Origin of the sequence: Pseudomonas sp. IT-P12 (assembly GCF_949767465.1) — a bacterium.
Classification (GTDB): domain Bacteria; phylum Pseudomonadota; class Gammaproteobacteria; order Pseudomonadales; family Pseudomonadaceae; genus Aquipseudomonas.
This window is the reverse complement of sequence record NZ_CATKPY010000024.1, coordinates 450,960-539,970: the sequence shown is the minus strand read 5'-3', so window position 1 is coordinate 539,970 and position 89,011 is coordinate 450,960. Positions and strand designations below refer to the sequence as shown.

Here is an 89,011-nt window from a genome sequence, read left to right as displayed (position 1 = left end):
GGCCACCGCTATCGCGCGCTGGCTCGCTCCCACCCGGGCAATGTGCAGCCCTGTGGGAGCGAGCCTGCTCGCGATGACGGCAGCCCTGACAACACAGCGTGTGGATCAGTCTTCCAGCAGCTCTTCAGCCTGGCCCAGGATGTTTTCCAGGGTGAAGCCGAACTCTTCGAACAGCGCCGGTGCAGGCGCCGACTCACCGTAGGTGGTCATGCCGATGACGCGGCCTTCCAGGCCCACGTACTTGTACCAGTAGTCCGCATGGGCGGCTTCGATGGCGATTCGGGCGCCCACTTGCAACGGCAGGACCGATTGCTTGTAGTCGGCGTCCTGGGCATCGAACACACTGGTGCAGGGCATGGAGACCACACGGACCTTGCGGCCCTGCTCGGTCAGCTTGTCGAAAGCCTGAACGGCCAGGCCGACTTCGGAACCGGTGGAGATCAGGATCAGCTCCGGCTCGCCGCTGCAGTCCTTGAGTACATAACCGCCACGGGCGATGTCGGCGATCTGCAGTGCGCTGCGCGCCTGATGCTGCAGGTTCTGGCGCGAGAAGATCAGCGCCGAAGGGCCGTCCTTGCGCTCGAGCGCGTGTTTCCAGCTCACCGCCGACTCAACGGCGTCGGCTGGGCGCCAGGTGTCGAGGTTCGGCGTGCAGCGCAGGCTGGCCAGTTGCTCGATAGGCTGGTGCGTCGGACCGTCTTCGCCCAGGCCGATGGAGTCGTGGGTGTAGACGTGGATCACGCGCTGCTTCATCAGCGCCGACATGCGCACGGCATTGCGTGCGTATTCCATGAACATCAGGAAGGTCGCGCCGTAAGGCACCAGACCGCCGTGCAGGGCCACGCCGTTCATGATCGCGGTCATGCCGAATTCGCGCACGCCGTAGTACATGTAGTTGCCGCTGGCGTCTTCAGCGCTGACACCTTTGCAACCTTTCCACAGGGTCAGGTTGGAACCGGCCAGGTCGGCCGAGCCGCCGAGGAACTCGGGCAGCAGCGGGCCGAAGGCGTTCAGGGTGTTCTGGCTGGCCTTGCGGCTGGCGATGGTTTCGCCCTTGGCGGCCACTTCGGCGATGTAGGCGTCGGCCTTTTCGCTGAAGTCAGCCGGCAGTTCACCGCTCAGGCGACGAATCAGCTCATTGGCTTCGGTCGGGAACGCGGCGGAGTAGGCAGCGAAACGCTGATCCCACTCGGCTTCGGCGGCGCGGCCGGCTTCCTTGGCGTCCCACTCGGCATAAATGTCGGCCGGGATTTCGAATGGACCGTGGTTCCACTTCAGCGCCTCGCGGGTCAAGGCGATTTCCGCGTCGCCCAGCGGGGCGCCGTGGCAATCTTCCTTGCCTTGCTTGTTCGGCGAACCGAAACCGATGGTGGTCTTGCAGCAGATCAGGGTTGGCTGCGCGCTTTTGCGAGCCGTCTCGATGGCGGTCTTGATCTCTTCAGGATCGTGACCGTCGACATTGCGGATCACCTGCCAGTTGTAGGCTTCGAAACGCTTAGGCGTGTCGTCGGTGAACCAGCCTTCGACTTCGCCGTCGATGGAAATGCCGTTGTCATCGTAGAAGGCAATCAGCTTACCCAGGCCCAGGGTGCCGGCCAGGGAGCCAACTTCGTGGGAAACGCCTTCCATCATGCAGCCATCACCCAGGAACACGTAGGTGTGGTGATCGACGATGTTATGACCGGGACGGTTGAACTGAGCCGCCAGGACTTTTTCCGCCAGGGCAAAGCCCACGGCGTTGGCCAACCCCTGACCCAGTGGGCCGGTGGTGGTTTCAACACCCGGGGTGTAGCCGAATTCCGGGTGACCCGGGGTGCGGCTGTGCAGTTGGCGGAAGTTTTTCAGGTCATCGATCGACAGGTCGTAGCCAGTCAGGTGCAGCAGCGAGTAGATCAGCATCGAGCCATGGCCGTTGGACAGCACGAAGCGGTCACGGTCGGCGAACGATGGATTGCTCGGGTTGTGCTTCAGGTAGTCACGCCACAGTACTTCGGCGATATCCGCCATACCCATCGGGGCACCGGGATGGCCGCTGTTGGCTTTTTGCACGGCATCCATGCTGAGGGCACGAATGGCGTTGGCACGCTCACGACGGCTGGGCATCGCTGATCTCCTAGGGTTTGAATAAAACGAAACGGAAAAAAGGCGAGCATTTTCCCTCACCGACCCGCCTCGGGGCAATGACAGATAGTCATCTGGACGTGTTTTTCCGGTGGATAAATTCTCATTCGCCTGGTGAAACCTTTCCGCTGACGATTTGTAGAGTGACCCGCGGCCCGAGAAGTGCCATCTATCGTGCAATATCAAAACTTTTTGATATTGCCCTTGCGGTGTTTTCCGGCCGTCACTAGACTGCTGCCCCTATGAACTTGCGCGTGCCTTCCATTCAACATGACGATTGCGACGAACTGGCGGCCCTGTGCAAGGCCGGCGGCGATCCACTGCGTTTGAATGTCTTGCGCGCACTGGCCAACGATTCGTTTGGTGTGCTGGAGCTGGCGCAGATCTTCGGCATCGGCCAGTCGGGCATGAGCCATCACCTCAAGGTCCTGGCACAGGCCGGCCTGGTGGCGACGCGCCGTGAAGGCAACGCGATCTTCTATCGCCGAGCCCTGCCCCATACCGAACAGTTGGGCGGCAAGCTGCATGCCGCGCTGCTCGAAGAAGTGGATAACCTGACCCTGCCTGCCGATGTGCAGTCGCGGATCGGTCAGGTCCATGGCCAGCGAGCGGCGGCCAGCCAGGACTTTTTTTCACGGGTCGCGGAAAAGTTTCGTGCCCAGCAGGACTTGATTGCCGGCCTGCCGCAGTACCGCGAAAGCGTGGTGGCCCTGCTCGACAAGTTGAGTTTCAACGAAGGCGCCAGCGCCATCGAAGTCGGCCCCGGCGACGGCGCATTCCTGCCGGAACTGGCGCGACGCTTCGGTCACGTCACGGCACTGGACAACAGCCCGGCCATGCTTGAACTGGCACGCCAGGTCTGTGAGCGCGAAAAGCTGGCTAACGTCAGCCTGCAACTGGCCGATGCACTGACGGGTGTCAGCCTGCAGGCCGATTGCGTGGTACTGAACATGGTGTTGCACCACTTTGCTGCGCCGGCCGATGCCCTCAAGCACATGGCCGGCCTGCTGCAACCGGGCGGTAGCCTGCTCGTGACAGAGTTATGCAGCCACAACCAGAGTTGGGCCAGGGAGGCCTGCGGTGATCTGTGGTTGGGGTTTGAACAGGACGACTTGGCCCGTTGGGCCACCGCTGCGGGACTCGTTCCCGGGGAAAGCCTCTATGTAGGCTTACGTAATGGTTTCCAGATCCAGGTCCGCCACTTTCAGCGGCCGGCTGGCGACACTCACCATCGGTAAATTCAGGAAAAAATCGAGATGAGCGAATACTCCCTCTTCACCTCCGAGTCCGTGTCCGAAGGGCATCCGGACAAAATCGCCGACCAGATTTCCGATGCGGTGCTGGACGCCATCATTGCCGAAGACAAGTTCGCCCGCGTGGCGTGCGAAACTCTGGTGAAAACCGGCGTGGCAATCATTGCAGGTGAAGTCACCACGTCGGCCTGGGTCGACCTGGAAGAGATCGTGCGTAACGTGATTCTCGACATCGGCTACAACAGCTCCGACGTCGGCTTCGACGGCGCGACCTGCGGTGTGATGAACATCATTGGCAAGCAGTCCCCTGACATCAACCAGGGTGTCGACCGCGCCAAGCCGGAAGATCAGGGTGCCGGCGACCAGGGCCTGATGTTCGGCTACGCCAGCAACGAAACCGACGTGCTGATGCCAGCGCCGATCACCTTCTCGCACCAGCTTGTGCAAAGGCAAGCCGAAGCCCGCAAATCCGGCCTGCTGCCGTGGCTGCGCCCGGACGCCAAGTCGCAAGTGACCTGCCGTTACGAAGGCGGCAAGGTGGTGGGTATCGACGCCGTTGTATTGTCGACCCAGCACAACCCGGACGTGTCGTACAACGACCTGCGCGAAGGCGTGATGGAGCTGATCGTCAAGCACGTACTGCCTGCCGAGCTGCTGACCAAGGACACCCAGTTCCACATTAACCCGACTGGCCAGTTCATCATCGGTGGCCCGGTGGGCGACTGTGGCCTGACCGGCCGCAAGATCATCGTCGACAGCTACGGCGGCATGGCCCGTCACGGTGGCGGCGCATTCTCCGGTAAAGATCCATCCAAGGTTGACCGTTCGGCCGCCTACGCCGGTCGGTATGTCGCCAAGAACATTGTGGCGGCCGGCCTGGCCGAGCGTTGCGAGATTCAGGTTTCCTACGCGATCGGTGTTGCGCAGCCGACTTCGATCTCGCTGAACACCTTCGGCACCGGCAAAATCAGCGATGACAAAATCATCAAGCTGGTTCGCGAAGTGTTCGACCTGCGTCCCTACGCAATCACCACCATGCTCGACCTGCTGCACCCGATGTACCAGGACACCGCGGCATACGGCCACTTCGGCCGCACCCCGGCGACCAAGACGGTGGGCGAAGACACCTTCACCACCTTCACCTGGGAAAAAACCGACCGCGCCGAACAGCTGCGCTCGGCTGCCGGCCTCTAAGGCCGCCCTGGCGGTGCCCAAAGCCCCGCACGGTTCGCCGTGCGGGGCTTTTTGTTGGCGTTGACCTTGCACTGGGCAGCGGCTTTCGCGAGCAGGCTCGCTCCCACGGGCTCTGTGTCGGGCCCGGAAAACATCGCGCGAACGAACCGGGTCGCGAAGACACCCAACGGAAACACCGGGTAAAACACCCTTTCGTCCTGGCAGAAAAACACCGGCTAGCCTTCAGGCATTCCATTGAGCAAGGACGCTCACGATGCTTGTGCGACTGTTTTTCGGTTTTTTCCTGGCCCTGTCCTGCACCGCCTCAACCGCTGCCGACTGCCCCGACTGGCCACCCGCCCGGGCGCTGAATGAAATCGCCGCCCTGCAGAAACACATCGATCACTGGGACGAAAGCTACCATCGCGACGGGCGCTCGCTGGTCGCCGACGAACTCTACGATCAGTCACGCTTGCGACTGGGCGAATGGCGCACGTGCTTCAACGCCGGTCAGGCACCCACTCCCTTGCGGACCGCTGGCGGAACCGTCGCTCACCCGATCGTCCACACCGGCCTGGAGAAACTGCACGATCAACACGCGGTCGAGCAGTGGCTGCGCCACCGCAAGGACATCTGGATACAGCCCAAGGTAGACGGCGTGGCCGTCACCTTGGTTTATCACGGCGGGACGCTGCACCAGGCCATCAGTCGCGGCGATGGCCTGACTGGCCAGGACTGGACCGCCACGGCGCGGCTGATCCCGGCCATCCCCCACACCCTGACCCGGCCCGTGGACCTGCGAGTGCAAGGCGAACTTTATTGGCGTCTGGACGATCATGTACAAGCCCGGGCCGGCAGCCTCAATGCACGCAGCAGGGTGGCTGGCCTGATGGCCCGCAAGACGCTCACCCCTGGGCAAACCGCCGGCATCGGACTGTTTGTCTGGGACTGGCCAGAAGGCCCCGCCGACCTGCCCTCGCGCACCGACGCGCTGGATGAACTGGGGTTCCCCGGCACAACGCCGTACAGCCAGCCGATCCGGTCACTGGCCGACGCCGAACAGTGGCGCGACCGCTGGCATCGCTCGCCCCTGCCCTTCGCCAGCGACGGTGTGGTCTTGCGCCAGAGCCAGCGTCCACCGGCCGAACGCTGGCAGACAAAACCGCCCTTTTGGGCCGTTGCCTGGAAATATCCTTTTGCCCAGGCGCTGGCCGAAGTGAGAAAGGTCGAGTTCAAGGTCGGTCGCACCGGACGGATCACCCCCATGCTGGAGTTGAAACCGGTGCGGCTCGACGACCGGCAGATCAGGCACGTGAGCCTCGGCTCCCTGCGTCGCTGGGAGACGCTGGACATCCGCCCCGGCGACCAGGTCGCCATCAGCCTCGCCGGGCTGACAATCCCGAGGCTGGACGGGGTGGTTCTGCGCGCCACCGAGCGCACCGACCTGGAGGTGCCATTGGCCGCCGACTTCCATCCGTTGAGCTGCTGGCAGCCGACGCCTGGGTGCAAAAGCCAGTTTCTCGCACGCCTGGCCTGGCTCAGCGGAAAACAGGGCCTGGCCCTGCCCCACGTCGGTCCAGGCACCTGGGAGAAACTTCTCGAAACGGGTCACCTCGGCAGTCTGCTGGATTGGTTGACCCTCGACGCCCAAGAGCTTGCTAACATTGACGGCTTCGGCGAACGCCAGGCGACTCGCCTCTTGAACAGTTTCAACAGTGCCCGCCAACGTCCGTTTTATCGCTGGCTCAAAGCTCTGGGTTTACCGCCAACCGGCCAGGCACGACTTGCTGACTCATGGCAGGTGCTGGCTCAACGAAACATCGCACAATGGCAGGCCGAGTCCGGTATCGGACCGGGACGGGCAGCGCAACTGAGCGCGTTTTTCCGCGACCCGCAGGTACTGGCCTTGAGCGAAACATTGCGTGCAGCAGGGATCGACGGTTTCCAGTGACCGCGATAGCTCGCCTGCCCGGGAACCCAAAGTGACCGGAGGGCTCAAACGCCCAGCGCCGCATCGACCCGATTGCAATTGCACATGGAGCTTTTATGAAATGTCTTTCACCGCTCGCCTTGCTGACCCTATGCGGCGTGATGGCCGCTCCGCTGATGGCGGCCGAGCAGGCGCCGGAGCTGACCGGTTGCGCCGCCAAGAAGCAGAGCATCATCAGCCAGATCGAACTGGCCAGATCCCAGGGCAACACCGATCAGCAGGCAGGCCTTGAAAAGGCCCTGGGCGAAGTCACCGACCATTGCACCGATGCCTCGCTGAAGAAGGAACGGGAAAACAAGGTCCTCGACGCCCGGCACGAAGTCAGCAAACGCCAGGCCGATCTCGAAAAAGCCATGAAAAAAGGCGACCCCGAGAAGATCAACAAGCGCAAGGACAAACTGGCCGAGTCCCGCAAGGAACTGCAGGACGCCCTGGATGAGCTGGATAAATGAAGACAGCGGGTCGATCGCTCCCACGCCCGGCGTGGGAAGGACCGCCCCCATCAATGATCCCTGAATTCCTTATGGCACGCACTGCAGGCATCTTCGACTTTCTGTACCGCCGGCCCAAGGTTGCTCGCCTTGTAAGGCTGGACCTTGCTGGCAACCACCAATTCACCGGTGGCGGCCTCGAGGGTGCGAGCCAGCTCCTGAAAACGTGCCTGCTTCTGCCAGACATCGTCCTTGGCGCTGCTGTGATCTTCTTCGCGCACCTGCGGGAAATGTTTCCACGGCTCGTGGGACAGCGCATCGAGCTTCACGGCGCCCTCGGCAAATCGGGGCCCGTCGAACGGGATGCGACCACGCAACATGCCACCCAGGTCTTCGCCGGTCTTGAGCATTTGCTTGAAGATCGCCTTGCGCTGACCCAGTGGCGAATTCGGGTCGACGCCACCGCACGCGGACAACGTCAGGCAGGCCAGCAATACAACGGTCATTTTTTTCAAAGTCATGGTGGCTTCAGGTCGCGGAAATCGGCGGCCAGTATCCTCGCGTCACCGGCAAACACCAATAGCCCTATTAACAATAAGGGTTGTTCGGGCGCAGCAAACGCCCGGGCAACCGACACAGGAATGATTTCATGAACAGCCGTTTCAAGGCATGGCGGGCCCACCTCGCGTGGACACTGCCGATGGTCGCCGTGCTCGCAGGCTGCACCGGCGGTGACAGTGGTCAACCGAAAACCCACGCCCTGGCGACCTATTCCAGCGCCTCCTGGGAAGCGTTGCCCGCCGTCACCGACAGCGACCTGGTGGCCGGCTTTGGCTCATGGCGCAGCGCCTGTGCCCGACTCAAGGCCGACGCGGTCTGGGGCTCGACCTGCGCCGCTGCCGCCAATGTGCCGCAGACCGCCAGCGAAATCCGCGCCTTTCTCAAACAACACCTCGATGTCTATGGTCTGCGGGCCGCCAACGACAACCCCAACGGCCTGATCACCGGCTACTACGAGCCGGTCTACCCCGGCAGCCTGACCCAGACCACCGTGGCGAACATCCCGGTGTACGGCGTGCCCGAGGACATGATCATCGTCGCCCTCGACAGCCTCTACCCGGAACTCAAGGGCAAACGCCTGCGTGGAAGGCTCGAAGGCCGCGTGCTCAAGCCATACGACGATGCGGCCACGATTGAAAGCAAGGGGGTCAAGGCGCCCGTGGTGGCGTGGCTGACCGACCCGATGAACCTGCAATTCCTCCAGATACAGGGCTCCGGCCGTATTCAGCTCGACGATGGCCGCCAGTTGCGCATCGCCTATGCCGACCAGAATGGCCATCCGTATCGCCCGATAGGTCGCTGGCTGGTGGAACAAGGTGAACTGAAGAAAGAAGAGGTGACCATGGGCGCCATCAGCGACTGGGCCAAGGCTCATCCCGAGCGTATCCCGCAGTTGCTCGGCAGCAACCCCAGTTATGTGTTCTTCACCCGCAACCCGGACAGCAACGAAGGCCCTCGTGGCTCGCTGAACGTGCCTCTGACCGCCGGTTACAGCGCGGCAGTGGACCGCAAGGTGATCCCGCTGGGCAGCCTCATGTGGTTATCGACCACCCGACCGGATGGCACGCCACTGGTTCGCCCGGTGGCCGCCCAGGACACGGGAGGCGCGATTACCGGCGAAGTCCGTGCGGACCTGTTCTGGGGCACAGGCGAAGCGGCCGGGCAACTGGCAGGCGACATGAAACAACAGGGTCAGATCTGGATGCTGTGGCCGAAAGGCGCGGCTTTGCCGCAAGTGCCACAGGTGGCTGATCAGTAAATCCGCGAGGCAGATAGATCGCTTCGTCGGAACGCCGCCCGGAGCGGGCTCGCTGCCACAGAAGCATGCGCTTCAATCGTGGGAGCGAGCCTGCTCCGGGCGGCGTTCCGACGATGAGCTCCGCAAAATCGACAGGTGCCGCCTTTCAGGCCGAAACCCAGAACAACCCCACAATCAGCCCCGCTCCCACGAACCACACCAGCGAGCGCAGAATCGCCCAGTCCGCCAGGTAGCAAATGATGTACAGCAGGCGGCTGGTGATGAACAGGACCGACAGCACATTGATCGTCACCAGTTCGGCGTTGCCCGCCAGGTGCGCGACGATCACGGCGGCGGCAAAGGCCGGGGTGATTTCAAAACTGTTCAATTGCGCCGCGTGCGCGCGCCGGCCGAACCCTTCCAGCGAGTCGAGAAAATCCCGGGGATCATGGTTGTCCTGCAGCCGGTAGCCGCCACTGATCTTCGCCACGAGCGTGCACAGGTAAGGCAGGACAATCGCGATCAAAATGCACCACAAAGCCACCGTCATAAAAGTTGTCCCTTTTTGGTTTTCAGGTATGGAGGCTGTTATCGATCCGTCAGAACTTCATCACCAGTATGCCGATCAACACCAGTCCACAGGCTAAGAGCCGTGGCCTGCCGAAAGGTTCTTTCAAGTAGCGCATGCCGAACAGCACCACCAGAATCACACTGATCTCGCGCAACGCCGCCGCTTCGGCAATCGACCCCAGCTGCATCGCCCACAGCACCAGAGCGTAGCTGAACAACACGCAGAAACCGACCGCCAGGCCCAGTCGCCACTGCTCACGCCAGAACGACCTGAAGGCCGGGCGCTTGCGTACCAGCGCCAGCAATGGAAACGGCCAGGCGCTGAGCAGCGTGACCCAGACCAGGTAATCCAGCGGATGTGACCAGCGCCGCAGCGCCTGGCCGTCGATGAAGGTGTAGCAACCGATGCACAGGCCGATCAGCACCACCACCGGCAGCATCGACCATGGCAGGCGCGCGCCGCCACCGCCCTGCCACAACAGGCAGAGCATGCCGAAGGGGATGAGCAGGATGCCGAAGATCTGCTGATGGGTCAGCTCCTCCCCGGCAAAGATCAGCGTCAACGCCAGGACCACCAACGGCGACAGGCCGCGCATCAATGGATAGACCAACCCCAGGTCACCGACGCGATAAGCCTGGATCAGCAAATAGCGATAGAGCAATTCGAACGCCGCCGAGGCCAGGATCCATGGCCAGATGTCCATCGGCGGCAACGCCACGAACGGCAGCATCAGCGCGACGAACAACAGTGCGACGCTGTCCATGCACGCCACCACCAGCAGCCGTTCGGCGCTGAACTTGATCAGGGTATTCCACGCCGCATGCAACAGCGCCGCCACCAACACCAACGCCGTCGCAAGCACGGCACACTCCTTTCATGACACCCCCTCCAACAGGGTTCGGGGGAAGAATTGATTCGCCATATTTCAGCAGCTGTTTATACTGCAAGCGACCACGCCGCACTCAGTTGCGCACAGACTAATTCCAATAATTTCTGCTTCGGGCCGCTTTCAAGACGACGGCTCCTGGCATGCGTATGCCTGATCGCCGCGCCAAAACGATAGAAAAGAGACCTTGCGCATGCCCCTCGCCTTGCTTGCCCTCGCTGTTGCCGCGTTCGGCATCGGCACCACGGAATTCGTCATCATGGGCCTGCTGCCCGATGTCGCCCGAGACCTCTCGGTCAGCATTCCCCACGCCGGTCTGCTGATCACCGGCTATGCCCTGGGCGTCGTGTTCGGCGCCCCGATCCTTGCGGTCGGCACTGCCAACATGCCGCGCAAGGCCACCCTGCTGGGCATGACGCTGATGTTCATCCTGGGCAACATGCTCTGCGCGCTGGCACCGAACTATGCCACGCTGATGGCCGCCCGGGTGGTGACCGCGCTGTGCCATGGTGCGTTTTTCGGCATCGGCTCGGTGGTGGCCGCCGGGTTGGTAGCCCCGAACAAACGGGCCCAGGCCATTGCCATGATGTTCACCGGCCTGACCCTGGCCAATGTGCTCGGCGTGCCGCTGGGCACTGCACTGGGCCAATACGCCGGCTGGCGCTCGACGTTCTGGGCGGTGTCGGTGATCGGCGTGATCGCCGCCATTGCCCAATGGGTCTGGCTTCCGAAAGAGATCAGCATGGACAAAGCCAACCTGGCCAGCGAGTTCAAGGTGCTGGGTAAAGCCAGTGTGTTGCTTGCCCTGGGGATGAGCGTGCTGGCCTCGACCAGCCTGTTCAGCGTGTTCACCTACATCGCGCCGATCCTGCAGGACATCACCGGCGTCAGTCCCCATGGCGTGACGATCATGCTGCTGTTGTTCGGCGTGGGCTTGACTGCCGGCAGCATGCTCGGTGGCCGCCTGGCCGACAGCCGCCTGCTGCCCTCGCTGGTGGGCATGGCCCTGGCCGTGGTGCTGGTGCTGGCCGCGTTCAGCCAGACCAGCCGCTCGGTCATCCCGGCGGCGGTGACCCTGGTGCTGTGGGGGATTTTCGCCTTTGCCCTGTGCCCGATCCTGCAACTGCTGATCATCGACCAGGCCCACGAAGCCCCCAACCTCGGTTCAACCCTGAACCAGAGCGCCTTCAACCTCGGCAACGCCGCCGGCGCCTGGATCGGCGGGTTGGTGGTCGCCAGCGGCGCGGACCTGGCGGACCTGCCCTGGACCGGCGCCCTGGTGAGTGGCTTGACGGTATTGGCCGCGCTCTACTTCATCTACCGGCAGCGGCGTGACATTGCGGTGATCGCTGCAAAAGGTTAGCCGCCGGATCAAACCAGACCTTTGATGGGAAACACCCTGCCGACACACCCGGCAATCTGGACGCAGGTTGTACGAAACATCTACAGCCCCCCTCCAACCTCCCCAGCGATTGATTTGAAAGGCTCTATTCAGGGCCTTTCAACGCAGACCCCAGGACGTCCCGAACCGCCGCCGGGTATGTGTGCCAAGCCATTTCCTCATGCTCCGCTGCTGACTCGTCTCGCCTAAAGTGCCGTTTTGCACTCCCAAGGACGAGACGCCCCATGATCAGCCCCACCCTTTCCTCATCGCCCGTTTCAAGCCCGTCATCGCCGCCTGACAGACCTGCGTCCCACGCCGTCACTGGCGGTGACGTCGACTGGGGTGACTTCGCCAAGGGATCTGCCCACGTCGGCCAAGGTCGAGCACAAACGCTCGTGCACGCACTGACCGAGCGGAAACTGTCGATTCGCCAATTCGCCAATGGCGTCATCGAAGTGGAGCTCAAGCGCCCCGCCATCGAACGACTGGTGCTCAGTGGTGGGGGCGCCAAGGGCGTTGCGTTCTCCGGGATGGTCAAGGCATTGGCAGACCATCAGGCACTGGAGCCGATACGCACCCTCTCGGGTTCATCGGCGGGCGCCATTTCCGCCGCACTCCTGGCCAGCGGCATGGGGCCAGCGGACTTCGACAGGCTGTCGGATGAAACCAACCTCGTCTCGCTGCTCGACAGCCAGAGCAAAGTGCTGGGACCGATACAGCAGGTCAGTTCCACCCTGGGACGCGGTATTGCCAAACTACCCGGCAAGGCTGGCAGCATCGGCCAATTGCTGTTCGACCTTATGCCGCGCTTGCAATCCAAGGCCACGCCGCTGGAAACCCTGATCCGCGAAAAAATGATCGAGTCGATTCAGGCCTGCGTTGCCCGGGCGGCGGGGGACAATCGCGCACTTTCGCCGGCGGGCGAAATCCGACTGGCGCAAATAAGAAGCCAGGGGTTCGTCACATTTGCCGACCTGGCGACCCTGAGCAATGACCTGCCTGAAATCAAGCAACTGAACGTCACCGGCACGGCCATGTTCGATGGACGTCCGCAAATGGTGGTGTTCAATGCCAGTTTGACTCCGGACATGGACGTCGCCCGCGCGGCCCATATTTCCGGCTCGCTGCCGGTGGTCTTCGCCCAACCCTCGGAACAGCACCTGCCATTCCAGGCGGGCCCGCAGCGCACCTTCTTTCAAGATGGAGGGATCATGCTCAACACGCCGGTTCTGGACCTGTATGAACCGCAATTTTCGGCGAGCGTCATGCCCGACAGCGAACAGCTGGTGCTCAAGTTCGAGAGCGCGCAGAGCAAGAAGAAAAATGATCGCGGCACCCTGTTCTCGACCCTGGCCGACCGGTTTATCGGTGCGCCCTACTCAGCCCGACACGCCCAGCAAAACGCCGGCCTCGCGGCGCTTGCCAACCAGATCGTCACCGTGCGCCTGAAGGTCGACAAAGGCGATTTCACCGGTACGCTGCAGGGCACCGTCAACTTCAACATGGCCAGCGAACACAAGAACCATCTGCAGCAAACGCTGGAATTCGACGTGCAGCAGTACCTGGCGCGTCATCAGCAGTGTCAGACGTACACCTTCGCATCGATGGGGGGAGCCCTGCTGGCATTGAACGAGTCGATGTTCGAAGCAGCGGCGCTTGAGTTGCATGATCACCCCGACGCGGCTGCCGTCATCGAGTTCCGGCATCACGCGCAACAGGCGCTGGCCGATCTCAAGCGCACTCTGGTCGCTGTCGTTGCCAGCCAGGAAGGACCATTGACCCTGACCGCGCCCCTTCGCGTCGCCGTGGACGCCCTGGATCAGTTGGGTGATGCGCCCGGCAAACGGGAGTGGCTGGCGAAACAGCTCAACCAGGGCAGCGACCCGGTGTTCATGTCGTTACTGCAAGCAGTAAAACGCCTGGACGCTGGCTCGACGGGGGAAAAATCCCCGGTCCTGAGCGAGGCGATCCAGGAGATGGACCGGCGCGATATCGTCACCAAAAGCGAGAACTTCATCCGCGAAGTGATCTACCCCTCGCTGTTTCGCCTGGGCCAGCCTGACTCGAACGTCACATTGCTGAGAGAGGCCATTGAGGACTTGCGCAATGTCCTCACGCGCGAAGGTTTCAATGAGGTATTGAATCGGATCGCCGATCATTACGTCCCGCGCACGTGGCCGTCCTCCAAGCGAGCGTTCAGCTCCACGACGGTTGATCAGGCCCGCGCCTGGCTGATCCGCGGCGGATGATCGAAAAACCCGCGCTGGCGCTGCGCATCATTGCCGGTCGTCCTTGTCGACCGGCGTCCCGGTCTCTGTCCCCTTGTCGCTGGGTGCGCCGGACTCACTGCGAATCTGCGCGTGGCTGATCAGCGCGAAAATGAAACTGCCGCCGATGATGTTCCCCGCCAGCGTGGGCCCGGCGAACACCAGCCAGAAATCCCTCCACGGCAGCTCCCCGGCAAACACCAGGTACGACACCTCCAGCGAACCGACCACGATGTGGGTGAAATCACCCAGCGCCATGAAGTAGGTGATGAGGACGATGATCCACACCTTCGCGCTTTCCATGGACGGAATCATCCACACCATGGTGGCGATCATCCAGCCGGAAATGATGCCTTTGGAGAACATCTGGCTGGGATCGCTCTCCATGACTTTGCGACCGATGTCGAGGAAGGCGATGTCCGTCTTGCTGTCGAAAATCGGCAGTTCCAGCATCACGTAGGCCACCAGCAAGGTGCCGCAGAGGTTGCCCACCAGCACCACCGACCACAACCGCAGCAATCGACCGAAGTTGCCCAGTGTGGGCTTGCTCATGATCGGCAGCACCGCCGTCAGGGTGTTTTCGGTGAACAGTTGCTGGCGGGCGAGGATCACCGCGAGAAACCCGGCGCAGTAACCGAAACTGGCGATCACCTTGAAACCCTCGCCCTCGGGCAGTCGCGAGTTCAGCAACCCCATGGCCATCAGCGACAGCCCCATGGTCAGGCCTGCGGCAAGCGCTGACCACCAGAGCGCGGCGATGCTGCGCTCCAGTTCCAGGTCGCCCTGGGTGCGGATGATCTCGTGCAGCACCGCCGCGCGCGGTGGCTGGTTCTTTTCGACCTCGTGCCGCTCTTTCGCCGAGAGGTCCGGAGTCTTGCCGTCTTTGCGGGTATTCATAGCGTTCCTGAACCGGTGGCGTGCAATGTAACTACGACACGCAGGGTTCGGCGCTGTTCAGTGCCCGCCCGCTAAATCATCGATGGGCTGACGCCTGGAATGACAGTGGGGGCGAGCCTGCTCGCGATGATGGCCGTGCAGACACCTCGATGATGACTGTCAGGCCGCTATCGCGGGCAGGCTCGCTCCCCACATCGGCTTCAGGGTCTACCCACTCCCTGTGGGAGCGGGCATGCCCGCGAAGGGCGCACCCACCCCTCAATCGTGGATCTGGTCATCCTTGAACTGGTCCTTGACGTACCTGATCTCGGTCCGGCCGTGGGGCGCGGGCAGGCCGTCCTCACCGAGGTTGACGAAGACCATCTTCTCCACCGTCAGGATGCTTTTGCGGGTGATCTTGTTGCGCACTTCACACGTCAGGGTGATCGAGGTGCGGCCGAATTCGGTGGCCGTGATGCCCAGCTCGATGATGTCGCCCTGGCGCGAGGCGCTGACGAAATTGATTTCGGAAATGTATTTGGTGACCACGCGCTGGTTGCCCAGCTGGACGATGGCGTAGATCGCCGCTTCTTCGTCGATCCAGCGCAACAGGCTGCCGCCGAACAGCGTGCCGTTGGGGTTCAGGTCTTCCGGTTTTACCCATTTGCGGGTGTGAAAATTCATACACTCTCCTGACCGTCTTGCCGATTGATGCCACGCATCATGGCAGAGCGCGGGCTAGAGCTCTATCAGGCATCGACTATGGTCTCGATTACCGTTCGGGCATTGACTTGCAGAAAGGCTTTGGAAGATCAGCATAGCCCGCTATAATCGCCCCCGTTTCAAAACGGTAACTTCCGATTGCTACCGTTTTCCCGCCACCTGTCCGAGGGGCGCTGCAGCAGGTTCGACCTGTCAGGCTCGGATGGGGCGTTGTCAGGCCAATGCCCGACACTAAACGCACAACGGCGCCCATTCGCATACATTACGAATGGAGGCTCTCATGAGCGCTGTAATCACGCCTGCAGGTTTTACCGACTATAAAGTCGCCGACATGTCCCTCGCCGCCTGGGGCCGTCGCGAAACCATCATCGCCGAATCGGAAATGCCTGCCCTGATGGGTCTGCGCCGCAAGTACTCCGAAGAGCAACCGCTCAAGGGCGCGAAGATCCTCGGCTGCATCCACATGACCATTCAGACTGCCGTGCTGATCGAAACCCTGGTTGCCCTGGGTGCCGAAGTACGCTGGTCGTCCTGCAACATTTTCTCGACTCAGGACCAGGCTGCCGCCTCCATCGCCGCGGCCGGCATTCCGGTCTTCGCCTGGAAAGGCGAGACTGAAGAAGAGTACGAGTGGTGCCTGGAGCAGACCATCCTCAAGGATGGCGCGCCTTGGGACGCCAACATGATCCTCGACGACGGCGGCGACCTGACCGAGCTGCTGCACAAGAAGTACCCGCAAGTACTGGATCGCGTCCACGGCGTGACCGAAGAAACCACCACGGGCGTTCACCGCCTGCTGGACATGCTGGCCAAGGGCGAACTGAAGATCCCGGCCATCAACGTCAACGACTCGGTGACCAAGAGCAAGAACGACAACAAGTACGGCTGCCGTCACAGCCTGAACGATGCGATCAAGCGCGGCACCGACCACCTGCTGTCCGGCAAGCAAGCGCTGGTCATCGGTTACGGTGACGTGGGCAAGGGCTCGGCGCAGTCCCTGCGTCAGGAAGGCATGATCGTCAAGGTCTCCGAAGTCGACCCGATCTGCGCCATGCAAGCCTGCATGGACGGTTTCGAACTGGTATCGCCGTTCATCGACGGTATCAACGACGGCACCGAAGCCAGCATCGACAAGGCCCTGCTGGGCAAGATCGACCTGATCGTGACCACCACCGGTAACGTCAATGTTTGCGATGCAAACATGCTCAAGGCCCTGAAGAAGCGCGCTGTCGTCTGCAACATCGGTCACTTCGACAACGAAATCGACACCGCTTTCATGCGCAAGAACTGGGCATGGGAAGAAGTGAAGCCACAGGTGCACAAGATCCACCGCACCGGTGCCGGCAGCTTCGATGCCCAGAACGACGACTACCTGATCCTGCTGGCCGAAGGCCGTCTGGTGAACCTGGGTAACGCCACCGGTCACCCAAGCCGCATCATGGACGGTTCGTTCGCCAACCAGGTACTGGCGCAGATCTTCCTGTTCGGCCAGAAGTACGCCGACCTGTCGCCAGCCCAGAAAGCCGAGCGCCTGACCGTTGAAGTACTGCCGAAGAAACTCGACGAAGAAGTGGCCCTGGAAATGGTCCGCGGTTTCGGCGGCGTCGTGACTCAACTGACCAAGACCCAGGCCGACTACATCGGTGTGGCCGTCGAAGGTCCGTTCAAGCCGCACGCTTACCGCTACTAACAGGCGCTGATTTTCGCCTTCCCTGTGGGAGCGAGCCTACTCGCGATGATGGCCGTACAAACATCTCGACGATGACTGTCAGACCGCTATCGCGAGCAGGCTCGCTCCCACATTGGACTGTGTTGTCTCGCAAACTCCTGTGTATCCAAGGATATGACCATGTCCCAAGATCGTCGCTACAGTTTCGAGTTCTTCCCGACGAAGACCGATGCTGGGCATGAAAAGCTGCTCGCCACTGCTCGTCAGCTGGCTACCTACAACCCCGATTTCTTCTCCTGCACCTATGGCGCCGGCGGTTCGACCCGTGATCGAACCCTCAACACCGTGTTGCAACTCGAAAGCGAAGTCAAAGTCCCGGCCGCACCGCACCTGTCATGCGTGGGCGACAGCAAGGACGACCTGCGCAGCCTGCTGGCGCAATACAAGTCTGCCGGCATCAAGCGCATCGTTGCCCTGCGCGGCGACCTGCCTTCGGGCATGGGCATGGCCAGCGGCGAGCTGCGCCACGCCAATGACCTGGTTGAATTCATTCGTGAAGAAACCGCCGATCACTTTCACATCGAAGTCGCCGCCTACCCGGAAATGCATCCGCAGGCGCGCAATTTCGAAGACGATCTCCTCAACTTCGTACGCAAGGCCAACGCCGGCGCCGACAGTGCGATCACCCAGTACTTCTTCAACGCCGACAGCTATTTCTACTTCGTCGAGCGTGTGCGGGCGATGGGCGTGAACATCCCGATCGTGCCGGGGATCATGCCGATCACCAACTACAGCAAGCTGGCGCGTTTCTCCGATGCCTGCGGGGCGGAAATCCCGCGCTGGATCCGCAAGCAACTGGAAGCCTACGGCGACGACACCCGCAGCATTCAGGGCTTTGGCGAGCAGGTCATCACCGAGATGTGCGAACGCCTGCTGCAAGGTGGCGCGCCGGGGCTGCACTTCTATACCCTGAACCAGGCCGAAGCGAGCCTGGCGGTGTGGAACAACCTGAAGCTGCCACGTTAAGCGAGCCGCCAGGCAAGCTCGAAAAATCGCCGTTTCCGGCAGTGCCCGCAGGCGTTCACGCGCAGTAGCAGACACGGCCAGGGACGGCGATTTTTTTGCGTTTTTCGCCTGTTTTTTGTGCAGCAATGCACGGAGCCAGAGCTTCGGAAGCGGGTTTCTGGCGGTTTACGCTTTCTCGTCGTAATCTCAAGCCATGCCTCTGATCACCCAGCTACTCACCGTACTGCTTTTCACTTGCCTGAGCTTCGCCGCCCGGGGCGAGAAATTGCGCATTGTCACGGAGCCCTGGGCGCCTTACGTCTACGAAGAAAACGGCAAGGCGCTGGGCCTGGACTATGAAACCACGGCCATTGTTTTCAAACGCCTGGGGATCGAAGTCGAGTGGCAGTTCCTGCCCTGGAAACGCTGCCTGTCGATGCTCGAAACCGGCCAGGCGGATGGCGCGCTGGACATTTTTCACAGCGACGAGCGTGATGCCACCCTGCTCTACCCCAGCGAACCCCTTTCGGAAGTCGAGTTCGTGATGTTCTACGCCAACGAGCGTCCTCATCCGTTTCGCACCCTCGAAGACCTCAAGGGCCTGACCATCGGCACCTCGCCGGGCTATCTTTACAGCCCCGACTTCAGGGAGTCGCCCCTGTTCATCCGCGAGCCTGCGCCCACCCATGAGGCCAACTTCGGCAAGCTGGTGCGCGGACGGATCGACCTGCTGATCACCGACCGTCGCGTGGGCCAGCATTTGCTCGACGAATTGAATATTCGCGACAAGATCAGCGAAAATCCGACGGTCATCAGCCAGCAGAGCCAGTTTCTGGCAGTGCGCCGCAATGCCGGCATGGACCTGCTGGTTCAACGCTTCGGTGCCGAACTCAAGCGTTTCAAGCGCGAGCCCGCCTACGCCGAGCTGAGCGCCCGCTACGGTGCCGCGCCGAAAACCGGCACGACTGCCGTCGCCCGGGAAAAAACCGTTGAGCAGCAGGAAAGCGGCGCGCAGTGATTGCTCTGTTATACTCCGGCGTTCCCGCCAGGCTCACGCCCGGACGCTCGGACTTTTTCAAGGCATCTCGAACCGCTACTGCGCAGCTTTATAGCCCGCGCGAGCGCACCCGACGTGCTTCCAAGGCCCAGCAGGACCGGACGGGATTGCGTTTCTCTTGAACGTCATTCGCGCCAGGCAAGACTCCCATTGGGCCAAGCCCTAACTAAAACAGGATTACTCATGTCCTTTGCTTCCCTCGGTCTCTCCGAGGCTTTGGTCCGCGCTATCGAAGACGCGGGCTATACCGAGCCTACTCCGGTGCAACAGCGGGCCATCCCCGCCGTGTTGCAAGGTCGCGACCTGATGGTTGCGGCACAGACAGGTACTGGTAAAACCGGCGGCTTCGCCCTTCCGATTCTGGAGCGGTTGTTCCCCAACGGTCACCCGGACAAATCCCAGCGTCACGGCCCGCGCCAACCGCGCGTGCTGGTCCTGACCCCGACCCGCGAACTCGCGGCCCAGGTTCACGAGAGCTTCAAGGTCTACGCCCGTGACCTGAAATTCGTCAGTGCCTGCATCTTCGGCGGCGTCGGCATGAACCCGCAGGTTCAGGCCATGGCCCGCGGTGTCGACGTGTTGGTCGCCTGCCCCGGTCGCCTGCTCGACCTCGCCGGCCAGGGCAGCGTCGACTTGTCCCACGTGGAAATTCTCGTGCTGGACGAAGCCGACCGCATGCTCGACATGGGCTTTGTCCATGACGTGAAGAAGGTCCTGGCCCGCCTGCCGGCCAAACGGCAGAACCTGCTGTTCTCGGCGACCTTCTCCAAGGACATCACCGACCTCGCCGGCAAGCTGCTGCACAACCCCGAGCGCATCGAGGTCACGCCGCCGAACACCACGGTCGAACGTATCGAGCAGCGGGTGTTCCGCCTGCCGGCGAACCACAAGCGTTCGCTGCTGGCGCACCTGATCACCGCCGGCGCCTGGGAACAGGTGCTGGTGTTCACGCGCACCAAGCACGGCGCCAACCGCCTGGCCGAGTACCTGGACAAGCATGGCCTGAGCGCCGTCGCGATCCACGGCAACAAGAGCCAGAACGCGCGCACCAAGGCCCTGGCTGACTTCAAGGCCGGTTCCGTGCGTATTCTGGTCGCCACCGACATCGCCGCGCGCGGCCTGGACATCGACCAGTTGCCCCACGTGGTCAACTTCGAATTGCCGAACGTCGACGAAGATTACGTACACCGTATCGGCCGTACCGGCCGTGCCGGTCGTTCGGGCGAGGCGATCTCGCTGGTGGCCCCGGACGAAGAGAAGCTGCTGAAAAGCATCGAGCGCATGACCAAGCAGAAAATCGCCGACGGCGACCTGATGGGCTTCGACTCCAGTGCCGTGGAAGCCGAGAAACCTGAAGTGCGCGAGCGTCCGGATGTGCGTAACCCGCGCAACCCACGTGGCCCGCGCGGCGACGGCCCGAACGGCAGCGGCGGTGGCGGCGGTCGTAAAGACAAGGGCAAGGACAAGGGCAAGGAAAAATCGGCCGCCAGCGGTCGTGGCGAGCGCCCGGCACGCGAACAGAAGCCACGCGAAGGCACACCGGCTCGCGAGCAACAGCGCGCGGCAGCCCCACGCCCGGCACCTGATCGTGCCCCGGACGAGTTCCTGGACGACGATGTCGACAACTTCGGTAACCGAGTCGACTACGTGCCTCAGAGCAAACCGGCCCCGGGCCGAGGCCGCCGTCCGGGTGCTCCGGCACAGGGCACGGCTCCAGGTGCCGCAGGTGCTCCACGCAACGGCGGCAAGCCACAGGGCCGTCAAGGCGGTCCACGCGGCGACGGCGCCAACGGCTCCTCGTCCGGCAAGCGCAATGGCCCGCGCAATGGCGCGCCCCGTGACGGCCAGGCCCGCCGTGAAGAAGGTCGCAACCGCCGTCCGGCCCGTGACGATCAGCCGCGCTCGGAACCGGCCGTGCAGAACACCCGCAGCCCGGCGCCGAAGATCATTCACAAGGAGTCGAAATCCGATCGTTTCCCGACACCTGAACAGCTTGATCAATTGCCCGTGCGCCCTCGCGGTGAAAAACCGGCGTTGCTGACCCGCAACCGCTGAGTTTTCACGGCGACAAAAAATGCCCCGGTTCGCAAGAGCCGGGGCATTTTTCATGCCTCACGAAAACCCCATGTAGGCGCGAGCCCTGATACCTGGCCAAAAAAAACGCCCGCCCTCGTGAGAGGGCGGGCGTCTGTGTGTGGCGGGCGAAAATTACTTCGCTTTCACACCTTCAAACGATACGTACAGCTCGACCGCATCGGACTTCGGCCCCAGGTCTTTCTGCTTGCCGAAATCGGAACGCTTGATGGTGGTGGTGCCTTCGAAGCCGGCACGGTAGCCGCCCCATGGATCCTTGCCTTCACCCAGGAAGGTCGCCTTGACCACCACCGGCTTGGTCACGCCCAGGATGGTCAGGTCGCCGGTCACGTCAGCGGTGTTGGCACCGGTGGACTTGACGCTGGTGGAGACAAACGTTGCCTTGGCGAATTTGCTCGCGTTCAGGAAGTCAGCGCTGGCGATGTGCTTGTCACGCTCGGCGTGGTTGGTGAACACACTGGCGGTGTTGACGTTGAACTCGATCTTGCTGTCTTCAGGCTTGGCAGCGTCGAAGCTGAACTTGCCGTCGATGTCCTTGAAGGTACCGGTGATGAAGCTGTAGCCCAGGTGGCTGATCTTGAAGTCGACGAAGGCGTGCTGGCCTTCCTTGTCGACGACGTAGTCAGCGGCCATTACGTTGGCGGACAGTACGGCAGAACCGATTGCCAGAGCGGCCAGAGTCTTTTTCAACATGCTTTCTTTTCCTTTGAGTCGAGGTTGAATTTCAGGCTTTGCGACCGAGCATTCGCGTCAGGGTCGCATCACGATCGATAAAGTGGTGCTTCAATGCTGCCAACGCATGGAGACCGGAGAAAATTACCAGCGCCCACGCCAGGTACAGGTGAATCACCCCAGCGGTATCTGCCTGATCCGGTAGTCCGGAGATCAATGCAGGCACTTCAAACAGGCCAAACACCGGGATACCGACACCGTCTGCGGTGGAAATCAGGTAACCGGCAATCATCACAGCGAACAGAACGAAGTAGAGAAACCCATGGCCGAATTTGGCGCCAATGCGGGTCATCCGGCTGTAGCTTTGCAGCGTCGGTGGCGGTGGGCTGACAAAGCGCCACAGCACCCGCAGCAGCATCACACCCAACAGCACCAGTCCGATGCTCTTGTGCAGGTCCGGCGCGTCTTTGCGCCAGGTGCTGTAGTAGTCCAGCCCCACCATCCACAGGCCGAGTGCGAACAGCCCGAAGACCGCCAGCGCCACGCCCCAATGCATGAAGATGCTGATCCAACCATAGCGTGAAGAAGAGTTACGTAGCTGCATTGCCCAAATCCTGTGAGAACTGCGAACCAAGACTATCGAGTTATCTATCGAATTAAAGCGGAAAATTTTGCTTTGAAATATCGAGAAATACGATCAAGAGTCTGAAATAGACGCGTTAAGGAAAGATTAAAGGCGAATTTGTGGCTGGATGTTAGTGGCAGGCTGGGAATTTGTGCCGTCTCCATCGCCGGTAAGCCAGTCGCGCGCCCACCGGGAATACTGTGGGGCGCGAACCTGCTCGCGAATCGGTCTGACGGGCAATAAAAAAGCGCGGCATCAGAGCCGCGCTTTTCGTTCATCGCAAGGCCTTACTGCGCCTTGGTCTCAGTGGCCACTGGCTTCTTGACCGGCTCGGCCTTTTTTGCCGGCGCCTTGGCCGGGGCCTTTTTCGCCTCGGTCTTGGCCGCCGGTTTTTTCACCGGGGCCTTGGCCGGGGCTTTCTTCGCCGGCTCGGCTTTCACCGGTGCGGCAGGTTTCGCCGCTTCCACCGGTGCAGGGGCCGGTGTTGGCGCAGGCGCAGGCGCCGGGACGGGAGCTGGCGCCGGGGCAGGCTCTGGCGCCTTCACCGGTTCCGGTTTCTTGTCGTCATCGGAGCCGCCAAACAGGTTGCTGAAGAAGTTGCCCTTCTTCGCCGCCACTGCGCCAGCCGCTGCAGCGGTCGCTGCCGGGACCACTTTCGCCGGTTCGAACGACTTGCCGGCAGCCAGGTCTTCCACCTGACTGGCCGCCCGCTGACCAGTGCGCAGCGCACCTTCCAGGGTGCCCGGGTACAGGGTGTCGGTGTGTTCGCCCGCAAAGGCTACGCGCTGAACCGGACGCTCCCACAGGCGCCAGAACTTGCTGATCTGGCCCGGACCGAAGGCCAGGTAGGCGCCCCCCATCGACGGGTCGGTGCTGTAGCGACGGATTTCATAACCGGTGAACGAACCCCGCGCCTGTGGATAAAACGCGTGCAGACGGATCAGCACCTGATCGGCCATCTGCTTGTCGCCGAACGCCTGCATGACGCGTGCGTTGTCGCCGGACAGGTTGATCACCACATTGGCGCCGCCCTTGAGTGCCGGCTCGACCCACAACATGCCGAGCCCGGTGTTGCTGTAGATTTCGCCGGACATGCGCGCCTTGCTTTCCCACACCGGCGTCTTGAACTTGAGCATGATCTGGTCGCGCCAGCCGTAGTTGGTGCCCTTGATCGCCGCCAGGTGCTGGGCATCCAGCGCCGGTGTCATCTGGATCTTGTTCAGTGCGCGCAATGGCACGGCCAGGACCACGTAGTCAGCCTGATAACCGACGCTGCCGACCTTGACCGTCACACCGTCCTTGTCCTGGCTGATCGCCGATACCGGCGAGCTGGTCTTGATGACTTTCAGCTGTTTGACGAAAGCCTGGGCCAGCACCGGGCTGCCACCGACCAGGCGCGAAGCGCGCAGGTCACGGTCGGAGACGCCACGGTAGACGCGGTTCTGCTGCGCGAAATACAGCAGCGACAGGCGCGAAGGTTCGTCATAACGGGAGCGAATCTGCTGGTTCACCAACTGACGGGCCGTGGCCGGCAGGTTCAGGCGATCGAGCCAGTTGGACACGTTGATCTGGTCCAGGGCATGCAGGGTGTTGTTGGCGGCCGGGTTCAGCGGGTCTTCGATGGAGCGCGCCAGGTCATCCAGGGTCTTTTCGTAGCGTTTCAACGCCTCGGCGGTCGCCGGCTCCTTGGTGGTGAGGTCGGCGGCGGTGTAATACACGCCGTCGATCAGGTAGCCGGGCGTGCGCACGAACTCGGGAGCCGGCGTGGTGCTGAGCTTGAAGGTGGACACGTATTTGTTCAGCACCGGCTGGGTCTTGTCGTTGCCGATCCATTCGCTGGTGGCCATGCCGGAACGACCGCCCAGGCTCGGCTTGGCTTCCAGCAGGGTGACCTGCCAGCCCTTGTTCTGCAGTTCATACGCCGCCGTCAGGCCGGAAAGCCCGCCGCCGATCACGATTGCGGTTTTATCCTTGGCCAGCGCTGACACGCTGAACAGCCCCAACATCACCAGCGCACAGGCGCGCAGCCAACCAGCAGACATTCAGCGAACTCCGGAAATACACGTAGGAAAAGGCAGCTTCACGAGCCAGACGACTCAAAGAGTCGCGAAGAATACGTCAGCCATCATTGGGCCGCCAGCGACGTCTATCGCCCCATACAAAGTAGCTCAATCGACACAATGGGTTGTTCCTGTGCGACGCATTGCATAGGCTTGCGCGATTGTATGTCCGCGCATGTCGCGGATTGCCTCGAGGAGACCGAACATGGGCCTGAACAATCAGTGGATGCAACGCGATCTCGCGGTGCTGTGGCATCCCTGCACCCAGATGAAAGACCACGAACAGCTGCCGCTGATCCCGATCAAGCGCGGCGAAGGCGTGTGGCTCGAGGATTTCGAAGGCAAGCGCTACCTCGATGCCGTCAGCTCCTGGTGGGTCAACGTGTTTGGCCACGCCAACCCGCGCATCAACCAGCGGATCAAGGATCAGGTCGATCAGCTGGAACACGTGATCCTTGCCGGTTTCAGCCATCAACCGGTGATCGAGCTGTCCGAGCGCCTGGTGAACATGACCCCGCAAGGCCTGAACCGGGTGTTCTACGCCGATAACGGTTCGTCCTGCATCGAAGTTGCGCTGAAAATGAGCTTTCACTACTGGCTCAACCGTGGCCAGCCGGACAAGAAGCGCTTCGTCACCCTGACCAACAGCTACCACGGCGAGACCATGGCGGCGATGGCGGTGGGCGATGTGCCGCTGTTCACCGAAACCTACAAAGCCCTGCTGATGGACACGATCAAGGTGCCGAGCCCGGACTGCTACCTGCGTCCGGAGGGCATGGGCTGGGAAGAACATTCGCGCAACCTGTTCGCCGCCATGGAACAGACCCTCGCCGAGCACCATGCCAGCGTCGCGGCGGTGATCGTCGAACCCTTGATCCAGGGCGCCGGTGGCATGCGCATGTATCACCCGGTGTACCTCAAATTGCTGCGTGAAGCCTGCGACCGTTACGGGGTGCACCTGATCCATGACGAAATCGCCGTCGGCTTCGGCCGCACCGGCACGATGTTCGCCTGCGAACAGGCCGGCATCCGCCCGGACTTCCTGTGCCTGTCCAAGGCCCTGACCGGGGGTTACCTGCCGCTGGCGGCATGCCTGACCACCGATGAGGTCTACAGCGCGTTCTACGATGATTACCCGACCCTGCGCGCCTTCCTGCACTCCCACAGCTACACCGGCAATCCGCTGGCCTGTGCGGCGGCGCTGGCGACGCTGGATATCTTCGAAGAAGACAACGTCATCGAAAACAACAAGGCGCTGGCCCGGCGCATGGCCTCGTCCACCGCGCACCTGGCCGACCATGCGAACGTCTCGGAGATTCGCCAGACCGGCATGGTCCTGGCGATCGAGATGGTCAAGGACAAGGCGACCCGGGAAGCTTATCCCTGGCAGGAGCGCCGTGGCATGAAGGTGTTCCAGCACGCGCTGGAGCGCGGAGCCCTGCTCAGGCCGTTGGGCAGCGTGGTGTATTTCCTGCCGCCGTACGTGATCACCCCGGAGCAGATCGATTTCCTGGCCGAAGTGGCCAGCGAAGGGATCGACATCGCCACCCGCGACAGTGTCAGCGTGGCGGTGCCGAAGGACTTTCATCCGGGTTTCCGTGACCCGGGCTGATGGTCCGGTGTTCGGGCCTGCCCCATCGCGAGCAGGCTCGCGCCCACAGGGTTCAGGTCTGCCACGGCCCCCGCTCGCGATTGCAGTCAACGCCGATTCAAATGATTCACACCTTTGCAGAGACCCGAAATGAGACTGTCCCGCTTCTTTATCGACGCCCCCCTGAGCACCGGCGAGCACGAGCTGCCCGAGGCCCAGGCGCATTACATCAGCCGCGTTCTGCGCATGGCCGAGGGCGATGCGTTGCAGTTGTTCGACGGTTCGGGTGACGAATTCCGGGCCACGCTGGTGGACGTCGGCAAGAAGCGCGTCGTGGTGCAGATCGATGAACGCTTCGCCGGCCAGGTCGAGTCGCCGTTGCAGATCCATCTCGGCCAGGGCCTGTCCCGTGGCGAGCGTATGGACTGGGCCATTCAGAAAGCCACCGAACTGGGCGCGAGTGAGATCACCCCGATTTTCAGCGAGCGTTGTGAAGTTCGCCTCAAGGATGAACGCGCCGACAAGCGCCTGCTGCACTGGCGCCAGGTGGCGATCAGCGCCTGTGAACAGTGTGGCCGCTCAAGGGTGCCGGTGATTCATCCGCCGGTGCTGCTGGCCGATTGGCTGAAGCAGACCGAAGCGGACCTCAAGCTGGTGCTGCACCCGGTGGCCGAGCCGCTGGTGAGTCACGCCAAACCGGCGACGCTGGCATTCCTGATCGGGCCGGAGGGCGGGTTGTCGGATGCGGAAGTGGCACAGGCCAATGCCAGTGGTTTCCATGCCGCCCGCCTCGGTCCGCGGGTCTTGCGGACCGAGACAGCGCCGGTGGTGGCGCTGTCGGTCGCCCAGCAGCTTTGGGGCGATTTCTAGGCCGCCCTCGCTGGCGGTCCCGGAAGGTATTTACTGCACCGGATCACTCACCGGCCGGGCAATGATCGCCTTGAGCTCGCTGGTCATCGGGAACTCGAGGTTCAGGCCCTTCGGCGGAATCGGCTGTTCGAACCAGCGCTGATAGATGCCGTTGATTTCACCTGAGCTGTACAGCTCGCCAAGCACCCCGTTGACCAGCGCCAGGAACTGCGGATCGTCCTTGCGCACCATGCAGCTGTAGATCTCCCGCGACTGTTCCTTGCCGACCACCACCCACTTGTGCGGATCGTGGGCCTTGGCGCGCTCGCCGTAGAGCAGCGCGTCATCCATGTAGAACGCCGCGGCACGGCCCGACTGCAGCATCTGGAAGGCTTCGCCGTGGTCCTTGGCGCTGATCACGAACATGTCGGCCTTGTTGTCGACGTTGTAGCTTTTCAGGAAGCGTTCGTTGGTGGTGCCGGCGGTGGTCACCACGTTTTTGCCACGCAGGTCGTCGAAGCCCTGGATGCCGCTGTCCCTGGCGGTCAGCAACTGGCCTTTGACGTAAATGAAACCGTAGGAAAATGCCACCTGCTTCTGGCGCTCGGCGGTCACCCCGGTAGAGCCGCATTCCAGGTCCACGGTGCCGTTCTGCACCAGCGGAATACGGGTTTGCGAGGTCACCAGGTTGTATTTGACCTTGAGGTCCGGCAGCGCCAGCTGCTGCTGGATGCGCTCGACAACCTTGCTCGCCAGGTCCACCGAATACCCCATGGGCTTGCCTGTGTGATCACCCACGTAGGAGAACGGCACCGACGCATCGCGATAGCCCAGGGTGATGCTGCGGGCACTGGCGATCTTGCCCAATGTACCGGTCAGCGGCGCTTCGTTGGCCTGGACCTGGCTGCCGAGCAACAGTCCGAGGGTGCAGCCGAGCAACGTGATTTTTTGCATTGTTATTCTCCGTTGTGGGTGAGGGTGTTTCACAAGCGAGCGGCGATGACGGTGATTTCCACGAGCACCTGCGGTCGGGCCAGTTGCGCCTGCACCGTGGTCCGGCTGGGCGCGTGCCCCGGCGACAGCCAGGCCGACCACACTTCGTTCATCGCGGCAAAATCCTCGGTGATGTTTTTCAGGTAAATGGTGGCGCTGAGCAAATGATCCTTGTCGCTGCCGGCTTCAGCCAGCAGTGCGTCGATCCTGGCCAGTACTTCACGGGTCTGGCCGCTGGCATCCGTGGCCTCGCCCGGCACCTGGCCGGACAGAAACACCAGGTCGCCGAAGGTCACGGCAGCGGACAGGCGCGGGTTTGTGTGCAGGCGTTGAATCGTCATGACGCAGACTCCTTGTTGGACAGGCATTCAGGCGGCACGGTGGTTGAAACCGTGCAAGTCGATGGAAGGTTGACGCTGGCCGATCAGCTCGCTGAGCAATCGCCCGCTTCCGCACGCGAGCGTGAAACCCAACGCACCGTGGCCAAGGTTGAGCCACAGGTTGCGATACGCCGTTGGCCCCAGCAACGGTACGCCGCTGGGCGTCGCCGGACGCATGCCGGCCCACTCCACGGCGTTGTCGTAGTCACCGGCCTGGGGAAAGGTGTCGCGGGCCTGGCGCTTGATCAGGGCCAGGCGCCTGGGGTCTACGGACGGGTCGAAGCCGACGATGTCGACCATCGCCGCCACTCGCAATTGTTCGCCGATCCGGGCGTAGACGATCTTGCGGTCATAGTCGGTGATGCTCACGTCCGGCGCCCGGTGGCCGGCGTCAATCGGTACGGTGAGGCTGTAGCCCTTGAGCGGGTAAAGCGGCAATTGCAGGCCGGGAAGATGCAGCAGCGGACTGCGGTGGCCTGCGGCAATCACCAGTTGATCGACGGCCAGCACCTGCTCCCCCAGCTCGATGGCATGGACGCTGCCATTGGCATGGCGAATCCCGGTCACCGCCTGCCCCAGTCGCCACTCGCAACGCCCGGAGGCGTTCAGCCTTGCGGCCAGCGACTGGCAGAAGGCGTGGCAGTCCCCCACCTCTTCGTCCGGGGTGTAAATCGCCCCCACGAACGGTCCGTCGGCCAGCGCCGGTTCCAGCGCCGCACACTCGCTCGCCGACAGCACCTGCTGCTGTTGCGGATCGGCCAGGCCGTGGCGCGCGTGCTCGAAGCTGCCCGCGTTGCGGAACGTCACCAATTTGCCGTTGCGCCGCCAATGAAAGCCGACCAGCCCGTCATCCTCGCGCCAGCGCTTGAGTGTGCCCTGGCTGAACAGCGCCAGGCGCAACAGGTGCGCGGCGTTTTCCCGGTTGACCGAACGGCGGCACGCGGCGAGGAACGACACCATCCAGCGCCATTGGGCCGGGTCGAAGCGCGGGCGCAGCTTCAACGGCGAGTCGCCGCGCAGCATCCAGCCGATCGCCTGCAACGGCACGCCGGCGTCGGCCAGCGGTGCGACGTAGCGATAGGAAAGCTGGCCGCCGTTGGCGAAACTGGTCTGGCTGCCCAGTGAGTCCCGCGCCTCGACCACCGTCACGTCAAAGCCATCGCGCACCAGCGCATAAGCCGTTGCCAGGCCAATCACGCCACCGCCGATGATGCATACACGCTGAGCCATGCCTGTCCTTGAAACCGTTATGAAGACCCGGACGAGGTTAGAGCCGAGTGACAGGCGGCGAACAATGAATAAAGATACCCATCCCATAAACAAAGGTTATGGACTGCCATGCGCCTTCGTCACATCGAGATTTTCCAGGCCATCCGCCAGACCGGCTCGATCAGCGCCGCCGCGCAGTTGCTGCACGTCTCGCAACCGGCGGTGACCAAAGTGCTGCAGCATGCCGAGCAGCAACTGGGTTTCCCACTGTTCCTGCGGGTGCGCGGCAAGTTGCAGGTCACGCCCGAGGCCCTGGAACTGGAGCGTGAAGTCGACAAGGTCAGCGAAAGCCTGCAAGGCGTGCGACGCCTGGCCCAGAGCCTGCGCCGCCACCCCGGCCACAGTCTGAGGATCGGCGCCACCCCGGCCCTGGCCCTGTCATTGCTGCCCCCGGCCATTCACGAGTGGACCGGGCGTTACCCGGATATCGCCTGCGAACTGTCCAGTGCCCACAGCCGCGAACTGGTGCAGAACCTGCTGATGCGCGAAGTGGATGTCGCCCTGACCTTGCAGCCTCCGGATCACCCTGGACTGAAGTCGCAAGCCCTGGCGAGCGGGGTGCTGGTGGCGTTGGCGCCGAAGGGTTTCTGGCCAGAGGAAGACGTCGGCCAGGCGTTGCCGTTGATGGCGTTGGCGGGCGCGCCGTTGATTGGCTTGTCCAGCGCCGATCCACTGGCCGCCCGACTGGACAGCTACCTGGAGGCGGTCGAGCCGCCACCCCGGGTGCGCATTGCCGTGCAGACCTATTCGCTGGCCCGGGCGATGGTGGAATCCGGGGCCGGACTGGCGGTGATCGACCCGTTCACTGCCCTGGGCGCCGCGTGTGCCACGACGGCCATCCGCCCGCTGGCACCGCCGCTGCCGATCACCCTGTACGCTGTGACACGCGCGACAGAGCCGTTGCCGCATACATTGAATGACCTGTTGCAGATCTTCGGGCGGCGAGCGCAGGAGCAACTGGATCGGTTGGTTCCTGCCTCACTTCCCTGAGCAACCGCCCCCCCTGTGGGAGCGGGCTTGCTCGCGATGGCGTTATTTCAGTCGATATCGTTTGTGATTGAAATACAGCAATCGCGAGCAAGCCCGCTCCCACAGTTTTTGTTCATAGTACGTAGACCAGAATCGCCACGAAGTGCAGCAAACTCCCGGCAATCACGAACAGATGCCAGATTCCGTGGGCATGCCGCAGGCGATGATCCAGGGCAAAGAAGATAATCCCCACGGTGTACAGGATCCCGCCCGACGCCAGCCAGGCAAACCCGGTCGTGCCCAACGCCGAGAGCAACGGATTGACCGCTATCAGCACGATCCAGCCCATCACCGCGTAGATCACGATCGACAGGATTCGCGCGTCCGAACGCGGCTTGATTTCCTGCAGGATGCCAATCAGCGCCAGGCCCCAGACAATGCCGAACAACGTCCAGCCCCACGGCCCCCGCAGGGTGACCAGGCAAAACGGCGTGTAGCTGCCGGCAATCAACAGATAGATCGAAAAGTGATCGACCTTCTGCATGATCGCTTTCTTGCGCCCGCGCACGCTGTGATACACCGTCGACGCACTGTAGAGCGCCATCAAGGTGAAACCGTAGATCGCCACGCTGACAATCTTCCACGGGCTGCCGTCCATGGCCGCGATCACCAGCATCCACACCATCCCGACCGTCGCCGCCACTGCCCCGACCAGATGCGTCCAGGCGTTCAGTTTTTCCCCGTGATACATGCGTCGCTCACCTCCAAAACCAATACAGCATTGCGCAAGGCTCAGGCTTCGAGCGTAAAAGCGCAATGTTTCCAAACGACATCGACAACAATAATTGGGCACAATCAGCTCATTCCAATAAGAGTCCGGCCCATGCTGATCGACGAAGAGTTGACCCTGAAAAAACTCGAGGTGTTCCTGGCCTTCATGCGTACCGGCAACCTGGCTCGGGCCGCCGCCGAGTTGCAGACCAGCAACGTCAGCGTGCACCGCGCCATCCACTCCCTGGAAAGCGCCTTGCGCTGTCCGCTGTTCAAGCACGAAGGCCGCAACCTGACGCCGCTGGAAAGCGCCTATGTGCTGGAAGAACGGGCGCAGAAGCTGATCCAGGACGTGGTCGAAAGCGTGCGCCTGACCCGCGAAGCCGCCGGTTTCTCCGCCGAGCGCTTCAAGCTGGGGTCGCTGTACTCACTGACGGTGAAGACGGTGCCGCAGCTGATCATGGGCCTGAAAATCCGCCGCAGCGAACTCAACATCGACCTGATCCTGGGCTCGAATTTCGACCTGCTGTACAAGCTCAAGAACATGGAAGTCGATGCGATCCTGGTGTCGCTGGACGACAGCGTGAATGACCCGGATTGCGAACATATCCCGCTGTTTTCCGATGACATTTTCCTGGCGACCCCGGCAGATTCGCGGTTCGCCCAGCGCACCGAGGTCGACCTGGCCGAAGTGCGCGACGAAACCTTCATCACCCTGACCCAGGGCTTCGCCACGCACCAGGACGGGAACCGCGTGTTCAGCCAGGCCGGGTTCGAGCCGAAGGTGGCGATGCAGGTCAACGACATCTTCACCTTGCTCAGCATGGTCAGTTCGGGGGTGGGTTATGCGCTGCTGCCGGGGCGGATTGCGGCGGTGTACGAGAACCGGGTGAAGCTGATCCCGTTGCAGGAAAAGTATCGGCTGCAGCAGCACATCGGTGTGGTGTTTCTCAAGGCCAAGGAGCGCGATCCGAACCTGCTGGCATTGTTGGCGGAGTGCCGGATGTACGCCAATCGGCAGGCTTGAGAGCGAGTCGTCCCTGTCGCGAGCAGGCTCGCTCCCACAAGGAAATCCAGGGTGGGAGCGAGACCGGCTTGCCGGCGATGGCGCCGGCCCTGTCAATGACGGTGCAAGGGGTTATCCCACAATCCCGCGAACAATGAAGTACAACACCGAAGGCCCCATCAGGCAGCCCAGCCCGGTATGGAACGTCGCCGTCAGCGCGCCATAAGGCACCAATCGCCGGTCCGTCGCCGCCAGCCCTGCCGTGACACCGCTGACCGTTCCGGCGAGCCCACCGAACACCATGGCCGAGCGCGGGTTGTCCAGGCCCATCCAGCGCGCCGCCACCGGCGTGCCGACCATCACCAGAATCGCCTTGATCAAGCCGGTGGCAATCGACAACGCCATCACATCCGAACTCGCACCGATCGCGGCGCCCGTCACCGGCCCGACGATGTACGTCACCGCGCCCGCGCCGATGGTGGTCATGCTCACCGCGTCGCGGTAGCCGAACGCCCAGGCCATGCAGGCCCCGACAATGAACGGCAACACCGTTCCCAGCAGCAGCGCGATCACCCCGATCAGACCGGCCTTTTTCGCCTCGGTCGCCTGCACCTCGAACGCGGTGGCGACGATGGCGAAATCGCGCAGCATCGCACCGCCCATCAACCCGATGCCGGAAAACAGCGTCAGGTCCGCCAGGCCCTTTTGCCCGCCGGTCATGGTGCCGCCGACCCAGGCCAGGACCAGCCCGATGACAATGGCAATCGCCGAGCCATGGATACGCCCGAACGTCAGGCGTTTCGACAGAATCACCGATACCCACATGATCACGCCCACAAAGGCGAACGCCGTGATCAGACCGTTATGCTCCAGACCTTTCTCGATGAGATCCCACATATCAGCGACCTCCTACCGGCGTGCCAGCGGGAGACAGATCTTGCGGCTCATCGGGCAAGGGATCGCCCTTGTGGGTCCGGCTGATCAAGGCAATGGTGCAACCGCAGAGCACCACCGAGCCGATCGCCGCCAGCACCGCCACCGGACCGCCATGCAGGGCCGTCACGACATTTTGTTGCGCCGCCATCGCCACCACGACCGGAATGTACATCGCGCCCCAGAAGCCGACGCCCATGTCGCATTCCTTGGTCATGCCGCCGCGCCTGTGCATCCACAACCGCGCGCAGATCAGCAGGATCATCGCGATCCCGACCCCGCCCACGTTGGATTTCACACCCAGCAACACGCCCAGCATGTCGCCCATGATCACCCCTGCCAGCGTACAGATCGCCAACAGCGCCACACCGTAAATAATCATTGTTGTTGTCCTCAAAGTGCATCGTCGAATGTTGTTTTTGTTGTTCGAAGGCCTGAGTCGGTGATTTAAAGTTGGTGGCTTCCCTCCTCTCGCAACAGCGCCTGCAAGGTATCCAGCCGCGCACCGTCGAAAGCCATCACGGTGCCCTGCTCGAACACCCGGCGCGCCAGCCCGGTCAACACCGCACCGGGCGGCAGTTCGATCTGTAGACGTACGCCCCGCTCGTAGGCGCTTTGCACCGTGCCGCGCCAATCCACCACGCGGCACATGTTGAACGCGAGGTCGTCGCGCAAGGCGTCGGGCTTGACCACGGGCCGTGCACGGCTGCCGCTCAGGTAACCCAAAACCGGGGTGTTCAGTGTCACCCTGGCGAACGCTTGCGCCAGGGCTTTCGCCGGTGCCTCCAGCAGCGGGCAGTGGGAGGGCACGCTGACCGCGAGACGCTTGATCACACAGGTGCACGCCCCGCGACGCGCCTTCGCCAGCCCGGCCACGGCGTTCATCGCCTCATCGCTCCCGGCGATCACCACCTGGTTATCGGCGTTGATGTTGGCCAGGTAAACCGGTGAATCGGTGCTGTGCACCTGCGCCAGCAACGCTTCCACCGTCGCCAGGTCCAGGCCGATGATTGCCGTCATGCCATAGCCCTGCGGATAGGCCTGTTGCATCAGCTCACCGCGCAGGCTGACCAGCTGCAATGCATCGCTAAAACTCAATGCGCCCGCCACCACCGCCGCCGGGTAGGCGCCGATGGACAGGCCCGCAACGTAGTCCGGCGCCATCGCCAGCTGACGTGCGGCGGCCACCCCCGCGATCAGCAGGCACAGCTGAACGGCCCGTGTCGACTTCAACGCGTCGGCCGCATCCAGCCGCAGGACGTCCTCGCCCAAGACGTCACTGGCCTCGATCAACGTTGGCGCCGGCAAGCGATGAAGCATGCCCGGCTGCTGCGCGCCCTGGCCGGGAAACACCAGCAGGCTGCTCATGCCACCTGCTCCTGCGGCTGCCACGGATCCGCGACCAGACAGGCTGCGCTGGCATTTTTCAGTAACACCCGGTGTGCCGCACCGGCCCACTCACGCAGGGCAACCGCGCCAAACGGCGTTTGCAATTGCATGTCGACCGGGCATACCGCCGAGTCCAGAATCTTCACCCAGGCCTGGGCCCGGGAGCGCTCCATCGGTTGTGGCGTGCGCAGGATCAGGTCGAGATCGCTGCCCTCGTGCAAGGCCCGAATACCGCTGGCCAACTCGAAGCCGGCGCTGCCGCTGACACCCCAGGTCCAACCGCACTCATCCAATACCGGACGCAACTGATCGAGCGCACGCAGGGCCGGCAAGTCGCGGTCCGTCGAGACATGACACAGGGCTTCCGGGCTCACGCAACGCTGGACCGACTCGACCGCCATCAGTGTCGCGTAACGCTGTTCGCGCAGGCGCCCACGCACGCCGACCGCGACCTGGCCCGGCGCACTCAGTGCACGCCGGACCACCACCGGCTGACCGGCGCGCAGCGACTCGACCGCCCAGCCCGGCGCGTCCGACGGCAACTGCCCGGGGGACATGCCCCAGAGCAGGTCGTGGGCCAGAAAAGTGCTCACCACTGCGCTCTCAGCAGTTGGCGAACCTGGCTCGACGCCGCGCGATTGCCGGCACCCAGGCGGCTGCTCAAATCGCGGCCGTTGGCGGCCACATCGCCGATGGCCTGGCTCAGGCACTCAGTGACCCGCGTCAGGTCGGCTGCGGTCGGTTGTTCGATCCGCTCCACCGACAGGGTTTCCCACAGCAAACCCAGGCCGGCATAGCTGTCGATGTCATAGGCCATCGGCGGCACGCTGGCGGCCAGCGCCTCGAGTTCTTCGACGCTGCGCAGGGTCACCCGCGCCGCCGAAGCCTTGCCCATTGCATGCACCATCACCCCCGGATCGCGCAACGCGATCAAGCGGTTGGCCTGATAACCGTGGGCCAGAAACGCTCCCGACATCGCCTTGCCCACCAGCAGCGCAATGACCGCGTGGCCGGCCAGCCGGGCGCGGGCGTAGCTGTCCGCCGCGCCGGCCAGGGCCTGGTGAATGCCGAGCGCTTCTTCGCGTCGGCCATAGGCCTGGCTCGGTACGTCGACGATGGCGATCAAGGGGCGCTTTTGCGCTTTCTGCGCATCGGCGACGATGACGTCATCCACCGCCTTGGCCAGTCCCCAGCCTTCGAGCAAGCCGACTTCGCCGTTGCGTGCCCGGACAAAACGGTTGTCGGGATCGGCCACCACCGCAATGAAGCGCACCGCCTGCCCGCCCAATACGCCATCGGCGACTTTCAACGACGCTGGCAAGCCTTCAACGGTGTTCGCCCCTGCACTCAGGGCGTTAAACCAGTGCAAACCCCTCAGGGAATACGAACTCATGGGCGCTCTCCTTGGTACAGGTGGCGAACCGTTGCCGGCTCGATTTGCGGCTCGGCGTCCAGGCGGGCCAGCCGTTGCAGAAACAGATCGGCCTGACGGCTGCGGGGCTGTTCCGGCAGGCCCTGGTGCAGCAACTCGCTGACTTGCTGCTGAATCTGCGCCACGTCGTCGGCGACATACCGATCTACCAGGCCACTGGCGAACCGCTGTTCGCCACCGGTCAGGCTCCAGATGAACGGCCGGTCGCGGGAGTCGTACTCCGCCAGCCCGGCTTCCTGTTCGATCACTTGCGGACCGTTCAAGCCCAGCCGGGCCTCCTGGGTCACCAGCAGGTAGCTGCACAACCCGGCGGCAATCGACATCCCGCCAAAGCAGCCCACACTGCCCGCCACCACCCCGACCACCGGTTGGTACTGGCGCAGGTCGACAATCGCCGCATGGATGTCGGCAATCGCCGCCAGCCCGAGGTTGGCTTCCTGCAGGCGCACGCCGCCGGTTTCCAGCAGCAACACGGCGCGCGTGGGAATGCCATTGCGGTTGTCTTCGGCCGCCAGCTCCAGGGCGCCGGCAATCTTCGCCCCGCCGACTTCTCCGAGGCTGCCGCCCTGGAACGCGCCTTCGATGGCCGCCAGCACCACTGGCAGACCACCAATGCTGCCCTTGGCGATCACCACGCCGTCATCCGCTTGCGGCACCACGCCCTGGCGCGCCAGCCATGGCGACATGATGCGTTGAAACGGGTCGAGCAATTCACGGAAGGTGCCGGCATCGAGCAAGGCTTTCGCCCGCTGCCGCGCACCCAGTTCGATAAAACTGCGCTTGTGCAGGAGTGCGGCGTTATCAGTCATGGCCAATCTCCTCGAAGCCTTGTTCCAGGCGTAAGCGAACCACCCCCGGCGTCGCGCCGAAGTCGTGGATGTCGATGGTCATGGCCGGTGGTGTCTGGCCGTCGAACATCCGCGCAAACAGATGCTGCCAGCGTTGTTCGCTGCCGTTGACCGACGTCTGTACGGTGATGCTCAGCGTGCCGGGTTGCCCCGGTTCGATCAGCACTTCCAGATCGCCGGAGCCGACACAGCCGACCAGGGTCCGTCCGCGCGGCGGCTGCCCGGCGGGAAATGCAAAAGTCAAGGTTTCCATCAAAACGCTCCCTGGTGGATGCCGTCAGCCGAGCCGATACGGTCGATGAACAGGCAGGCAGCGAGCAAGTCCGCTGCACCGCCGGGCGAGGCATTCAAGGCGATTAATTGTTCGTCCAGTTCATGCAGGCGCCGGCGACCGACGAGGCTGGCGCTGCCGCCCGCGTCGAGCACGGCCTGGGCGCCCTGTTGCATGGTGTGCAGGCCGGTTTCACCGGCGCGATAAAGCACGCAGGTGTCGGCCAGGCGCGTCATGATCGCCAGCAACGCATCGAGTCGGGCGTTCTGTTCGCCATGACCGGCGGCGCGGCTGCGCTGAAGTTGCGGCAACGCCCGTTGCATCACGGCGGGGAAGCCGAGCTGGGCTTCTTCACGGGCACCGTGCGCGCCGTAGCGCTGGGCCACCTGCGCGCCATGGCTCAAGGGGCGTGGCGCGTAGCGATCGTCGAGCAATGCCAGGCGCGCAGCGCGCAAGGTGATCGAGCTGGCCATGCAGGATTGCGGCGCCAGGGCGGCGGCGCTGACCAACAGCCCCAAGGCCCAGATGCCCCCGCGGTGGGTGTTCACCCCGCCGGTCGTGGCGAGCATGGCGTGCTCCCCTTCCCGGCCGATCCGCCCGATGGCTTCGCGCAGCGGCAAGGCGATTTCACCCAGCTCGATGGCGGCCTCGGCCATTTCCTTGAACGCCGGCCACAACGACAACGCCGAAGCGTGCATCAAGCCCAGGTGCAAATCGGTGTGTGCGCCATTGCCGCGACGGTCCACCAGCGCCGGTTTCGGCGACAGGTCGGCTTCGTCGATCAACGCGTCCACCGCCAGGTCCGCCAGCCGTTCAGCCAGGGTGAGAGGTTTGGGTTGCAGATTGAAGGCGTGCATTACCAGCTCCTGAACTTGGCGGGCGGGTTGTAGAGACCACCGGACCACTCGACCAGATCGGCCACACTCTTCGCCGCCAGCAGTTCGCGGGTGGCGTCGGTGCGGCGGATGCCGAGGTCTTCGGGCAAGGCGATCAACCCTTCGCGGCGCAGGCGCGCGGTGTCTTTCGGGTTGTGCCGCAGGCCGATGGCCGTCACGCCGGCAACAGCGGCGATCATGGCCTGACGCTCTTGCAGCGAGCGCGCCTTGTACAGGTAGGCGATGCCTTCTTCGGTCAGCAGGTGAGTGACGTCGTCGCCGTAGATCATGATCGGTGCCAGGGGCATCCCGCTTTTCCTGGCCACTTCCACGGCGTCGAGGGTTTCGACGAAGGTCGGTTTGCCGCCCTCCTGGAACGTCTCGACCATCTGCACCACGAGTTTCTTGCCGCGTTCGAGCATCGGCTCGGCCGCATCGCCGTGGCGCATGTCGAGCCACGCCGGCGTGCCGTGACGCCGCCCGCGTGGGTCGTGCCCCATGTTCGGCGCACCGCCGAAACCGGCGAGGCGGCCACGGGTCACAGTGGAGGAATGGCCATCGCCATCGACCTGCAGGGTGGCGCCGATGAACAGGTCCACCGCGTACTGCCCGGCCAGCTGGCTGAACATCCGGTTGGAACGCAAGGACCCATCGCGCCCGGTGAAGAACACGTCCGGCCGTGCGGCAATGTACTGCTCCATGCCCAGCTCGGTGCCGAAGCAATGCACGCTTTCCACCCAGCCGCTTTCGATGGCCGGGATCAGGGTCGGGTGCGGGTTGAGCGTCCAGTTGCGGCAGATCTTGCCCTTGAGGCCGAGGGATTCGCCGTAGGTCGGCAGGATCAGCTCGATGGCGGCGGTGTTGAAACCGATGCCGTGGTTCAGGGACTGGACGTTGTGTTTTTCGTAGATGCCACGGATCGCCATCATCGCCATCAACACGTGCACAGGCTTGATGTGCCGGGGGTCGCGGGTGAACAGCGGCTCGATGTAGAACGGCTTGTCGGCCACCACCACGAAATCGACCCAGGAGGCGGGAATGTCGACCCGAGGCAGGTCGCTGACGTCGTCCACCAACTGGTTGACCTGGACGATGACGATGCCGTCGCTGAACGCGGCCGGTTCGATCAGCGCCGGGGTGTCTTCGGTGCTGGGCCCGGTGTAGATGTTGCCGGCGCGGTCGGCCATGAAACCGGCCGAGAGCACGACGTTGGGAATCAGGTCCACCACCAGTCGCGCATAGAGCTCGATGTAAGTGTGGATGGCCCCGACTTCCAGCAGGCCGTCCTCCAGCAGCTGGCTGATGCGCAGGCTCTGGGTGCCGGCGAAGGAGAAGTCGAGCTTGCGGGCAATGCCGCGCTCGAACAGGTCCAGGTGCTCGGCGCGACCGACGCTGGGCATGATCATGTGCAGGTCGTGAAGCTTGCCCGGATCGGCCTTGGCTAGGGAGCGCGAAAGGAAATCCGCCTGCTTCTGGTTGTTGCCCTCCAGCACCACACGGTCGCCCGGCAGGATCAACGCCTCCAGTGCCGCCACAATGTTCTCGGTGGGCAGGACCACACCGTCAGCCAGGCCCTTGACCAGCTCCAGACGTCGCTGCTTCTCGCTGCGCCGCCGCGTCCATCGTGAGTCGGGGTTTAGTGTTGTTGTCATGACCACTCCACGGATTTGCTGTCGTGGGGGTCACCTTAGGAGGGTTGAACAGGGGCATCAATCAAGCACAGCGGCGGATCGTTACGCTCAGGTTAAGAGTCATATTTGGCGGGAATGTAATCTATCAACACGTAATAGGCGGATATTGTACTTATTGCCTATGACCCAAAAGACGATTCATGTCATTCCGATATTTCAAGTCGATGGCAATAAGCCCTCGTCGAACATCTGTCTGCGCCAAGCGTAACTGAAGCTCGAGATGCACAGCGCGCAGTAAATTTTTACTACGCTCCAAATCGCCCCAGTACGGGATTCTGGAAACCTCCGGAGGCGGAAATTTACCCGTAGCCGCTTGGTTTGCTCTCATCAGATCATTTCGATAGTAACTTCGATCAACTTTGGCTCCCAAATGGTTATCTCCCTTACGCAATCCAATGAGCGCATTCCCACCCATAGAGTCGGCGGCATTTTCGAGCAATGAGCCTCCGTTAGGCCGTCCGCCCCGAGGAGATGGATATTCGGAAGGCTGAATATGCGCGGCAGAATAACGTTTCGTTGCTGTATTGGGTTGAAATACACGAGTTGCCTGGTAATCAGAAACAGTAAAAGGACTGGAACTGCGCGTGACATGCTTGACCACGTCAATATCATTGGTACCCCATGAATACCATGGAACGCCTTTGAGTGAATTGGCCCGTGACTTTATGAAGCTGGATGTCGCGTGAGCAATCCACGGTGCAGAGAACCTTCCTGATTGATCCCCCCTGTTGACCGGGTCACCTGAGCAATAAGCATAAACATTCAACCCGCCCTTCCCGAACGGGCTCAGCCCGTCCGGGCTATTGAAGCGCTCAAGTACCGGACTGTATGCCCTGTGTCCGTTTCCCAATAAATAACACCTGGAAATTTCGTCCAATCGTTCGCCGTTGAAACCCAATAAAGTCGCTGAGCAGGTTTCAGAAAAACGATGGCCATAGGGTGAATAGCACATCGCTGACCGCGCCGTGTGGCTAACGGCGTACATCACTGTTCGCTGAAGATCGGTGGCTAACAAGTCAGTTGCACGGGTATCGGCAGCCCGTCGCTGCTGTGCCAACACCTGATCGCCGTGCTGCATGATAGTCGTTTGCAGGGAGCCCTCGATCTCCGTGGCCAGGCGGTCTATGCAGTAAAAACGTTGAAGCGTGGCAGACTGCTGCGTAGCGGTGCCAATCAGCCGGTCGAGCGGATCATATTGATAACGGCAGAGAACGCCGGCCTGAAGAGTGGACATGTCCGAACCCCTTGAGCGCCTTGATACATGCCGTCCAAACTTAACTGGCGCGAGCGGCGTGTCAACTATCAGAACTGCTAGGGCTTTAATCGTTGTGCTGCTCTGCTCAGGAAGGTCCACATGAAGGTGGAGGAGCATTGCGTTGCAGGTCTGACGCCATCGCGAGCAGGCTCGCTTCCACAGAAAGCCTGGAACGGCTTAGTGCACGAGCAGCCCTGTCAGCCCAAACCCGCCGCCACCAGCATCTCCTCCAGCGCCAGCAAGTCCGGGACCCTCGCCACCTGGTCGGCCACCTGCACCGCGGCTTTTTCCAGCGGGCACAACGGCACATCCACATAGCTCAACTGACTGTCGAGCTTGTAGGAGCGCGGGATGCCCTGGACCAGCATCGCGATGAATTTCAGTTCAGGCCGCCCGCCCAGGGCATTGAGGATGACGATGCGGGCGCGCTCACCAATGACGATTTTTTGGCCGCAGGCGGATTCGAAATTGATCAGGGGAATCTGCCGATTACGCCACACGACCCGGCCGAGGTACCACGGCGGGGTGTCGAGGTCGAAGGCGGCGGGCTGGTAGTCGATCAACTCGGCAACCGCCACGTTGGGCAGGATCAGATGGCGGTCGGCCATCGGCAACAGCAGGCCCGTGAGTTGACTGGTGCGGTGCTCAAGCATGGGTTTTGCTCCACAGCGCGATGCTGTCGAGCAGCACCGATTCCTGATAGGGCTTGCCGAGGTAGTCGTTGACGCCGATGGCCATGGCGCGATCGCGGTGTTTCTGGCCGGTGCGCGAGGTGATCATGATGATCGGCAGATGCTTCAGGCGCTCGTCGGCGCGCACCTGGGTGGCGACTTCGAAACCGTCCATGCGCGGCATTTCAATGTCCAGCAGCATCAGGTCGGGCATGTGCTCCTCGAGCAGGAGCATGGCGTCGACCCCATCCTTGGCGGTCAGCACGCTCATGCCGTGGCGTTCGAGCAAGCGGCTGGTGACCTTGCGCACGGTGACCGAGTCGTCGACCACCAGCACCAGCAAAGGCTTGTGCGGTTCGGGCTCGCTGGCCGGTGCCTGCGCGCGTTGCGCGAGCTGTGCCTGCATGGCGCGCAGCGGCGCCAGCAGATCGAGAATCAGCACCACCCGGCCGTCCCCGAGGATCGTCGCCCCGGACAGGCCCTGCACCGTGGCAAATTGTGGGCCGAGGCTTTTCACCACGATTTCCCGGCTGCCGGCCATGGCATCGACCTGCACCGCGATGTGCCGCTCGTTGCACTGCACCAGCAACAACGGCAACGGCTGGCTCTGGCCCAGCAGCTTCGGACGGGGGCCGGTCTTGAGCAGTTCGCCCAGGTAGCACAGTTCGTAGCGTTGCCCGGCATACCGGTAGGTCGGTGGATCGAGCCGGTAATGCTCCTCGAGTTCGTTGGGCAGCACGCGCACGATGCCGTCGATGGTGTTCAGCGGTATCGCGTATTGATCGTCGGCACAATGCACCATCAGCGCCCGGTTGACCGAGACGGTGAACGGCAGGCGAATACGGAAATGCACGCCCTGCCCCGGCACGGAGTCGATGCTCATGTTGCCGCCCAACTGCCGGACCTCTTCATGGACCACGTCCATGCCCACGCCACGCCCGGAGATCTGGGTGATCTTCTCGGCCGTGGAGAACCCTGGTTGCAGGATGAACTGCAGCACGTCGCGATCGCTGATGTCGCTGTCCGGGGCCAGCAAGCCACGCTTGATCGCCTTGCGCCGGACCGCCTCCAGCGGCACGCCGGCGCCGTCGTCGCGAATATCGAAAATCATGTCGCCGCCTTCGCGGGACAGGTCGAGGGTGATCCGCCCCTGCGCCGGCTTGCCCGCCGCGAGGCGCACGTCGGCGGGCTCCAGGCCATGGTCGACGGCGTTGCGCAGCATGTGCTCCAGTGGCGCCGCCATGCGCTCCAGCACGTTGCGATCCATCTCGCCTTCGGCGTTGCCGACCACGAAGGCCACGTCCTTGCCCAACTCCCCGGCGACCTGGCGGACGATGCGTTTCAGACGCGGCAGCATGCGCTCGAAAGGCACCATGCGCGTACGCATCAGGCCTTCCTGCAGTTCGCTGTTGATGCGGCCCTGTTGTTGCAGCAGGTTCTCCGCGTCCTGATTGCGCCGGTCGAGGGTTTCCTTGAGGTCCAGCAAGTCCGAGGCGGACTCGAACAGCGCCCGCGACAGTTGCTGCAACTGCGAGTGGCGGTCCATTTCCAGCGGATCGAATTCTTCGTAGCCGGAACGCTCGGCATCGACCTGCTGGCGACTGAGAATCCGCCCCTGGGTTTCGGTATCGAGCCGGCGCAGTTGGTCGCGCATGCGCTCGATGGTGGTTTCCATCTCGCTCAACGTCACCTGCGCATCGCTGACCTGCTGCTCGATGCGGCCATGGAAGATCGACGTTTCACCGGCCAGGTTGACCAGGTCGTCGAGCAGTTCCGCCGACACTTTGACCTGGTCGGCACCGGCATCGGCTGGTGGGGTCGGCGCTTCGATCTTGGGCGCAACCGGCACCGGCACCGCCGCATCCTGCGCCTGATGACTGAAGTTGCGGATCGCTTCGATCAGTCGGTCCGCCGACGGCAAGGCCAGCCCGGCGCGGGTGGCATCGAGCATGTGCGCCAGCCGGTCATGGCTGCTCTGCAACAGTTCGAAAAGGGCCTCGGTGGGTTTCAGAACCCCGGCAGACAAGCCTTCGTAGAGGAATTCCAGCTCATGGGCGAGGTCGCCGATCGGCGTGATTTCCACCATTCGCGCACCGCCCTTGAGCGTGTGCAGATCGCGCAGCAGGGTTTCCGCCTCCTGGCGATTGGAGGGGTCGGCCTGCCATCGCAGCAACGCCGCGCCGGAGTTCTCGATGATGTCGAAGCCTTCCTCGAGGAAGATGTCCAGCAGCTCCGGATCATGCCCCGCCGACTCCTGCGCCCGTGACGACTCGGCGATTTCAGGCGCGCCGGCCTTGCCCTGGCGGAACTCACGGATGGCCTCGATCAGTTCCGCCGGGTCACTCAAGGGTTTGCCGGTCTGCAGTTGTTCAAGCAGTTGAGCCAGCCGGTCATGGCTTTTTTGCAGCAACTGCGCCAACGCCTCGGCGTGGTTGTAGCGCCGATCCACCAGCCCTTCATAGAGGCTTTCCAACTCATGGGCGAGGTCGCCGACCGGTTCGACTTCAGCCATCCGCGCACCGCCCTTGAGGGTGTGCAGATCGCGCTGCAGCGAGAGCAGCGGCGCGGCGTTTTCCGGGTCGTCCAGCCAGCGCTGCAGGGCCTGGCCAGCGCTTTCGAGGATGTCCACCGCCTCCTCGAGAAAGATCGAGACGATCTCGTCGTCAAGGTCCGCGGTGGGAGCGACGGTGCGCGTGCGCTCGAGATCTGCGGTGGCATCGCTCAGGTCACGGATGCTCAGGGGACGACTGCCGTCGCTGCGGATCAGGCCCAGGGCCGACGGGTCGAGGCCTTCATCGAGCAGGTCGCGCAGGGCACGGACACGCGCCGGTTGCGGGCTGACTTCCTGGCCGGCGGCCAGTTCGTCGAGCATGTTGATCAGCGCCTCGTGGGCCCCTTGGGCTTCGTGGAAAAACCGCTGGTCAACCGCCAGGCTGCTTTCTTCCACCGCGCCATACAGGTCAAGCAACGCTTCGCAGAGTTCGTCCACCGGGTGCAGGTCGGCCAGGTGCGCGCTCTCGCCCAGGGTGGTCAATTCATCCAGTAGCGCACTGAGTTCCTGGCGTTCGCCGGGATGCTCCTGCCAGCGCTGCAACAGGCTCTCGGCGTCCAGCAGGATGTCCATGCCCTGGGCCAGGAAATTGTTGATCAACTGCGGATCGCGCTTGGTTCGCAGCGTCGCGCTCGGCGCCGCCATCAATTTCTCCAGACGCTCGGCCAGAACGGCCTGGGTCCGCTGGATCAGCGACGCGGCGCCGGGGATCGGCGCCAGCGGATCGACCTTGAGCTGACGCAGCCCCAGGCGGAAAACGCCTTCGGCTTCCAGCAGCAGCTCGACTTCGTCCAGGTCCAGAGCGATCAGGTGTGCCTTGTATTCGCGGGCGAGTTGATCCAGGGGCGCCGCCAGTTCGGCGATCGGCAACACGCCTGCCATCGAGGCGCTGCCCTTGAGCGTGTGCAAGGCCCGTTGCAATTCGTCGCTGGCGGGCAACGGCACATGCTCGGCCGCCTGATCGAGGAACCGGTTGAGGCTTGCCAGGTGGGTCTCGGCCTCCTTGCGGAAGATATCCAGCAACAAGGGGTCCAGGGCCGCGACGTCCTGCACGTCTTCATCGGCCAGCGGCTCAGCGCCTTTGGCGAGGGCATGGGCACGGGCGGCCAACTGGTCGACGTCGTGACGCTGGCGCTGGGCATGATCGGCGTACTCGTCGATCAACTCCGGCAGCAGGCCCAGCACATCGTCCAACAGTCTGTGCACCGCAGGAGCAGGTTGGACACTGTGTTCCAGCACACGGTTGAGCAGGTTTTCCACGGCCCAGGCCAGTTCGCCCAGCACCAGTGCACGCACCATGCGCCCACTGCCTTTGAGCGTATGGAAGGCCCGACGCAATTCCCCCAGGCTCGACTCATCGGCGGGATCGGCCAGCCAGCGGGGCAGGTACTCGCGCAGGATGTCCAGGACTTCCTCGGTCTCCTCGAGGAACACCTCGCGCAGTTCCTCGTCCACCGGTGCTTCGCCTGCCGGCGGCGGTAACAGGCTGCCCGGCGTGCTCAGTGCTGGCGGATTGACCACCGATAGCGGATTGGCGAGGACATCGGCCAGGGTCTGGACGACATCGGGATCGTCCAGTTCCTGCAAGTCCTGCATGACCTGCGCCTCACTCGGGCTGAGCACATCGTCGAGCACCGGCACATCATGTTCGCTGGGGAAAAACCCGAGCGAGGCGAGGCTGGTCTCTGCGACGTCGAGCAACTGTTCGCTGGTGGTCTCCGGGTCGTCGCTCAAGCGCTCCAGGTAATACTCGATGCTGGTGATCACGTCGGCCAGGCTGTCCAGTTCTTCCCAGTCAGGCTGCCCCGGCTCCACCAGCAAATGGTCGCGGATGAAATGGTTGCAGGTGTCGATCAGGCTCGCCGCCCGGCTCAGCGGGATCATCGCCAGTGCGCCGCGCACCTGGGTCAGCAGGGCCGGCAGCGGTTGCAGCGTCTGGCGGTCCCAGTCAGCGTCGATGTAGTCGACGATCATGTCCTTGGCCTGCTGCAGGCAGATGCGGGCTTCCTTGATCACGATCTGGTGGATCTGCGTCAGGTCGGTGGTCGGCAGCCCGCTGTCTTCCGGATTCTCCGGCTCGACGGTGCCCACCATGCCGGCCAGCGTCGCCTCGACGTAGAGCAAGGCACCGGCGACGTCCATGAGCACCGCGTCGTCGGGTGCGCGCTGGCCCTGAACCAGGCTCAGCACCACCGCCAGTTGATCGATGATGACCTTGCGCGGCTGGCCGAAGCCCAGCACCGCCAGGGTGTCGGCGATCTGCCGCAACGGCGCGAGCAGGCTGTCGAGGTCCGAAGTGTGTTGGCGGTCGCTGCGCACGAACAGGTCGAGGCGCTCTTTCACGCGCACCAGTTCCTCGCACAGCGCGGCCAGCACCGAGCGCATGGCATCGCGGTCGGGGCCGGCCAGCCGTGCGTGCTCTTCATCGACCATCGCGCTGTCAGGCAGCGCATCGTCCAGTGCGTAGCGGTCTTTCATGGTCAGCATCTGTCCGGTGGGGTGTTCGGCCTTGGCGATGTAGAACAGCAAACTCTTGAGCAGCTCCGGCGGCGCCGGCTGGTTGATCGCGGTCATGCCCTGTTCGAGCACGCGCTTGAGTTCCTTGTCGGCGTCCTTGAACAGGCTGCGCAGGGCCGGGCTGTTGGCAATCGCGCCGCCGCGCATGCCTTCGACCAGCGCCGAGGCCACCTGCCACAACGGACTCAGGGGCGCGTTGCCGCACAACCCTTCCAGGCGGGAAAACACCTTGGCCAGGTAACCGAGGTGTGTTTCGTCGTCCTGTTCTCGCAGCAACCCGACCAGGGCCATCTGCAACATCTGGCGCAGTTTGCGCAGCACATTCGGCAGGTCCGCCGGTTCCAGCAACGCCAGCGCCTCGTCGTCAAGCGGCGGCAGCTCCGGCCATTGCGGGGCGAACAGGCTGGTTTCCGACAGCAGGCTTTCGCCCCGGGCGCTGCGCAGATCGTTGATCAGCGGCAGCACCACCAGCGGCAGATCGCGACGCGCAGCCTGGACACGGTCCAGATAGACCGGCAATTGCCCCAGGGCTTGCAGCAACAGGTGAGTCGCCTCGTCGCGATGGCTGATCCGGTTCTGTTGCAGGGCGCTGGCCAGGTGCTCCATTTCTTCGGCGAGCAGGGCCGCGCCGTAGAACTCGACCATCTGCAAACTGCCGTGAACCTGATGGATGCACGCCAGGCACTCGTCCAGGGCGTGCGTCGCCTGTGGGTCATCCAGCAGCGTTTCTATCGCCTGATGCGCCACTTTCAACGTTTCGGCAATCTCGCCCTTGACCCACTCGAGGGCTACATAGTCGTGCCGATCACCCATAACGACTCCCGTGCGCGTCACACTTTATCCACAGTCTGCGCCTTGGCGGCCGGCAAGGTGAAACCGGATACCGAGCGGCGCAACTGGCTGGCCATTTTCGCCAGGTTGCCAATGCTCTCGGCCGTGGCGGAGGAGCCGGACGAGGTTTGCGTGGTGATCTGCTGGATCACGTTCATGGTCAGGGAAATCTGGCCGGCCGACGACGTCTGCTGCTGGGCGGCATTGGAGATGCTCTGGATCAGCGCGGCCAGGGTCTTGGAGACCCCTTCGATTTCTTCCAGGGCCACTCCGGCATCCTGCGCCAGACGCGCGCCGCGCACCACTTCGGTGGTGGTCTGCTCCATGGAAATGACCGCTTCGTTGGTGTCGGCCTGGATCGCCCGCACCAGTGTCTCGATCTGCCGCGTCGCGGCGGACGAACGCTCGGCCAGGCGCTGGACTTCGTCGGCCACCACGGCAAAACCGCGTCCGGCATCACCGGCCATGGAGGCCTGGATCGCCGCATTCAACGCGAGGATGTTGGTTTGATCGGCAATGTCATCGATCAGGCTGACAATGTCGCCGATTTCCTGGGAGGACTCGCCCAGGCGCTTGATGCGCTTGGCGGTGTCCTGGATCTGCTCGCGAATATTGTCCATGCCATGGATGGTGTTGTGCACCACCTCGTTGCCTTTGTTGGCGATTTCCACCGAGCGCTCGGCGACCGCCGAGGATTCGGCGGCGTTGGCCGACACCTGGTCGATGGATTGCGCCATGTCGTTGATCGCCGTGGACGCTTCGCTGATCTGCTGGGCCTGATGCTCCGAGGCTTGCGCCAGGTGTATGGCGGTCGCCTGGGTTTCCTGCACAGCGGCCGCCACCTGGCCGGCGGTGAGGTTGATCGTGGCCACCAGGTCGCGCAGTTGGTCGACGGAGTAATTGATCGAGTCGGCGATGGTGCCGGTGAAATCCTCGGTCACCGAGGCCGTCACGGTCAGGTCGCCGTCGGCCAGGTCTTCGATCTCGTCGAGCAAGCGCATGATCGCGTTCTGGTTGCGCTCGTTCTTTTCGGCGGTCTCGCGCAACTGGCGGTTGGTTTCGCGAACCATCACCAGGCCAATGAGGATGATCGACATCAAGGCCAGCAGCCCCAGCACATAGCCGCCAATGGTGTCGGTATCGCGTCCGCCGGCCAGGTTCTCCAGCCCGATGGCCAGCTGCGAGGCTTCGTCAAGCAGGGTTTGCGACAGGCTGAAAATATTGGTTGCCGACTCGCGGACCTTGAACAGCTCCGGCGAGGTTTCGAGGATTTCGTCCACCGACCCCGAGACGAATTCGAACAGCTCGGAAATCTCGATCAGCCGGGCACGGGCATCGCGATCCTCGACCTGGCTGACTTTCAACGCCGGGTTGCCCTGCAGCATGCCCGTGAGCACCTGGCCGAAACGTGTGGCGTCGCGCCCGAACGCATCGGCCGCCTGCTGTGAGTTTTCGTCGCCGGACAGCACCGTGTTCACCGCGCCGAGAATGCGCTCCGCCAGCAGCGACTGGCGCTGGGCCATGGCCACCTGGGTCGCCGGCGCGCCACGCTGCAGCAGGATCTCGACGACCTTCTCGTACTCGACCTGCAACTGCGGCACGGTTTCGGCCAGGGTGGCGGCCACCTGATGCAGGGACAGCACGGTCTGCTCGCTGGACAGGATCGCGTCGGTATTTTTCAGCAGGCGCTCCCAGTCCATTTGCACCGCGCGCATTTCCGGGCGCACGGTGGACGGCGCAGGCGGCAGGCCGGTGGCCGGGTCACCTTTTTTCAGGTAGCCCCAACGCTGGGCGAAGTCGTTGCGCGCATCGCTCAGCAACTTGAACGCTGCCGCCTTGCCGGCAGCCGCTTCAGTGGCGTTCTTGGCGATGCGCTGGGACAGCACGCGCAGCTCGCCGGCGTGACCGATGTACTGTTTGTCGTACGTGGCTTGCGTGTTGAGGTAAGCGAAGTTGGCGAACAGCAGCATGATGAAGACAATCAGCGCGATGAACAGCACGATGATCTGCGATCGGCTGCGCGACCCTTCCGGCTTGCCTGTTTTTGCTTTTGTCATCGGTCCTCGCCCAACTTCAGAGCTTACCCACATCCCTGTGGGAGCGGGCTTGCTCGCGAAAGCGGTGATACATTCACCATTGATATTGACTGAATGACCGCTTTCGCGAGCAAGCCCGCTCCCACAGTGGTCGGTGTTTACAACGCTACGTTCATGAAACTCACAGACCGCGCCAGCGCAAACAGACTGAACACCCGCCAGTCCCGCTCGCGACGAAAATGCCCGCGAACGAACTCGGCCTTGGCACCCTGTCGTTCACCCACCGGCAGCGGCTCGAAACTGTCCTGTTCGAAGTGTTGCAGACCGCAGACTTCATCGACCAGCAACCCGGCAAACACCTCTTGATGCTCTACCACCAGCACCCGTCGCTGCTTGCGCACGGTCGACAGTTCATGACCGAAGAAGCCGCACAGATCCATCATCGGCAACAAGCGCCCGCGCAGGTTGGCCACGCCCTTTACCCAGGGTTTGACGCCGGGCATAGGGGTGAGCCGCGGCTCGTGCAGGACTTCGCTGACTTCGCCCATGGGCGCGACGTACCAGTGCTCGCCGAGGCGAAAACCGATGCCGCTCCAGCTGTCCTGTCGGGCAGGCTGCGACGGCAGGTCCGCCGCCAGCAGGCGACAGCGCTGGTCGATCTGCAACAGCAGTTCGAAAGCGGTCAGCGACTCGGTCATGGTTGGGGTATCAGCCGGCCAGCACGTTGTTCAGGGTCTTGATCAGGGTGTCTTCATCGACCGGCTTGGTCAGGTAATCCCTGGCGCCCTGGCGCGTGCCCCAGACCTTGTCGGTTTCCTGGTCCTTGGTGGTGATGATGATCACCGGGATATGCCCCGTTTCCGGATCCTTGGTCAACTGGCGAGTCGCCTGGAAACCGTTGAGGCCGGGCATGACGATGTCCATCAGCACAGCGTCGGGTTTCTCCTGGCGGGCGAGCGCCACGCCATCGGCGCCATTCTCGGCTTTCAAGACTTCATGACCGTGCTTCTCCAGCATGCCGGTCAGTTTGTACATTTCGGTCGGCGAATCGTCGACGATCAGAATACGTGCCATGGTTTTCCCCATTCTTCTTGTCGACGCCGGGCCCGATGGCCGGGCGTCACTGCGTGTCCTGTTGCGGCAAAACGGCGGCGAAGCCCGGTACATGGGCCTGGATCGCATTCAACAGTTCTTCCTTGCTGAAAGGCTTGGTCAAAAACTGGTCGGAGCCGACGATGCGCCCCTTGGCCTTGTCGAACAGCCCGTCCTTGGACGACAGCATGATCACCGGCGTGGACTTGAACGCACTGTTGTTCTTGATCAGGGCGCAGGTCTGATAACCATCCAGGCGCGGCATCATGATGTCGACAAAGATAATGCCCGGATGATTGTCGGCGATCTTGGCCAGGGCATCGAACCCGTCGACGGCCGTGATGACCTCACATCCCACGTTCTTCAGCAGCGTTTCGGCGGTGCGGCGAATCGTCTTCGAATCGTCGATCACCATGACCTTCAAGGCGCTGGAATGCTGATCCATAAGTGCTCTACCGTCGCCTTTGCGAATCATTTTGTCCGTTTTCGGACCTTCGGTGGCTCGAAACCCTTGATACGCAAGGGTCCGTACGACATGGCAGCCTTTTTAGCACAGTCTCCAAACGCAATCTATCGGCCAGCCTGCTCGATGGTTTTTCCTTGACCGGGGACACACTCGGCGCCACTCTGACGCCACTTTTTACGGTCTTTTGCAGGCGCGGGCCCGCTCGCTCCCGCAGATCGACATACCCCCCATTTCGAGGAAAAACCCATGAGCGTTCGCGTCGGGATTGTCATGGACCCTATTGCCAGCATCTCCTATAAAAAGGACAGCTCGCTGGCCATGTTGCTGGCCGCGCAGAAACGCGGCTGGGAACTGTTCTATATGGAGCAGCCGGACCTGTACCAGGCCGAAGGCCAGGCACGGGCGCGGATGCGTCCCCTGAAAGTGTTCGCCAACCCGGAAAAATGGTTCGAACTGGACGCCGAGCAGGACTCGCTGCTCAGCGACCTGGACGTGATCCTGATGCGCAAGGATCCGCCGTTCGACATGGAGTTCGTGTACTCCACCTATCTGTTGGAACAGGCCGAGCGCGCGGGCGTGCTGGTGGTGAACAAGCCGCAGAGCCTGCGCGACTGCAACGAAAAACTGTTTGCCACGCTGTTCCCGCACTGCACGCCACCCACCGTGGTCAGCCGCCGTGCCGACGTGCTGCGCGAATTCGCGGCGAAACATGGCGATGTGATCCTCAAGCCGCTGGATGGCATGGGCGGTACCTCGATTTTCCGCCACCGCGCAGGCGATCCGAACCTGTCGGTGATTCTCGAGACCCTGACGGCGCTGGGCACCCAGCAGATCATGGGGCAGGCCTACCTGCCGGCGATCAAGGACGGCGACAAACGCATCCTGATGATCGACGGCGAGCCTGTGGATTACTGCCTGGCGCGGATTCCGGCCGTCGGCGAAACCCGTGGCAACCTTGCCGCCGGCGGCCGTGGCGAGGCCCGTCCGCTGACCGACAAGGATCGCTGGATCGCCGCGCAAGTCGGCCCGACCCTGCGTGAAAAGGGCCTGCTGTTCGTGGGCCTGGACGTGATTGGCGAGCATCTGACGGAGATCAACGTCACCAGCCCGACCTGCATTCGCGAGATCGATAATGCGTTCGGTACCGACATCGGCGGCCTGCTGATGGATGCCATCGATCAGAAGCTCAAAGCTCGTTGATGTAGAACACCCAAGTTGGAACCAACATTGCGTTATCATCCGCGACCTGTAAAAAACGCGATGTTGGTTCTCTTGTCATGACACTGCCGTCCGACCTGCCCGCCGAACTCGCCCACCGTGGCGTGCGCCCGGCCGATCGCCTCGGATTTACCCTGTTTCTCGCGGCGCTGATTCACCTGGCCCTGCTGCTGGGTGTCGGGTTCACCATGGTCGAACCCCAGCAAATCAGCAAAACCCTGGAAATCACCCTCGCCACCTTCAAAAGCGAAAAGAAGCCGCAAAAGGCTGATTTTCTGGCGCAGGAGAACCAGGAAGGCAGCGGCACGCTGGATAAAAAGGCGATTCCCAAGACCACCGAGGTCGCGCCGTTCCAGGACAACAAGGTGCAGAAAGTCACGCCACCACCGGCCGCCAAGCCGCAAGTCCAGGAAACGGCTCCCAAGGCTGCGGTGACCACCGTCGCGCCCAAGCCGAAAAAAGCGGCGCCCAAGACCGAAGAACCCAAGCCCGTCACCAAACCCGCCGTGGCCGCCCCGACGTTTGATGCCGAGCAGTTGTCCAGCGACATCGCCAGCCTGGAAGCCGAGCTGGCCAACGAACAACAGCTGTATGCCAAGCGCCCGCGCATCCACCGCCTCAGCGCGGCCTCGACCATGCGCGACAAAGGGGCCTGGTACAAGGACGAATGGCGCAAGAAGGTCGAGCGCATCGGTAACCTCAATTACCCCGAGGAAGCGCGGCGCAAGCAGATCTACGGCAATTTGCGGCTGATGGTCTCGATCAACCGCGACGGCTCGCTGTATGAAGTGCTGGTGCTGGAATCCTCCGGCCAACCGCTGCTCGACCAGGCGGCCCAGCGCATCGTCAGGCTGGCGGCGCCGTTCGCCCCGTTTACCGGCGACCTGTCGGACATCGACCGCCTGGAAATCATCCGCACCTGGAAATTTGCGCGCGGGGATCGGTTGTCCAGTAACTGATCTCACAAATCCCCTGTGGGAGCGGGCTTGCTCGCGAAAGCAGTGTGTCAGTCAGCAATGATGTTGACTGATACACTGCTTTCGCGAGCAAGCCCGCTCCCACATTCGATCGGTGACTTCGGCCAAATTGCGACATCCCCAGCTTGTCAGTTCGCCCCTCCAACGCCACACTAGCGCTCATGAAAAATGTCAGCCCCAGCTACCTCAAGCATCACTTCCTGATCGCCATGCCTCACATGGCCGACCCGAACTTTGCGCACACCTTGACCTACATCGTCGAGCACACAGCCAATGGAGCCATGGGGCTGGTGGTCAACCGCCCGCAGGACCTGAACCTGGCCGATATCCTCGAGCAATTGCGCCCGGATATCGAACCGCCGCTGCTCTGCCAGCACGTGCCGATCTTCATCGGCGGACCGGTGCAGACCGATCGCGGTTTTGTCCTGCACCCCTCCGGACAGAAATATCAGGCGACCGTTGATCTGGAAGGTGAGCTCTCGCTGTCCACCTCCCAGGACGTGCTGTTCGCCATCGCCGATGGCGTCGGCCCGGCCAAGAGCCTGATCACCCTGGGTTACGCCGGCTGGGAAGCCGGGCAACTGGAGTCCGAGCTGGCGCAGAATGCCTGGCTGACTTGCCCGTTCGACGCCGACATCCTGTTCAACACCAGCAGCGAACTGCGCCTCGAAGCAGCGGCCCGGCACCTGGGCGTCAACCTCAGCCTGCTCACCAGCCAGGCGGGGCACGCCTGATGGCCCTGCGCCTGATCCTGGGTTTTGACTACGGCACCAAACAGATCGGCGTAGCGGTCGGCCAGGTCGTGACCGGCCAGGCCCGCGAGCTGTGCACGCTGAAGGCTCAGAACGGCATCCCCGACTGGAACCAGGTCGAAGCCCTGATCAAGGAGTGGAAACCCGACGCCGTGGTCGTCGGCCTGCCGCTGAACATGGATGGCACGCCCAGCGACATGTGTGCCCGCGCGGAAAAATTCGCCCGCCGCCTCAACGGCCGTTTCAACCTGCCCTTCTATACCCACGATGAGCGCCTGACCACCTTCGAAGCCAAGGGCGAGCGCCTGGCCCGCGGCGGGCAGAAAGGCAGTTACCGCGACAACCCGGTCGACGCCATCGCCGCCGCCCTGCTGCTGCAAGGCTGGCTCGATGAAAACGGCGAGCTGTTCGAAACCTGATGCATTCAACCCGAAAGAGCCGCCTAGCGGCTCTTTTAGTGATACCCCGGGCCATCTCAAGCCGTAGCGGCCCCGGGCCCAAAAAGGAGCAACCATGAGCTTGCCAAATCCCGCCGAACTGATCAGCCAGATGGCGATCCGTCTTGACACCTACCTGGCCAAACGCGGCATCAGCGAGCCGCGCTACATCGGCATCCGGACCGGCGGCGTCTGGGTTGCCCAGGCCCTGCTCAAGGAGCTGGGCAGCGCTGCGCCGCTCGGCACGCTCGATGTTTCCTTTTACCGCGACGACTTCAGCCAGAACGGCCTGCACCCGCAAGTGCGCCCTTCGGCGTTGCCATTCGAGATCGAAGGCCAGGACCTGGTGCTGATCGACGACGTGCTGATGAGCGGCCGGACCATCCGCGCGGCCATGAACGAACTGTTCGACTACGGCCGTCCGGCCAGCGTAACGCTGGTGTGCCTGCTCGACCTCGACGCCGGCGAACTGCCGATCCGACCGAATGTCGTCGGTGCGACCCTGGCGCTGGCCGCCCATGAGCGGGTGAAACTGTCCGGCCCGGAACTCAAGCTCGAACTGCAAGACCTCTCCCTTTAATCCGCCCTATTGAGAGTCCCCTTCGCGATGACGCCTCTAGAAACCAAGCGCCCGCTGCAGCTCAATGATCAGGGCCAGCTGCGCCACTTCCTCTCGCTCGACGGCTTGCGCCGCGAGCTGCTGACGGAAATCCTCGACACCGCCGACTCCTTCCTCGAAGTCGGCGCCCGGGCCGTGAAGAAAGTCCCGTTGCTGCGCGGCAAGACCGTGTGCAACGTGTTCTTCGAGAACTCCACGCGCACCCGCACCACCTTCGAGCTGGCAGCCCAGCGCCTGTCAGCCGACGTGATCACCCTGAACGTGTCCACCTCGTCGGCGAGCAAGGGCGAAACCCTGCTCGACACGCTGCGCAACCTCGAAGCCATGGCCGCCGACATGTTCGTCGTGCGCCACGGTGATTCCGGCGCCGCGCACTTCATCGCCGAACACGTGTGCCCGCAGGTGGCGATCATCAACGGCGGCGACGGCCGTCACGCGCACCCGACCCAGGGCATGCTCGACATGCTGACGATCCGCCGGCACAAGGGCGGTTTCGAAAACCTGTCCGTGGCCATCGTCGGCGACATCCTGCACTCGCGGGTGGCGCGCTCTAACATGCTGGCCCTGAAAACCCTCGGCTGCCCGGACATTCGGGTGATCGCGCCGAAAACCCTGCTGCCGATCGGCATCGAGCAATACGGCGTGAAGGTCTACACCGACATGGCCGAAGGCCTGAAAGATGTCGATGTGGTGATCATGCTGCGCCTGCAGCGCGAACGCATGGCCGGCGGCCTGCTGCCGAGCGAAGGCGAGTTCTACCGCCTGTTCGGCCTGACCACTGCGCGCCTGGCCGGCGCCAAGCCGGACTGCATCGTGATGCATCCGGGACCGATCAACCGCGGTGTGGAAATCGAGTCGGCGGTGGCCGACGGCCCGCACTCGGTGATTCTCAACCAGGTGACCTACGGCATCGCCATTCGCATGGCAGTGTTGTCCATGGCCATGAGCGGGCAGACGGCGCAGCGCCAATTAGATCAAGGCCAATTCGAGCAGGAGAACGCCCAGTGAAGCTCAGCATTCTCGGCGCCCGTGTCATCGATCCAGCCAGCGGCCTGGATCAAGTAACCGATATCCACATCGAAGCCTGCAAGATCGTCGCCCTTGGCGCCGCGCCGGCCGGTTTCGTCGCCGTCGACTCGATCGACGCCAAGGGCCTGGTGGCCGCACCGGGGCTGGTCGACCTCAACGTCGCCCTGCGCGAACCCGGTTACAGCCGTAAAGGTTCGACTGTCAGCGAAACCCGTGCCGCTGCGGCCGGTGGCGTGACCAGCCTGTGCTGCCCACCGAAGACCAAACCGGTGCTGGACACCTCGGCGGTGGCCGAGTTGATCCTCGACCGCGCCCGCGAGGCCGGCAACACCAAAGTCTTCCCGATTGGCGCCTTGAGCAAGGGCCTGGACGGAGAACAACTGGCCGAGCTCGTGGCATTGCGCGATGCCGGCTGCGTGGCGTTCGGCAACGGCCTGGAAAGCTTCCGCAACACCCGCACCCTGTGCCGGGCGCTGGAGTACGCCGCGACCTTCGACCTGACCGTCATTTTCAACTCCCAGGACCATGACCTGGCCGAAGGCGGTCTGGCCCACGAAGGCCCGACCGCCAGCTTCCTCGGTTTGCCGGGCATCCCGGAAACCGCCGAGACCGTCGCCCTGGCCCGGGACCTGCTGCTGGTCGAGCAAAGCGGCGTACGCGCGCACTTCAGTCAATTGACCAGCGCTCGCGGCGTGGCCCAGATTGCCCAGGCCCAGGCCCGCGGTTTGCCGGTGACCGCCGATGTCGCCCTGTATCAGCTGATCCTGACCGACGAAGCCCTGATCGACTTCAGCAGCCTGTATCACGTCCAGCCGCCGCTGCGCACCCGCGCCGACCGCGATGGCCTGCGTGAGGCGGTGAAGTCGGGCGTGGTTTCGGCCATCTCCAGCCATCACCAACCCCACGAGCGCGATGCCAAGCTCGCGCCGTTCGGTGCGACCGAGCCGGGCATCAGCAGCGTTGAACTCCTGCTACCGCTGGCGATGACGCTGGTGGAGGATGGTTTGCTGGACCTGCCGACCCTGCTGGCGCGCCTGAGCGCCGGACCTGCCGAGGCGTTGCGCCTGCCAGCCGGGCAATTGGCGGTGGGGAGAGCGGCGGACATCGTGCTGTTCGACCCGACAGCGTCGACCGTGGCCGGTGAAACCTGGCTGTCCAAGGGCGAGAACTGCCCGTTCATCGGGCACAGCTTGCCGGGCGTGGTGCGTTACACGCTGGTGGATGGGCGGATCAGTCACCAGGCGTAAGATCGCGCAGCGCCCCATCGCGAGCAGGCTCGCTCCCACACTGGCCCGGTGAATGCAGGTCCATTGTGGGAGCTAGCTTGCTCCGGGCGGCGTTCCGACGATGACTTACCCGAACGTGCCGCGGTTCTGCGCGTTGCGAACCGACACCTGGTCATTCAGGGTCCAGAAGTCATACAGGACCCCCAGGAAGAACAACCCGCCTGTCACCAGGTACAGCAACCCGCTGATCCATTTCCCCTGGTACATCCGGTGTACGCCGAACACCCCGAGAAATGTCAGCAGAATCCACGCAACGTTGTATTCGATCGGCCCGGCGGTGAAACGCAGGTCGGCCTCGCGGTCCATGGCCGGGATCAGGAACAGGTCGATCAGCCAGCCGATGCCCAACAGTCCAAAGGTGAAAAACCAGATCGTCCCGGTCACCGGCTTGCCGTAATAAAAGCGGTGGGCACCGGTAAATCCGAAAATCCACAACAGGTAGCCAATCACCTTGCTGTGGGTGTCGTGATGTGAAACGGGGTGTTGATAGGTGTTCATGGATGACCTCAATACACACGATAGATAAATTTTCTTTAAATCTTTGTGACTTTTTTACGAGTGGCCGACGGATGGCAGGTGGTACCTTGTATGCCGTCAAACCCTTGTAGCAGCTGACTTCTGTCCGACAATTGCGTGCATTTGCCGCGTATTTGGTTCCATTGGCCGCCGATGGAATCGACCAACGGCCTCGGGAAGCCAAAAAAAGCTGTTATAAAGTTGCGCGCTAACCCATATGAGCCTTGCCTAATGCGTCCATTTTTCAAGACATGGCTAACCATTTGCCTATTGCTGCCACTGGCCGCCCACGCCACCAATCGTGAGCAACGTCTTCCGAACGTCAATGGTTACACGCCCAAATCCCATGCTTCTGCTCCTTCGAGCAAAAGCAAGAAGTCGATCAAGAACGCTCCACAACTGAGCTCCAGCAAAAGCGGCCTGGTCCCGCCGATGGGGAGCAAGGAAAGCAGCAACGTACTGAGCCGTGCCGTCAACGTCCTCGGTACACCCTACCGTTGGGGCGGCAGCAGCCCAAGTAAAGGCTTCGACTGCAGCGGCCTGGTGAAATACGCGTTCAACGACGCCACCTTCGACCTGCCCCGCACCTCGAACGCCATGGCCAGCGGTCATGGCGAGAAAGTCGATCGCAACGACCTGAAGCCGGGCGACCTGATTTTCTTCAACATCAAGAGCCGTCGGGTCAATCACGTGGCCATCTACCTGGGCAACGATCGCTTCATCCACGCACCACGCCGTGGCAAGTCGGTGACCATCGACACCCTGAAGAAACCGTACTGGGAAAAGCACTACGTCGTTGCCAAGCGGGTTCTGCCGAAAGAGAAGAACAGCTTGCAGGTTGTTCAGCGCTAACCTCTGCAACGCCATCGCGATTCGACCTGATCGCGATGGCGCCTTTTGAAATGGCTGCAAATCCCCCTCAGAAATTATCCGGCGAGCGTGCCTTCTCCCGCGCGTGATCGCGGGTGATCAAGCCTTTGGTCACCAACTCCTTCAAGCACATGTCCAGCGTCTGCATCCCCAGGCTCCCGCCGGTCTGGATCGACGAATACATCTGCGCGACCTTGTCTTCGCGGATCAGGTTACGGATCGCCGACGTGCCCAACATGATTTCGTGTGCCGCGATCCGCCCGCCACCGACCTTCTTCACCAGTGTCTGCGAGACCACCGCCAGCAGCGACTCGGACAACATCGAACGCACCATGGACTTCTCGTCCCCCGGAAACACGTCCACCACCCGGTCGATGGTTTTCGCCGCCGACGTCGTGTGCAGCGTACCAAACACCAGGTGCCCGGTTTCGGCCGCCGTCAGCGCCAGGCGAATGGTTTCCAGGTCGCGCATCTCCCCGACCAGGATCACATCGGGGTCTTCGCGCAGCGCCGAACGCAGGGCAGTGGCGAAGCTACGGGTATCTCGGTGAACTTCGCGCTGATTGATCAGGCATTTTCGCGATTCGTGAACGAATTCGATCGGGTCCTCGATGGTCAGGATGTGTTGATGACGATGGTTGTTGAGGTAATCGATCATCGCCGCCAGGGTGGTGGACTTGCCCGAGCCGGTCGGCCCGGTCACCAGCACCAGGCCACGGGGTGAATCGGTGATCCTGCGAAACACCTCGCCCATGCCCAGGTCGTCCATGCTCAGGACCTTGGAGGGAATGGTCCGGAACACCGCGCCAGCCCCCCGGTTCTGGTTGAAGGCATTGACCCGAAACCGCGCGACACCAGGCACGTCGAAGGAAAAATCGGTTTCCAGGTGCTTTTCGAACTCCATCCGCTGGGTGTCGTTCATGATGTCGTAGACCAGCGCCTGGACTTCCTTGTGATCCAGCGCGGGCAGGTTGATGCGCCGCACATCGCCGTCAACGCGAATCATCGGCGGCAGCCCGGCAGACAGGTGCAAGTCGGACGCCCCTTGTTTGGCGCTGAAAGCCAGCAGCTCAGTGATATCCATAGCACTCCTCAATTCCAGTAGAATGCCGCCAACCTCAGACCGCTGGCGCCTCTTGAATGTCCACGATAGCAGACAACATTGCACAGGTTGGTTCACGCATCCGGGCTGCCGCCCTTGCCGCTCACCGCGACGAGCACAGCGTGCAGTTACTGGCGGTCAGCAAGACCAAGCCCGCCGCCGCCTTGCGCGAAGCCCATGCCGCCGGCTTGCGCGACTTTGGCGAGAATTACCTGCAGGAAGCCCTGGGCAAACAGCTCGAATTGGCCGACCTGCCCTTGATCTGGCACTTCATCGGCCCCATTCAGTCGAACAAGACTCGCGCTATTGCCGAACACTTCGCCTGGGTGCACTCCGTGGATCGTCTGAAAATCGCACAACGCCTGTCCGAACAACGCCCCGCCGATCTACCGCCCCTGAACATCTGCATTCAGGTCAATGTCAGCGGCGAGGCCAGCAAGTCCGGCTGCACCCCCGCCGACCTGCCAGCCCTGGCCAAAGCCATCAGCGAACTGCCGCGCCTGCAGCTGCGCGGGTTGATGGCCATCCCCGAGCCGACGGAAGATCGCGCCGCCCAGGACGCTGCATTTGCTGCCGTGCAAAGCCTGCAAGCCAGCCTCGACCTGCCACTCGACACACTTTCCATGGGCATGAGCCACGACCTCGAGTCGGCCATCGCTCAGGGCGCCACCTGGGTTCGTATCGGTACGGCCCTGTTTGGCGCCCGCGACTATTCCCAGCCGTGAACATGGCTGACTCTCTTCTTTATAAGGACCTCACATGAGCAAGACTCGCATTGCCTTCATCGGTGCAGGCAACATGGCCGCCAGCCTGATCGGTGGCCTGCGCGCCAAGGGCCTGGACGCTGCGCAGATCCGCGCCAGCGATCCGGGTGCCGAGACCCGCGCCAAAGTGAACGCCGAGCACGGCATCGCAACCTTTGCCGATAACGCCGAGGCTATCCAGGGCGCCGACGTGGTGGTACTGGCGGTCAAGCCCCAGGCAATGAAAGCCGTGTGCGAAGCGCTGCGCTCCAGCCTCCAGCCCAATCAACTGGTGGTATCGATCGCCGCCGGCATCACCTGCGCCAGCATGAACAACTGGCTGGGCGCACAACCGATCGTGCGCTGCATGCCCAACACCCCGGCGCTGCTGCGTCAGGGCGTGAGCGGCTTGTTCGCCACCGCCGAGGTCAGCGCCGAACAACGCCAGCAGGCACAGGAACTGCTGTCCGCCGTGGGCATCGCCCTGTGGTTGAACGAAGAACGGCAACTGGACGCGGTCACCGCCGTTTCAGGCTCCGGCCCTGCCTACTTCTTCCTGCTGATCGAAGCCATGACCGCTGCCGGCGTGAAGCTTGGCCTGCCCGCCGACATCGCCGCCCAACTGACCCTGCAAACGGCCCTGGGCGCCGCGCACATGGCGGTTTCCAGCGATGTCGATGCCGCCGAACTGCGTCGCCGCGTGACCTCTCCGGCCGGCACCACAGAAGCTGCAATCAAATCCTTCCAGGCTGGAGGCTTCGAAGCCCTGGTCGAAAAAGCACTCGGCGCCGCCGCGCACCGCTCGGCCGAGATGGCCGAACAACTGGGTCAATAAGGAGCCTTACATGATTGGATTGAACACCGCAGCGGTTTACGTGCTGCAAACCCTCGGCAGCCTGTACCTGCTGATCGTGCTGCTGCGCTTCGTGCTGCAACTGGTGCGGGCGAACTTCTACAACCCGCTGTGCCAGTTCGTGGTCAAGGCCACCCAGCCTTTGCTCAAGCCCCTGCGCCGGATCATCCCGAGCCTGTTCGGCCTGGACATGTCCTCGCTGGTGCTGGCGATCCTGGTGCAAATGGCGCTGATGGCCCTGACCCTGCTGCTGACCTACGGCACCACCGGCAATCCGCTGCAACTGGTGATCTGGTCGCTGATTGGCGTGACCGCGCTGTTCCTGAAGATTTTCTTCTTCGCGCTGATCATCAGCGTGATCCTCTCGTGGGTCGCCCCGGGCAGCCATAACCCGGGCGCCGAACTGGTGAACCAGATCTGCGAGCCGGCCCTGGCGCCGTTCCGCCGGATCCTGCCGAGCATGGGCGGCCTGGATATTTCGCCGATCCTCGCGTTCATGGTGCTCAAGCTGATCGACATGCTGGTGATCAACAACCTCGCCGCCATGACCATGATGCCGGAAATCCTGCGTCTGCTGATCTGATCCACCGCCAGCAGGCTCGCTCGAACACAGGAGTGCATGCCCCTCCTGTGGGAGCGAGCCCGTTGCGATGGATCCACCCCCGATCCAGCTGGACACAAACAACCCCGCCCTTCGCTTGCCGCTGACCCCACCGGTCTTTAGACTTACGCCTCATTTCAACGAGAGCAGGGTCGATGCCAGCTGCCTTCCCCCCCGATTCTGTTGGTCTGGTGACGCCGCAAGTGGCGCACTTCAGCGAGCCCCTGGCCCTGGCCTGCGGCCGCTCGCTCCCGGCGTACGACCTGATCTACGAGACCTACGGCACGCTGAACGCCACGGCGAGCAACGCCGTGCTGATCTGCCACGCCCTGTCCGGCCACCATCACGCTGCCGGCTTCCACAGCCCCGACGAGCGCAAGCCCGGTTGGTGGGACAGCTGCATCGGCCCCGGCAAACCGGTCGACACCAACAAGTTCTTCGTGGTCAGCCTGAACAACCTCGGCGGTTGCAACGGCTCCACCGGCCCCAGCAGCCTCAACCCGGAAACCGGCAAGCCGTTCGGCGCCGACTTCCCGGTGTTGACCGTGGAAGACTGGGTCCACAGCCAGGCACGCCTGGCCGACAGGCTCGGCATCGGCCAATGGGCGGCGGTGATTGGTGGCAGCCTCGGCGGCATGCAGGCCCTGCAGTGGACCATCACTTACCCCGACCGCGTGCGGCACTGCCTGGCCATCGCCTCGGCACCCAAGCTGTCGGCGCAGAACATCGCGTTCAACGAAGTGGCGCGCCAGGCGATCCTCACGGACCCCGAGTTCCACGGCGGTTCGTTCCAGGAACAGGGCGTGATCCCCAAGCGCGGCCTGATGCTGGCGCGAATGGTCGGGCACATCACGTACCTGTCCGACGACTCCATGGGCGAGAAATTCGGCCGCGGCCTGAAGAGCGAAAAGCTCAATTACGACTTCCACAGCGTCGAGTTCCAGGTCGAGAGCTACCTGCGTTACCAGGGCGAAGAGTTTTCCGGGCGTTTCGACGCCAACACTTACCTGCTGATGACCAAGGCGCTGGACTACTTCGACCCGGCGGCGAACTTCGACGATGACCTGGCGAAAACCTTCGCCAACGCCACCGCGAAGTTCTGCGTGATGTCCTTCACCACCGACTGGCGCTTCTCCCCTGCCCGCTCGCGGGAACTGGTGGACGCCCTGATGGCGGCCAGGAAAGACGTCTGCTACCTCGAGATCGATGCTCCGCAAGGCCATGACGCCTTCCTGATTCCGATCCCGCGCTACCTGCAGGCGTTCGGCAATTACATGAACCGTATTGCGTTGTGAGAAAGCCATGAGAGCTGATCTGGAAATCATCCAGGAATGGATCCCCGCCGGCAGCCGCGTGCTCGACCTGGGCTGCGGCGACGGCGAACTGCTGACGTGGTTGCGCGACAACAAGCATGTCACCGGCTACGGCCTGGAAAACGACCCGGACAACATCGCCGAGTGCGTGGCCAAGGGCATCAACGTCATCGAACAGGACCTGGACAAGGGCCTGGGCAACTTCGCCAGCAACAGCTTCGACATCGTGGTCATGACCCAGGCGCTGCAAGCGGTGCACTACCCGGACAGGATCCTCGACGAAATGCTGCGTGTCGGTCGTCAGTGCATCATCACCTTCCCCAACTTCGGTCACTGGCGCTGCCGCTGGTACCTGGCGAGCAAGGGCCGGATGCCGGTGTCGGAATTCCTGCCCTATACCTGGTACAACACGCCGAACATCCACTTCTGCACCTTCGAAGACTTTGAAGCACTTTGCAGCGAACGTGAAGCCAAGGTCATTGATCGGCTTGCCGTGGATCAACAGCACCGCCACGGGTGGGCCAGTAAGCTATGGCCTAATCTATTAGGTGAGATCGGTATCTACCGTGTCAGCAGCCCCGGGCTGCAGGACCACAAGATCGCGGTCTGAACCGCGCCATTGCAAGGAGAACGGTCATGGGTCGTCTAGCGCTGCTTTTACTCACTGCCTGCCTGAGCGTCACGGCCATGGCCGCTGATGCCATCAAAAGTGATCGCCAGGAGAAATTCGGCGACACCACGGTGCATTACAACACCTTCAATTCCACGTACCTGACGCCGGAAGTCGCCAAGGCCGCGGAACTCACCCGCAGCAAGAACCAGGGTGTGATCAATATTTCGGTGCTCAAGGACGGCAAGCCGCAAATGGCCCAGGTCAGCGGCACGGTCAAGGACCTGACCAGCCAGAGTGTGACCCTGAACTTCAAGCAGGTGACCGAGCAGGGCGCGATCTACTACATCGCCCAGTACCCGGTACCACAGCAGGAAACCCGCACCTTCCAGATCAAGGTGCAGACCGGTGACAACATCAACACCATCAATTTCAACCAAGAGCTCTTCCCCGGCGAATGATCAACTTCACGCAACTCGTGCTGGCCAGCCACAACGCCGGCAAACTCAAGGAACTCCAGGCCATGCTCGGCCAGTCCGTGCAACTGCGCTCGATTGGCGAGTTCAGCAGCGTCGAGCCTGACGAGACCGGCCTGTCGTTCGTCGAAAACGCCATCCTCAAGGCCCGCAATGCCGCACGCATTTCCGGTTTGCCGGCACTGGCCGACGACTCGGGCCTGGCGGTGGATTTCCTTGGCGGTGCGCCGGGGATCTACTCGGCACGGTATGCCGATGGCAAGGGCGATGCGGCGAACAACGCCAAGCTGCTCGACGCGATGAAGGACGTGCCTGAAGCCGAGCGCGGCGCACAGTTCGTCTGCGTGCTGGCCCTGGTTCGGCACGCCGACGACCCGCTGCCGATCCTCTGCGAAGGGTTGTGGCACGGCCGCATCCTGACCCAGGCCAGCGGCGAACATGGCTTTGGCTACGATCCGCTGTTCTGGGTGCCTGAGCGCGACTGCTCCAGCGCCGAGCTCACGCCCGGCGACAAGAACCAGATCAGTCACCGCGCCCGCGCAATGGATCTGCTGCGCCAGCGTCTGGGCTTGAAATGACCCCCGGAACATCCGCGTCGTCGCTGATCTACGGCGGCGACGCCGCATCGCCCCGCTCGGCCCTGCCGGTGCTGCCGCCCCTGGCGCTGTACATCCACATTCCGTGGTGCGTGCGCAAATGCCCTTATTGCGACTTCAACTCCCACACCGCCAGCCCGGTGCTGCCGGAAGAGGAATACGTGGACGCGTTGCTGGCCGATCTCGACCAGGACCTGCACGCCGTCCACGGTCGCGAGCTCAGTTCGATTTTCTTCGGGGGCGGCACGCCCAGCCTGTTCAGCGCCCAGGCCCTGGGTCGGCTGCTCCAAGGGGTCGAACAGCGCATCCCGTTTGCCCACGACATCGAAATCACCCTTGAAGCCAACCCTGGCACGTTCGAGCAGGACAAGTTCGTCGCGTACCGCAAGCTGGGGATCAATCGCCTGTCGATCGGCATCCAGAGCTTCCAGCAGGAAAAGCTCAAGGCGCTGGGGCGCATCCACAACGGCGACGAAGCCGTGCGGGCCGCCGGCATGGCGCGCCAGGCCGGGTTCGACAACTTCAACCTGGACCTGATGCACGGCTTGCCCGACCAGTCCCTGGATGACGCCTTGGCCGACCTGCACACCGCCATCGCCCTGAAGCCGACACACCTGTCCTGGTACCAGCTGACCCTGGAGCCGAACACGGTGTTCTGGAACCAGCCGCCGACGCTGCCGGAGGACGATACGTTGTGGGACATCCAGGAAGCCGGGCAGGCACTGCTGGCCGAGCATGGCTACGCGCAATACGAGGTCTCGGCCTACGCCCAACCCGGGCGGGCGGCGCGGCACAACCTCAACTACTGGAGCTTTGGCGATTTCATCGGCATCGGCGCCGGCGCCCATGGCAAGCTCAGCCATCCGGACGGGCGCATCGTGCGCACCTGGAAGACGCGCCTGCCCAAGGATTACCTCAACCCGGCGAAAAGCTTCAAGGCTGGCGAAAAGGCGCTGACCAATGATGAAATGCCGTTCGAGTTCCTGATGAACGCCTTGCGGCTGACGGAGGGCGTCGAATCGCGGCTGTACCCGCAACGCACCGGCCTGTCGCTGGACAGCCTTGCCGAAGGCCGTCGCGACGCCGAACAAAGTGGCCTGTTGCGGGTCGAACCGTCACGCTTGGCGGCCACGGAACGCGGCCAGCTGTTTCTCAACGACTTGCTGCAAAAATTTCTGACTTAAGGAAATCGAATGGATCTGATCCTCGACCTGCTCGCCACCGTGTCTCGCTGGAGCCGCAGCAACCTCTCGGAAATCGCCCTGGCCCTGGTGGGTTGCCTGCTAGTGCTGTTCGGTGCGGATTTCAAAGGCTGGGTCGAGCAACGCCTGGGCAGCATCGCCGGCGCCTTGCGCGTCCCGCTGATGGCCCTGCTGTGCATGATCGGCAGCGGCGCCGCGCTGATCTACGCGACCCCTTGGGTCATTCGCGGCCTGAGCCAGTTCAACAACTACAGCCTGGCGCCAGTGTTGCTGGTGGTGCTGGTGCTGATTGGCGTGGTCGCTGATCGCCGCTGAATTGTGCAACACCCATAAACCCCTGTGGGAGCGAGCCTGCTCGCGATGGCGTTCTGTCATTCGACATTGATATCGACTGGCTTGACGCTATCGCGAGCAGGCTCGCTCCCACAGTAGAAGACGCTATCTTTTACGCCAACTTTTCGAACTTCAAATCCCACACGCCATGCCCAAGGCGCTCGCCGCGGCGTTCGAACTTGGTGATCGGGCGCTCGGCCGGGCGCGGGACGCACTGGCCGTCTTCGGCCAGGTTGCGGTAACCCGGCGCGACGTTCATCACTTCCAGCATGTACTCGGCGTAAGGTTCCCAGTCGGTGGCCATGTGCAGCACCCCGCCGACCTTCAACTTGCTGCGCACCAGCTCGGCAAACGAGGCCTGGACGATCCGACGCTTGTGATGGCGACTCTTGTGCCACGGGTCCGGGAAAAACAGCATCAGGCGATCGAGGCTGTTATCGGCCACGCAGCGATTGAGCACCTCGATGGCATCGCAATCGTAGACCCGCAGGTTGGTCAGGCCCTGGGTCAGCACGCCGTTGAGCAGCGCACCGACACCCGGACGGTGCACCTCCACGCCGATGAAATCCTGTTCAGGCGCAGCCGCCGCCATTTCCAGCAGCGAATGGCCCATGCCGAAACCGATTTCCAGCGAGCGCGGTGCCGAACGACCGAACACCTGGTCGTAGTCCACCGGCGCGTCCGCCAGCGGCAGCACGAACAGCGGCGCGCCCTGCTCGAGGCCGCGCTGCTGGCCTTCGGTCATGCGCCCGGCGCGCATCACGAAACTCTTGATGCGGCGGTGTTGGCGCTCGTCGCCTTCTTCCGTCTGGATTGGCGTGTCGTTTGATTCAGTCATCAATGGCTCTTACTTGATCAGACCATCCAGCGGCGAAGAGGCGCTGGCGTAGAGTTTTTTCGGCATGCGGCCGGCGAGGTAGGCCAGGCGGCCGGCGACGATCGCATGTTTCATGGCTTCGGCCATCATGATCGGCTGTTGCGCGTTGGCGATGGCCGAGTTCATCAGCACGGCTTCGCAGCCCAGTTCCATGGCGATGGTGGCGTCGGAGGCGGTGCCGACACCGGCATCCACCAGCACCGGGATCTTGGCCTCTTCGAGGATGATCTGCAGGTTGTACGGGTTGCAGATTCCCAGGCCCGTGCCGATCAGGCCGGCCAGTGGCATCACGGCGATGCAGCCGATTTCCGCCAGTTGGCGAGCGATGATCGGGTCATCGCTGGTGTAGACCATCACGTCGAAGCCTTCCTTGACCAGCACTTCGGCGGCCTTGAGGGTTTCGATCACGTTGGGGAACAGGGTTTTCTGGTCGGCCAGCACTTCCAGCTTCACCAGGTTGTGGCCATCGAGCAACTCACGGGCCAGGCGGCAGGTGCGCACGGCTTCGGTGGCGTCGTAGCAACCGGCCGTGTTCGGCAGGATGGTGTAGCGATCCGGTGGCAGGATATCGAGCAGGTTCGGTTCGCCCGGGTTCTGGCCGATGTTGGTCCGGCGCACGGCCACGGTGACGATCTCGGCACCCGAAGCCTCGATGGCCAGACGGGTTTCTTCCATGTCACGGTACTTGCCGGTACCGACCAGCAAACGCGACTGGTAAGTACGACCGGCCAGGACGAAGGGCTTGTCGGTGCGAACGATGCTCATGGGAAATCCTCTGTTGGGGTGAGGTTCTTGCACAATGATTCTGTGGCCGCTCGGGCCAGACGGCTAGCCGCCGCCGATGGCGTGCACCACTTCGACCGAGTCGCCGTCATTGAGCGTGGTGTCTGCGTGCTGGCTGCGCGGGACGATATCCAGATTGAGCTCGACCGCCACCCGGCGTCCGGTCAATTCCAGACGGGTCAGCAGGGCCGCAACGGTTTCACCGTCGGGCAGTTCAAGGGATTCGCCGTTCAACTGAATGCGCATGCCAAATGCCGCCATCATTTTTAGGGGGTGGCATTCTAGCCCGATCATGACCTAAAGGTCAGTAACAAGCGTCAAGCGGTCGCCTGCAGGCGCCAGGCGGCCAGCCCCAGGCACAGCCAGCCGATCAGGAAGGCCAGGCCGCCGAAAGGCGTAATGATGCCGAGCTTGCCGATGCCCACCGTCGTCAGCAGGTACAGACTGCCGGAAAACAGCAGGATGCCGATCGTGAACGAGAGGCCGGCCCAGGTGACCAGCCGGCCCGGAATGTGCGCGGCCAGCAATGCCACCCCGAACAGCGCCAGGGCATGCACCAACTGATAGGTTACGCCCGTATGAAAGATCGCCAGGTACTCGGGGGTGAGGCGACTTTTCAAGCCATGAGCGGCAAACGCCCCCAGGGCGACGCCGGTGAAACCGAAGAAAGCGGCCAGCATCAGAAAGCCACGCAGCATGAAGAACTCCAGTCAGACTCGATCAACAGGGTCTGTATAATGGCCCGCTCGACGGGTTCGGCCAAGCCATCTCTATGCTGCGTTTATTTTTGCGACGATTCACGAAGGCCCTGCTCTGGTTCGCCGGGGGCAGCGTCGTGCTGGTGCTGATTTTTCGCGTGGTGCCGCCACCGGGCACGGCGCTGATGGTCGAGCGCAAGGTCGAATCCTGGTTCGACGGCGAGCCGATTGACCTGCAACGCACCTGGAAACCCTGGGATGAAATCTCCGACGACCTCAAAGTCGCGGTGATCGCCGGGGAAGATCAGAAGTTTCCCGAGCATTGGGGTTTCGACCTCGGGGCGATCCGTGCGGCCCTGGCCCACAACGAGTTGGGCGGATCGGTTCGCGGCGCCAGCACGCTCAGCCAGCAAGTCTCGAAGAACCTGTTCCTGTGGTCCGGCCGCAGCTGGCTGCGCAAGGGCCTGGAAGCCTGGTTTACCGGACTGATCGAAGTGTTCTGGCCCAAGCAGCGAATTCTTGAGGTCTACCTCAACAGTGTCGAGTGGGACGCCGGTGTGTTTGGCGCGGAAGCGGCGGCCCGACATCACTTTGGCGTGAGCGCGAAGAACCTCAGTCGCCAGCAATCGAGCCTGCTCGCGGCGGTATTGCCCAACCCGCGCGTGTGGAGCGCCAGCCATCCGACCAGCTATGTTGCGCGCCGCGCGGGCTGGATTCGCCAGCAGATGAACCAGCTCGGGGGCGACGGCTATCTGGTTGGGCTCAATGATTCGCGCCGAGCGCCTTGGACGAAATAAGCGAGTGAGTTCCATCACACTCCGCAAAACCCTGTGGGAGCGGGCTTGCCCGCGAAAGCGGTGTGTCAGCCAACGGGTGGTTTTCTGACCCTCCGCCATCGCGGGCAAGCCCGCTCCCACAGGGTACGAGTCGTTCCAACAATCGAGCCCAAACAAAAACGCCCCGATCAATGATCGGGGCGTTTTTTATTGCCGGTGCGCAGGTCAGGCAGCGATCGACAACTTGAGCTTGTTCATCGCACTCTTCTCGAGCTGACGAATACGCTCGGCCGACACGTTGTACTTCTGCGCCAGGTCGTGCAGCGTGGCTTTATCTTCTGCCAGCCAGCGCTGGTAGAGGATGTCACGGCTGCGGTCGTCCAGCACTTCCAGCGCTTCGTGCAGGTTGTGATTGGAGTTGTCGCTCCAGTCGGCGTCTTCCAGTTGACGTGCCGGGTCATACCGGTGGTCTTCCAGGTAGTTGGCCGGCGATTGGAAAGCACTGTCGTCGTCCGCTTCGGCGGCCGGGTCGAAGGCCATGTCCTGGCCGGTCAGGCGACTTTCCATCTCGCGCACTTCCCGCGGCTCCACGCCGAGGCTTTCCGCCACGCGGTGGACTTCCTCGTTGTTCAGCCACGCCAGGCGTTTCTTCTGGCTACGCAGGTTGAAGAACAGCTTGCGCTGGGCCTTGGTGGTCGCGACTTTCACGATGCGCCAGTTGCGCAGGATGAACTCGTGGATTTCCGCCTTGATCCAGTGCACGGCGAACGAAACCAGACGCACACCCATTTCCGGGTTGAAGCGCTTCACGGCCTTCATCAGGCCGACGTTGCCTTCCTGGATCAGGTCAGCCTGAGCCAGGCCGTAGCCGGAGTAGCTACGGGCGATATGTACGACAAAACGCAGGTGGGCGAGCACCATCTGCCGAGCCGCCCCCAGATCCTGCTCATAGTAGAGACTCTCGGCCAGTTCACGCTCCTGCTCCGGCGTCAGCAAAGGAATGCTGTTGACGGTGTGCACATAGGCTTCCAGGTTCGCACCCGGGACCAGCGCATACGCAGGTTGCAAAGAATTGGTCATACGACAAAACCTCCCACTTACAAACTCGTGCAGTTCAGCACTGCGAAAATTGACCGGAAACCGAAAGACAAGTTCCCAAAAACGCTGAAAGGTCAATACGAGCAAAATGATACTACTTAGGCGCAAGCTCCCTCAGGTGGCGTGCGACTGCAATCCATGCACCGATATACCCCAACAGCACCGCGCCAAGCAAGAGCGACAGACCGTCGGCTACCGGCACACCGGCCAGCGCAAAATCGCTGCCGTACAAGCCGGCCAGCCCGACCACCGCATCGTTCAGCCAGTCCAGGCCAAACGCCAATACACCCCAGGACAGTATCCCCGCACCGAAGCCATACAACGCGCCCATATAAAGGAAGGGCCTGCGCACATAACTGTCAGTGCCGCCGACGAGTTTAATCACTTCTATCTCTGTGCGGCGGTTTTCAATATGAAGACGAATGGTATTGCCTATCACCAAAAGTAATGCAGAAACCAGAAGGACGGTCAGACCGAAGACAAAACGGTCACCCAGCTTGAGGATGGCTGCCAGACGCTCGACCCAGACTAGATCAAGTTGCGCCTGTTGTACCTTGGGCAATTCGGAAAGTTGTTGTCGTAATGCTTCAAGCGCGGGCTTGTCGACCTCATTCGGGGTCACCAGCACCACGCCCGGCAGCGGGTTTTCCGGCAGTTCCTTCAACGCATCGCCCAGCCCGGACTGCTGCTGGAATTCCTCAAGCGCCTGGTCGCGCCCCACGTACTCGGCATCGGCGACGCCCGGGATGCGCTTGATCTGGTCACGCAGCGATTCGCCTTCGGCCGGGCTGGCCTCGAGTTGCAGGTACAGGGAAATCTGCGCCGCACGCTGCCAGGAACCACCCAGGCGTTCGACGTTACTCAGCAAAAGTGACAAACCCATGGGCAGGCTCAGGGCCACCGCCATCACCATGCAGGTGAAGAAACTGCCAATGGGTTGCTTGCCCAGGCGCCGCAGGCTGTCCAGCAGGCTGGCGCGATGGCTTTCGATCCAGGCGTGGAACAAAGTGGCGAAATCCGGACCGTCATCGTCGTCGCGCTTTTTCTTCTGCGGCTGCGGATCGGCGGCCTTCGGCGCCACGCGTTCGGAAACCTTGGGGCTACGTGTCGCACTCATACGCCGGCCTCCCCGTCGCCGATCAATCGGCCGCGTTGCAGGGTCAACATGCGATGACGCATGCGGGCGATCAGCGCCAGGTCGTGACTGGCGATCAGCACGCTGGTGCCCAGACGGTTGATGTCTTCGAACACGCCCATGATTTCGGCCGCCAGGCGCGGATCGAGGTTACCGGTCGGTTCATCCGCCAGCAGCAGGGCCGGACGATGAACGATGGCCCGGGCAATGCCGACGCGCTGTTGCTGACCGGTGGACAAGTCGCCGGGATACAGCTCGGATTTATCCGACAGCGCCACGCGCTCCAGGGCCGAATCCACGCGCTTGGCGATCTCGACCTTGGACAGGCCGAGAATCTGCAACGGCAGCGCGACGTTGTTGAACACCGTACGATCGAACAGCAGTTGGTGATTCTGGAACACCACGCCGATCTGACGGCGCAGGAACGGAATCTGCGCATTGCTGATGGTGCCGAGGTCCTGGCCTGCCAGCAGCAATTTACCGGTGGTCGGGCGCTCCATCGCCAGCAACAGGCGCAACAAGGTGCTTTTGCCGGCGCCGGAGTGGCCGGTCACAAACAGGAATTCGCCGCGACGGACTCGAAAGCTCAGCTCATGCAAGCCGACGTGACCGTTCGGGTAGCGTTTACCGACCTGTTCGAAACGAATCATGAACGCTCCCGCTCGGCAAACAATGCCTGGACAAAGGGTTCGGCTTCAAAGGTGCGCAAGTCGTCGATGCCTTCACCGACGCCAATGTAGCGGATCGGCAAGCCAAACTGCTTGGCCAGGGCGAAAATCACCCCACCCTTGGCGGTACCGTCGAGCTTGGTCAGCGCCAGGCCGGTCAGTTCGACGGTCTGGTTGAATTGCTTGGCCTGGTTGATGGCGTTCTGACCGGTGCCGGCGTCGAGCACCAGCAACACTTCGTGCGGCGCGTCGGCATCGAGCTTGCCGATGACCCGGCGCACCTTTTTCAATTCTTCCATCAGGTTGTCTTTGGTGTGCAGGCGCCCGGCGGTATCGGCGATCAGCACGTCAATACCGCGGGCCTTGGCGGCCTGCACGGCGTCGAAAATCACCGAGGCCGAGTCGGCGCCCGTGTGCTGGGCGATCACCGGGATCTTGTTGCGCTCGCCCCAGACCTGCAACTGCTCGACGGCGGCGGCGCGGAAGGTGTCGCCAGCGGCGAGCATGACTTTCTTGCCTTCCAGTTGCAGCTTCTTCGCCAGCTTGCCGATGGTGGTGGTCTTGCCCGCGCCGTTGACGCCGACCACCAGAATGACGAACGGTTTGTTCTGCGAAGCAATTTTCAGTGGCTGCTCGACCGGCTTGAGCATGGCGGCCAACTCGGCCTGCAGGGATTTGTAGAGCGCATCGGCATCCGCCAGCTCCTTGCGCGCGACCTTTTGCGTCAGGCGCTGAATGATCACCGAAGTGGCCTCGACCCCGACATCGGCGGTCAGCAGGCGGGTTTCGATGTCGTCGAGCAGTTCGTCATCGATGGTCTTCCTGCCGAGGAACAGGCTGGCCATGCCTTCGCCGATACTGGCGCTGGTCTTGGACAGGCCCTGCTTGAGGCGGGCGAAGAAACCGGCCTTGGTTTCCGCCGTGGGCGCCGGCTCGACGGCCGCTTCGACGGGCGCAGGCGCGGCAGCGACAGGCGCAGGGATCGGCAGAGGCTCAGCAACGACCGGAGCTGCAACCACAGCGTGATCAACCACCGGAACCGGCTCGGCCACCGCCAATGAAGGCACTTCGACAGGCTCGGGAGAAAACTCGCCGGGTGCCGGGATCGGCGGCACGACGTGCGGGGCCAGATCGTCCTCGACCAGCGCGACCGGCTCTTCGGCCACCGGCAATTGCAGCCACGGCTCGGCGGCCGGGGTCAGGGGTTGTTCAACGACCGCCTCGGTTTCGACGACCGGCTGCAGCACCGGTTCGGCCGTCTCCAGGAGGATCGGCGCCGGCTCTTCAGCGACGGGCGCAGGTGCAGGCTCAGGGAGTGGCTGGGGCTGTTCGACGACGGTTTCCTGCGGCTTTTTGCGCAGCCATCCGAACAGGCTTTTCTTCTCGCCAGCCGCAGCTGGGGCTTTCTTGTCGTCGTTGGAACCAAACATGGAGGACGGCTATCTCACGGTAGCGACGCGCCAAAGGGCGCCCCGGTAAATAAATATTCGATGCAGAACAGACTGCAATTGACCCAGCTTGTTCACGCGCAACCTTTGCACAGGCGCAAACAGCGCCTTACAAAAACGACTTTACGAAGGACTGACGCAGCAAAATCGGCGAAAACGCAGAGTTTAGTCGACAAACCAGCGCCGAATGCCGCAAACCCTTTCAACCTGATCAAACGTAATGGCCTGATAGGCGTGGCCGCCACTAAAACGGATCAGTATCCTAGGGTGTGTCATCAATCATTACCAGTACCGCGTGGCCGTCTGAAAGCGGGCCAGACAAGGCGCAGGCCGCAGGGAATGTGCTTCCCTTGCCAAGGCCTGCAACGCAGTATGGCCCGCTTTCAGACGACCACCCGGAGGGCCGGGCCTGATAGTGCGCAGGGCTGCGTTGCTCGGAGTTTATTTGGAATGACCAAACCACACTCCTCGCGCCTTGCCCTGCGCACTATCAGACCCGGCGCGGTACTGGTAATGATTGATGACACACCCTACCTCTCGCCCGCCGACGCTAAGACCTAGCGGGCAGCCCCAAAGGTTAAAAAACGAATGAATGCTCTTGCCCGCCGCGCTGCAGGCCTGCTGTTCAGCACAGTTTGCCTGCCATTTTCAGCCCTCGCTGCCGATCCGCAACCGACCCATGAGTTCACCCTCGACAACGGTCTGAAGGTTGTCGTGCGCGAAGACCATCGCGCGCCGGTGGTGGTTTCCCAAGTCTGGTACAAGGTCGGCTCAAGCTACGAGACGCCGGGCCAGACCGGTCTGTCCCACGCCCTGGAGCATATGATGTTCAAGGGCAGCGAGAAGGTCGGCCCCGGCGAGGCGTCGCTGATCCTGCGCGACCTCGGCGCCGAGGAGAACGCCTTTACCAGCGACGACTTCACCGCTTACTACCAGGTGCTGGCCCGCGACCGCCTGGGCGTCGCCTTCGAATTGGAAGCCGACCGCATGGCCAGCCTGCGCCTGCCGGCCGACGAGTTCGCCCGTGAAATCGAAGTCATCAAGGAAGAGCGTCGCCTGCGCACGGACGACAAGCCGATGTCCAAGGCCTATGAACGCTTCAAGGCCATGGCCTACCCGGCCAGCGGCTACCACACGCCGACCATTGGCTGGATGGCCGACCTGGACCGCATGAAAGTCGAAGAACTGCGCCATTGGTACCAGTCCTGGTACGTGCCGAACAACGCCACGCTGGTGGTGGTCGGCGACGTCACCCCGGATGAAGTCAAGACCCTGGCCCAGCGCTACTTCGGCCCGATTGCCAAACGCGACGTGCCACCGGCGAAGATCCCGCTGGAACTGGCCGAACCCGGCGAGCGGCAGATCACCCTGCACGTGCAGACGCAATTGCCGAGCCTGATGCTGGGCTTCAACGTACCGAGCATCGCCACGGCCGAAGACAAGCGTTCGGTCAACGCCCTGCGCCTGATCTCGGCCCTGCTCGACGGCGGCTACAGCGGTCGCATCCCGACCCAACTGGAACGCGGTGAAGAACTGGTGTCCGGCGGCTCGTCGAGTTACGACGCCTACACCCGGGGCGACAGCCTGTTCACCCTGTCCGCCACCCCCAACACGCAGAAAAACAAAACCATCGCCCAGGCCGAAGCCGGCCTGTGGAAACTGCTCGAGCAGTTGAAGACCACTGCACCGTCCGCCGACGAGCTGGAACGGGTACGAGCACAGGTCATTGCCGGCCTGGTCTACGAGCGTGACTCGATCACCAGCCAGGCCACCGCCATCGGGCAACTGGAAACCGTCGGCCTGTCCTGGAAACTGATGGACACCGAACTGGCCGAACTGGAAGCGGTCACGCCGCAAGACATCCAGAACGCCGCCAAGCTGTACTTCACCCGCGAACGTCTGAGCGTCGCCCATGTCCTGCCACTGGAGACGACTCATGAGTGAGCATAAAAAACCACGTTTGGCCCTGCTGGGCCTGATCGCTGTCGCCCTGATCGGGTCGGCTGCCTTCTATTTCTCGAAGACTGATGAATCCATCGCCAGCGAAGCGCTGGACAAGGCCAAGTCCAGCCAGAAGCTGCAATCGCTGGCCGAGCTCGACGGCAAGGCGCCCAGTCGGCGCACCCTGAACGTTCAGAACTGGAGGACCGCCGAAGGCGCCAAAGTGCTGTTCGTCGAGGCTCGCGAGCTGCCCATGTTCGACATGCGCCTGATCTTCGCCGCCGGCAGCAGTCAGGACGGCGAAGCGGCGGGCCTGGCGACGCTGACCAACGCGATGCTCAACGAAGGCGTTGCCGGCAAGGACGTGAGCGCCATCGCCGAAGGCTTTGAAGGCCTGGGGGCCGACTTCGGCAACGGCGCGTTCAAGGACATGGCGCTGGCCTCCCTGCGCAGCCTCAGTGCTGTGGACAAACGCGAGCCCGCACTGAAACTGTTCGCCGAGGTCGTCGGCAAGCCGACCTTCCCCGCCGACTCGTTCGACCGCATCAAGAACCAGATGCTGGCCGGCTTCGAGTACCAGAAACAGAACCCCGGCAAACTGGCCAGTATCGAGTTGATGAATCGCCTGTACGGCGACCACCCTTACGCCCATGCCAGCGATGGCACGGCGAAAACCATTCCGGCGATTACCCTGGCGCAACTCAAGGCCTTCCATGAGAAAGCCTACGCGGCGGGCAACGTGGTGATTGCGCTGGTGGGCGACCTGTCGCGTGCCGAAGCCGAGGCGATTGCCGCCCAGGTGTCCAGCGCCCTGCCAAAAGGCCCGGCGCTGGCAAAACTGGCGCAGCCGGTTGACCCCAAGGCCAGCATCGGCCACATCGAGTTCCCGTCCAAGCAGACCAACCTGATGCTCGCGCAACTGGGCATCGACCGGGACGATCCGGATTACGCCGCCCTGTCCCTGGGCAACCAGATCCTCGGCGGCGGTGGTTTCGGCACCCGCCTGATGAGCGAGGTGCGCGAGAAACGCGGCCTGACCTATGGTGTGTACTCGGGATTCACCCCGATGCAGGCGCGCGGCCCGTTCATGATCAACCTGCAGACCCGCGCCGAGATGAGCGAAGGCACACTCAAGCTGGTGCAAGACGTGCTGGCCGACTACCTCAAGACCGGCCCGACCGAGAAGGAACTCGAAGACGCCAAGCGCGAACTGGCCGGCAGTTTTCCGCTGTCCACCGCCAGCAACGCGGACATCGTCGGCCAACTCGGCGCCATGGGCTTCTATAATCTGCCGCTGAGCTACCTGGAAGACTTCATGCAGCAATCCCAGAGCCTGACGGTCGAGCAAGTCAAAAACGCACTGAACAAACACCTGAGCACGGACAAGATGGTCATCGTCACCGCTGGCCCGACCGTGCCGCAAAAGCCGTTGCCGGCCCCCACTGACAAACCTGCCGAGCAACCGCTCGGGGTTCCGGAGCATTAATGGCTACCCGTCCTAAAAAACCTGCGCAAAACGTGCACAACGGTGTGAACCAGCTGCGCATCATCGGCGGCGAATGGCGCAGCCGCAAACTAAGCTTTCCCGATGCGCCGGGGTTGCGCCCTACCCCGGACCGGGTACGTGAAACCCTGTTCAACTGGCTCGCACCCTACGTGCCCGGGGCCAGGGTGCTCGATCCGTTCGCCGGCAGCGGTGCGCTGTTTCTCGAAGCCCTGTCCCGCGGCGCGGCCACGGGCCAGGCGCTGGACGCCAGCCATGTGGCGGTGTCCAGCCTGAAGGAACACCTGGGCACACTGCGCTGCACCAACGGCCAGGTGCAGACCGCCGACGCCCTGCGTTATCTGGAAACCCAGCCCGCCAGCGCGTACGACCTGGTGTTCCTCGACCCGCCGTTCAACCAGAACCTGTTGCCGGCCGTGTGCACGCTGCTTGAAGAGCGCCAATGGCTGGCGGCCGACGCCTGGATCTACACCGAAAGTGAAAGCGCCCCCTCGACGCTCGGTCTGCCGGGTAACTGGCGCCTGCACCGCGAGCAGAAATCCGGGCGCGTGTACTACTCGTTGTGGCAACGTATGGCAGAGATCGCTGGTTAACCGACCGGCCTGAAAGGTGCGCACAGGTTGCGCACCGCTGCATCGAGAGCAATCGTGTCCCTTCCGTCAGAACGCTTCAGCCCCGCCTTCGGCCTTGGCAACCCGCACTTGCAGACCTTGTGGGGGCCGCTCTGGCGCAAAACCACGCACATCGAACGCGAGCGCGAACGCTTTTGGCTCGAGGATGGCGACTTCCTTGACCTGGACTGGCACGGCCCGCACAACGCCGATACCCCACTGGTGCTGCTGTTGCACGGCCTGACCGGCTCGTCCAATTCACCCTACGTGGCCGGCCTGCAAAAAGCGCTGTGTGCCCAGGGCTGGGCCAGCGTAGCGCTGAACTGGCGCGGTTGTTCGGGCGAGCCGAATCTGTTGCCGCGCAGCTATCACTCCGGCGCCAGCGAAGACCTGGCCGAAGCCATCAGGCACCTGCGGGCCAGGCGGCCCCTGGCGCCGCTCTACGCGGTCGGCTATTCGTTGGGCGGCAATGTCCTGCTCAAGCACCTGGGCGAGGCCGGCAGCGACAGTGGTGTGCTCGGCGCCGTGGCAGTGTCGGTGCCGTTTCGCCTCGATCAATGCGCAGATCGTATCGGCCAGGGTTTCTCCAGGGTCTATCAGGCGCACTTCATGCGCGAGATGGTCGCCTACATCAAGAACAAGCAACGCCAGTTCCAGCATGACGGGCGCGAGGATGGCCTGGCGAAACTGGCCGCGCTGGGCTCGCTGGAAAACATGCGCACATTCTGGGATTTCGATGGCCGGATCACCGCGCCGCTGCACGGCTTCACCGACGCGCAGGACTACTACCGCCGCGCCTCGAGCCGTTATTTCCTCAGCGAGATTCGCACGCCGACGCTGATCATCCAGGCCGCCGACGACCCGTTCGTGTTCCCCCACAGTCTGCCCCAGGCCGAGGAGCTGTCCGCCTGCACGCAGTTCGAGCTGCATGCCAAAGGCGGGCATGTCGGCTTCGTCGATGGCTCGTTCCGCCACCCGGGTTACTACCTGGAACGACGCATCCCGCAGTGGCTGGCCGCACAGGGGCATGCGTGACATGAACACCGGGGGTGAATCGATCCGTTTCTGGCAAACCGCGCCGCTGGCGGGGGTCGAGCTGTTGTCCGCGCGTTACATCGAGCACCGCTTTGCCCCTCATGTGCACGACGGTTTCGTGATCGGCATGATCATGGCCGGCGCCCAGCGCTATCGCTATCGCGGTGCCGAGCACCTGGCGGGCAGCGGCACGCTGGTGCTGATCAACCCCGATGAAGTGCACACCGGGCACAAGGGCACGGAAGACGGTTGGTTGTATCGGGCGTTTTATCCCGACAGCGGGCAGATCCTCGCGCTGCTGAATGAACTTGAACTGCCCACCCACAGCTTGCCGGCGTTTGGCGCCACGCTCTATCGCGATCCGGACCTGGTCAAGGGGTTCTGCCAGTTGCATCGCCTGCTCGAAAGTCCGGCCAGCGCGCTGCAACAGCAAACCGCCTGGCGGGAACTGATGCTCTCGTTGCTGCAACGCCACGCGGCTGTTGCGGCCCCAGGAAAACCCGGCAAGGAACACCGGGCTGTGAGCCGGGCCAAGGAGTTGCTGCAGGCGCAACTGGCAGCGCCGCCATCCCTCGAAGAGCTCGCGGCAGCGGTGAACCTGTCACCGTTTCACTTTGCCCGAGTATTCCGCCACGCCACCGGCATCCCGCCGCACACCTGGCTGATGCAGCAGCGCATCGCCCGGGCGCGGACGTTATTGCAGGGAGGCTGCCTGCCGCTGGAAGTGGCCATGCAGTTGGGCTTCGCCGACCAGAGCCATTTGAGTCGGCAGTTCAAGCAGGTTTACGGGGTCGGGCCGGGAGCGTATCGCAAGGCGCGGCAGTTTCCGGGTTTCTGAAATCGCAGGATCCCTCCTGTGGGAGCGGGCTTGCTCGCGAAAGCGGTGTGTCAGTCGACCGTTGTGTCCGGTGTCACACCGCTTCGCGAGCAAGCCCGCTCCCACAGTTTTTTACTCACCCGTCGCCACACCCCGCGCCGGATCATTGATCCACTCGCTCCAGGACCCGGCATACAACGCCCCCAATGGATAACCGGCCAGGCACAGGGCGAACAGGTTATGACACGCCGTCACACCGGAGCCGCAATACGCCACCAGATCGCTCGGAGAACGGCTGCCCAGCTTCGCCGCAAACCGTTGCTTGAGCTGATCGGCCGGCAGGAAACGCCCGTCGCTGCCCAGGTTGTCAGTGAACGCTGCGCATTGCGCACCGGGGATGTGCCCGGCAATCGGGTCGATGGGCTCGACTTCACCCTTGAAACGCGGCAAGGCCCGGGCATCGAGCAGGGTCAGGGCCGGTTGGCCGAGGCGCTGCTGAAGCTGGTCGGCGCTGAGCAGCAGTGCCTTGTCCGGCGTCCCGCTGAAGGTGCCGCGCTGAATCTGCGGCGCATCCAGGCTCAGGGGCAGGCCCGCCGCATGCCAGGCCTTGAGCCCGCCATCGAGAATGAACACACCCTCACGCTTGCCCAGCCAGGCCAGCAACCACCAGGCCCGCGCCGCAAAGGCACCGGGGCCGTCGTCATACAGAATCACTTCGCTGTCGGCATTGATGCCCCAGGCCTGCAAACGCTCGATCAACGCGCCAGGATCCGGCAACGGGTGCCGCCCGGTCACGCCTTTGGTCACAGGCCCGCTCAAGTCACGTTCGAGATCGGCAAAGCTCGATCCGGCGATGTGCCCTTCGGCATAGCTGCGCTGACCGTAGTCCGGATCTTCGAGGGCAAAACGACAATCAAGGATCACCCGCCCCGGCTGCTCCTTCTTCAGGTCCAACGCTTGCGGGCTGATCAATTGCGCAATGGGCATAACAGGCTCCTGTGGTGGGCGTTACCGAATCCTACCCCAGTTACCTATCCCACTTCCTCCAGCGCCTGGGCGAGCGGTACATAAAATTCTTCGAACAGGGCGTTGACCGCATCGCGGGACTGGTCCGTGACAAACCCGGCCTCCAGCACCAGCACCTGGTAAACCCCGCGCTTGATTGCCTGTTCGCTCAGGTGATTGGAGTTCTCCCGCGTGGTGCACAGAAAGCGAACCCAGGACGTCAGGATGATCCAGGCATTGATCGTCAGGGATTCGATCTGTACGCGGTCCATCTTCAGGATGCCGGCCTCGACAAACCCCTTGTAGATCGCCGTGCCCTGGATCACGCAGCGCTGGGAGAAACGCCGGTAGCGCGTTGCCAGTTCCGGGTCGCTGTCGAGCAGGTGCTCGAGGTCGCGGTGCAGAAAGCGGTAGCGCCACATGGCCGCCAGCAATTCCTTGAGGTAGTAGCGCTTGTCCTCGACCGTGGCAGCGCGCCCCTGGGGCGGGCGCAGGAAGCTGTCCACCAGGCTTTCGTACTCACTGAACAACACGGCGATGATCGCCTGCTTGTTGGGGAAGTGGTAGTAGAGGTTGCCCGGGGAAATTTCCATATGGGCAGCAATGTGGTTGGTGCTGATGCTGCGCTCGCCCTGCTGATTGAACAGCTCCAGGCTGTTCTGCACGATGCGCTCGCTGGTTTTGATCCGTGGGGCCATGACTTGAGCTTTAATCCAGGGTGCGTTGACGGGCATCTTACGATCTATCCGCAAGGGGATAAAACAAAGCCGCGTCGGGATGTCATTTGACTTTATAGAGCATAGACTCTAAAAAGATCTTCACCACGACAAAACCACGGAGATGACCATGACGGCTGACATTGCCTACCTGCAGACTCTGCAGCAGCCTCTGGACGCACTCCAAAGCCTGTTCGACGCCCAGCGCGCCGCCTATGGCGCCAACCCGATGCCGCCCGCCGCGCAGCGCCAGCAATGGCTCAAAGCCTTGCGAGAGCTGCTGAGTGCCGAACGTCAGGCGCTGATCGATGCAATCAGCCAGGACTTCAGCCACCGCAGCGCCGACGAAACCCTGCTCGCCGAATTGATGCCCAGCCTGCACGGCATTCACTACGCCAGTCGGCACCTCAATGGCTGGATGAAGCCGTCCCGGCGCAAGGTCGGCCTGGCATTCCAGCCGGCCTCGGCCAAGGTGGTTTATCAACCGCTGGGCGTGGTCGGGGTGATCGTGCCGTGGAATTACCCTCTGTACCTGGCCATCGGCCCTTTGGTCGGGGCACTGGCGGCGGGCAACCGGGTGATGCTCAAACTCAGCGAATCGACCCCCGCCACCGGCCTGCTGCTCAAGGAGTTGCTGGGGCGGATCTTTCCCGAAGACCTGGTGGGCGTGGTGCTGGGTGAAGCCGACATCGGCGTCGCGTTCTCCCGCCTGCGCTTCGATCACCTGCTGTTCACCGGAGCCACCAGCATCGGCAAGCACGTGATGCGCGCCGCCGCCGAGAACCTGACACCGGTCACGCTGGAATTGGGTGGCAAGTCCCCGGCCATCGTCTCCCGCGATGTGCCACTCAAGGACGCCGCCGAACGCATCGCCTTCGGCAAGACCCTCAACGCCGGGCAAACCTGCGTAGCCCCGGACTACGTACTGGTGCCGGAGGACCGCGTGGGCGCTTTCGTCGAAGCCTATCGCCAGGCGGTTCGCGGGTTTTATCCGACCCTTGCAGATAACCCGGACTACACCGCAATCATCAACGAACGACAGCTGGCTCGGCTCAGCGGCTACATCAGCGACGCCACCAGCAAAGGCGCGCTGCTGATTCCGCTGTTCGATCAGGGCCAGCAACGCCGCATGAACCACAGCCTGCTGCTCAACGTCAGCGACGAGATGGTGGTAATGCAGGACGAGATCTTCGGACCGTTGTTGCCGATCGTGCCGTACACCGATCTTGATCAGGCGTTTGCCTACATCAACCAGCGACCGCGCCCGCTGGCGCTGTACTACTTCGGCTACGACAAGCGCGAACAAACCCGCGTGCTGCATGAGACCCACTCCGGTGGGGTGTGCCTGAACGACACCTTGCTGCACGTCGCCCAGGACGACATGCCCTTCGGGGGCATCGGCGCCTCGGGCATGGGCCATTACCACGGCCACGAAGGCTTCCTGACCTTCAGCAAGGCCAAGGGCGTGCTGACCAAGCAGCGCTTCAACGCCGCGAAACTGGTTTACCCGCCCTACGGCACATCCATTCAGAAACTGATCCAGAAGCTGTTCATCCGCTAACGATTCACTGCTCGGGTAACAACAACAATGAACCCCGGCCTGTCCGATTCACCCGCGCTGTCACGGCGCGGCCTGCTGCAATTGAGTGTCGGGGCCACGGCGTTCCTGGCCACGGCCGGGCTGGGCGCGAGCCTGAGCGGCTGTTCATCGGGCCTCCCGGCCAACGGTTTTGCGGTATTGCGCAGCGCCGACCTGTTGTTCCTGCGGGCGCTGATCCCGGTAATGCTCGAAGGTGGCGTGGCCGCCGAGCAAATGCCGCAAGCACTCGAAGGCACCCTGAAAACCCTGGATAACGGCCTGGCCCACCTGTCGCCGGAAATGCTCAAGCTGACCCGTCAATTGTTCGATGTGCTGGCCATGGCCGTGACCCGCGGGCCCTTGACCGGCATCTGGGGCAGTTGGGAAAACGCCAGCCCCGAGCAGATGCGGCTCTTTCTCCGGCGCTGGGAAAACAGCTCGTTGAGCCTGTTGCGCATGGGGCACAGCTCATTGCAGCAGATGGTGATGATGGCGTGGTACAGCCGTCGGGAGTCGTGGGCGCATTGCGGGTATCCCGGGCCGCCGGTGGTTTGATCGACCGAGTCGACTCCATCGCGAGCAGGCTCGCCCCCACAGGGGTTGCAAGGCCGGCTCAGACCCTTGTGGGAGCGAGCCTGCTCGCGATAGCGACTCCAGGAACGACACAGCTCTTAACCATAAAAACAAGAGAACCCAAGATGCCCATACCCGATCCGTTCCGCGAAGGCATGGCCCGTGGCTGGAAAACCCACAACGGCGCGCAACTGAGCGAAGACCTGCACCTGGAGGCCGACGTGGCCATCATCGGCAGCGGTGCGGGCGGCGGCACCACGGCGGAGATACTCAGCGCCGCCGGCTACAAGGTGTTGCTGATCGAAGAAGGCCCGCTCAAGACCAGCAGCGATTTCAAGTTGCTCGAAGATCAGGCCTACACCAGCCTCTATCAGGAAGGCATCGGCCGCATGAGCAAGGATGGCGCCATCACCATCCTGCAAGGCCGTGCGGTGGGCGGCTCGACCCTGATCAACTGGACGTCGAGCTTTCGCACCCCGGACCCGACACTCGAACACTGGGCCCGGGAACACGACGTCCGGGGCCACAGCCCGGCCGACATGGCGCCCTGGTTCGAGGCCATGGAGCAACGCCTCGGGGTCGCACCCTGGCTGGTTCCGCCCAACGCCAACAACGACGTGATCCGCAAGGGCTGCGAGCAACTGGGGTACGCCTGGCACGTCATCCCGCGCAATGTGCGCGGCTGCTGGAACCTTGGTTATTGCGGCATGGGCTGCGCAGTCAATGCCAAGCAGTCGATGCTCGTGACGACAATTCCGGCGACCCTGGACAAGGGTGGCGAACTGCTCTACCTGGCCCGCGCTGAAAAACTGCTGATCAAGGACGATCAGGTCACCGGCCTGCAATGCGTGGCGATGGACGAGCGCAGCGTGGCGCCCACGGGCACGACCATCACGGTCAAGGCCAGGCATTACGTGCTGGCCGGAGGCGGGATCAACAGCCCTGCGCTGCTGTTGCGGTCCGACGCGCCAGACCCGCACAAGCGGCTGGGCAAACGCACGTTCCTGCACCTGGTGAACATGTCCGCCGGGTTGTTCGACGAGGTGATCAACCCGTTCTACGGCGCGCCACAGTCAATCTACTCCGACCATTTCCAATGGCGGGACGGCACCACCGGCAGGATGGCCTACAAACTCGAGGTGCCGCCCCTGCATCCGGCCCTGGCCGCCACCCTGCTCGGCGGCTTCGGCCAGGACAATGCGCAACGCATGGAACAACTGCCCCATACCCACGCCATGCTGGCGTTGCTGCGCGACGGTTTTCACCCGGACAGCCCCGGCGGCAGCGTCGAGCTGCGCAGCGACAACACGCCCGTGCTCGACTATCAGGTATCGCCCTACGCCTGGGACGGGGTGCGCCGGGCCTTCCACAGCATGGCGCAGATCCAGTTCGCCGGTGGCGCCCGGGCCGTGATGCCGATGCACGCCGATGCCCGCTATGTGAACACCCTGGCCGAAGCCCGCACGCTGATCGACGGCCTGAGCCTGGAGTTGTATCGCACACGCCTGGGCAGCGCCCATGTGATGGGCGGTTGCGCCATGGGCGAAGACCCGAAAAAGGCGGTCACCGACAGCCTTGGCCGGCATCATCAACTGCGTAACCTGTCCGTTCACGATGGCTCGCTGTTCCCCACCAGCATTGGCGCAAACCCGCAATTATCGGTCTACGGACTGACCGCGCAACTGGCGACGGACCTTGCCGAACGTTTGAAAACGCCCTGAAAAGAGTGATTATTGCGATGGTCTATAGTGCTTTCTTACCGATCAGGCGACTTGGCCGACCGGGACGGCTGCGATACCATCCGACTCCCCAACGGACTCCCGCCAGGACGACGCGATGAACCGAGTGTTGTACCCAGGTACCTTCGACCCTATTACCAAGGGCCATGGCGATCTGGTCGAGCGTGCCTCGCGCCTGTTCGATCATGTGATCATCGCCGTTGCCGCCAGCCCGAAGAAGAACCCGTTGTTTCCCCTGGAACAGCGTGTGGAGCTGGCCCGCGAGGTCACTAAACATCTGCCGAACGTGGAAGTGGTCGGCTTTTCGACACTGCTCGCGCATTTCGCCAAAGAAAAGAACGCCAATGTGTTCCTGCGTGGCTTGCGCGCGGTATCGGACTTCGAATACGAATTCCAGCTGGCCAACATGAACCGTCAGTTGGCGCCGGATGTGGAAAGCCTGTTTCTCACCCCGTCCGAACGTTATTCGTTCATTTCCTCGACGCTGGTCCGTGAAATCGCAGCCCTGGGCGGCGATATCACCAAGTTCGTCCACCCTGCCGTGGCCGATGCCCTGACCGAGCGCTTCAAGAAATAACCCTGCTGGAGCCAGCCTGCTGGCTCCAGCAGCGCCAATGCGGCACAATTACGCCCATTGGTTTATTGCGCCAGGGTTGTCCGCCCCGGCTGGAGTTAGCATGTCCCTGATCATCACCGACGATTGCATCAATTGCGACGTCTGCGAACCCGAGTGCCCGAACGCTGCGATTTCCCAAGGCGAAGAGATCTACGTGATCGACCCGAACCTGTGCACTCAATGTGTCGGCCACTACGACGAACCCCAGTGCCAGCAGGTCTGCCCGGTGGACTGCATCCCGCTTGACGAAGCGCATCCGGAAACTGAAGAGCAGTTGATGGAGAAGTACCGGAAGATTACCGGAAAGGCTTGATTCTTCGGCGGCTTCGAAAACGCCATCGCGAGCAGGCTCGCTCCCACAATGAGCTGTGTTTGCAGGCCAAGGTGGGAGCGAGCCCTGCTCGCGATATGGGCATCAGCCCCACAGAAGATCCACCTGCCTCACTCCCGCTGTTCAAACCCCTCGCCGATACACCCCAGGCACCGCACGAACGCCGCTTTGCCCGGATCGACCACCAGCGCCTGCCCCGCATCGCCAACATTGCCGCCCAGCGCGGTAAACGGCAGGGACACCACGAACGCCCCCGCACCGATCACCGTGGCCACGACCAGCAAGGGACGGGCGATCAGCAGGTCGCCGAGCATGGCGTACGCCGGGGGATTCTGAATGGTATAGCGCGGGTCGCCGCTGCCGGTGTTGGACGCCAGCACCGGCGTACCGACGCTCAGCAGCACAACAACGGCAAGGGTTCGAAACAGGTTCATGGCACGGTCCTTCGACTTGGCAGTGGGAACACTGACTATAGACCGTAGGACGTGTCAGCTCTGGCAACGCGGGCAAAACACGCTGGCGCGCTGCCCGAGCTTGACCTCTCGCAACGCCGTCCCGCAGACCTTGCACGCCTCGCCACCACGGCCATAGACGAACAATTCCTGCTGGAAATAACCGGGCTGGCCATCGCCGCCAATGAAATCGCGCAGCGTGGTGCCGCCCCGCTCGATGGCGGCCGCCAGAATGCGTTTGATCTCGATGGCCAGCTTGAGGTAACGCGCCCGGGATATGCTTTTCGCCTCGCGCCGCGGGTCGATACCGGCCGCGAACAACGCTTCCGTGGCGTAGATATTGCCGACGCCCACCACCACCGCGTTGTCCATGATGAACGGCTTGACCGCCATCGAACGCCCCCGGGACTGCTGGAACAGGCGCTCGCCGTCGAACAGGTCGGTCAGCGGCTCCGGCCCCAGGCGAATCAGCAACTCGTGGTTGAGCGGATCCAGGCTCCAGAGCATTGCGCCAAACCGGCGCGGGTCCGTGTAGCGCAGGGCCAGGCCCGACTCCAGTTCGATATCCACATGCTCGTGCCTGGCGGCCGGCATTCCGATTTCCACCAGGCGCAAATTGCCCGACATGCCCAGATGGCTGATCAGCGTGCCCACTTCGGCATTGATCAACAGGTATTTGGCGCGCCGCTCGACCAGCACGATGCGCTGACCGGATAGCCGCACATCGAGGTCTTCGGGGATCGGCCAGCGCAGGCGCCGGTCACGCACGATCACCCGGCTGACGCGTTGGCCCTCCAGGTGGGGCGCGATCCCGCGACGGGTGGTTTCGACTTCCGGCAGTTCAGGCATGGTGCTCTCGGATCAGGCGCCCCACGGTACTCAGTGGTGAGTGCCCAGGTCGCGAATCGTTTGTTTGAGGGTTTCGAAGTCGTAGTCCGACAGCCCCACGTAATCGAGCACCAACGGCGCGATGCAGTTCCATTCGTGGTCCTCGGTCTGGTTGCCCAGCACCCGGTAGGACGCACAAATGTGTTCGGCCATCTTCAGGATCGCCAGCAGGTTTTTCAGCTGACTGTTGCGTGAAGATTCATCGCGGAAGATCGCCAGCGCATTGTGGTGATTGGCGATCGCGGTGCTCACGTGCTCCGGCAGGCGCCAGGATTTGGCCGTGTAGTAACCGACCACCGCGTGGTTGGTGTTGAACACCCGGTTCTCGGTGTCCACCACCCGGCATTCGACGCTCGCGCTGGCGTAGGCTTCTTCCAGCACCGTCATGTAGTTCGGGAAGCGCTGCAGCATCAGCGGCACGCCGCAGTCGTGGAACAGGCCCAGCGCGTAGGCTTCATCACCGGCCTCGACGCCAATGCGCTTGGCCAGGGTCAGGCAGGTCATCGCCACGTCCTGCGCGGTGTCCCAGAAACGGTTCAGGGTGACGATGGTGTCATCGTTCATTTCACCCTTGATCGACTGCGCGTTGATCAGGTTGATGATCGACCGGCTGCCCAGCAGGTTCACCGCACGCTGGATCGAGGCGATCTTGTTGCTCAGGCCGTAATACGGCGAGTTGACGATTTTCAGCAGGGAGCCGGAGAGCCCCGGGTCCTGGGAAATCAGCTTGGCGATCACCTCGAGGTCCGGATCGGGCATGTACTGCTCCATCTGCAGATCCACCATGATCTGCGGCTGGGCGGGCACGCTGATGCCTTGCAGGGACTGTTGGATCTGTTCGGAAGTC

87 protein-coding genes and 1 riboswitch are annotated in these 89,011 nt (G+C 62.8%); of the genes, 43 read left to right on the top strand and 44 right to left on the bottom strand.

What is annotated here, in order from left to right; all coding sequences use genetic code 11:
• Positions 1 to 105 precede the first annotated feature (105 nt).
• Entirely contained in the window at positions 106 to 2,103 is a 1,998-nt protein-coding gene (gene tkt / locus ACM6IM_RS23415; RefSeq protein ID WP_414866431.1) for a transketolase, read from the bottom strand.
• Between the two features lie 260 nt (positions 2,104 to 2,363).
• Between tkt and ACM6IM_RS23410 the strand changes: the two genes are divergently transcribed.
• From ACM6IM_RS23410 to ACM6IM_RS23395, 4 genes are all read left to right on the top strand, one after another.
• Positions 2,364 to 3,359: an ArsR/SmtB family transcription factor gene (locus ACM6IM_RS23410; protein WP_414866430.1), complete on the top strand. Its 996-nt coding sequence runs from the start codon at positions 2,364 to 2,366 to the stop codon at positions 3,357 to 3,359.
• 18 nt (positions 3,360 to 3,377) lie between these two features.
• The gene (gene metK / locus ACM6IM_RS23405; RefSeq protein WP_192306744.1) at positions 3,378 to 4,568 is read left to right on the top strand and encodes a methionine adenosyltransferase; all 1,191 of its coding nucleotides are present in this window, start codon (positions 3,378 to 3,380) and stop codon (positions 4,566 to 4,568) included.
• 253 nt (positions 4,569 to 4,821) lie between these two features.
• Positions 4,822 to 6,498, top strand: a complete 1,677-nt coding sequence (ligB, locus tag ACM6IM_RS23400; protein ID WP_414866429.1) for an NAD-dependent DNA ligase LigB — start codon at positions 4,822 to 4,824, stop codon at positions 6,496 to 6,498.
• Positions 6,499 to 6,593: 95 nt separating this feature from the next.
• Complete coding sequence (locus tag ACM6IM_RS23395) at positions 6,594 to 6,989, top strand: DUF1090 domain-containing protein (RefSeq protein WP_414866428.1); 396 nt, start codon at positions 6,594 to 6,596, stop codon at positions 6,987 to 6,989.
• A 50-nt stretch (positions 6,990 to 7,039) separates the two neighbouring features.
• Here ACM6IM_RS23395 and ACM6IM_RS23390 read toward each other — a convergent pair whose 3' ends face one another.
• Positions 7,040 to 7,489 (bottom strand): c-type cytochrome, encoded by a 450-nt coding sequence (locus ACM6IM_RS23390; protein ID WP_201191707.1) that lies wholly within the window; start codon positions 7,487 to 7,489, stop codon positions 7,040 to 7,042.
• Positions 7,490 to 7,617: 128 nt separating this feature from the next.
• Here ACM6IM_RS23390 and ACM6IM_RS23385 point away from each other — a divergent pair, with 128 nt between their 5' ends.
• Positions 7,618 to 8,787 (top strand): murein transglycosylase A, encoded by a 1,170-nt coding sequence (locus ACM6IM_RS23385; protein ID WP_414866427.1) that lies wholly within the window; start codon positions 7,618 to 7,620, stop codon positions 8,785 to 8,787.
• Positions 8,788 to 8,932: 145 nt separating this feature from the next.
• Here the strand turns inward: ACM6IM_RS23385 and ACM6IM_RS23380 are convergent, their stop codons facing one another.
• Entirely contained in the window at positions 8,933 to 9,316 is a 384-nt protein-coding gene (locus ACM6IM_RS23380; RefSeq protein WP_192306753.1) for an MAPEG family protein, read from the bottom strand.
• 49 nt (positions 9,317 to 9,365) lie between these two features.
• Positions 9,366 to 10,199: an EamA family transporter gene (locus tag ACM6IM_RS23375; RefSeq protein WP_201191703.1), complete on the bottom strand. Its 834-nt coding sequence runs from the start codon at positions 10,197 to 10,199 to the stop codon at positions 9,366 to 9,368.
• A gap of 217 nt (positions 10,200 to 10,416) precedes the next feature.
• Between ACM6IM_RS23375 and ACM6IM_RS23370 the strand changes: the two genes are divergently transcribed.
• Positions 10,417 to 11,586: an MFS transporter gene (locus ACM6IM_RS23370; protein ID WP_414866426.1), complete on the top strand. Its 1,170-nt coding sequence runs from the start codon at positions 10,417 to 10,419 to the stop codon at positions 11,584 to 11,586.
• A 263-nt stretch (positions 11,587 to 11,849) separates the two neighbouring features.
• Positions 11,850 to 13,856 (top strand): patatin-like phospholipase family protein, encoded by a 2,007-nt coding sequence (locus ACM6IM_RS23365; protein ID WP_414866425.1) that lies wholly within the window; start codon positions 11,850 to 11,852, stop codon positions 13,854 to 13,856.
• A gap of 27 nt (positions 13,857 to 13,883) precedes the next feature.
• On the opposite strand, the gene ACM6IM_RS23360 is transcribed toward ACM6IM_RS23365, so the two are convergent.
• Together ACM6IM_RS23360 and ACM6IM_RS23355 are read right to left on the bottom strand one after the other, a co-directional pair.
• Positions 13,884 to 14,771: a formate/nitrite transporter family protein gene (locus ACM6IM_RS23360; RefSeq protein WP_201191697.1), complete on the bottom strand. Its 888-nt coding sequence runs from the start codon at positions 14,769 to 14,771 to the stop codon at positions 13,884 to 13,886.
• Positions 14,772 to 15,029: 258 nt separating this feature from the next.
• Positions 15,030 to 15,434, bottom strand: a complete 405-nt coding sequence (locus tag ACM6IM_RS23355; RefSeq protein ID WP_192306760.1) for an acyl-CoA thioesterase — start codon at positions 15,432 to 15,434, stop codon at positions 15,030 to 15,032.
• Between the two features lie 198 nt (positions 15,435 to 15,632).
• A riboswitch (S-adenosyl-L-homocysteine riboswitch) is annotated at positions 15,633 to 15,731 on the top strand.
• Between the two features lie 22 nt (positions 15,732 to 15,753).
• On the opposite strand from ACM6IM_RS23355, the gene ahcY reads away from it, so the two are divergent.
• From ahcY to ACM6IM_RS23335, 4 genes are all read left to right on the top strand, one after another.
• Entirely contained in the window at positions 15,754 to 17,163 is a 1,410-nt protein-coding gene (gene ahcY, locus ACM6IM_RS23350; RefSeq protein WP_192306761.1) for an adenosylhomocysteinase, read from the top strand.
• A 159-nt stretch (positions 17,164 to 17,322) separates the two neighbouring features.
• On the top strand, positions 17,323 to 18,168 hold the full coding sequence (gene metF / locus ACM6IM_RS23345) for a methylenetetrahydrofolate reductase [NAD(P)H] (protein ID WP_201191695.1): 846 nt from the start codon (positions 17,323 to 17,325) through the stop codon (positions 18,166 to 18,168).
• 193 nt (positions 18,169 to 18,361) lie between these two features.
• Complete coding sequence (locus tag ACM6IM_RS23340; RefSeq protein WP_414866424.1) at positions 18,362 to 19,165, top strand: substrate-binding periplasmic protein; 804 nt, start codon at positions 18,362 to 18,364, stop codon at positions 19,163 to 19,165.
• Positions 19,166 to 19,387: 222 nt separating this feature from the next.
• The gene (locus tag ACM6IM_RS23335) at positions 19,388 to 21,259 is read left to right on the top strand and encodes a DEAD/DEAH box helicase (protein WP_414866423.1); all 1,872 of its coding nucleotides are present in this window, start codon (positions 19,388 to 19,390) and stop codon (positions 21,257 to 21,259) included.
• A gap of 153 nt (positions 21,260 to 21,412) precedes the next feature.
• Here the strand turns inward: ACM6IM_RS23335 and ACM6IM_RS23330 are convergent, their stop codons facing one another.
• From ACM6IM_RS23330 to ACM6IM_RS23320, 3 genes are all read right to left on the bottom strand, one after another.
• Complete coding sequence (locus ACM6IM_RS23330; protein ID WP_045121911.1) at positions 21,413 to 21,991, bottom strand: YceI family protein; 579 nt, start codon at positions 21,989 to 21,991, stop codon at positions 21,413 to 21,415.
• A gap of 31 nt (positions 21,992 to 22,022) precedes the next feature.
• The gene (locus tag ACM6IM_RS23325; RefSeq protein WP_414866422.1) at positions 22,023 to 22,574 is read right to left on the bottom strand and encodes a cytochrome b; all 552 of its coding nucleotides are present in this window, start codon (positions 22,572 to 22,574) and stop codon (positions 22,023 to 22,025) included.
• 308 nt (positions 22,575 to 22,882) lie between these two features.
• Complete coding sequence (locus tag ACM6IM_RS23320; protein WP_414866421.1) at positions 22,883 to 24,637, bottom strand: flavin monoamine oxidase family protein; 1,755 nt, start codon at positions 24,635 to 24,637, stop codon at positions 22,883 to 22,885.
• A gap of 223 nt (positions 24,638 to 24,860) precedes the next feature.
• Here ACM6IM_RS23320 and ACM6IM_RS23315 point away from each other — a divergent pair, with 223 nt between their 5' ends.
• Both ACM6IM_RS23315 and ACM6IM_RS23310 read left to right on the top strand, forming a co-directional pair.
• On the top strand, positions 24,861 to 26,267 hold the full coding sequence (locus ACM6IM_RS23315; protein ID WP_414866420.1) for an adenosylmethionine--8-amino-7-oxononanoate transaminase: 1,407 nt from the start codon (positions 24,861 to 24,863) through the stop codon (positions 26,265 to 26,267).
• Positions 26,268 to 26,396: 129 nt separating this feature from the next.
• The gene (locus tag ACM6IM_RS23310) at positions 26,397 to 27,116 is read left to right on the top strand and encodes a 16S rRNA (uracil(1498)-N(3))-methyltransferase (RefSeq protein ID WP_414866419.1); all 720 of its coding nucleotides are present in this window, start codon (positions 26,397 to 26,399) and stop codon (positions 27,114 to 27,116) included.
• Between the two features lie 30 nt (positions 27,117 to 27,146).
• Here the strand turns inward: ACM6IM_RS23310 and ACM6IM_RS23305 are convergent, their stop codons facing one another.
• Genes ACM6IM_RS23305 through ACM6IM_RS23295 form a run of 3 tightly spaced genes read right to left on the bottom strand, consistent with a single transcriptional unit; the run spans position 27,147 to position 29,698 of the window.
• Positions 27,147 to 28,049 (bottom strand): transporter substrate-binding domain-containing protein, encoded by a 903-nt coding sequence (locus ACM6IM_RS23305; RefSeq protein ID WP_192306772.1) that lies wholly within the window; start codon positions 28,047 to 28,049, stop codon positions 27,147 to 27,149.
• Positions 28,050 to 28,078: 29 nt separating this feature from the next.
• Positions 28,079 to 28,429 (bottom strand): RidA family protein, encoded by a 351-nt coding sequence (locus tag ACM6IM_RS23300; protein ID WP_192306773.1) that lies wholly within the window; start codon positions 28,427 to 28,429, stop codon positions 28,079 to 28,081.
• A 27-nt stretch (positions 28,430 to 28,456) separates the two neighbouring features.
• The gene (locus ACM6IM_RS23295) at positions 28,457 to 29,698 is read right to left on the bottom strand and encodes a D-amino acid dehydrogenase (RefSeq protein ID WP_414866418.1); all 1,242 of its coding nucleotides are present in this window, start codon (positions 29,696 to 29,698) and stop codon (positions 28,457 to 28,459) included.
• A 108-nt stretch (positions 29,699 to 29,806) separates the two neighbouring features.
• On the opposite strand from ACM6IM_RS23295, the gene ACM6IM_RS23290 reads away from it, so the two are divergent.
• Positions 29,807 to 30,727 carry a LysR family transcriptional regulator gene (locus ACM6IM_RS23290; RefSeq protein ID WP_414866417.1) on the top strand — a complete coding sequence of 307 codons (921 nt, stop codon included), beginning with the start codon at positions 29,807 to 29,809 and terminating at the stop codon, positions 30,725 to 30,727.
• A 112-nt stretch (positions 30,728 to 30,839) separates the two neighbouring features.
• Here ACM6IM_RS23290 and trhA read toward each other — a convergent pair whose 3' ends face one another.
• Positions 30,840 to 31,457 (bottom strand): PAQR family membrane homeostasis protein TrhA, encoded by a 618-nt coding sequence (gene trhA / locus ACM6IM_RS23285; protein WP_201191680.1) that lies wholly within the window; start codon positions 31,455 to 31,457, stop codon positions 30,840 to 30,842.
• A 132-nt stretch (positions 31,458 to 31,589) separates the two neighbouring features.
• Between trhA and ACM6IM_RS23280 the strand changes: the two genes are divergently transcribed.
• Positions 31,590 to 32,504 (top strand): LysR substrate-binding domain-containing protein, encoded by a 915-nt coding sequence (locus tag ACM6IM_RS23280; RefSeq protein ID WP_201191678.1) that lies wholly within the window; start codon positions 31,590 to 31,592, stop codon positions 32,502 to 32,504.
• Positions 32,505 to 32,615: 111 nt separating this feature from the next.
• On the opposite strand, the gene madM is transcribed toward ACM6IM_RS23280, so the two are convergent.
• From madM to pilG, 16 genes are all read right to left on the bottom strand, one after another.
• Complete coding sequence (madM, locus tag ACM6IM_RS23275) at positions 32,616 to 33,380, bottom strand: malonate transporter subunit MadM (protein ID WP_368555828.1); 765 nt, start codon at positions 33,378 to 33,380, stop codon at positions 32,616 to 32,618.
• A gap of 1 nt (position 33,381) precedes the next feature.
• Positions 33,382 to 33,798, bottom strand: coding sequence for a malonate transporter subunit MadL (gene madL, locus ACM6IM_RS23270; protein ID WP_192306779.1), 417 nt, complete (start codon positions 33,796 to 33,798; stop codon positions 33,382 to 33,384).
• 65 nt (positions 33,799 to 33,863) lie between these two features.
• Positions 33,864 to 34,784, bottom strand: coding sequence for a malonate decarboxylase subunit epsilon (mdcH, locus tag ACM6IM_RS23265; RefSeq protein ID WP_414866416.1), 921 nt, complete (start codon positions 34,782 to 34,784; stop codon positions 33,864 to 33,866).
• Positions 34,781 to 35,401, bottom strand: a complete 621-nt coding sequence (locus ACM6IM_RS23260) for a malonate decarboxylase holo-ACP synthase (protein ID WP_414866415.1) — start codon at positions 35,399 to 35,401, stop codon at positions 34,781 to 34,783. Before ACM6IM_RS23260 ends, mdcH begins: the two co-directional genes overlap by 4 nt.
• Positions 35,395 to 36,198 (bottom strand): biotin-independent malonate decarboxylase subunit gamma, encoded by an 804-nt coding sequence (mdcE, locus tag ACM6IM_RS23255; RefSeq protein ID WP_201191669.1) that lies wholly within the window; start codon positions 36,196 to 36,198, stop codon positions 35,395 to 35,397. Before mdcE ends, ACM6IM_RS23260 begins: the two co-directional genes overlap by 7 nt.
• On the bottom strand, positions 36,195 to 37,046 hold the full coding sequence (locus ACM6IM_RS23250; RefSeq protein ID WP_192306784.1) for a biotin-independent malonate decarboxylase subunit beta: 852 nt from the start codon (positions 37,044 to 37,046) through the stop codon (positions 36,195 to 36,197). Before ACM6IM_RS23250 ends, mdcE begins: the two co-directional genes overlap by 4 nt.
• On the bottom strand, positions 37,039 to 37,338 hold the full coding sequence (locus ACM6IM_RS23245; protein WP_201191667.1) for a malonate decarboxylase subunit delta: 300 nt from the start codon (positions 37,336 to 37,338) through the stop codon (positions 37,039 to 37,041). The genes ACM6IM_RS23250 and ACM6IM_RS23245 overlap by 8 nt, the downstream gene beginning before the upstream one ends.
• A complete protein-coding gene (locus ACM6IM_RS23240) occupies positions 37,338 to 38,213 on the bottom strand; it encodes a triphosphoribosyl-dephospho-CoA synthase (RefSeq protein WP_414866414.1) in 876 nt (291 codons plus the stop codon). Before ACM6IM_RS23240 ends, ACM6IM_RS23245 begins: the two co-directional genes overlap by 1 nt.
• Positions 38,213 to 39,883, bottom strand: a complete 1,671-nt coding sequence (gene mdcA / locus ACM6IM_RS23235) for a malonate decarboxylase subunit alpha (RefSeq protein ID WP_201191663.1) — start codon at positions 39,881 to 39,883, stop codon at positions 38,213 to 38,215. Before mdcA ends, ACM6IM_RS23240 begins: the two co-directional genes overlap by 1 nt.
• A 151-nt stretch (positions 39,884 to 40,034) precedes the next feature.
• On the bottom strand, positions 40,035 to 41,156 hold the full coding sequence (locus ACM6IM_RS23230; protein WP_414866413.1) for an RHS repeat-associated core domain-containing protein: 1,122 nt from the start codon (positions 41,154 to 41,156) through the stop codon (positions 40,035 to 40,037).
• A 218-nt stretch (positions 41,157 to 41,374) separates the two neighbouring features.
• Positions 41,375 to 41,830 carry a chemotaxis protein CheW gene (locus ACM6IM_RS23225; RefSeq protein WP_192306790.1) on the bottom strand — a complete coding sequence of 152 codons (456 nt, stop codon included), beginning with the start codon at positions 41,828 to 41,830 and terminating at the stop codon, positions 41,375 to 41,377.
• Positions 41,823 to 47,729 carry an Hpt domain-containing protein gene (locus tag ACM6IM_RS23220; RefSeq protein WP_414866412.1) on the bottom strand — a complete coding sequence of 1,969 codons (5,907 nt, stop codon included), beginning with the start codon at positions 47,727 to 47,729 and terminating at the stop codon, positions 41,823 to 41,825. Before ACM6IM_RS23220 ends, ACM6IM_RS23225 begins: the two co-directional genes overlap by 8 nt.
• 17 nt (positions 47,730 to 47,746) lie before the next feature.
• Positions 47,747 to 49,804, bottom strand: coding sequence for a methyl-accepting chemotaxis protein (locus ACM6IM_RS23215; RefSeq protein ID WP_192306795.1), 2,058 nt, complete (start codon positions 49,802 to 49,804; stop codon positions 47,747 to 47,749).
• 137 nt (positions 49,805 to 49,941) lie between these two features.
• Positions 49,942 to 50,481 carry a chemotaxis protein CheW gene (locus tag ACM6IM_RS23210; RefSeq protein WP_201191659.1) on the bottom strand — a complete coding sequence of 180 codons (540 nt, stop codon included), beginning with the start codon at positions 50,479 to 50,481 and terminating at the stop codon, positions 49,942 to 49,944.
• Between the two features lie 10 nt (positions 50,482 to 50,491).
• Positions 50,492 to 50,857, bottom strand: coding sequence for a twitching motility response regulator PilH (pilH, locus tag ACM6IM_RS23205; RefSeq protein ID WP_007987790.1), 366 nt, complete (start codon positions 50,855 to 50,857; stop codon positions 50,492 to 50,494).
• A 46-nt stretch (positions 50,858 to 50,903) separates the two neighbouring features.
• The gene (gene pilG / locus ACM6IM_RS23200; RefSeq protein ID WP_192306800.1) at positions 50,904 to 51,320 is read right to left on the bottom strand and encodes a twitching motility response regulator PilG; all 417 of its coding nucleotides are present in this window, start codon (positions 51,318 to 51,320) and stop codon (positions 50,904 to 50,906) included.
• A gap of 267 nt (positions 51,321 to 51,587) precedes the next feature.
• On the opposite strand from pilG, the gene gshB reads away from it, so the two are divergent.
• From gshB to ACM6IM_RS23165, 7 genes are all read left to right on the top strand, one after another.
• Entirely contained in the window at positions 51,588 to 52,541 is a 954-nt protein-coding gene (gene gshB / locus ACM6IM_RS23195) for a glutathione synthase (RefSeq protein WP_201191657.1), read from the top strand.
• 77 nt (positions 52,542 to 52,618) lie between these two features.
• Positions 52,619 to 53,518 (top strand): energy transducer TonB, encoded by a 900-nt coding sequence (locus ACM6IM_RS23190; RefSeq protein ID WP_192306805.1) that lies wholly within the window; start codon positions 52,619 to 52,621, stop codon positions 53,516 to 53,518.
• A gap of 179 nt (positions 53,519 to 53,697) precedes the next feature.
• Positions 53,698 to 54,270: a YqgE/AlgH family protein gene (locus tag ACM6IM_RS23185; RefSeq protein WP_192306807.1), complete on the top strand. Its 573-nt coding sequence runs from the start codon at positions 53,698 to 53,700 to the stop codon at positions 54,268 to 54,270.
• Positions 54,270 to 54,707: a Holliday junction resolvase RuvX gene (gene ruvX / locus ACM6IM_RS23180; RefSeq protein WP_192306809.1), complete on the top strand. Its 438-nt coding sequence runs from the start codon at positions 54,270 to 54,272 to the stop codon at positions 54,705 to 54,707. Before ACM6IM_RS23185 ends, ruvX begins: the two co-directional genes overlap by 1 nt.
• 94 nt (positions 54,708 to 54,801) lie before the next feature.
• Positions 54,802 to 55,305, top strand: coding sequence for a bifunctional pyr operon transcriptional regulator/uracil phosphoribosyltransferase PyrR (gene pyrR / locus ACM6IM_RS23175; protein ID WP_414866411.1), 504 nt, complete (start codon positions 54,802 to 54,804; stop codon positions 55,303 to 55,305).
• Between the two features lie 27 nt (positions 55,306 to 55,332).
• Positions 55,333 to 56,352 carry an aspartate carbamoyltransferase catalytic subunit gene (locus tag ACM6IM_RS23170; RefSeq protein WP_192306813.1) on the top strand — a complete coding sequence of 340 codons (1,020 nt, stop codon included), beginning with the start codon at positions 55,333 to 55,335 and terminating at the stop codon, positions 56,350 to 56,352.
• Entirely contained in the window at positions 56,349 to 57,620 is a 1,272-nt protein-coding gene (locus ACM6IM_RS23165; RefSeq protein WP_414866410.1) for a dihydroorotase, read from the top strand. Before ACM6IM_RS23170 ends, ACM6IM_RS23165 begins: the two co-directional genes overlap by 4 nt.
• Before the next feature lie 105 nt (positions 57,621 to 57,725).
• Here ACM6IM_RS23165 and ACM6IM_RS23160 read toward each other — a convergent pair whose 3' ends face one another.
• Positions 57,726 to 58,157 carry an NINE protein gene (locus ACM6IM_RS23160; RefSeq protein ID WP_414866409.1) on the bottom strand — a complete coding sequence of 144 codons (432 nt, stop codon included), beginning with the start codon at positions 58,155 to 58,157 and terminating at the stop codon, positions 57,726 to 57,728.
• Between the two features lie 249 nt (positions 58,158 to 58,406).
• On the opposite strand from ACM6IM_RS23160, the gene ACM6IM_RS23155 reads away from it, so the two are divergent.
• Complete coding sequence (locus ACM6IM_RS23155) at positions 58,407 to 59,027, top strand: C40 family peptidase (protein WP_192306819.1); 621 nt, start codon at positions 58,407 to 58,409, stop codon at positions 59,025 to 59,027.
• Between the two features lie 67 nt (positions 59,028 to 59,094).
• Here ACM6IM_RS23155 and ACM6IM_RS23150 read toward each other — a convergent pair whose 3' ends face one another.
• Positions 59,095 to 60,129 (bottom strand): type IV pilus twitching motility protein PilT, encoded by a 1,035-nt coding sequence (locus tag ACM6IM_RS23150; protein WP_192306821.1) that lies wholly within the window; start codon positions 60,127 to 60,129, stop codon positions 59,095 to 59,097.
• A 56-nt stretch (positions 60,130 to 60,185) separates the two neighbouring features.
• Here ACM6IM_RS23150 and ACM6IM_RS23145 point away from each other — a divergent pair, with 56 nt between their 5' ends.
• The 9 genes from ACM6IM_RS23145 to ACM6IM_RS23105 all read left to right on the top strand — a co-directional run bounded on the left by ACM6IM_RS23145 (position 60,186) and on the right by ACM6IM_RS23105 (position 66,856).
• Positions 60,186 to 60,872, top strand: a complete 687-nt coding sequence (locus tag ACM6IM_RS23145) for a YggS family pyridoxal phosphate-dependent enzyme (protein WP_192306823.1) — start codon at positions 60,186 to 60,188, stop codon at positions 60,870 to 60,872.
• Between the two features lie 34 nt (positions 60,873 to 60,906).
• Positions 60,907 to 61,725 carry a pyrroline-5-carboxylate reductase gene (gene proC, locus ACM6IM_RS23140; RefSeq protein ID WP_414866408.1) on the top strand — a complete coding sequence of 273 codons (819 nt, stop codon included), beginning with the start codon at positions 60,907 to 60,909 and terminating at the stop codon, positions 61,723 to 61,725.
• Positions 61,726 to 61,735: 10 nt separating this feature from the next.
• Positions 61,736 to 62,326 (top strand): YggT family protein, encoded by a 591-nt coding sequence (locus ACM6IM_RS23135; RefSeq protein WP_192306827.1) that lies wholly within the window; start codon positions 61,736 to 61,738, stop codon positions 62,324 to 62,326.
• A 173-nt stretch (positions 62,327 to 62,499) separates the two neighbouring features.
• On the top strand, positions 62,500 to 63,639 hold the full coding sequence (gene metX / locus ACM6IM_RS23130) for a homoserine O-succinyltransferase MetX (RefSeq protein ID WP_192306829.1): 1,140 nt from the start codon (positions 62,500 to 62,502) through the stop codon (positions 63,637 to 63,639).
• A 7-nt stretch (positions 63,640 to 63,646) separates the two neighbouring features.
• Positions 63,647 to 64,267 (top strand): methionine biosynthesis protein MetW, encoded by a 621-nt coding sequence (gene metW, locus ACM6IM_RS23125; RefSeq protein ID WP_414866407.1) that lies wholly within the window; start codon positions 63,647 to 63,649, stop codon positions 64,265 to 64,267.
• Between the two features lie 26 nt (positions 64,268 to 64,293).
• Positions 64,294 to 64,728 (top strand): DUF4426 domain-containing protein, encoded by a 435-nt coding sequence (locus ACM6IM_RS23120; protein ID WP_201191644.1) that lies wholly within the window; start codon positions 64,294 to 64,296, stop codon positions 64,726 to 64,728.
• Entirely contained in the window at positions 64,725 to 65,321 is a 597-nt protein-coding gene (gene rdgB / locus ACM6IM_RS23115) for an RdgB/HAM1 family non-canonical purine NTP pyrophosphatase (RefSeq protein WP_192306835.1), read from the top strand. Before ACM6IM_RS23120 ends, rdgB begins: the two co-directional genes overlap by 4 nt.
• Positions 65,318 to 66,523, top strand: coding sequence for a radical SAM family heme chaperone HemW (gene hemW, locus ACM6IM_RS23110; RefSeq protein ID WP_414866406.1), 1,206 nt, complete (start codon positions 65,318 to 65,320; stop codon positions 66,521 to 66,523). The genes rdgB and hemW overlap by 4 nt, the downstream gene beginning before the upstream one ends.
• 9 nt (positions 66,524 to 66,532) lie before the next feature.
• The gene (locus ACM6IM_RS23105) at positions 66,533 to 66,856 is read left to right on the top strand and encodes a DUF3392 domain-containing protein (protein WP_236482496.1); all 324 of its coding nucleotides are present in this window, start codon (positions 66,533 to 66,535) and stop codon (positions 66,854 to 66,856) included.
• A gap of 130 nt (positions 66,857 to 66,986) precedes the next feature.
• Here the strand turns inward: ACM6IM_RS23105 and trmB are convergent, their stop codons facing one another.
• The 4 genes from trmB to ACM6IM_RS23085 form a co-directional block, all read right to left on the bottom strand.
• The gene (trmB, locus tag ACM6IM_RS23100; RefSeq protein WP_192306839.1) at positions 66,987 to 67,712 is read right to left on the bottom strand and encodes a tRNA (guanosine(46)-N7)-methyltransferase TrmB; all 726 of its coding nucleotides are present in this window, start codon (positions 67,710 to 67,712) and stop codon (positions 66,987 to 66,989) included.
• Between the two features lie 9 nt (positions 67,713 to 67,721).
• Positions 67,722 to 68,516 (bottom strand): thiazole synthase, encoded by a 795-nt coding sequence (locus tag ACM6IM_RS23095; protein WP_192306841.1) that lies wholly within the window; start codon positions 68,514 to 68,516, stop codon positions 67,722 to 67,724.
• 63 nt (positions 68,517 to 68,579) lie between these two features.
• A complete protein-coding gene (gene thiS / locus ACM6IM_RS23090) occupies positions 68,580 to 68,780 on the bottom strand; it encodes a sulfur carrier protein ThiS (RefSeq protein WP_008026157.1) in 201 nt (66 codons plus the stop codon).
• 71 nt (positions 68,781 to 68,851) lie between these two features.
• The gene (locus ACM6IM_RS23085) at positions 68,852 to 69,232 is read right to left on the bottom strand and encodes a DUF423 domain-containing protein (RefSeq protein WP_201191642.1); all 381 of its coding nucleotides are present in this window, start codon (positions 69,230 to 69,232) and stop codon (positions 68,852 to 68,854) included.
• Positions 69,233 to 69,306: 74 nt separating this feature from the next.
• Here ACM6IM_RS23085 and mtgA point away from each other — a divergent pair, with 74 nt between their 5' ends.
• Positions 69,307 to 70,029, top strand: a complete 723-nt coding sequence (gene mtgA, locus ACM6IM_RS23080; RefSeq protein ID WP_414866405.1) for a monofunctional biosynthetic peptidoglycan transglycosylase — start codon at positions 69,307 to 69,309, stop codon at positions 70,027 to 70,029.
• 204 nt (positions 70,030 to 70,233) lie between these two features.
• Here the strand turns inward: mtgA and rpoH are convergent, their stop codons facing one another.
• From rpoH to ftsY, 4 genes are all read right to left on the bottom strand, one after another.
• Positions 70,234 to 71,088, bottom strand: a complete 855-nt coding sequence (gene rpoH / locus ACM6IM_RS23075; RefSeq protein ID WP_192306847.1) for an RNA polymerase sigma factor RpoH — start codon at positions 71,086 to 71,088, stop codon at positions 70,234 to 70,236.
• Positions 71,089 to 71,200: 112 nt separating this feature from the next.
• A complete protein-coding gene (gene ftsX, locus ACM6IM_RS23070) occupies positions 71,201 to 72,223 on the bottom strand; it encodes a permease-like cell division protein FtsX (RefSeq protein ID WP_192306849.1) in 1,023 nt (340 codons plus the stop codon).
• Entirely contained in the window at positions 72,220 to 72,891 is a 672-nt protein-coding gene (ftsE, locus tag ACM6IM_RS23065; RefSeq protein ID WP_201191640.1) for a cell division ATP-binding protein FtsE, read from the bottom strand. The genes ftsX and ftsE overlap by 4 nt, the downstream gene beginning before the upstream one ends.
• Positions 72,888 to 74,339 (bottom strand): signal recognition particle-docking protein FtsY, encoded by a 1,452-nt coding sequence (gene ftsY / locus ACM6IM_RS23060; protein WP_414866404.1) that lies wholly within the window; start codon positions 74,337 to 74,339, stop codon positions 72,888 to 72,890. The genes ftsE and ftsY overlap by 4 nt, the downstream gene beginning before the upstream one ends.
• A gap of 606 nt (positions 74,340 to 74,945) precedes the next feature.
• Here ftsY and ACM6IM_RS23055 point away from each other — a divergent pair.
• Genes ACM6IM_RS23055 through ACM6IM_RS23035 form a run of 5 tightly spaced genes read left to right on the top strand, consistent with a single transcriptional unit; the run spans position 74,946 to position 80,286 of the window.
• Positions 74,946 to 76,301 (top strand): M16 family metallopeptidase, encoded by a 1,356-nt coding sequence (locus tag ACM6IM_RS23055; protein ID WP_414866403.1) that lies wholly within the window; start codon positions 74,946 to 74,948, stop codon positions 76,299 to 76,301.
• Positions 76,294 to 77,784, top strand: coding sequence for a M16 family metallopeptidase (locus tag ACM6IM_RS23050; RefSeq protein WP_414866402.1), 1,491 nt, complete (start codon positions 76,294 to 76,296; stop codon positions 77,782 to 77,784). The genes ACM6IM_RS23055 and ACM6IM_RS23050 overlap by 8 nt, the downstream gene beginning before the upstream one ends.
• Complete coding sequence (rsmD, locus tag ACM6IM_RS23045) at positions 77,784 to 78,395, top strand: 16S rRNA (guanine(966)-N(2))-methyltransferase RsmD (protein ID WP_192306858.1); 612 nt, start codon at positions 77,784 to 77,786, stop codon at positions 78,393 to 78,395. The genes ACM6IM_RS23050 and rsmD overlap by 1 nt, the downstream gene beginning before the upstream one ends.
• Before the next feature lie 54 nt (positions 78,396 to 78,449).
• A complete protein-coding gene (locus ACM6IM_RS23040) occupies positions 78,450 to 79,448 on the top strand; it encodes a hydrolase (RefSeq protein WP_414866401.1) in 999 nt (332 codons plus the stop codon).
• A 1-nt stretch (position 79,449) separates the two neighbouring features.
• Positions 79,450 to 80,286 (top strand): AraC family ligand binding domain-containing protein, encoded by an 837-nt coding sequence (locus ACM6IM_RS23035; RefSeq protein ID WP_414866400.1) that lies wholly within the window; start codon positions 79,450 to 79,452, stop codon positions 80,284 to 80,286.
• 111 nt (positions 80,287 to 80,397) lie between these two features.
• Here the strand turns inward: ACM6IM_RS23035 and ACM6IM_RS23030 are convergent, their stop codons facing one another.
• Both ACM6IM_RS23030 and ACM6IM_RS23025 read right to left on the bottom strand, forming a co-directional pair.
• Complete coding sequence (locus tag ACM6IM_RS23030) at positions 80,398 to 81,252, bottom strand: sulfurtransferase (RefSeq protein ID WP_414866399.1); 855 nt, start codon at positions 81,250 to 81,252, stop codon at positions 80,398 to 80,400.
• Between the two features lie 44 nt (positions 81,253 to 81,296).
• On the bottom strand, positions 81,297 to 81,968 hold the full coding sequence (locus ACM6IM_RS23025; protein ID WP_201191932.1) for a TetR/AcrR family transcriptional regulator: 672 nt from the start codon (positions 81,966 to 81,968) through the stop codon (positions 81,297 to 81,299).
• Between the two features lie 148 nt (positions 81,969 to 82,116).
• Here ACM6IM_RS23025 and ACM6IM_RS23020 point away from each other — a divergent pair, with 148 nt between their 5' ends.
• From ACM6IM_RS23020 to ACM6IM_RS23000, 5 genes are all read left to right on the top strand, one after another.
• The gene (locus ACM6IM_RS23020; protein ID WP_414866398.1) at positions 82,117 to 83,547 is read left to right on the top strand and encodes a coniferyl aldehyde dehydrogenase; all 1,431 of its coding nucleotides are present in this window, start codon (positions 82,117 to 82,119) and stop codon (positions 83,545 to 83,547) included.
• Between the two features lie 27 nt (positions 83,548 to 83,574).
• Positions 83,575 to 84,120, top strand: a complete 546-nt coding sequence (locus tag ACM6IM_RS23015; RefSeq protein WP_414866397.1) for a twin-arginine translocation pathway signal protein — start codon at positions 83,575 to 83,577, stop codon at positions 84,118 to 84,120.
• A gap of 143 nt (positions 84,121 to 84,263) precedes the next feature.
• Complete coding sequence (locus ACM6IM_RS23010) at positions 84,264 to 85,859, top strand: GMC family oxidoreductase N-terminal domain-containing protein (RefSeq protein WP_414866396.1); 1,596 nt, start codon at positions 84,264 to 84,266, stop codon at positions 85,857 to 85,859.
• Positions 85,860 to 85,974: 115 nt separating this feature from the next.
• The gene (gene coaD / locus ACM6IM_RS23005) at positions 85,975 to 86,454 is read left to right on the top strand and encodes a pantetheine-phosphate adenylyltransferase (RefSeq protein WP_045059801.1); all 480 of its coding nucleotides are present in this window, start codon (positions 85,975 to 85,977) and stop codon (positions 86,452 to 86,454) included.
• A gap of 100 nt (positions 86,455 to 86,554) precedes the next feature.
• On the top strand, positions 86,555 to 86,806 hold the full coding sequence (locus tag ACM6IM_RS23000; protein WP_003195146.1) for a YfhL family 4Fe-4S dicluster ferredoxin: 252 nt from the start codon (positions 86,555 to 86,557) through the stop codon (positions 86,804 to 86,806).
• Positions 86,807 to 86,934: 128 nt separating this feature from the next.
• Here ACM6IM_RS23000 and ACM6IM_RS22995 read toward each other — a convergent pair whose 3' ends face one another.
• Genes ACM6IM_RS22995 through ACM6IM_RS22985 form a run of 3 tightly spaced genes read right to left on the bottom strand, consistent with a single transcriptional unit; the run spans position 86,935 to position 88,971 of the window.
• Complete coding sequence (locus ACM6IM_RS22995; RefSeq protein ID WP_192306874.1) at positions 86,935 to 87,258, bottom strand: multidrug transporter; 324 nt, start codon at positions 87,256 to 87,258, stop codon at positions 86,935 to 86,937.
• Positions 87,259 to 87,312: 54 nt separating this feature from the next.
• Entirely contained in the window at positions 87,313 to 88,125 is an 813-nt protein-coding gene (gene mutM / locus ACM6IM_RS22990) for a bifunctional DNA-formamidopyrimidine glycosylase/DNA-(apurinic or apyrimidinic site) lyase (RefSeq protein WP_192306876.1), read from the bottom strand.
• 30 nt (positions 88,126 to 88,155) lie between these two features.
• Entirely contained in the window at positions 88,156 to 88,971 is an 816-nt protein-coding gene (locus ACM6IM_RS22985) for an HDOD domain-containing protein (RefSeq protein WP_192307365.1), read from the bottom strand.
• Positions 88,972 to 89,011 lie beyond the last annotated feature (40 nt).

Bases quoted from the DNA above. Each gene is read 5' to 3' on its own strand.
- tkt (WP_414866431.1), bottom strand. From the start codon at position 2,103: ATGCCCAGCCGTCGTGAGCGTGCCAACGCCATTCGTGCCCTCAGCATG.
- ACM6IM_RS23410 (WP_414866430.1), top strand. From the start codon at position 2,364: ATGAACTTGCGCGTGCCTTCCATTCAACATGACGATTGCGACGAACTG.
- metK (WP_192306744.1), top strand. From the start codon at position 3,378: ATGAGCGAATACTCCCTCTTCACCTCCGAGTCCGTGTCCGAAGGGCAT.
- ligB (WP_414866429.1), top strand. From the start codon at position 4,822: ATGCTTGTGCGACTGTTTTTCGGTTTTTTCCTGGCCCTGTCCTGCACC.
- ACM6IM_RS23395 (WP_414866428.1), top strand. From the start codon at position 6,594: ATGAAATGTCTTTCACCGCTCGCCTTGCTGACCCTATGCGGCGTGATG.
- ACM6IM_RS23390 (WP_201191707.1), bottom strand. From the start codon at position 7,489: ATGACTTTGAAAAAAATGACCGTTGTATTGCTGGCCTGCCTGACGTTG.
- ACM6IM_RS23385 (WP_414866427.1), top strand. From the start codon at position 7,618: ATGAACAGCCGTTTCAAGGCATGGCGGGCCCACCTCGCGTGGACACTG.
- ACM6IM_RS23380 (WP_192306753.1), bottom strand. From the start codon at position 9,316: ATGACGGTGGCTTTGTGGTGCATTTTGATCGCGATTGTCCTGCCTTAC.
- ACM6IM_RS23370 (WP_414866426.1), top strand. From the start codon at position 10,417: ATGCCCCTCGCCTTGCTTGCCCTCGCTGTTGCCGCGTTCGGCATCGGC.
- ACM6IM_RS23365 (WP_414866425.1), top strand. From the start codon at position 11,850: ATGATCAGCCCCACCCTTTCCTCATCGCCCGTTTCAAGCCCGTCATCG.
- ACM6IM_RS23360 (WP_201191697.1), bottom strand. From the start codon at position 14,771: ATGAATACCCGCAAAGACGGCAAGACTCCGGACCTCTCGGCGAAAGAG.
- ACM6IM_RS23355 (WP_192306760.1), bottom strand. From the start codon at position 15,434: ATGAATTTTCACACCCGCAAATGGGTAAAACCGGAAGACCTGAACCCC.
- ahcY (WP_192306761.1), top strand. From the start codon at position 15,754: ATGAGCGCTGTAATCACGCCTGCAGGTTTTACCGACTATAAAGTCGCC.
- metF (WP_201191695.1), top strand. From the start codon at position 17,323: ATGTCCCAAGATCGTCGCTACAGTTTCGAGTTCTTCCCGACGAAGACC.
- ACM6IM_RS23340 (WP_414866424.1), top strand. From the start codon at position 18,362: ATGCCTCTGATCACCCAGCTACTCACCGTACTGCTTTTCACTTGCCTG.
- ACM6IM_RS23335 (WP_414866423.1), top strand. From the start codon at position 19,388: ATGTCCTTTGCTTCCCTCGGTCTCTCCGAGGCTTTGGTCCGCGCTATC.
- ACM6IM_RS23330 (WP_045121911.1), bottom strand. From the start codon at position 21,991: ATGTTGAAAAAGACTCTGGCCGCTCTGGCAATCGGTTCTGCCGTACTG.
- ACM6IM_RS23325 (WP_414866422.1), bottom strand. From the start codon at position 22,574: ATGCAGCTACGTAACTCTTCTTCACGCTATGGTTGGATCAGCATCTTC.
- ACM6IM_RS23320 (WP_414866421.1), bottom strand. From the start codon at position 24,637: ATGTCTGCTGGTTGGCTGCGCGCCTGTGCGCTGGTGATGTTGGGGCTG.
- ACM6IM_RS23315 (WP_414866420.1), top strand. From the start codon at position 24,861: ATGGGCCTGAACAATCAGTGGATGCAACGCGATCTCGCGGTGCTGTGG.
- ACM6IM_RS23310 (WP_414866419.1), top strand. From the start codon at position 26,397: ATGAGACTGTCCCGCTTCTTTATCGACGCCCCCCTGAGCACCGGCGAG.
- ACM6IM_RS23305 (WP_192306772.1), bottom strand. From the start codon at position 28,049: ATGCAAAAAATCACGTTGCTCGGCTGCACCCTCGGACTGTTGCTCGGC.
- ACM6IM_RS23300 (WP_192306773.1), bottom strand. From the start codon at position 28,429: ATGACGATTCAACGCCTGCACACAAACCCGCGCCTGTCCGCTGCCGTG.
- ACM6IM_RS23295 (WP_414866418.1), bottom strand. From the start codon at position 29,698: ATGGCTCAGCGTGTATGCATCATCGGCGGTGGCGTGATTGGCCTGGCA.
- ACM6IM_RS23290 (WP_414866417.1), top strand. From the start codon at position 29,807: ATGCGCCTTCGTCACATCGAGATTTTCCAGGCCATCCGCCAGACCGGC.
- trhA (WP_201191680.1), bottom strand. From the start codon at position 31,457: ATGTATCACGGGGAAAAACTGAACGCCTGGACGCATCTGGTCGGGGCA.
- ACM6IM_RS23280 (WP_201191678.1), top strand. From the start codon at position 31,590: ATGCTGATCGACGAAGAGTTGACCCTGAAAAAACTCGAGGTGTTCCTG.
- madM (WP_368555828.1), bottom strand. From the start codon at position 33,380: ATGTGGGATCTCATCGAGAAAGGTCTGGAGCATAACGGTCTGATCACG.
- madL (WP_192306779.1), bottom strand. From the start codon at position 33,798: ATGATTATTTACGGTGTGGCGCTGTTGGCGATCTGTACGCTGGCAGGG.
- mdcH (WP_414866416.1), bottom strand. From the start codon at position 34,784: ATGAGCAGCCTGCTGGTGTTTCCCGGCCAGGGCGCGCAGCAGCCGGGC.
- mdcE (WP_201191669.1), bottom strand. From the start codon at position 36,198: ATGAGTTCGTATTCCCTGAGGGGTTTGCACTGGTTTAACGCCCTGAGT.
- ACM6IM_RS23250 (WP_192306784.1), bottom strand. From the start codon at position 37,046: ATGACTGATAACGCCGCACTCCTGCACAAGCGCAGTTTTATCGAACTG.
- ACM6IM_RS23245 (WP_201191667.1), bottom strand. From the start codon at position 37,338: ATGGAAACCTTGACTTTTGCATTTCCCGCCGGGCAGCCGCCGCGCGGA.
- ACM6IM_RS23240 (WP_414866414.1), bottom strand. From the start codon at position 38,213: ATGCACGCCTTCAATCTGCAACCCAAACCTCTCACCCTGGCTGAACGG.
- mdcA (WP_201191663.1), bottom strand. From the start codon at position 39,883: ATGACAACAACACTAAACCCCGACTCACGATGGACGCGGCGGCGCAGC.
- ACM6IM_RS23230 (WP_414866413.1), bottom strand. From the start codon at position 41,156: ATGTCCACTCTTCAGGCCGGCGTTCTCTGCCGTTATCAATATGATCCG.
- ACM6IM_RS23225 (WP_192306790.1), bottom strand. From the start codon at position 41,830: ATGCTTGAGCACCGCACCAGTCAACTCACGGGCCTGCTGTTGCCGATG.
- ACM6IM_RS23220 (WP_414866412.1), bottom strand. From the start codon at position 47,729: ATGGGTGATCGGCACGACTATGTAGCCCTCGAGTGGGTCAAGGGCGAG.
- ACM6IM_RS23215 (WP_192306795.1), bottom strand. From the start codon at position 49,804: ATGACAAAAGCAAAAACAGGCAAGCCGGAAGGGTCGCGCAGCCGATCG.
- ACM6IM_RS23210 (WP_201191659.1), bottom strand. From the start codon at position 50,481: ATGACCGAGTCGCTGACCGCTTTCGAACTGCTGTTGCAGATCGACCAG.
- pilH (WP_007987790.1), bottom strand. From the start codon at position 50,857: ATGGCACGTATTCTGATCGTCGACGATTCGCCGACCGAAATGTACAAA.
- pilG (WP_192306800.1), bottom strand. From the start codon at position 51,320: ATGGATCAGCATTCCAGCGCCTTGAAGGTCATGGTGATCGACGATTCG.
- gshB (WP_201191657.1), top strand. From the start codon at position 51,588: ATGAGCGTTCGCGTCGGGATTGTCATGGACCCTATTGCCAGCATCTCC.
- ACM6IM_RS23190 (WP_192306805.1), top strand. From the start codon at position 52,619: ATGACACTGCCGTCCGACCTGCCCGCCGAACTCGCCCACCGTGGCGTG.
- ACM6IM_RS23185 (WP_192306807.1), top strand. From the start codon at position 53,698: ATGAAAAATGTCAGCCCCAGCTACCTCAAGCATCACTTCCTGATCGCC.
- ruvX (WP_192306809.1), top strand. From the start codon at position 54,270: ATGGCCCTGCGCCTGATCCTGGGTTTTGACTACGGCACCAAACAGATC.
- pyrR (WP_414866411.1), top strand. From the start codon at position 54,802: ATGAGCTTGCCAAATCCCGCCGAACTGATCAGCCAGATGGCGATCCGT.
- ACM6IM_RS23170 (WP_192306813.1), top strand. From the start codon at position 55,333: ATGACGCCTCTAGAAACCAAGCGCCCGCTGCAGCTCAATGATCAGGGC.
- ACM6IM_RS23160 (WP_414866409.1), bottom strand. From the start codon at position 58,157: ATGAACACCTATCAACACCCCGTTTCACATCACGACACCCACAGCAAG.
- ACM6IM_RS23155 (WP_192306819.1), top strand. From the start codon at position 58,407: ATGCGTCCATTTTTCAAGACATGGCTAACCATTTGCCTATTGCTGCCA.
- ACM6IM_RS23150 (WP_192306821.1), bottom strand. From the start codon at position 60,129: ATGGATATCACTGAGCTGCTGGCTTTCAGCGCCAAACAAGGGGCGTCC.
- ACM6IM_RS23145 (WP_192306823.1), top strand. From the start codon at position 60,186: ATGTCCACGATAGCAGACAACATTGCACAGGTTGGTTCACGCATCCGG.
- proC (WP_414866408.1), top strand. From the start codon at position 60,907: ATGAGCAAGACTCGCATTGCCTTCATCGGTGCAGGCAACATGGCCGCC.
- ACM6IM_RS23135 (WP_192306827.1), top strand. From the start codon at position 61,736: ATGATTGGATTGAACACCGCAGCGGTTTACGTGCTGCAAACCCTCGGC.
- metX (WP_192306829.1), top strand. From the start codon at position 62,500: ATGCCAGCTGCCTTCCCCCCCGATTCTGTTGGTCTGGTGACGCCGCAA.
- metW (WP_414866407.1), top strand. From the start codon at position 63,647: ATGAGAGCTGATCTGGAAATCATCCAGGAATGGATCCCCGCCGGCAGC.
- ACM6IM_RS23120 (WP_201191644.1), top strand. From the start codon at position 64,294: ATGGGTCGTCTAGCGCTGCTTTTACTCACTGCCTGCCTGAGCGTCACG.
- rdgB (WP_192306835.1), top strand. From the start codon at position 64,725: ATGATCAACTTCACGCAACTCGTGCTGGCCAGCCACAACGCCGGCAAA.
- hemW (WP_414866406.1), top strand. From the start codon at position 65,318: ATGACCCCCGGAACATCCGCGTCGTCGCTGATCTACGGCGGCGACGCC.
- ACM6IM_RS23105 (WP_236482496.1), top strand. From the start codon at position 66,533: ATGGATCTGATCCTCGACCTGCTCGCCACCGTGTCTCGCTGGAGCCGC.
- trmB (WP_192306839.1), bottom strand. From the start codon at position 67,712: ATGACTGAATCAAACGACACGCCAATCCAGACGGAAGAAGGCGACGAG.
- ACM6IM_RS23095 (WP_192306841.1), bottom strand. From the start codon at position 68,516: ATGAGCATCGTTCGCACCGACAAGCCCTTCGTCCTGGCCGGTCGTACT.
- thiS (WP_008026157.1), bottom strand. From the start codon at position 68,780: ATGCGCATTCAGTTGAACGGCGAATCCCTTGAACTGCCCGACGGTGAA.
- ACM6IM_RS23085 (WP_201191642.1), bottom strand. From the start codon at position 69,232: ATGCTGCGTGGCTTTCTGATGCTGGCCGCTTTCTTCGGTTTCACCGGC.
- mtgA (WP_414866405.1), top strand. From the start codon at position 69,307: ATGCTGCGTTTATTTTTGCGACGATTCACGAAGGCCCTGCTCTGGTTC.
- rpoH (WP_192306847.1), bottom strand. From the start codon at position 71,088: ATGACCAATTCTTTGCAACCTGCGTATGCGCTGGTCCCGGGTGCGAAC.
- ftsX (WP_192306849.1), bottom strand. From the start codon at position 72,223: ATGAGTGCGACACGTAGCCCCAAGGTTTCCGAACGCGTGGCGCCGAAG.
- ftsE (WP_201191640.1), bottom strand. From the start codon at position 72,891: ATGATTCGTTTCGAACAGGTCGGTAAACGCTACCCGAACGGTCACGTC.
- ftsY (WP_414866404.1), bottom strand. From the start codon at position 74,339: ATGTTTGGTTCCAACGACGACAAGAAAGCCCCAGCTGCGGCTGGCGAG.
- ACM6IM_RS23055 (WP_414866403.1), top strand. From the start codon at position 74,946: ATGAATGCTCTTGCCCGCCGCGCTGCAGGCCTGCTGTTCAGCACAGTT.
- ACM6IM_RS23050 (WP_414866402.1), top strand. From the start codon at position 76,294: ATGAGTGAGCATAAAAAACCACGTTTGGCCCTGCTGGGCCTGATCGCT.
- rsmD (WP_192306858.1), top strand. From the start codon at position 77,784: ATGGCTACCCGTCCTAAAAAACCTGCGCAAAACGTGCACAACGGTGTG.
- ACM6IM_RS23035 (WP_414866400.1), top strand. From the start codon at position 79,450: ATGAACACCGGGGGTGAATCGATCCGTTTCTGGCAAACCGCGCCGCTG.
- ACM6IM_RS23030 (WP_414866399.1), bottom strand. From the start codon at position 81,252: ATGCCCATTGCGCAATTGATCAGCCCGCAAGCGTTGGACCTGAAGAAG.
- ACM6IM_RS23025 (WP_201191932.1), bottom strand. From the start codon at position 81,968: ATGGCCCCACGGATCAAAACCAGCGAGCGCATCGTGCAGAACAGCCTG.
- ACM6IM_RS23020 (WP_414866398.1), top strand. From the start codon at position 82,117: ATGACGGCTGACATTGCCTACCTGCAGACTCTGCAGCAGCCTCTGGAC.
- ACM6IM_RS23015 (WP_414866397.1), top strand. From the start codon at position 83,575: ATGAACCCCGGCCTGTCCGATTCACCCGCGCTGTCACGGCGCGGCCTG.
- ACM6IM_RS23010 (WP_414866396.1), top strand. From the start codon at position 84,264: ATGCCCATACCCGATCCGTTCCGCGAAGGCATGGCCCGTGGCTGGAAA.
- coaD (WP_045059801.1), top strand. From the start codon at position 85,975: ATGAACCGAGTGTTGTACCCAGGTACCTTCGACCCTATTACCAAGGGC.
- ACM6IM_RS23000 (WP_003195146.1), top strand. From the start codon at position 86,555: ATGTCCCTGATCATCACCGACGATTGCATCAATTGCGACGTCTGCGAA.
- ACM6IM_RS22995 (WP_192306874.1), bottom strand. From the start codon at position 87,258: ATGAACCTGTTTCGAACCCTTGCCGTTGTTGTGCTGCTGAGCGTCGGT.
- mutM (WP_192306876.1), bottom strand. From the start codon at position 88,125: ATGCCTGAACTGCCGGAAGTCGAAACCACCCGTCGCGGGATCGCGCCC.